The 115,343-nt window shown below is 59.6% G+C and carries 86 protein-coding genes (2 of these 86 only partly in view); 48 read left to right on the top strand and 38 right to left on the bottom strand.

Going from position 1 to position 115,343, the window contains the following annotated elements; all coding sequences use genetic code 11:
- The 4 genes from BDD14_RS12070 to BDD14_RS12055 all read left to right on the top strand — a co-directional run.
- Nucleotides 1-325 carry the end of an elongation factor G gene (locus BDD14_RS12070; RefSeq protein WP_130419026.1) on the top strand. The gene continues 1,838 nt to the left of window position 1, outside the view, so the window shows 325 of its 2,163 coding nt (coding positions 1,839-2,163); its start codon lies beyond the left edge, outside the window; the stop codon is at nucleotides 323-325.
- Between the two features lie 134 nt (nucleotides 326-459).
- Nucleotides 460-1,638, top strand: a complete 1,179-nt coding sequence (locus BDD14_RS12065) for an OmpA family protein (RefSeq protein WP_165420041.1) — start codon at nucleotides 460-462, stop codon at nucleotides 1,636-1,638.
- A 171-nt stretch (nucleotides 1,639-1,809) separates the two neighbouring features.
- Nucleotides 1,810-3,636: an ABC transporter ATP-binding protein gene (locus BDD14_RS12060; protein ID WP_130419025.1), complete on the top strand. Its 1,827-nt coding sequence runs from the start codon at nucleotides 1,810-1,812 to the stop codon at nucleotides 3,634-3,636.
- A gap of 86 nt (nucleotides 3,637-3,722) precedes the next feature.
- A complete protein-coding gene (locus tag BDD14_RS12055; RefSeq protein WP_130419024.1) occupies nucleotides 3,723-8,108 on the top strand; it encodes a glucoamylase family protein in 4,386 nt (1,461 codons plus the stop codon).
- Nucleotides 8,109-8,919: 811 nt separating this feature from the next.
- Here BDD14_RS12055 and BDD14_RS12050 read toward each other — a convergent pair.
- From BDD14_RS12050 to BDD14_RS12035, 4 genes are all read right to left on the bottom strand, one after another.
- A complete protein-coding gene (locus BDD14_RS12050) occupies nucleotides 8,920-9,363 on the bottom strand; it encodes a DUF3800 domain-containing protein (protein ID WP_165420040.1) in 444 nt (147 codons plus the stop codon).
- Complete coding sequence (locus BDD14_RS12045; protein ID WP_130419022.1) at nucleotides 9,350-9,694, bottom strand: DUF3800 domain-containing protein; 345 nt, start codon at nucleotides 9,692-9,694, stop codon at nucleotides 9,350-9,352. Before BDD14_RS12045 ends, BDD14_RS12050 begins: the two co-directional genes overlap by 14 nt.
- Before the next feature lie 149 nt (nucleotides 9,695-9,843).
- Nucleotides 9,844-11,163 carry a glucoamylase family protein gene (locus BDD14_RS12040; RefSeq protein WP_130419021.1) on the bottom strand — a complete coding sequence of 440 codons (1,320 nt, stop codon included), beginning with the start codon at nucleotides 11,161-11,163 and terminating at the stop codon, nucleotides 9,844-9,846.
- 47 nt (nucleotides 11,164-11,210) lie between these two features.
- On the bottom strand, nucleotides 11,211-12,857 hold the full coding sequence (locus tag BDD14_RS12035; protein WP_130419020.1) for a GH39 family glycosyl hydrolase: 1,647 nt from the start codon (nucleotides 12,855-12,857) through the stop codon (nucleotides 11,211-11,213).
- Between the two features lie 168 nt (nucleotides 12,858-13,025).
- Between BDD14_RS12035 and BDD14_RS12030 the strand changes: the two genes are divergently transcribed.
- The 4 genes from BDD14_RS12030 to BDD14_RS12015 all read left to right on the top strand — a co-directional run bounded on the left by BDD14_RS12030 (nucleotide 13,026) and on the right by BDD14_RS12015 (nucleotide 20,693).
- Nucleotides 13,026-14,000, top strand: coding sequence for a VOC family protein (locus tag BDD14_RS12030; protein ID WP_242617902.1), 975 nt, complete (start codon nucleotides 13,026-13,028; stop codon nucleotides 13,998-14,000).
- Nucleotides 14,001-14,301: 301 nt separating this feature from the next.
- The gene (locus BDD14_RS12025; protein WP_130419019.1) at nucleotides 14,302-17,661 is read left to right on the top strand and encodes a TonB-dependent receptor; all 3,360 of its coding nucleotides are present in this window, start codon (nucleotides 14,302-14,304) and stop codon (nucleotides 17,659-17,661) included.
- An 81-nt stretch (nucleotides 17,662-17,742) separates the two neighbouring features.
- Entirely contained in the window at nucleotides 17,743-18,930 is a 1,188-nt protein-coding gene (locus BDD14_RS12020; RefSeq protein ID WP_165420039.1) for a tetratricopeptide repeat protein, read from the top strand.
- A gap of 35 nt (nucleotides 18,931-18,965) precedes the next feature.
- Nucleotides 18,966-20,693, top strand: coding sequence for a CRTAC1 family protein (locus BDD14_RS12015; protein ID WP_242617901.1), 1,728 nt, complete (start codon nucleotides 18,966-18,968; stop codon nucleotides 20,691-20,693).
- Here BDD14_RS12015 and BDD14_RS12010 read toward each other — a convergent pair.
- Entirely contained in the window at nucleotides 20,683-21,759 is a 1,077-nt protein-coding gene (locus tag BDD14_RS12010) for a LacI family DNA-binding transcriptional regulator (protein WP_242617900.1), read from the bottom strand. The two genes, BDD14_RS12015 and BDD14_RS12010, sit on opposite strands and share 11 nt — an antisense overlap.
- A 284-nt stretch (nucleotides 21,760-22,043) precedes the next feature.
- On the opposite strand from BDD14_RS12010, the gene bglX reads away from it, so the two are divergent.
- Genes bglX through BDD14_RS11990 form a run of 4 tightly spaced genes read left to right on the top strand, consistent with a single transcriptional unit; the run spans nucleotide 22,044 to nucleotide 30,068 of the window.
- Nucleotides 22,044-24,359 carry a beta-glucosidase BglX gene (gene bglX, locus BDD14_RS12005; RefSeq protein WP_130419017.1) on the top strand — a complete coding sequence of 772 codons (2,316 nt, stop codon included), beginning with the start codon at nucleotides 22,044-22,046 and terminating at the stop codon, nucleotides 24,357-24,359.
- Nucleotides 24,360-24,391: 32 nt separating this feature from the next.
- A complete protein-coding gene (locus BDD14_RS12000; protein ID WP_130419016.1) occupies nucleotides 24,392-25,609 on the top strand; it encodes a glycoside hydrolase family 5 protein in 1,218 nt (405 codons plus the stop codon).
- Between the two features lie 48 nt (nucleotides 25,610-25,657).
- Nucleotides 25,658-27,058 carry a glycoside hydrolase family 30 protein gene (locus BDD14_RS11995; RefSeq protein WP_130419015.1) on the top strand — a complete coding sequence of 467 codons (1,401 nt, stop codon included), beginning with the start codon at nucleotides 25,658-25,660 and terminating at the stop codon, nucleotides 27,056-27,058.
- Nucleotides 27,059-27,074: 16 nt separating this feature from the next.
- Nucleotides 27,075-30,068, top strand: a complete 2,994-nt coding sequence (locus BDD14_RS11990; RefSeq protein WP_242617899.1) for a glycosyl hydrolase family 28-related protein — start codon at nucleotides 27,075-27,077, stop codon at nucleotides 30,066-30,068.
- 103 nt (nucleotides 30,069-30,171) lie between these two features.
- On the opposite strand, the gene BDD14_RS11985 is transcribed toward BDD14_RS11990, so the two are convergent.
- The 5 genes from BDD14_RS11985 to htpG all read right to left on the bottom strand — a co-directional run bounded on the left by BDD14_RS11985 (nucleotide 30,172) and on the right by htpG (nucleotide 39,122).
- Nucleotides 30,172-30,612 (bottom strand): SRPBCC domain-containing protein, encoded by a 441-nt coding sequence (locus BDD14_RS11985; protein WP_165420038.1) that lies wholly within the window; start codon nucleotides 30,610-30,612, stop codon nucleotides 30,172-30,174.
- A 69-nt stretch (nucleotides 30,613-30,681) separates the two neighbouring features.
- The gene (locus BDD14_RS11980) at nucleotides 30,682-32,205 is read right to left on the bottom strand and encodes a GH39 family glycosyl hydrolase (RefSeq protein ID WP_130419013.1); all 1,524 of its coding nucleotides are present in this window, start codon (nucleotides 32,203-32,205) and stop codon (nucleotides 30,682-30,684) included.
- A 94-nt stretch (nucleotides 32,206-32,299) separates the two neighbouring features.
- Nucleotides 32,300-35,779, bottom strand: a complete 3,480-nt coding sequence (locus tag BDD14_RS11975; protein ID WP_130419012.1) for an outer membrane beta-barrel protein — start codon at nucleotides 35,777-35,779, stop codon at nucleotides 32,300-32,302.
- 355 nt (nucleotides 35,780-36,134) lie between these two features.
- The gene (locus BDD14_RS11970) at nucleotides 36,135-37,112 is read right to left on the bottom strand and encodes a formylglycine-generating enzyme family protein (protein WP_130419011.1); all 978 of its coding nucleotides are present in this window, start codon (nucleotides 37,110-37,112) and stop codon (nucleotides 36,135-36,137) included.
- Nucleotides 37,113-37,256: 144 nt separating this feature from the next.
- Nucleotides 37,257-39,122, bottom strand: a complete 1,866-nt coding sequence (gene htpG, locus BDD14_RS11965; RefSeq protein WP_130419010.1) for a molecular chaperone HtpG — start codon at nucleotides 39,120-39,122, stop codon at nucleotides 37,257-37,259.
- Between the two features lie 174 nt (nucleotides 39,123-39,296).
- Here htpG and BDD14_RS11960 point away from each other — a divergent pair, with 174 nt between their 5' ends.
- From BDD14_RS11960 to BDD14_RS11945, 4 genes are read left to right on the top strand one after another with little or no spacing between them, the layout of a single operon-like run.
- Entirely contained in the window at nucleotides 39,297-41,159 is a 1,863-nt protein-coding gene (locus BDD14_RS11960; RefSeq protein ID WP_130419009.1) for an amidase, read from the top strand.
- A gap of 20 nt (nucleotides 41,160-41,179) precedes the next feature.
- Nucleotides 41,180-41,941, top strand: coding sequence for an ATP-binding cassette domain-containing protein (locus BDD14_RS11955; protein WP_130419008.1), 762 nt, complete (start codon nucleotides 41,180-41,182; stop codon nucleotides 41,939-41,941).
- Between the two features lie 52 nt (nucleotides 41,942-41,993).
- Nucleotides 41,994-42,773 carry a sulfite exporter TauE/SafE family protein gene (locus tag BDD14_RS11950; protein ID WP_130419007.1) on the top strand — a complete coding sequence of 260 codons (780 nt, stop codon included), beginning with the start codon at nucleotides 41,994-41,996 and terminating at the stop codon, nucleotides 42,771-42,773.
- Nucleotides 42,774-42,801: 28 nt separating this feature from the next.
- Nucleotides 42,802-43,227, top strand: a complete 426-nt coding sequence (locus tag BDD14_RS11945) for a gamma-butyrobetaine hydroxylase-like domain-containing protein (RefSeq protein WP_130419006.1) — start codon at nucleotides 42,802-42,804, stop codon at nucleotides 43,225-43,227.
- Nucleotides 43,228-43,242: 15 nt separating this feature from the next.
- On the opposite strand, the gene BDD14_RS11940 is transcribed toward BDD14_RS11945, so the two are convergent.
- Together BDD14_RS11940 and BDD14_RS11935 are read right to left on the bottom strand one after the other, a co-directional pair.
- Nucleotides 43,243-43,797 carry an LOG family protein gene (locus BDD14_RS11940; RefSeq protein ID WP_242617898.1) on the bottom strand — a complete coding sequence of 185 codons (555 nt, stop codon included), beginning with the start codon at nucleotides 43,795-43,797 and terminating at the stop codon, nucleotides 43,243-43,245.
- 135 nt (nucleotides 43,798-43,932) lie between these two features.
- A complete protein-coding gene (locus BDD14_RS11935; protein WP_130419005.1) occupies nucleotides 43,933-44,271 on the bottom strand; it encodes a hypothetical protein in 339 nt (112 codons plus the stop codon).
- Between the two features lie 226 nt (nucleotides 44,272-44,497).
- Here BDD14_RS11935 and BDD14_RS11930 point away from each other — a divergent pair, with 226 nt between their 5' ends.
- The 5 genes from BDD14_RS11930 (at nucleotide 44,498) to BDD14_RS11915 (ending at nucleotide 51,238) form a co-directional block, all read left to right on the top strand.
- A complete protein-coding gene (locus BDD14_RS11930; protein WP_130423016.1) occupies nucleotides 44,498-47,308 on the top strand; it encodes an ATP-dependent helicase in 2,811 nt (936 codons plus the stop codon).
- A 42-nt stretch (nucleotides 47,309-47,350) separates the two neighbouring features.
- Entirely contained in the window at nucleotides 47,351-47,506 is a 156-nt protein-coding gene (locus BDD14_RS31775; RefSeq protein ID WP_165420037.1) for a hypothetical protein, read from the top strand.
- Between the two features lie 157 nt (nucleotides 47,507-47,663).
- Nucleotides 47,664-49,235: an amino acid permease gene (locus BDD14_RS11925; RefSeq protein WP_242617897.1), complete on the top strand. Its 1,572-nt coding sequence runs from the start codon at nucleotides 47,664-47,666 to the stop codon at nucleotides 49,233-49,235.
- A 9-nt stretch (nucleotides 49,236-49,244) separates the two neighbouring features.
- Nucleotides 49,245-50,282 carry an adenosine deaminase gene (gene add, locus BDD14_RS11920; protein ID WP_130419003.1) on the top strand — a complete coding sequence of 346 codons (1,038 nt, stop codon included), beginning with the start codon at nucleotides 49,245-49,247 and terminating at the stop codon, nucleotides 50,280-50,282.
- Nucleotides 50,283-50,614: 332 nt separating this feature from the next.
- Nucleotides 50,615-51,238 carry a PEP-CTERM sorting domain-containing protein gene (locus BDD14_RS11915; protein WP_165420036.1) on the top strand — a complete coding sequence of 208 codons (624 nt, stop codon included), beginning with the start codon at nucleotides 50,615-50,617 and terminating at the stop codon, nucleotides 51,236-51,238.
- A gap of 79 nt (nucleotides 51,239-51,317) precedes the next feature.
- Here the strand turns inward: BDD14_RS11915 and gyrB are convergent, their stop codons facing one another.
- The gene (gyrB, locus tag BDD14_RS11910; RefSeq protein ID WP_130419001.1) at nucleotides 51,318-53,969 is read right to left on the bottom strand and encodes a DNA topoisomerase (ATP-hydrolyzing) subunit B; all 2,652 of its coding nucleotides are present in this window, start codon (nucleotides 53,967-53,969) and stop codon (nucleotides 51,318-51,320) included.
- Nucleotides 53,970-54,416: 447 nt separating this feature from the next.
- On the opposite strand from gyrB, the gene rpmI reads away from it, so the two are divergent.
- The 4 genes from rpmI to BDD14_RS11890 all read left to right on the top strand — a co-directional run bounded on the left by rpmI (nucleotide 54,417) and on the right by BDD14_RS11890 (nucleotide 57,568).
- Nucleotides 54,417-54,614: a 50S ribosomal protein L35 gene (rpmI, locus tag BDD14_RS11905; RefSeq protein ID WP_130419000.1), complete on the top strand. Its 198-nt coding sequence runs from the start codon at nucleotides 54,417-54,419 to the stop codon at nucleotides 54,612-54,614.
- Between the two features lie 322 nt (nucleotides 54,615-54,936).
- Nucleotides 54,937-55,320: a 50S ribosomal protein L20 gene (rplT, locus tag BDD14_RS11900; RefSeq protein ID WP_130418999.1), complete on the top strand. Its 384-nt coding sequence runs from the start codon at nucleotides 54,937-54,939 to the stop codon at nucleotides 55,318-55,320.
- 89 nt (nucleotides 55,321-55,409) lie between these two features.
- A complete protein-coding gene (locus tag BDD14_RS11895) occupies nucleotides 55,410-56,798 on the top strand; it encodes an FAD-binding oxidoreductase (RefSeq protein ID WP_130418998.1) in 1,389 nt (462 codons plus the stop codon).
- Nucleotides 56,795-57,568, top strand: coding sequence for an SDR family oxidoreductase (locus tag BDD14_RS11890; RefSeq protein WP_130418997.1), 774 nt, complete (start codon nucleotides 56,795-56,797; stop codon nucleotides 57,566-57,568). Before BDD14_RS11895 ends, BDD14_RS11890 begins: the two co-directional genes overlap by 4 nt.
- A gap of 11 nt (nucleotides 57,569-57,579) precedes the next feature.
- On the opposite strand, the gene BDD14_RS11885 is transcribed toward BDD14_RS11890, so the two are convergent.
- Genes BDD14_RS11885 through BDD14_RS11870 form a run of 4 tightly spaced genes read right to left on the bottom strand, consistent with a single transcriptional unit; the run spans nucleotide 57,580 to nucleotide 61,746 of the window.
- Entirely contained in the window at nucleotides 57,580-58,602 is a 1,023-nt protein-coding gene (locus tag BDD14_RS11885; RefSeq protein WP_130418996.1) for a transglutaminase family protein, read from the bottom strand.
- Between the two features lie 13 nt (nucleotides 58,603-58,615).
- Nucleotides 58,616-59,572: an alpha-E domain-containing protein gene (locus BDD14_RS11880; protein ID WP_130418995.1), complete on the bottom strand. Its 957-nt coding sequence runs from the start codon at nucleotides 59,570-59,572 to the stop codon at nucleotides 58,616-58,618.
- A 12-nt stretch (nucleotides 59,573-59,584) separates the two neighbouring features.
- Entirely contained in the window at nucleotides 59,585-61,051 is a 1,467-nt protein-coding gene (locus tag BDD14_RS11875; protein WP_130423014.1) for a circularly permuted type 2 ATP-grasp protein, read from the bottom strand.
- Between the two features lie 59 nt (nucleotides 61,052-61,110).
- Complete coding sequence (locus BDD14_RS11870; protein ID WP_130418994.1) at nucleotides 61,111-61,746, bottom strand: cysteine dioxygenase; 636 nt, start codon at nucleotides 61,744-61,746, stop codon at nucleotides 61,111-61,113.
- 199 nt (nucleotides 61,747-61,945) lie between these two features.
- Between BDD14_RS11870 and typA the strand changes: the two genes are divergently transcribed.
- The 4 genes from typA (at nucleotide 61,946) to BDD14_RS11850 (ending at nucleotide 67,753) form a co-directional block, all read left to right on the top strand.
- Nucleotides 61,946-63,763, top strand: coding sequence for a translational GTPase TypA (gene typA, locus BDD14_RS11865; RefSeq protein ID WP_130418993.1), 1,818 nt, complete (start codon nucleotides 61,946-61,948; stop codon nucleotides 63,761-63,763).
- 410 nt (nucleotides 63,764-64,173) lie between these two features.
- Nucleotides 64,174-65,535: a glucuronyl esterase domain-containing protein gene (locus tag BDD14_RS11860; protein WP_207231722.1), complete on the top strand. Its 1,362-nt coding sequence runs from the start codon at nucleotides 64,174-64,176 to the stop codon at nucleotides 65,533-65,535.
- Nucleotides 65,536-65,700: 165 nt separating this feature from the next.
- A complete protein-coding gene (locus BDD14_RS11855; protein WP_242617896.1) occupies nucleotides 65,701-66,840 on the top strand; it encodes a glycoside hydrolase family 130 protein in 1,140 nt (379 codons plus the stop codon).
- 82 nt (nucleotides 66,841-66,922) lie between these two features.
- Nucleotides 66,923-67,753, top strand: coding sequence for an oxidoreductase (locus tag BDD14_RS11850; RefSeq protein WP_130418992.1), 831 nt, complete (start codon nucleotides 66,923-66,925; stop codon nucleotides 67,751-67,753).
- A gap of 73 nt (nucleotides 67,754-67,826) precedes the next feature.
- On the opposite strand, the gene BDD14_RS11845 is transcribed toward BDD14_RS11850, so the two are convergent.
- A complete protein-coding gene (locus BDD14_RS11845) occupies nucleotides 67,827-68,441 on the bottom strand; it encodes a superoxide dismutase (RefSeq protein WP_130418991.1) in 615 nt (204 codons plus the stop codon).
- 213 nt (nucleotides 68,442-68,654) lie between these two features.
- Between BDD14_RS11845 and BDD14_RS11840 the strand changes: the two genes are divergently transcribed.
- The 9 genes from BDD14_RS11840 (at nucleotide 68,655) to BDD14_RS11800 (ending at nucleotide 82,727) form a co-directional block, all read left to right on the top strand.
- A complete protein-coding gene (locus BDD14_RS11840) occupies nucleotides 68,655-71,099 on the top strand; it encodes a glycoside hydrolase family 15 protein (protein ID WP_423201751.1) in 2,445 nt (814 codons plus the stop codon).
- A gap of 126 nt (nucleotides 71,100-71,225) precedes the next feature.
- Nucleotides 71,226-73,229, top strand: a complete 2,004-nt coding sequence (gene tkt, locus BDD14_RS11835) for a transketolase (protein ID WP_130418990.1) — start codon at nucleotides 71,226-71,228, stop codon at nucleotides 73,227-73,229.
- Nucleotides 73,230-73,435: 206 nt separating this feature from the next.
- The gene (locus BDD14_RS11830; RefSeq protein ID WP_130418989.1) at nucleotides 73,436-74,290 is read left to right on the top strand and encodes an oxidoreductase; all 855 of its coding nucleotides are present in this window, start codon (nucleotides 73,436-73,438) and stop codon (nucleotides 74,288-74,290) included.
- Between the two features lie 79 nt (nucleotides 74,291-74,369).
- Nucleotides 74,370-75,275 (top strand): phosphogluconate dehydrogenase (NAD(+)-dependent, decarboxylating), encoded by a 906-nt coding sequence (gene gnd, locus BDD14_RS11825; protein WP_130418988.1) that lies wholly within the window; start codon nucleotides 74,370-74,372, stop codon nucleotides 75,273-75,275.
- A gap of 27 nt (nucleotides 75,276-75,302) precedes the next feature.
- A complete protein-coding gene (gene zwf / locus BDD14_RS11820; protein WP_130418987.1) occupies nucleotides 75,303-76,859 on the top strand; it encodes a glucose-6-phosphate dehydrogenase in 1,557 nt (518 codons plus the stop codon).
- Between the two features lie 90 nt (nucleotides 76,860-76,949).
- Nucleotides 76,950-77,741, top strand: coding sequence for a 6-phosphogluconolactonase (pgl, locus tag BDD14_RS11815; RefSeq protein ID WP_130418986.1), 792 nt, complete (start codon nucleotides 76,950-76,952; stop codon nucleotides 77,739-77,741).
- Nucleotides 77,742-78,791, top strand: coding sequence for a glucokinase (glk, locus tag BDD14_RS11810; RefSeq protein ID WP_130418985.1), 1,050 nt, complete (start codon nucleotides 77,742-77,744; stop codon nucleotides 78,789-78,791).
- Nucleotides 78,792-78,873: 82 nt separating this feature from the next.
- The gene (locus BDD14_RS11805; RefSeq protein WP_130418984.1) at nucleotides 78,874-81,474 is read left to right on the top strand and encodes a M1 family metallopeptidase; all 2,601 of its coding nucleotides are present in this window, start codon (nucleotides 78,874-78,876) and stop codon (nucleotides 81,472-81,474) included.
- Nucleotides 81,447-82,727 carry an MFS transporter gene (locus tag BDD14_RS11800; protein WP_130418983.1) on the top strand — a complete coding sequence of 427 codons (1,281 nt, stop codon included), beginning with the start codon at nucleotides 81,447-81,449 and terminating at the stop codon, nucleotides 82,725-82,727. Before BDD14_RS11805 ends, BDD14_RS11800 begins: the two co-directional genes overlap by 28 nt.
- 89 nt (nucleotides 82,728-82,816) lie before the next feature.
- On the opposite strand, the gene BDD14_RS11795 is transcribed toward BDD14_RS11800, so the two are convergent.
- Nucleotides 82,817-83,998, bottom strand: coding sequence for a glycoside hydrolase family 27 protein (locus tag BDD14_RS11795; protein ID WP_130418982.1), 1,182 nt, complete (start codon nucleotides 83,996-83,998; stop codon nucleotides 82,817-82,819).
- A gap of 158 nt (nucleotides 83,999-84,156) precedes the next feature.
- Between BDD14_RS11795 and BDD14_RS11790 the strand changes: the two genes are divergently transcribed.
- Nucleotides 84,157-84,792 (top strand): pyridoxamine 5'-phosphate oxidase family protein, encoded by a 636-nt coding sequence (locus BDD14_RS11790; RefSeq protein WP_130418981.1) that lies wholly within the window; start codon nucleotides 84,157-84,159, stop codon nucleotides 84,790-84,792.
- Nucleotides 84,793-84,795: 3 nt separating this feature from the next.
- Here the strand turns inward: BDD14_RS11790 and BDD14_RS11785 are convergent, their stop codons facing one another.
- From BDD14_RS11785 to nadC, 8 genes are all read right to left on the bottom strand, one after another.
- Nucleotides 84,796-85,263 (bottom strand): GNAT family N-acetyltransferase, encoded by a 468-nt coding sequence (locus BDD14_RS11785; RefSeq protein WP_242617895.1) that lies wholly within the window; start codon nucleotides 85,261-85,263, stop codon nucleotides 84,796-84,798.
- 70 nt (nucleotides 85,264-85,333) lie between these two features.
- Nucleotides 85,334-85,618 (bottom strand): hypothetical protein, encoded by a 285-nt coding sequence (locus BDD14_RS11780; RefSeq protein WP_130418979.1) that lies wholly within the window; start codon nucleotides 85,616-85,618, stop codon nucleotides 85,334-85,336.
- A 115-nt stretch (nucleotides 85,619-85,733) separates the two neighbouring features.
- The gene (locus tag BDD14_RS11775) at nucleotides 85,734-86,282 is read right to left on the bottom strand and encodes a CHRD domain-containing protein (RefSeq protein WP_130418978.1); all 549 of its coding nucleotides are present in this window, start codon (nucleotides 86,280-86,282) and stop codon (nucleotides 85,734-85,736) included.
- A gap of 159 nt (nucleotides 86,283-86,441) precedes the next feature.
- Complete coding sequence (locus BDD14_RS11770; RefSeq protein WP_242617894.1) at nucleotides 86,442-89,105, bottom strand: ComEC/Rec2 family competence protein; 2,664 nt, start codon at nucleotides 89,103-89,105, stop codon at nucleotides 86,442-86,444.
- 81 nt (nucleotides 89,106-89,186) lie between these two features.
- Complete coding sequence (gene rlmD / locus BDD14_RS11765) at nucleotides 89,187-90,488, bottom strand: 23S rRNA (uracil(1939)-C(5))-methyltransferase RlmD (protein WP_130418976.1); 1,302 nt, start codon at nucleotides 90,486-90,488, stop codon at nucleotides 89,187-89,189.
- Between the two features lie 15 nt (nucleotides 90,489-90,503).
- The gene (locus BDD14_RS11760; protein WP_130418975.1) at nucleotides 90,504-91,220 is read right to left on the bottom strand and encodes a hypothetical protein; all 717 of its coding nucleotides are present in this window, start codon (nucleotides 91,218-91,220) and stop codon (nucleotides 90,504-90,506) included.
- A gap of 70 nt (nucleotides 91,221-91,290) precedes the next feature.
- On the bottom strand, nucleotides 91,291-92,091 hold the full coding sequence (locus BDD14_RS11755) for a biotin--[acetyl-CoA-carboxylase] ligase (protein WP_130418974.1): 801 nt from the start codon (nucleotides 92,089-92,091) through the stop codon (nucleotides 91,291-91,293).
- A gap of 5 nt (nucleotides 92,092-92,096) precedes the next feature.
- Nucleotides 92,097-92,981: a carboxylating nicotinate-nucleotide diphosphorylase gene (gene nadC, locus BDD14_RS11750; RefSeq protein WP_130418973.1), complete on the bottom strand. Its 885-nt coding sequence runs from the start codon at nucleotides 92,979-92,981 to the stop codon at nucleotides 92,097-92,099.
- 51 nt (nucleotides 92,982-93,032) lie between these two features.
- Here nadC and BDD14_RS11745 point away from each other — a divergent pair, with 51 nt between their 5' ends.
- On the top strand, nucleotides 93,033-93,443 hold the full coding sequence (locus tag BDD14_RS11745; protein ID WP_165420035.1) for a hypothetical protein: 411 nt from the start codon (nucleotides 93,033-93,035) through the stop codon (nucleotides 93,441-93,443).
- A 4-nt stretch (nucleotides 93,444-93,447) separates the two neighbouring features.
- Here BDD14_RS11745 and BDD14_RS11740 read toward each other — a convergent pair whose 3' ends face one another.
- Nucleotides 93,448-96,228, bottom strand: coding sequence for a valine--tRNA ligase (locus BDD14_RS11740; protein WP_130418971.1), 2,781 nt, complete (start codon nucleotides 96,226-96,228; stop codon nucleotides 93,448-93,450).
- An 87-nt stretch (nucleotides 96,229-96,315) separates the two neighbouring features.
- On the opposite strand from BDD14_RS11740, the gene BDD14_RS11735 reads away from it, so the two are divergent.
- The gene (locus BDD14_RS11735; protein ID WP_130418970.1) at nucleotides 96,316-96,855 is read left to right on the top strand and encodes a bactofilin family protein; all 540 of its coding nucleotides are present in this window, start codon (nucleotides 96,316-96,318) and stop codon (nucleotides 96,853-96,855) included.
- 124 nt (nucleotides 96,856-96,979) lie between these two features.
- Nucleotides 96,980-97,501, top strand: a complete 522-nt coding sequence (locus BDD14_RS11730; RefSeq protein ID WP_130418969.1) for a hypothetical protein — start codon at nucleotides 96,980-96,982, stop codon at nucleotides 97,499-97,501.
- Nucleotides 97,502-97,575: 74 nt separating this feature from the next.
- On the opposite strand, the gene BDD14_RS11725 is transcribed toward BDD14_RS11730, so the two are convergent.
- The 3 genes from BDD14_RS11725 to BDD14_RS11715 all read right to left on the bottom strand — a co-directional run bounded on the left by BDD14_RS11725 (nucleotide 97,576) and on the right by BDD14_RS11715 (nucleotide 101,578).
- Nucleotides 97,576-99,369, bottom strand: coding sequence for an outer membrane protein assembly factor BamD (locus tag BDD14_RS11725; RefSeq protein WP_130418968.1), 1,794 nt, complete (start codon nucleotides 99,367-99,369; stop codon nucleotides 97,576-97,578).
- Between the two features lie 55 nt (nucleotides 99,370-99,424).
- Nucleotides 99,425-100,111, bottom strand: coding sequence for a ribulose-phosphate 3-epimerase (gene rpe, locus BDD14_RS11720; protein ID WP_130418967.1), 687 nt, complete (start codon nucleotides 100,109-100,111; stop codon nucleotides 99,425-99,427).
- 84 nt (nucleotides 100,112-100,195) lie between these two features.
- Nucleotides 100,196-101,578 (bottom strand): excinuclease ABC subunit UvrC, encoded by a 1,383-nt coding sequence (locus tag BDD14_RS11715; RefSeq protein ID WP_130418966.1) that lies wholly within the window; start codon nucleotides 101,576-101,578, stop codon nucleotides 100,196-100,198.
- A 62-nt stretch (nucleotides 101,579-101,640) separates the two neighbouring features.
- Between BDD14_RS11715 and BDD14_RS11710 the strand changes: the two genes are divergently transcribed.
- Nucleotides 101,641-102,168 carry a hypothetical protein gene (locus BDD14_RS11710; protein ID WP_130418965.1) on the top strand — a complete coding sequence of 176 codons (528 nt, stop codon included), beginning with the start codon at nucleotides 101,641-101,643 and terminating at the stop codon, nucleotides 102,166-102,168.
- Here BDD14_RS11710 and BDD14_RS11705 read toward each other — a convergent pair.
- Nucleotides 102,165-103,550 (bottom strand): TldD/PmbA family protein, encoded by a 1,386-nt coding sequence (locus tag BDD14_RS11705; RefSeq protein WP_130418964.1) that lies wholly within the window; start codon nucleotides 103,548-103,550, stop codon nucleotides 102,165-102,167. The two genes, BDD14_RS11710 and BDD14_RS11705, sit on opposite strands and share 4 nt — an antisense overlap.
- A 139-nt stretch (nucleotides 103,551-103,689) precedes the next feature.
- On the opposite strand from BDD14_RS11705, the gene BDD14_RS11700 reads away from it, so the two are divergent.
- Complete coding sequence (locus BDD14_RS11700; protein WP_130418963.1) at nucleotides 103,690-104,109, top strand: ester cyclase; 420 nt, start codon at nucleotides 103,690-103,692, stop codon at nucleotides 104,107-104,109.
- Between the two features lie 85 nt (nucleotides 104,110-104,194).
- Here BDD14_RS11700 and BDD14_RS11695 read toward each other — a convergent pair whose 3' ends face one another.
- Both BDD14_RS11695 and BDD14_RS11690 read right to left on the bottom strand, forming a co-directional pair.
- Complete coding sequence (locus tag BDD14_RS11695; protein ID WP_130418962.1) at nucleotides 104,195-105,685, bottom strand: tetratricopeptide repeat protein; 1,491 nt, start codon at nucleotides 105,683-105,685, stop codon at nucleotides 104,195-104,197.
- A 193-nt stretch (nucleotides 105,686-105,878) separates the two neighbouring features.
- Complete coding sequence (locus tag BDD14_RS11690) at nucleotides 105,879-107,120, bottom strand: MFS transporter (RefSeq protein WP_130418961.1); 1,242 nt, start codon at nucleotides 107,118-107,120, stop codon at nucleotides 105,879-105,881.
- Nucleotides 107,121-107,451: 331 nt separating this feature from the next.
- Between BDD14_RS11690 and BDD14_RS11685 the strand changes: the two genes are divergently transcribed.
- Nucleotides 107,452-108,150 carry a DUF2490 domain-containing protein gene (locus tag BDD14_RS11685; protein WP_130418960.1) on the top strand — a complete coding sequence of 233 codons (699 nt, stop codon included), beginning with the start codon at nucleotides 107,452-107,454 and terminating at the stop codon, nucleotides 108,148-108,150.
- 47 nt (nucleotides 108,151-108,197) lie between these two features.
- Here BDD14_RS11685 and BDD14_RS11680 read toward each other — a convergent pair whose 3' ends face one another.
- The 3 genes from BDD14_RS11680 to tldD all read right to left on the bottom strand — a co-directional run bounded on the left by BDD14_RS11680 (nucleotide 108,198) and on the right by tldD (nucleotide 111,981).
- On the bottom strand, nucleotides 108,198-109,370 hold the full coding sequence (locus BDD14_RS11680) for a threonine aldolase family protein (protein ID WP_130418959.1): 1,173 nt from the start codon (nucleotides 109,368-109,370) through the stop codon (nucleotides 108,198-108,200).
- 247 nt (nucleotides 109,371-109,617) lie between these two features.
- Complete coding sequence (locus tag BDD14_RS11675; RefSeq protein ID WP_130418958.1) at nucleotides 109,618-110,340, bottom strand: rhomboid family intramembrane serine protease; 723 nt, start codon at nucleotides 110,338-110,340, stop codon at nucleotides 109,618-109,620.
- Nucleotides 110,341-110,517: 177 nt separating this feature from the next.
- Nucleotides 110,518-111,981 carry a metalloprotease TldD gene (gene tldD, locus BDD14_RS11670; protein WP_130418957.1) on the bottom strand — a complete coding sequence of 488 codons (1,464 nt, stop codon included), beginning with the start codon at nucleotides 111,979-111,981 and terminating at the stop codon, nucleotides 110,518-110,520.
- 101 nt (nucleotides 111,982-112,082) lie between these two features.
- Here tldD and BDD14_RS11665 point away from each other — a divergent pair, with 101 nt between their 5' ends.
- On the top strand, nucleotides 112,083-112,496 hold the full coding sequence (locus tag BDD14_RS11665) for a fosfomycin resistance glutathione transferase (protein WP_130418956.1): 414 nt from the start codon (nucleotides 112,083-112,085) through the stop codon (nucleotides 112,494-112,496).
- Nucleotides 112,497-112,604: 108 nt separating this feature from the next.
- Nucleotides 112,605-113,996 (top strand): sensor histidine kinase, encoded by a 1,392-nt coding sequence (locus tag BDD14_RS11660; RefSeq protein ID WP_207231860.1) that lies wholly within the window; start codon nucleotides 112,605-112,607, stop codon nucleotides 113,994-113,996.
- Between the two features lie 33 nt (nucleotides 113,997-114,029).
- On the opposite strand, the gene BDD14_RS11655 is transcribed toward BDD14_RS11660, so the two are convergent.
- Nucleotides 114,030-114,896 (bottom strand): glycoside hydrolase domain-containing protein, encoded by an 867-nt coding sequence (locus BDD14_RS11655; protein WP_165420034.1) that lies wholly within the window; start codon nucleotides 114,894-114,896, stop codon nucleotides 114,030-114,032.
- A 77-nt stretch (nucleotides 114,897-114,973) separates the two neighbouring features.
- Between BDD14_RS11655 and BDD14_RS11650 the strand changes: the two genes are divergently transcribed.
- Nucleotides 114,974-115,343, top strand: the 5' portion of a protein-coding gene (locus BDD14_RS11650; RefSeq protein ID WP_130418954.1) for a YfiT family bacillithiol transferase. 164 nt of this gene lie beyond the right edge of the window; the window shows 370 of its 534 coding nt (coding positions 1-370); it begins with the start codon at nucleotides 114,974-114,976; its stop codon lies beyond the right edge, outside the window.

The raw sequence follows: 115,343 nt of genomic DNA, 5'->3' as shown, positions 1-115,343 counted from the left end.
GGAGCAGGCGAAGCCAACGCTGCTTGAGCCGGTCATGCGCGTCGAGATCGAGGCGCCGGACGAGTTTGCCGGTGCATTGATGGCCGATCTGAACGGCCGTCGAGGGCGCGTGCAGGGCATGGAAAGCGCAGGCTCGGGGAGCCTCGTTCGCGCCGAGGTTCCGATGGCGGAGATGCTGAACTATGGAGCAGCCTTGACCTCGATTACTCAGGGACGCGGCAGCTTCAGGATGGATATGGATCACTACGATGCCGTACCCCAGCAGCTCACGGAGAAGATTGTGGCGACCGCGAGGAGACCGGCAGGGGAGGAAGCAGAGGACTGAAATCAACCAGTGGAGATAGGGTTCTCCTCGAGAGAGAAGAACGACATTCCCCTGTGTTGATCCTGACTTCCAAAAATTTTGACCATGGGCCCGGAAAGAAGCAACGGACAAAGCATGATCAGGAGGAGTTAGCTATGGCTTCACTCATTGAGAATGTGATGGGACTTCTTGGTCCCATGGCGGGCCCCCTTTCGACTCAGCTCGGAGAGTCGACCGACACCGTTCAGCGTGGCCTTCAGGGTGGAGCGGCAGCCATGCTCTCCGGCCTTGCCTCGCGTGCAGACGAACCTGGCTTCCTTAGCCAGATCTTCGGCCTCATCACGAATCCGGCGAACACGGGCAGTTCCATCTCGGCGTTGATGGCAAACCCGTCAGCCGCGCTCTCCGGAGGTTCTCCCCTCACGGAGATGTCCGGAAAGCTGATTTCAACCATCTTCGGTTCTCGCCTCACGGGGATAACCGATGCCCTCGGTCAGTTTTCAGGAGTGGGAGCAAGCAAAGCCGGCACGCTTTTGAGTATGGCCGCCCCACTGGTGCTTGGCGGACTGGGACGCTTCGTTCGTGACAACAATGTCTCCGCATCCGATCTTGCTGCAAGCTTGAAGAGCGAGGCCCCGAAGTTACAGGGATTGATGCCTGCAGGTCTGTCCGGCCTCTTTTCCGGTATCTCCCCCGCACCCGCTGCTGCAGTTGACCGCCGGACGGCGGCAACGACGAACCGTTGGCTCTGGCCTGTGGTGATTCTGGCGGCCGTGCTGCTCGCTGCTTTGTGGTTCTTCAATCGGTCCAGGGCTCCGGTGAGTGAAGGAATGCAGACGGCCTCCAATGCCGGATCCTCCGCGATGGCCACGCTGGGGGAGTTTTTCAAGGCCCGGCTGCCGGATGGGGTAGAGCTGAATATTCCTCAGTTCGGGATTGAGAATAGGCTGCTTTCCTTCATCCAGGATTCTTCAAAGCCCGTCGATGATACGACCTGGTTCAACTTCGACCGGCTACGATTCGACACCGGCAAGGCCACGCTGGAGGCGTCTTCCGAAGAGCAGTTGAAGAATGTCGCCGAAATCCTGAAGGCTTATCCCAACGTGCACGTGAAGATCGGCGGTTACACCGACAACACAGGCAATGAGGATGCTAATAAGGCCCTCTCCGAGGCACGGGCAAAGAGTGTGATGGACTCGCTGGCTGGCAAGGGCATCGATCCCTCCCGAATGGAGGCGGAAGGGTATGGCGATCAGCATCCTGTGGGCGATAACACAACCGAGGAAGGCAGGGCGAAAAATCGAAGGATTGCGCTGAGAGTAACGCAGAAATAACGAAATCCTCCATCCAAGCAGACATGCGGGCGGCTCCGGGTCGAGCCTGCTCGCACATCACTCGCGGGCGTGCGCCTATATCCAACGCCAGCCGGGATTTGCGCATCCATCAGATTTTGCGCATCCATCAGATAAAGTTGTGGGGAGACTATTCTCAGCAAAGACCCAAATATGAACGAGCCTTTACTTCCTGCAAAAGCTCAGAGCCCCTGGCTGGAGCGGCTGCGGGCCCTTCGTAATGTTCCCCCTGTCCTGCACATCTTATGGGAGTCCGGTCCCTGGGTGGTTACGTGGGGCCTGATCCTTCGTGTCTTCGTGGCGGTGCTGCCTTTCGGAATTGCGAAGGTCGCGGCCACCATTCTCAATGGCATTGCCAATGCTCTGCATGGGCAGAACCTGCCCGGGAATTTCTGGGTTCTGGTTGCGACCGAAGTAGGGCTCAACGTGGCTCTCGGTCTGCTGATGCGCGTCATCGACTACACCGATGCGCTGCTGGCGAATCGCTACACGCAACATGTGAGCGTGCGCGTGATGGATCAGGCCGCACGCCTGGACCTGACGACCTACGAAGATCCAGTCTTTTATGACAGATTAGAGCGTGCCAGGGTACAGGCAACGGACCGTCTGGTGCTGATCCAGCAGCTGGGCCGCCTGGTCCAGCAGGTTATCACCACGCTTACCTTTTCTGTGGCTCTGGCCTGGGCGTCTCCATGGCTCGTATTGTTGCTTGCTTTAGGCGTTCTTCCATCCTTTGTAGGGGAGACACACTTCGCTTTTCTTGGATATGCCAAGAACTTTCGCCAGACACCGGCAAAGCGACAGATGGATTATTTGCGGCAGGTTGCGGGCAGCCGCGAGGGAGCCAAGGAGGTTAAGCTCTTTGGGCTGCATCGCTTTTTCACAGATCGATTCAAAGCCCTGGCCAGCCAGATCTATCGTGAGGACGTTACTCTGGCGCGGTCGAAGCTGTTGATGGGGGGGCTGCTCGGAGTTGTAAGCACATTGGGTTATTACGGAGCTTATGTCTATGTCGTCTGGCGAGCCCTGGCTGGGCAGTATGATATCGGCCAGTTCGCCTTTCTAACCGCGGCGATTCAACAGGCAAGTTCCAACCTGCAGCAGGTCTTCTCGACAGCGTCCGGCATTGCCGATCAGGCCCTGTTCCTCACCGATCTGCTCGCCTTCTTCGAGATGAAGTCGATCGTCGATCCCAACCCGGGCGGTCGTCGGATTCCCGAGTCGATCGTCGAAGGCTTCGAATTTCGGAATGTGTCCTTTGCGTATCCGGGAACTACGCGCACAGTGTTGAAGAACTTCAACATGAAGCTACGGCGCGGGGAGCGCATCGCTCTGATCGGCGAAAACGGACAGGGCAAGACGACCGTGGTCAAGCTGATTACTCGGCTCTACGATCCCACCGAAGGTCAGATCCTGCTGGATGGCGTAGACTTGCGCGAGTACTCGCTTGAGGATCTGCACCGGCACATCGGCGTAATCTTTCAGGATTTTGTGCGCTTCGAGATGACGGCGCGCGAGAATATCGGCATCGGCCGGATTGAGCACATGAACAATCAACCGGAGGTTGAATCGGCCGCGCATAAGAGCCTTGCAGACACCGTCGTTGCGAAACTTGCGGGAGGCTACGACCAGATGTTGGGCCGCAGATTCGAAGGCGGCGTCGAGCTCTCCGGTGGAGAATGGCAGAAGATTGCTCTGGCTCGTGCGTATCTGCGCGATGCGCAGTTACTTATATTGGACGAGCCCACGGCAGCTCTCGATGCTCGGAGCGAGCTGGAGGTATTTGAACGATTTGCAGAGTTAACGGAAGGCAAGATGGCGTTGCTGATCTCGCACCGGTTTTCGACAGTGAGAATGGCCGACCGCATCGTCGTGTTATCCGGCGGCCGCTTGATCGAAGAAGGAAATCATCAGCAGCTGATGGCGGCCGGCGGTGTGTATGCGGGTATGTTCGAGATGCAGGCAGCGAGCTACAGATAATTCCTGAGTGATGCATCTCCGCCTGAAGCGATAGTTCTAATTTCTTTTTGCGAAATCTTACGAGAGAGAGTTGAGTTAGGGATTCGATGGCATTGTCTGAAGATCTCACATCAGCACAAACGACACCCTTGACGGCGCCCGTGCAGGAGACGGCTGTAACCGGCCTGCCGGAGGAGCCGACCATCGGTGAAGCAGAGCTGCGGCGTCATGCCGACGATCTGGCGCAGCGTCTTCACTCCCAATTGCCGGGAAAAGATCAGCAGGATCTGGTTCGCTACCTTGACAACCTTCGCAAATGGCTCGTGTCGCGCGTGCCGGTGTGGAAGGAGGGAACCTCGACGACGGAGCTGACTCCAAAGCTGGAACTTGTTGAGAGCGCGCGAATGTTTGAATCGATCATCCCGCGTGGAGACAGCGCAGCCGCGACCTTTCGCGAGGTTCCCGAAGCGGATCTCCCTCCCGTGGGATTGCTTCCGCAGATCATTCACATCGCCGGAAGTTATCTGGCTGCAGTGGACGGCATCTGGTCGCCACGCTCGCTTTCGATCTATATCGAGCAGATGCAGCGGCATCATCCGCTGCGGCTGAGAGAGATAGAGCTGCTTCCGGAGGCACTGAAGATCTCGCAGCTGGAATTCATCCTCCGCCGTGCCGATGAGGCCTTCGCCCAGGGCGACCTGCCGCCGATCGAGCAGTCGCCATTTTCTGCTCCGATTCATAGTCTGAGACGTATGAACCAGATCGAGTGGCGAGACACCCTTGAGCCGCTCGTGGCGTTTGATACAGTGCTCCGCCTTGATCCGGGAGGAGTGTTTGGCCGCATGGAGGAAGAGACGCGAGCTTCGTATCGGCTGCGAATCGCGGAGCTGGCGCGGCACGCCGATACCAATGAGGTACAGACGGCGCAGGTTGCCCTCGAACTTGCCCAGGCGGCGGAACGGATCGAGTATCAGGATCCGCGGATGGCGAAGAGGAAGTCGCACATCGGCTACTATCTGTTTGCCGATGGGGTACGGGAGCTGAAGCTTCGTATCGGCTTTCGTCCCTCTCCGGTCGAGCGCCTGCGGGAGCTGGTCAGCACCTACAACGAAGAGTTCTACACGCTTGGAACCTTCACGCTTGCCCTTCTGCTGATCACGGCGATCATTCTCCCGCTGGTCCCGCATCATGACTTCTGGCCGGTGATGGCCGCCCTGCTGCTTGCATTGCTGCCTGCGACCCAGGGTGCGGTCGATCTGGTGAACGGCATCGTTACGATGTTGATGAAGACGGAAGCTCTTCCGAAGCTCGACTTTTCGAAGGGCATTCCGCAGGATGCGTCGACGCTGGTTGTGGTGCCGTCGCTGCTGCTCAATGAAAAACAGGTTGAAGATCTGCTGGATGAGCTTGAAGCACGTTATCTCTCAAACCAGGATCCCAATCTTCATTTCGCGCTCCTGACCGATCTGCCGGACACCGCCGTTCGGCCTCCACAAGTGGACGAGGGTCCGCTGGTCGATCTGGCGGCACGGGCAATCGACAATCTGAATCGGAAGTATGCAAAACGCGACGCAGGGTCGTTCCTGTTGCTGCACCGGCACCGCGCCTTCAACGCCCGCCAGGGAGTCTGGATGGGTTGGGAGCGCAAGCGGGGCAAGTTGCTGGACCTGAACCGGCTGCTCGAAGAAGAGCATGACAGCTTTCCTCGGAAGGCGGGTCCTCTGGGTGTGCTCGAGCACGTCCGCTTTGTCATCACGCTGGACTCCGACACGCAGCTTCCTCACGGCACCGCGGCGCGGATGATCGGCACCATGGCGCACCCGCTGAATCGAGCGATCATTCACCCCCGGCTCCGTATCGTTACTGCGGGCTATGGAATCCTGCAGCCGCGCGTGGGTGTAAGCGTGTCCTCGGCGTCCCGCTCGCGCCTTGCTGCCCTGTACTCCGGCGAGACCGGCTTCGATGTCTATGCGCGAGCGGTCTCGGACGCCTACCAGGATCTCTTCGGCGAGGGAATCTTTACCGGAAAAGGGATCTACGATGTAAGCGCCTTCCACCAGGTTCTGAACCACCGCTTTCCCCGCAACGCGCTCCTCTCCCATGACCTGATCGAAGGCGCCTATGCGCGCGCGGGCCTGGTGTCGGACATCGAGGTGATCGACGACTATCCATCTCATTACTCTGCGCATATGAAGCGCAAGCATCGCTGGGTGCGGGGCGACTGGCAGATTCTTCGCTGGCTCTTCAACGTCGTTCCTGACGAGTACGGCCGCCTGGTCCTGAACCCGATCAGCACGATCTCGCGTTGGAAGATCCTGGACAACCTGCGCCGCAGCCTCATCGAGCCGATCGTATTTCTATTGTTCGTCTTCGGCTGGTTCTTCCTGCCAGGCGGCGCTCTCTACTGGACGGAGGCCGTCCTGCTGGTGATTCTGCTTCCTGGACTTGTGCAGCTGGGCTTCAACGTGGGCCGCGCTGTGTTCAAGCGAAGCTTCGCAGCTCTTCGCGACGGAATCGTGACGTTTGTCTCTTCCATGGCGATTACGCTGCTGAACCTGATCTTTCTTCCGCATCACATGCTCCTGTCGCTGGATGCGATCGTGCGTTCCCTCATCCGTCTCTTCCTGTCGGGAAAGAACCTGCTGGATTGGGAGACGGCGGCTGAGTCGGAGTCGAACTTGGGTCGCGGCTCGCTGGATATGTATCTCAAGCTGTCGCCTGTGATCTCGTTGACGATCGCAATGGGACTTGCGCTGGCGCGTCCGGAATCGCTGTTCCCGGCCTCGCCCGTGCTGGTGTTGTGGGCGCTGGCTCCGGCCGTGGCTACATGGGTGAACTCGCCTCCGCGCGCAGTCGAAGGTCCTCTCAAGTCGGCAGATCGCAAGTTTCTGGAGCGTCAGGCGCTGTTGATCTGGCGATACTTCCTGGAGTTCGGCGGGCCGGAGAATCACTGGCTGATTCCCGACAACGTCGAAGAGAAGGGAACGCACCAGGTGAGAAAGCTGTCACCGACGAACCTGGGCATGCTGATCAACGCACGGCAGGCCGCGTGCGAGTTCGGTTTTTTGACACCGGAGAAGTTCGCCGAAGCTACGCTGGGAACCCTTGCCACCTACGAGGGGCTCGAGAAGCAGCGGGGACATATTTACAACTGGTACGACATTGAAACCCTGCAACCGATCTCTCCGAAGATCGTATCGGCGGTCGATAGCGGGAACCTTGCGGCTTCGTTTTATTCGCTGCACTCCGGAACGCTTGAGCTGCTGAAGAAGCCGCTGCTTCCTGAAGCGTGGTTATCGTGGCCTGAGGGCAAAGCCAACTCTCAGTCGGACTGGGTTGAAGAAGAGAAGCAACGCTCCCGCAAGGAGTGGGTCAAATTCTCCGAGGCCTATGCGCCCTGGCAGTCTGGCCGCTTTGAGAGTCTCTTCAAGGGCGCAACGTTGGTTCAGCCGGAGCCGCTGACGCTTCAGAAGGCGGCGGATTATGCCACGGAGCTGGAGGCCAAGCTGGCAACGGTAGCGGGAAGCGCGGAGGTCCAGGCGCTGGCCGCGGAGTTGCGCGGATTGCTTCCCGCGGCGAAGGCGCGGATCGCGCGGTTATGCAAGGATCTCGAGTCCATCGCGGAACGGGCGAATCGCTACGCCGATGCGATGGAGTACGGATTCCTCCTGGTGAAGTCGAGAAAGCTGCTCTCGATCGGCTACGACGGCGTGACCGGCGAGCTCTACGGAGCTTGTTACGACCTTCTCGCCTCCGAGGCGAGGATGGCCTTCTTCCTTGCCGTGGCGAAGGGCGATATCGCGCAGGAGTCTTGGTTCCGGCTGGACCGCTCGCATGTGCTGGTGAAGGGGCGAGCCTGCCTGCTGTCGTGGACGGGAACCATGTTCGAGTTCATGATGCCTGCGCTTTGGATGCGGACCTATCCGAACACGCTGATCACGCGGTCTCTGGAGTCCGCGGTACGGATTCAGCGGGACCATGTGAGGAACATTCCCTGGGGAATCTCCGAGTCCGGATTCGCGAAGACGGATGAGTCCGGCCGGTATGGATACCAGGCTTGGGGCATTCCGCAGGTCGCTCTGAAGTATGGCGCGGAGGACGGACCGGTGATCTCTCCGTACTCCACGTTTCTTGCGCTTCCGCTTCTTCGCGACGACGCGGTGGAGAATATCCGCCGGATGGCCTCGATGGGCTGGGTCGGCGACTACGGGTTCTACGAGGCAGCCGATTACATCGGGAGCCGCGAGCCGAAGCTGGTGCGGTCGTGGATGGCGCATCACCAGGGGATGAGCCTGCTGGCCTTGACGAACCTGCTTCGTGACGGAGCGTTTCAGCGATGGTTCCACGCCAATCCGATCGTGCGGGCGACGGAGCTGCTGCTGCACGAGAAGCCACTCAGCAAGGAGTCCAAGGAGGCGCTGGATGAGGCGGTGGTTACGAAGCCCGCGCCGAAGCTTGCGCTTGAGGGGAATGGACAGCCTAAGGTAGCTTAGGGTACCCCCCCCCTATACCAAAATTGGTAAGCCATTTGTTTTGAATGGCTTATCAATTTTTGTTGCCATAAATTATTCAATAGAAAGGGTTTAAGTATCAAAATATTGAATTATAAGGACTTATTTCAATCTTCGAAGGGATCAGCCCAAAGCAGTTTGTTCAGCGCTTCTTTTTTGATCCTGCTTATATTTTAGCGAAGAGGCATAAACCAATCGGCAAATGGATTTCCTTTGTTTCTTATGATTTAGGTCGGTTAAGGGCTTGACAGATTTTTGCTGAGGTAGAGAGTCGGAGGGTGGTGCACTCCGTTCCGCCTCAACGTTCGAGTTCTTGATCCGGCGCTGCTGCTGCACGAGAAGCCACTCAGCAAGGAGTCCAATGAGGCGCTGGATGAGGCGGTGGTTACGAAGCCCTCGCCGAAGCCTGCGCTTGAAGGGAAAGGACAGCCTAAAGTAGCTTAGGGGTACCCTCCCCCTAAATTAAAATGGATAAGTTATTTATTTTGAATAGCTTATTCATTTTGTCGAACTTAGATAATTCGGGGGGTTATATCTCACCAAAATTCTTGGAACGGAGGCAAATGCCGTAGGCAATGTGCTTATCGTGTATGTATTGAACAATTATCGTCAACAGCAATAAATGGCATCTAATTAGAAACAAATGGGTTGTCCAATTAATTATTGACTAGGTTTTCCACAGAATTTAATTGCTATCGTCACGCTCCATGGTGCATCATATAGCTAATCCGCTGAGAGGCGGAGGCAGACGCCTGTGCGTCGCCCGGTCGCCAACTGAGGGCCGGTTTTCACTTTAAGGCAACATTTTCGTTCCGCATCCTCTGACTGTTCCTCGCCAATTCCTGTGATATTTGGTCTCATAGAGAGCTTTAACCACTTGCGTCCCGAACGGCGCTGTCATCTCTTCCCCTTTTTTCTTGCAAATGAGATCGCGCCCGGCTGGATTAGCTAGGAGGTCGGCCAATTGGAGGCCAGCGATATTAGCTTCTTTCTTTTGAATCTTTAATTGTCCGGACGATAGTCGCGACTGAAAACGCTTCCAAGGCATATTCGGGGTCCCGTTGTTGTAAACGTGGATGTAGGCTTTTTCTAGTTTTATGTTTGGCTTCTTTCCGCGCCACTCTGCCATCACGTCCCCCTTCCCATCCCGGTCAGCTAACAGCATGACGTAACGCTCCAGCATCGCAGTTAGACAGTAGTGATAGGACTGGAACCGCCAAACATTATACTTTTTCAAAGTGCTCCTTTTTATCGATGAGGACGGTGAGAGCAGTGTATTCCGCATCGTTCACCATCTTGATCAATCCTTGGGTGAATGCTTCTCTGATGCCATCGTTAGCTAATGCATCGAATGGGGGCGGTTTCTTGTCGATGATTTCGCGCCTATGCAATACGACCGCATCACTTCCGAAAGCCGCTATCTTTAGGGCGTTCATTTGCTCAGTGAGATTAAGATGGGCACCGTCTAGATCTAAAACCACCCCGGTTAGCGAAAGGAATTGTTCGTTAGGATCGTTGCGCGTGTTTATGTTGTCATGGCCAAACTCATCGATGAATAATCTGTACACGCATCTTACTCAGAATAGGGATGATCCATCTTACTACCGATAATTACGCTGGAGCATTAGGGGCCAAATTCATAGTGTGTCAGGTATGTTTATGCCCAGATTTTTGCCGGGACTGAGACTCGCCGGCCGGTGACGCTGCCGGAGAGGCTTCAGTAGTTTCGGAAGCCGGCGAGCTTCATGGCATTGGGGGCTTCGGGGTTTCGCATGAAGGTATTCCAGACGAAGCCGCTGCGGAAGTTCTCGATATTCAGCAGGCTGATTCCGAGGTCGATTCCGAGGACGTCGGCGTCGTACCAGGCGAGATCCGGATGGAAGGCGTCACAGGGGCCGTAGCGTCCCCAGGCGTACTCGCCGTATTTTTCCTTGAGGGAGCGGAGGACGCGCAGGCAGTCGATTGGAAGGAAGGGCAGGGAGCCGGCGGTGGCGGAGGGAACCACGGTGCCGTCGACGGGACCGAGGAGTGGCGGGCCTCCCCAGGCGGTATAGCCGTGCATCCAGTCGGAGGCGGTGACGCCCCAGTAGTCGTCGTTATAGCCCCGGTTGAGGCTGAGGCAGAAGGCCTTGTGCGCGCGGACGGCGGTGACGGAGTTGGCGAAGTAATCGGCATAGCTGTCGCGCTTGCGATAGAAGTCGAACCAGGCGTGGGAGTAGAGATGGATGAAGAGCGGGTCGTGACCGCTGATGAAGTTGTATCTCTCGAAACGGACGCGGGGGCGGGTGAAGCTGCTCCAGCAGGAGGGGTCGATGGGATGGGTGGGCGAACCGATGGCGAGGAGATACATCATCATCATCTCGGCGTAGTGGTCCCATCGGGGGGTGAGAAAGCCGGTGGCGGGGAGCCAGCCGAGAGCGAAGGTCTTGCCGGTGTTGAGCATCCAGGGCCAGTCGACGCGGTTGTAGATCTGGGTGGCGAGATCGGCGATCTTCGGATCTTTGAAGTGGGCGCGGCAGGTGAGGACACCGCACAGAAAGATGGTGGTATCGATGGGAGAGACCTCGATATTGAGCAGGGGGAGGCCGGTCTTCACATCGTTGAAGTGGTAGTAGAACCCGTGCTCGGTGGGCATGGGCCTGAGGTGAAACTGAAGGGTGGCGAGGACTCGCTTGCGGATGTTGTCTGATGGGAGATATCTCCGGCTGTCGGCGATGCAGAGTGCGGTGAGGCCGAAGCCGGTTGAAGCGATGCTGGAGGCGAAGCGAGGGTCGAGGTGGCCCTGGGTGATGTGATTGTTGGCGCGGTCCAGAACCTGCCCGGTGGAGGGATCGGCCTGCTCGTAAAAGTAGAGGCAGGCCTGTCGCTCCATCTCGTCGAGAAAGGCAGAGGCATCGGGGTCGAGCGTTGCGGGCCGGGGCGCGGCGAGAGCGGCTCTTTCGAGCAGCGACGGGGCGGCGAGGCCGGAGAGGACGGTTCCGGCGATCCACCGGGTCGCGCTTCGGCGCGTGATGCCACCCGAGGGGACAGGCTTCATGCTGGAGACACCATGATCAATTGTGAGACTGCCCCACACACTGAAGTTTAGCGCTTCGCTCTTTCGTTGCCGAGGATGACGACTGCAAGCCCCTGGGGAGGGACCTGAATCGTAAGAGCTCCGTTGTGGAGGCTGGCGTGGTCGGGCGGAGCCGCTTTTCCGGCTTCGCGAAGTTTGACGATCTGATCGCGCGAGGGGAAGGCGGGGCGCCCCATGGAGTCGTAGGTCGAGATGACATTGCCGTGGCCTTCATCGAGACGGAGGATGGTCGCGGCCGCGTTGGGCGAGACACCGCTTAATTGCAGTGTAAATGTCCGGGAGGGTCCGCGGCTGGCGGGAGGCCGGGTGTAGGACGCTCCGGTGCCGTCCGGCGGGGCATAGTTCCAGAGGGCGAGGACGAGGGTTCCGTCGGCGCGGCGGGTGGCGAGAGCGGAGTCGGAGGCCAGGGGGATGCGCTGATCTCCCAGCTGGTGGAGCATGGCGAAGGCGTTGAAGGCGGGCTTGGGAATGCCGTCTTCGGCGATGAGGCCGAAGCCGCCGTAGAAGGGAGTTCGAACGACACCTTGTTCTTCAAAGACATCGGAGAAGCTCCAGTAGCTCATGGCCTGGGTGAGGCCGTCGCACTGGCTGATGGTGCCGGCGAGCCAGGGACCCATGTAGACGGAGTCGGTGACGTTGGGCTCGTTGGCGTAGCTGGCGTTGTACTCGCTGAAGATGAGCGGAGTGGAAGGCAGGGGCGAGGCGGCGATCTCGTCGTGAACCTTGCGGACGGCGCGGCAGACCATGCGATCGCGTGGGATGACTTCGTCGGTCTGGAAGACATCCTTTGCGGTGTCGTTGGCGTAGACGTGGCTGGAGGCGAAGTCGACGGGGATGTTGTTTTCTTTGCAGTGGCGCAGGAAGTCGCCGGTCCATGCGGCCTGCGCGGTGGACGGACCGCCGACGCGGAGGCGAGGGCTTACTTTCTTGATGGCGAGAGCGGTGTGGTCATACAGCTCGAAGTAGGAGGCCTGCGCGGGTTTTCCTCTCCAGAAGTCGATGTTGGGCTCGTTCCAGACCTCGAAGTCCCAGTGGGAGACCTCCTCGATGCCGTAGCGTTCGACGAGATGCTGCGCGAAGGCAGTGATCATGGCGTCCCACTGGGCGTAGTCGCGTGGGGGCGTGACGTTGGGCCGGTACCAGAAGGGGTGGAGCGAGGTGGGATCGGAGGCGAGCTTGATGGGCATGAAGCTGAGCTCGACGAAGGGCCGGATGCCGTGATCGAGAAGGCCGTCGTAGATCTGATCGATGTAGGAGAAGTTGTAGATGCCGGTGTTGTCGGACGGTGCGGCGGCGGTGGCGTCCTTCATCTGCGCGAACAGGATGGGTTTGCGATCCGGATCGTAGAGGCCGACTTCGTCCTGAAAGATGGCGTGAAAACGAACGGATTGGAAGCCTGTGATCTGCTTTACGGAGCGGAGGTCCTGGCGGTAGCTGTCGCGCAGGGAAAGGATGGCGCGGCCAGAGCCGAACATCTGCTCCCAAAAATGGGGAAAGGGAGTTGTCTTCGCCTTTGCATCCACCTGAAGGGTTTCGGAGGCCGAGGGCGTGGTCTGTGCCGGCGAGGAGGCGAGCGCGGCGGTGAAGAGCAGGAGGGCTGCCGCAGAGCAGAAAGGAGAGCGACGGAGGGAGGACCGTTGCAGGCAGGACTTCATGAGTAAGGAATCTCCACGGTACGGGTTTTGCGAACGCTGTAGATGAGATGCGAGGAGTCCGCGAACTTGTCCGGCTTTTCGCCAAAGGACAAAGATACCGGACGCCTCAAAGACGTTCCAGTGATATTGTCGGGGTTCGTGCAATGGAATCAACGGAGGAGACCTGGAATGGGGCTGAATCGCGGAAGAGGGCTGACGGTCATAATGGCGTCGGCGCTGCTGTCGCTGACCTTTACGGCGTGGGGACAGCAGTCTGAGAAGAAAGAGAGCGTGGCTCGTCCTCGCATTACGGGGATCTCTCATGTGGCGTACTTCGTCTCGGATCTTCCGCGGGCAGAGGCCTTCTGGCATGACCTTCTGGGTTACGACGTGCCGTACGATCTGAAGCGCCCGGACGGCTCGACGCGGATTGCGTTCGTCAAGATCAATGATCGCCAGCACATCGAGCTGTTCAACGAGAAGCCTGCGAATCCACCGAACCACATGAGCCACATCTGCTTCAGCGTGGACGATCTCCAACAGATGCGCGCGTATCTGCTGTCGAAGGGGTTTGAGGTTCCATCGATCGGCACGACGAAGGTGGGAGACTCTGCGTTCGAGATCAAAGACCCGGAAGGGATGCTGGTGGAGTTTGTCCAGACGCTGCCGGGAGGAGCGGAGGCAAAGGCAGCGGGCAAATTCGAGCCTTCGACGCGTATCTCCACAAAGATCATGCACGTGGGCTTTCTGGTTGGGAATACAGAGAGGTCTCTCGATTTCTACGGGAAGATTCTTGGGTTTGAGGAGACATGGCGCGGCGGACCTGATCCGAAGGAGTTGAGCTGGATCAATATGCGCGTTCCCGACGGAACCGACTATGTCGAGTTCATGCTGTACCGAACCCTGCCCACGGAGATGGGAGGGAAGAACCATACGTCGCTCGAGGTTACGGAGATAGGGAGCTCGGTGGCGACGCTGGAAGCGAGACCTGCGTTCCAGCAGTACGGGAAGCCAGTGAAGGTGGCAACGGGGATTAATCGGAAGCGACAGGTTAATCTTTTTGATCCCGATGGCACGCGAGTGGAACTGATGGAGCCGAAGACAATTGACGGCCGACCGACACCTTCGTCGAGCGCGCCGCCTCCTGCTGCTGCGCACAATTAGCGCAAAGTGTAAGGAATTGAATTTCCTGCTGACAGCAGACCGAGATGGACTGACGCGGTAGAAGTGTTCGGACCACTTGGCGATGCGGACTGCGCGGTCCTGTCGATGGGGGCCTGTCTTCGGAAAAAAGGTTGCCTGATGAAAATGAAAGCTTGACGAAGATTCTTTCGTTGATGCTTAATGGCAGGCGCAGTTCTAAGCGAGTTTAGACAAACGTTTGTCTGTATTGGAGCTTTTTTACCGCCCCGACGATGAGGGCGGAAGAAATGCAGTTGATTGAAGTATTTACGGAGGCAACATCATGAGACGTTCCTTGATTTCCTGGAGATGGCTCCCAGTCATCCTTGCAGCAGTGCTTTGGACAGGCTGCAGCTTAAGCGCACTTGCACAGAGCATGAATGCGGGCGATATACGCGGTATTGTGACGGACCCGAGTGGCGCCGCGATTCCCGATGTGACGGTCACGGTTCTGAACAAGAACACGGGCGTATCGAAGGACTTTACGACGAACCAGGATGGTCTTTACGACACCTCGTCGATCGTTCCGGGAACGTATGAGATTACGTTCTCGAAGTCGGGCTTTCAAAAGTACGTTCGATCTGCCGTCACGGTGGTGGTGGGAAATGCGACGGTGAACGCACAGCTGACTGTGGGCGCTGTGACCGAGCAGATTGTGGTGAATACAGACTTGCCGTTGCTTTCGACCGAGAATGCGGAGCAGACGACGACGCTGGATGCGAAACAGCTGTCAACGTTGCCGCAGGTGGGAACGCCGAACTGGGAGAACTTCACGATTCTGCTGCCTGGATCCGCTGGCGCGCCGAAGGGCGCGCAGGGGGCTTCCAATCCGGGCCAGGCTGCGTCGATAAACGGCAACCTGCCCTTCAGCACGATTCTCTCCGATGGTGCGGCGATTACGCTGCCGCATAGCGCAAATGCCGATGTGATGATCCTGGAGACGATCCAGGAGGTAAAGGTGAATTCCTCCGCGTTCTCGGCGCAGTACGGGATCGGCGGCATCATGTTCAACCAGATCAGCAAGGGCGGAACCAACGGTTTTCATGGCGCAGCCTATGAATACTTTCAAAACGATGCGCTGAACGCAGCAAACTATGCGTTTGCGCAGAAGACGAGACGAGAAGCTGTTTCTCCCCTTCGCTATAACAATTTCGGGTTTGGCGTTGGCGGACCGATTCTGAAGAACAAGCTCTTCTTCTTCTTCGACTACGACAAGATCATCAACCACGGCGCGGCATCGACGGGAACCGCTACGGTTCCCACTGCGGCCATGTTGAATGGCGACTTTACTGGCCTGCCCACTATCTACGACCCCGCCAGCACGACAGTGGTCGACGGAAAGATACAAAGAAGGTCCTTCGCGGAGGTATACGGGAACGGCAACAGAATTCCTGCGAGCAGGATTGATTCGGTTGCGAAGGCACTTTCCGCCTACTACCCGGTAGCCAACTCTCCGGGTACGATCGCTTCCAACGGCGTCGTGCAGAATAATTACTTCTACAATGTTCCGAACTCCCAGCCCTTTCAGAAGTTTTTTGGACGCGCGGATTGGGATATCACCGGAAATAACCGATTGACTCTGTCAGAAACCGCCAGCGATAACCCGGCCTATTCGAATGGGCAGGGATTCTTTCCCGTCAACTATCAATCGCAGGGAGTAAGCCGGCACAACGCCCAGATTACTGACGTATGGCAGATCTCGCCAAGTGTAATTAATGAGCTTCGCATTGGGTACACGAATCAGATGAATTTCTTCGTACCTGCTTCTCTGGGAATGGGCATCCCAGCGCAAGTGGGCTGGCAATTTGCGAAAGCAGATGTCCTGCCTACTCTTAATGTCACCGGTGTTTATCAAATTACGCCCGCCACCAACGCGGTGTACAAGATGCATGTCTACGATCCTTCGGACGTGGTGACCTTGATTCGCGGTAAGCACATTCTTCACTTTGGTGGAGAGTTCCTATTCTTCCGTGACAACTCCACCAACTGGGGAAATATCGATGCCGGCACCATGGGCTTTGCGGGTGTCTACACCGCGTCAACGCAAGGGGACACTTCCACCGGGCTCGGATATGCAGATTTCCTGTTAGGACAAGCGAATGCATGGGGAGCGCAGGTGACGCCAGAAGCTGGTGCAAGGATGCGGGTTCCTCAGGTGTTTATCCAGGACGACTATAAGATCAGGCCGAATTTGACCCTGAACCTTGGACTGCGGTACCAGATTCAGTCGGGATGGGGCGAAGTCAAGGGCAACATGGCTACCTTCGATCCAACGGTCCAGAATCCTGCAACGGGAACCCTGGGAGCGATGTGGTTCGGATCTACCAAGGCAAATGGCCGTAGCCGCTTACAGGAGCCGAACTACTCGACTTTCCTGCCTCGGGTCGGCTTCTCATGGCTGCTTGATTCGCACACGGTCTTGCGTGGAGGCTTCGGTCTTTACGCCTACAACTGGAGTCTTGACACCTACGCTCCGGGAATGGCCCAGGCATTTGGTCAAAGGGGAAGTGTAAGTGACCAGTCGAATGGTGTAACTCCTGTTGCGGTCCTGTCGAGTAATGGATCCACACTTCCGTATCTTTCCAACAGCACCGATCCAGCCGCTTACAACGGGCAGAATGTCAACTACAACCAGTACCATGCTCCCGTGGGCGGCAGTTATCAGTGGAACCTGAGTATGCAGCGGGAGATCTCTAACGACATGGTCTTTCAACTCGCTTATGTGGCGACCCATGGCCACGACCTTCCATTCCCGGTGGACATCAATCAGGTTCCAGAGAATCGGCTTGCACCCAACGATCAACAGTTTCGTCCCTATCCTCAGTTTGGGAATCTCTTCGGGAGCACGAATAACGCCCGCTCAAACTACAACTCTCTCCAGGCCTCGGTTGAAAAACGGATGAGCCACGGGCTGTACTTCAACTTCAGTTACGTATGGTCACATTTTCTTAACAACCTGGATTCTTCCGGATGGGGAAGCAGGGCCGGAGCGCAAAACTATCAACGCTCTTTTGATCCCGGCGCCAATTATGCCAATTCGAACTTCGATATAAGAAACAAATTTGCAGGAAGCGCTGTCTATCAGCTTCCATTTGGAAGAGGCAAAGCGTTCCTCAATAACAACTGGTTGCTGGATGAAATCGTAGGAGGGTGGCAGGGCGCAGGAACGTTGGTTCTACAGAGTGGTCAGCCCTTTACCGTTTCAATGGCGCAGGACTTCTCGTACTCACAAGCGCAGAATGCCCAATGGTACCCAAACCTGGTGGGCAATCCAAGCCTGGCGAGCCGGGGTGCCTATCATGGTACGAACCAGTGGTTCAACGAGGCGGCATTTGCGTCGCCGACGCCTGGAACGTTCGGGAATGCAGGACGCAATCTCCTGAACGGTCCGGGACTTTCGAGGGTGAACTTCTCTCTGGGCAAGACGTTTGCGATTCGCGAGGGCATGGGTCTGCAGATTCGTGCCGACGCCAGTAATCTCTTCAACCACCCGAGCTTTGGATTGCCGACAACAGACGGTAACCAGGGTTCGGCGCAACTCATCGTGAATCCGAACGGATCGATTGCTACGGGAACTTCGACGATTCGTTCGGTTACAGTGAACGGGCGCGGGATGCAGCTCAGCGCTCGCTTCTCGTTCTAAGCATGCTTCCTCCAAGGGATGGCGGCCCGCCGCCATCCCTATTCTGTTTTTAGAAGATTCGAAGAAGAGTATGGTCGTGGGATGAGGGTTTGGGCGCTTCTTCTTATGGCAGGGCTGGGGGTTCCCGGTCCTCTTGTGGCACAGTCAGGTGCGACCTCTGCGGCGGGACAAGTCCAGCTTCATCAACAGAGAGCTCATCAGCTTTTGAGCGAGAAGAAGCCTGAGCTTGCGGCGAAGGAGTTCGCGGCGGTGCTGGCTGCCGATCCTAATAATCTGGATGCAGAGGGCAATCTTGGCGTGCTGCTCTACTTTCAAAAAGACTACGCGGGTGCTGAGCCGCATCTTCGTGCCGCAATCGAACAGCAGCCCAGCCTGACAAAGATTCGTGCGCTGCTGGGAATGTGCGAGCGTCGGCTGGGCAAGACGGATGCTGCGCGGACGGATCTTGAAGCGGTGGTGGGCGACCTGGAGGACGCGAGCATTCGTATGGAGGTGGGGCTTCAGCTGATCGAGATCGATAGCGCGTCCCAGGACCTGGCCCGCGCCGCGACCGTCGTGGAGACGCTGCGTCAGAAGGCGCCGACGGATCCACGCGTGCTCTACGCTGCGTATCGCATCTATACCGATCTCGCGGGCGAGGCACTGCTGGGGTTGTCGGTTGCCGCTCCTGAGGCTGGGCAGATGTACCAGGCGATGGCGCACGAGCTGGTGCGGCAGCGCGATATGAATGGCGCGATTACGGACTTTCGCAAAGCGTTGGCCGCAGATCCTCATCTTCCCGGAATTCACTATGAACTGGCGGAGGCGCTGCATGCTTCCCCCGATCTGAAGCTGCGGGGTGAGGCGGAGGAGCAGTACCGGCTGGCGGTCGCGGCGAATCCTGCGGATGAGAAGGCTGTAACGCGTCTGGGAGATACTGCTCTCGATAAGGGAGATTTGGACGGCGCTGCAGAGCGCTATCAGCAGGCATTGAAGCTCGCGCCCCACGATGCGGACGCGCTGATAGGGATGGCGCGTGTTTCTACAGAGAAGAATGATCCCGAGGCCGCGCTGCCACTGCTGGAGCGCGTGGTGGCGGCAGATGCTTCAAACGTGCAGGCGCATTATCGTCTGAGCGTGGTGTATCGCAAGCTGAAGCGACCGGAGGATGCGAAACGGGAGCTTGCGGAGTATCAGAAGTACAAGGACCTGAAGGAGAAGCTGAGAAAGATCTACAAGGATCTGCGTCTGGAAGAGGGCGTGGCCGAGCCGGACAAAGAGGGTCGCTAGTGCGAGAGAGGAGAGATTCTCGGCCATGGGTCTGCGTGACTGTACTCCTTCTGGTTACGGCATCGCCGCATCTGTGGGGCCAGCAGCGAAAGGTGGAGCGAACGGTTGCGCCTGCGAAGGTAAATTCACAGGCACCGGCCAGGACTCCTCAGCTTGTCGACATCACGGCGTCGACACAGATTCACTTTGAGCACTTGGCGAGTCCCGATCAGCGATATATCGTGGAGTCGATGGGCGGCGGAGTTGCGCTGCTGGACTACGATGGCGACGGCTGGCTGGATATCTACTTCACAAACGGGCCGAGTGTAGCGATGGCTCTTGAAGGGAAGAAGGCACGGAGCGTTCTGTACCGCAACAATCACGACGGAACTTTTCGCGATGTCACCGAGAAGGCCGGCGTTGGGTATCCATGCTGGGCGATGGGCGCTGCCGCTGGCGACTACAACAATGATGGCCGTGCCGATCTTGTGGTGAGCTGCTTTGGCGGCGTGGTTCTTTATCGCAACAATGGAGATGGCACCTTTACCGATGTCACCAAATCGTCGGGGCTGGACAGAGACACGGGGTGGGCTACGGGCGTGACCTTTGGCGATTACGACGGTGACGGCTATGTGGATCTGTTTGTGCCACACTACGTCGACTTCGATATGAAGGACCTGCCGACCTTCGGTTCGCGCAAGACATGCCAGTATCATGATCTTCCGGTGCAGTGCGGCCCGCGCGGGTTGAAGGGGTATCCCGATACGTTGTTTCACAACAACGGAGACGGCACTTTTACCGAAGTGGCGAAGCTGGTCGGTGTGGACGATCCGAAGCGCTTTTTCGGGTTGGGTGCGGTGTGGTCGGACTTCGACGGCGATGGCAAGCTGGACCTGTTTGTCGCCAACGATGGCGAGCCGAACTACCTGTATCGCAATGAAGGCAACGGGCGGTTTCGGGAGACTGGCTACGATGCCGGGGTTGCGGTGAGCGATGATGGAGTGGAACAGGCCAACATGGGGCTAGCGCTCGGAGACTACATGCACACGGGGCGGATGAGCGTTGCCATCACGCACTTCAGCGATGAGTATGCGGTGCTGTACCGGAACGATGGCAATCTGAGCTTCAGCGATGTCTCGCACGCGGCAGGGATCGCGCGGCCGACGGAACAGTTTGTGGGCTGGGGCGATGCCTTTGTCGATCTGGACAACTCCGGCTGGCTGGACCTTGTGCTGGTAAACGGCCATGTGTATCCGCAGGTGGATGATGCGAAGTTAGGGACGGCGTACAGGGAGCCGAAGCTGGTCTTTCAAAATCAGCGGGACGGAACGTTCAAGGATGTGAGCGCGCAGGTGGGCGCTGTGGTTACGACGCCACAGGTAAGCCGCGGGCTCGCGGTGGGGGATCTCCTCAATCGCGGGCGGCTGAACCTGGTGGTGGAGAATCTGACGGGAGCCCCCATGATTCTTGAGGCGAGACCGGACCCTGCGAATCACTGGGTGAGCTTCGAGCTTGAAGGATCGAGTACGAACCGGATGGCGCTGAATGCGCGCGTGCTGGTAACGACTGGCGCGATGCAGCAGATGGACGAGGTTCGCAGCGGGGGGAGCTATCTTTCGCAGAACGATGTGCGGTTGCACTTCGGCCTGGGGAACTCGACGAAGATGGATAGGGTCGAGGTTCGATGGCCGAGCGGAGGCTCGCAGGTCTTCGAGGGAGTAGCGGCGGATCGTTTCTACACGCTGAAGGAAGGCGGAGGTCTGAAAGAGAAGGCTAAGCCTTAGCGCCGGACCGGCGCGAGCTTGTCTTTTTTGCAGCCACGCGGCGTGCCGGTGCGGTCGATTCCCGGACGACAAGCTCTGGAGCGACGAGGATGAATTCGGGGATAGGCTCTCCGGCGAGCTTTTTGAGGAGCAGCTGGGCTGCGGCGCTTCCCATCTTCTGCAGCGGCTGCCGGATGGTGGTGAGGCTGGGAACCTGGTAGGCCGCGGACTGGATATCGTCGAAGCCAAGCACCGAAACGTCGTCGGGGACCCGCAGGCCGGCTTCATGGAGGGCCCGGATGGTTCCCATGGCAGCGACGTCGTTGAAGCAGAGCACCGCAGTGAAGGGATGGCCGCTCTTGATGAGCTTTCGTATGCCAGGGTAGCTGATCTCGGGGGATTGCGAGTCCTTGGAGAGATAGATCATCAGCTCCTCGTGAATCTCGATGCCGAGTTCGCGGGCGGCCTTGAGACTGGCGAACCAGCGTGTATCCGCATCGGAGCTGAAGGGCTGGCCGTGCATCAACGCGATTTTGTGATGACCGAGATCGCGCAGGTGCTGGAGAGAGAGCCTTGCGGCGTGCTGCTCGTCGAGCAGAACGTTGGAGACGCCGGGCAGGGTGGTGTGGCCCGCCACGGTGACGGTGGGCAGAGGGGGAGGCTCGTCGAGATGGGAGTCGATGGCCAGGATGCCGTCGACTCCGCGAGAACGAAGCAGGTTGGGGTAGGCGTCGATGAGGTCTTTGCGGTGTCGATGGTGGACGGTGAAGTAGAAGTAGTTCTCGCGCATGAGCAGGTCGCCGACACCGGATAACACCTGGGAGTGATAGCCTTCGCCGAGCTCCGGCAGCAGGATGCCGACGGTCTGCATGCGCTTGCCCTGCAGGGTACGGGCGATCATGCTGGGCTGATAGTTGAATTTTTCCGCGGCTGCTTTCACGCGGGCCCGAGTGCTCTCGGGGATGGAGCGTCCTGGAGTGTTATTGAGGACAAAGGAGACGGTCGATGGGCTGAGGCCAAGATGCTGCGCCAACATTTTCAGGTTGGCATGGCGGACGCCAGGTGTTGTCGAGGATGGTTTTGGCATGGACCGCAAATTTATGGAACGAAATGATTTCGTTAACAGTATCAGCGATGGGAAAGGGTTGAATACGCTTTGAGTCCAGGATAATGGCCTCTACGGTACGGGGAACTCCTTTCGTCAGCCTGTTGCGAAGCCGGCAGGGAAGCGCATGGGGATGGACAATGAGACAAACGTTTGTCTAAACTTGTGCGGCTGACCTGTGCGAAGAACTGCTGTATGGGGAGAGCTACGCAGCCGAACAACCTTTTATTCTCGCGATCTCGATTTGCGTTTTGGAGCCTTGTTGAATGTTTCGTATCTCGCGTGCCGGTCTTTGCCAACTATTGTCGGGAAGTTTGCTCTTCCTGTTTTTCTCTGCATCGTGTGTCCAGGTGGACGCAGCGCAGGTTGCGAGAGGACAGGACAACCGGGCGTCTGAGGCAGACCGCTTCGTAAACGATCTGTTGTCCAGGATGACGCTTGAGGAGAAGATCGGCCAGATGAGCCAGATCGCCTTGAACTCTCCCGAGGGACCCAAACGCGATGAGCGGATTCTGAAGGGCGAGGTGGGCTCGCTGCTGTTTGTTCGCGACCCCGTAGAGATCAACCGGCTGCAGCACCTGGCGATGGAGAAGAGCCGGTTGCACATTCCGCTGCTCTTTGGGTTCGACGTGATTCACGGCTACAGAACGATCTATCCGGTTCCACTGGCGCTGGCGGCGTCGTGGGATCCCGCAACGGCGGAGAGAGCCCAGCGCATGGCGGCTCGCGAGGCCAGCGCGGTGGGAATCCGCTGGACCTTTGCGCCGATGGTGGACATTGCACGCGACCCTCGCTGGGGACGCATCATGGAAGGAGCGGGAGAAGATCCCTATCTTGGATCGCGTATGGCTGAGGCGCAGGTGCGCGGGTTCCAGGGAGACAAGCTCAGCGATGCGGACAGCATTCTGGCGTGCGTGAAGCACTTTGCCGGATATGGAGCAGCTGTGGGCGGCCGCGACTATGACTCGTCCGACCTGTCGGAAGAGCAGTTGCGAAATGTATATCTGCCTCCCTATCAAGCTGCGATCAAGGCCGGAGCGGGCTCTCTGATGAGTGCCTACATGGACCTGAACGGGGTTCCGGCTACCGGAAACCGTTGGCTGCTCCATGACCTGCTGCGGAAGGAGTGGGGCTTTCGAGGCTTCGTGGTGAGCGACTGGGATTCGGTACTTAGTCTCACGACTCATGGCTTCACCTCCGGACCCGAAGATGCCGCTGTTCGTGCCGTACACGCGGGAGTCGATATGGAGATGACCTCGACGACGTTTCGCGATCACCTGGCCGATGCCGTAAAGAAGGGGCTGGTGCCGCAGAGCGAGATCGACGACGCGGTGCGGTGGATTCTGCTGGCGAAGTATAAGCTGGGTCTCTTCAAGAATCCCTATGTCTCCCTCGACCGCGCACAGAAGGAGCTGGTGTCAGAGGAGCAACGCACCGCCTCGCGTTCCATTGCGACCCGCACGGCTGTGCTGCTTCGCAACGAAGGCGGCTTGCTGCCGCTGAAGCGGGATGTGACGTCGATTGCGCTGATCGGGCCCCTGATCGACTCCAGGCCGGATGTGATGGGGTCGTGGAGTCTCGGCAGTCATCCGGAAGATACCGTCACGGTTGTCGAAGGATTCGAGCGTTCGCTGGCCTCCACCGGAACGAAGATTCTTTCGACCAAAGGAGTTGAGATCGAACGAGGGCAGCCGTCGATCTTCGACGATCAGTTCCCCAGCCCGAAGCCGACCCTTACGACGGACGCCGCAAAGGAAGCAGAGTTTCACCACGCCATCGACTTGGTTAAGCAGGCCGATGTTGCCGTGCTGGTGCTTGGCGAGGCACAGACGATGAACGGAGAGCGAGCGTCGCGCTCCACGCTCACGCTGCCGGGTAAACAGCAGCAACTGCTGGAGGCGGCGGTCGCGACGGGCAAGCCTGTCGTTCTTGTGCTGGTCAATGGCCGCCCTCTCGACATCACGTGGGCTTCGGAGCATGTGCCCGCCATTCTCGACGTATGGTATCCAGGAACGGAGGCCGGCAATGCCATTGCTGCGCTGGTCTTCGGGAACGCAGTCCCGGGAGGCAAACTTCCGGTGACCTGGCCGCGAAGCGTCGGCCAGGTCCCTCTCTACTATGCGCACAACCTGACCCAGATTCCCAAGGATCGCGATACCCGTTACTGGGATGGATCGAGCGCGCCGCTCTATCCCTTCGGCTATGGATTGAGCTACGCGACGTTTTCGTTGGCACCAATGAAGACGAGCGCGACGACCGTGCACTCGGGCGGCTCCGTCGAGGTTTCGGTCGAGGTTCAGAACACGGGCGGTCTTGCGGGGGATGAGGTTGTGCAGCTTTATACGCACCAGCGTTCGGGGTCGGCGTCGCGGCCGGTTCGGGAGCTGAAGGGATTCCGTCGTATTGCCTTGAAGCCCGGTGAACGCCAGACTGTTACGCTGACGCTCGACACGAAGGAGCTCGGCTTCTGGAGCCCGCAGACGCACCGATGGTCGATCGAGCCGGGAGTCTTCGATCTCTGGATCGGTACCGATTCAAACGCAACGCAGCATGCCACGCTTGACGTTACACCGCAGCCGTAGTTTGAACGTCTCTTCGAAACGAGGATCACACCATGTTGTGTCGTCGCCTCTTTGCCATCGCCATGCTGTGCGTGGCATCGCTTTCAGCCACTGCGCAGTTTGCTCATACACGCGGGAAGGAGATCATCGACGGCAGCGGTAAGCCGCTGCTTCTGCGAGGCACGAGCCTGGGCAACTGGATGGTTCCGGAGGGTTACATGTGGCTCTTCGAAGGAGGACCGCAATCGGGAACCGAGATCGAAGAGCTGGTGACGGAGTTGCTGGGGCCGGACAAGGCTGCGGAGTTCTGGCATGCGTACCGGGAAAATTACGTAACCCGCGCCGACATTCACCTGCTGCACGAAGCGGGATTCAACTCCATCCGCATCCCGATGCACTACAAGTTCTTCGAGACGGACAATGCTGATGGCTTTCGTCTGCTCGATCGCGTCATCGGATGGGCTCATGAGGAAGGCCTGTATGTCATTCTCGATATGCATGCAGCCCCGGGGGGACAGACCGGCACCAATATCGACGATAGTCATGGGTATCCGTGGCTTTACGACAGCCCGAAGGAACAGGCTCATCTGATCGCTATCTGGGAGAGTCTGGCTCGTCATTACGGGAGCAACAAGACCGTGCTGGGCTACGATCTGTTGAATGAGCCCATTCCGCACTATCCTTCGCTGCGGCCCCTGAATGCGAAGCTTGAACCGCTGTACAAGAAGCTGACCACGGCGATCCGCCAGATCGATAAGAACCACATCCTGTTCTTGGGCGGGGCCCAGTGGGATACGAACTTCGCGGTCTTTGGGCCGCCGTTCGATGGCAACACCGCTTATACGCTGCATAAGTACTGGATGCCGGTCGAACAATCGGCGGTCCAGAGCTATGTGGACTTTCGCGAGAAGAACAATGTTCCGTTGTGGCTGGGTGAGTCCGGCGAAAACAACGATGAATGGATCGCGCAGTTCCGGCAGCTGCTGGAGAAGAACGATATCGGGTGGGCGTTCTGGCCGTACAAGAAGTTGGAGAAGAGCTCCGCAGTCGTGACGATTGTGCCTCCAGAGGGATGGGACAAGATTGCCGCGTTTGCGAAGCTGCCGCGAGGCGCGGGGAACGTTGAGGCTCGCCTGAAGGTGCGCCCCGATCAGGAGACGATCGATCGCGCCTTTGCGGGCCTGCTTGAGAGCGTGAAGTTCGAACATTGCCGCATCAACGCAGGATATCTTTCTGCGCTTGGACTGAAACAGGTTCCGGCCACGAAGTAAGGCGCGGGAGTAGAGAAGATCAGCATTAGTTTCGATGGGAGAGTTGAGATGACGCAAAGGCGATCGTGGATGTTCCTGGCACTGGCCGTGGCTCTTGCACCTATACCTGTACGCGCACAGGATGCGTCGTTGTGGCTGACGAAACCGGACCGTTCGGCACTGCTTCAGTTGCAGACTCCTCCTCTGGCCTTTGCCGGGGGAGACGCGGCAGGACAGGTCATCGATGTGGATGAGAAGCAGCGGTATCAAACGATAGATGGCTTCGGCTTCGCTCTGACTGGCGGCAGCGCGCAGCTGATCGCTCACATGAGCGCGGAGGCTCGCGCTGCTCTGGTGAAGGATCTGTTTTCTACGGAAGGGGACGGCATCGGCGTCAGCTATCTGCGGGTGAGCGTGGGCGCTTCCGATATGAACGATCACGTTTACTCCTACGACGATCTTCCGGAGGGGCAGACGGATGTGACGATGGAGAAGTTCTCGATCGAGCCGGATCGCGCGGATGTGATTCCCGTCCTCAAGCAGATTCTTGCCATCAATTCGAAGATCAAGATTCTTGCCTCGCCGTGGTCTGCGCCGCTTTGGATGAAGACGAGTGGAGTAGCGAGGGGAGGCGTTCTCAAGCCCGAATACTTCGCCGCGTATGCGACCTACTTTGTGAAATACATTCAGGCGATGAAGGCTGAGGGAATCGACATTGATACGTTGACCGTGCAGAATGAGCCGCTGAATGAGAAGAACACTCCGAGCATGTTGATGCTCGAGTCGGAACAGGCCGACTTTATCGAGAATGACCTCGGCCCCGCGTTTCAGAAGGCAGGCATCAAGACGAAGATCGTGCTCTACGATCACAACCTCGATCATCCCGCGTATCCGCTCTCCATTTTGAAAGATCCAAAGGCAAACAAGTACGTGGATGGAACCGGTTTTCATCTTTATGGCGGGACGGTCGATGCGTTTACGCAGGTTCACGATGCGTTTCCGAAGAAGAATCTGTACTTCACGGAACAATCCGTCACGGATCATCGCAATGAAGGCGAGATGGATGTGGCGAAGCCCGTCGCGAAAATCGTGATTGGAACGACACGCAACTGGAGTCGAAACGTGTTGCTGTGGAATCTTGCGGCCGATCCGCAGTTTGGTCCTCATACCAACGATGGCGGCTGCACGGGATGCCAGGGAGCGCTGACGATAGATGGCGACAAGGTGAAGCGCAATCTCGCGTACTACACCATTGCGCAGGCCTCGAAGTTTGTTCCCGATGGTTCGGTGAGGATCGGATCGAGTAATGCTGATGCTATTCCCAATGTTGCCTTTCGGACGCCCGATGGAAAGACAGTTCTGATCGTCGCGAACAGTAGCGCATCGGATCAGGTCTTCTCGGTTCGGTTCCACGGAAAGGTAATCAAGAGCTCGCTGACCGCAGGATCGGTCGGGACCTATGTCTGGTAATTGCGGTAGAGAGGGAATGCAGATGAGATGGAAGCGCTTTCTGGGCCGGATGACGGGCTTTGCGATTGTGTGTGCCGGGATGCCGTTATGGGCTTCGACCTCGTATTATCCGCTGCGACCGGAGGACGCGAAGGCTGTGTATCTGGTTCGTAGCGAGGGCGGACTTCATGGCGATGGAATCGGCGACGATACGGAAGCGATCCAGAGGGCGATCGACAAGGTGCAGGAGACGGCGGGGCAGGGAATCGTCTTTGTTCCGGAAGGACGCTACAGGCTCTCGAAGACGGTCTTTGTCTGGCCAGGCATCCGGCTGATCGGTTATGGGGCGAATCGTCCCACCTTTGTGCTGGGGAAGAACACGCCGGGCTACCAGGATGGAATGGGTTACATGGTGATGTTCACCGGCAATCGTCCGCGTAACAACGCTGCGCCCATACGACAGGGAAGGCCGCAGACGCCGGTGCCGGGAGTGGTTCCGATCAATCCTTCGATCGCGGATGCGAATCCAGGGACGTTTTACTCAGCAGTAAGCAACATCGATCTTGACATTGAAGAGGGCAATCCTGCCGCAGTCGGGGTCCGCTTTCACGCCGCACAGCATTGCTACCTGGCTCACATGGACTTTCATGTGGGATCGGGGCTGGCCGCGCTTCATGATGTGGGCAACGAGGCGGAAGACCTTCACTTCTACGGCGGGCAATACGGCATTATGACGCGGAAGCCTTCTCCGGGGTGGCAGTTTACCTTGCTGGATTCCACCTTCGAGGGACAGAGCAAGGCTGCGATCAAGGAACATGAGGCAGGTCTTACGCTGATCCGGGCACAGATTCGTCATACTCCTACCGCGATCTCCATCGATCCGGGCTATGCGGAGGAGCTTTGGGTGAAGGACTCTCGCTTCGAGGATCTAAGCGGCCCTGCGGTTATCGTCAGCAATGATCTTGGTCTGCGGACAGAGATCAACCTTGAGGATGTTGTTTGCCACCGTGTTCCGGTCTTTGCTGCGTTTCGTGAGAGCGGGAACAAACTTCCGGGCCGTGGCGAGATGTATCGCGTGAATGCGCTGACGCATGGATTGATCTTTGCCACGCCTTCGGCGAAGGGAGAGGTGAAGACGCACTTCGATGTAAGCTCGCTTTCGTCGATGCCTGAGCTCGTGCCGACAGATATTCCTGCCGTTCCGGCACAGAGTACGTGGGTGAATCTCAAGAGCCTGGGAGCGAAGGGCGATGGGAGTACGGACGACACGGCAGCGATCCGCGAGGCGATTGCAGCGCATCGCACGATCTATATTCCGACGGGTCGCTATATTGTTACCGATACGATTACGCTTCGTCCGGATACGGTGCTGATTGGATTGAATCCATCGACGACGCAGTTCGATATTCCTGACTCGACCCCGGGGTTCCAGGGGCCGGGCTCTCCGAAGCCGCTGCTGGAGGCTCCAAAGGGCGGAACGAATATTGTTACCGGCATCGGTCTTTATACCAACGGGATCAACAGCCGTGCGGTGGGTGCGAAGTGGATGGCGGGCAAGGATTCGTTGATGGACGATGTTCGCTTTCTCGGGGGGCATGGAACGACGCTTCCCGGTGTCTCGTTCAACACGATCTATAACAACACGCATACGGCGGATACCGATCTCAATCGACGGTGGGACAGCCAGTATCCGAGCCTGTGGGTGACGGATGGCGGTGGTGGAACGTTCGCGAATATCTGGACGCCGAGCACGTTTGCGCAGGCGGGGATGATGATCTCGAACACCACCACCGAGGGGCGCGTCTACGAGCTTTCGAGCGAGCATCACGTTCGCAACGAGATCAAGATCGATCACGCGTCGAACTGGAAGATCTATGCGTTGCAGACGGAGGAGGAGCGCGGCGAAGGGCCGTTTGCGCTGCCGTTGTCGATCGAGAGCTCGAGCAACATTACGGTTGCGAACTATCACAGCTATCGCGTCGTGAGCAGCTATCAGCCTTTCCTGAATGCGATTCATGTGGCGGACTCGCATAACATCCGTCTGCGAAACATCCATGTGTATGGCGATAACAAAGTGTCCTTCGACAACTCCGTCGTCATCGATGGCAAAGCAACGCAGGTGGTGCGGAACCGCGAGTTCGCCTCGATGACGATCGATACTTCATCGGACGATCCCGAAACACAGCCGCAGAAGGCTTCTCCGGTTCTTGCGGACGGAGCGAAGCTCGAGCGGCTTGCTGGTGGCTTCTACAACGTCTCCGGCGCTGCGGTCGATCCTGCGGGCCAGCTGTACTTTGTCGATGCGCACTGGCAGCGGATCTATCGCCTGCTTCCGGAGGAGAAGAGAGCGGCCATCGTACGCGACAGTCCGCTCGATCCTGTTCAGCTGGTCTTCGACAAGGCGGGAGACCTGATGGTGGTCTCGTACGCGGGGAACGGGACCGTGTACAGCTTCAGGCCTGAAGCACTGGATGAGGAGATCACGCTGCTGAAGCCACAGAAGGCTTCGGCGAGAGACGGGATGACTCCTGTGCTGCCGGTGAACTACTGGCGGAATGAGAATGACTTCGTACAGGCTGTGCCTGTTCCGAGGCCGTATCAGTATGTCTCTCCGGACGGCACTACGTTTATTCCGGCGGGAGAGGATTTTGTTACCGGCGCACTCTACTACGGTACGAAGATGGCGGACGTTCTTCGCGCCTTCGGCCTTGGAAGGGCGGTGGAAGGCAAGCCGTTCTATGTGAGCGACGAGAGTGAGCAGAAGACGTATGTCGCGGATGTTGGTTCCGACGGGACGCTGAACCATCTGAAACTCTTCGCGGAGTGCGGCGGAGAGAGCGTTACGCAGGATGCTGCGGGGAACGTTTACATTGCTGCGGGGCAGGTCTATGTCTACAACCCGTCGGGCGAGTTGATCGATACGATCAAGGTTCCCGAGCGTCCGATCAACCTAATCTTCGGGGGAAAGGATGGGCGGACGCTTTACATCCTTGCGCGGACTTCGGTGTATGGCGTCGAGGTTCGGCGGTGAGGACCTCCTCCCTCCTCGTTTCGGTAAGAGTTGAATAAAACTCCTTGTGTTGGCAACAACATACATAGCACACCGCGGCTCGTCATCGGCGATGCGTCACGCATCAGTGTGGCTTAAACGTCTTGCCTGTTTCGACCAGTGTTTTGAGGCGGGAGAGGATGCGTGGCCAGCCATCGGCACAGGAGACGTAGGCAGTGTCGTCTTCCGCCCACTGGTCATGGGTGACGGAAACTCTGGTGGCCTCAGTCTCTGGCACAAGCTCTATCGTGACGCGCGAAACCTTGTTGGAAGAGCCAAGGGCGAATGTGTATTGCAACAACTTTAGCGGTTCGGACTGGAGCACTTCGCCGCGAACGTAGATGCTGCGCTTACCGTCGGTCCCTGTGCCGACCCAGTTCATCAGACCACCGGGCTTCAGATCGGCTTCGAGTTCGGCCCCCGCAAAGATAATGCGATTGGATTCGGAGGAGACGAAGCCCTCCCAGACTTTATCTGGAGGTGCGGCGAAGTAGAAAAGGAAGTGCAATGGAGTTTGCTGGGCCACGTGATCTCCTTCAGTGTTTCTGTTGGCATGCAAGGGATTATGCCACTCAGCGAGGAATCTGTGTCGAGCTTAGTGGGAGGTTACTGTGACGAGGGCCAGAGCGTTGGGCTCGAGCTTCAGGGTGAGCTGGTGGTTTTCGAGATGGGTTTGCTCCGGGGGAGGGAGTGTAGTAGCGCGGTTGAGCTGTTCCACCTGGGTTGGTGTGGGATAGTCGGGCTTGCCGATTTTGGCGTACTCCGGAAGGACGTTTCCGTGTTCGTTGTCGACCCGCTGAATGGCCACGGGGGCGTTGGCGGCGGGCCCTTGAATATTGAGGGTGAGGGTGCGGGTCTTGCCGTTGCGGAGGGACTCGGCGTCGGGAGCGACGAGATTCCAGACGGCGATCTTCAGGCTTCCATCCGCAGATTTAGTGGTGATGATGTCGGGTGAGGTGTTGGCGATACGTTGGTCGCCAAGTTGGTGGAGAAGGGCGAAGCCGTAGTAGCTGGGCTTGTTGATTCCGAACTCGGCGCGGAGGCCGAACTGCCCGATGAAGGGCCGGGGGCCGGGCCCGCCTTCTTCGAAGACGTCGGAGAAGGTCCAGAAGGACATCATGTCGACGAGGCCGTCGCACTGGCGGACGGTGTTGGCGAGGGCAGGGCCGACGTAGGTGGTGTCGCGCGACTGGTTATGGCCGGGGACGTTCCACTCGGTCCAGAAGAGTGGCATGGTGGGCTTGCCGGCGGCCTTCATCTGGCCGCGGACTTTGGCGATGGCGCGACAGACGCGCTGGTCCATGGGGAGATCGGCGGGAACGTTGTCGCTGGGCGAGAACATATTTTCGACGGTGTCGTCGGCGTATCCGTGGCTGGAGACGAAGTCGACGGGGACGTTGTTTTCGGTGGTGTGCTTGAGGAAGGCATCGACCCATTGTGCGGCTGCGGTGGCGGGACCGCCGACGCGCAGGCGCGGGCTTACGGCTTTGAGATCGCGCGCGGTGTGGTCGTAGAGCTCGAAGTAGCTGCGCTGGCGCGGGATACCGCCCCAGAAGTCGATGTTGGGCTCGTTCCAGACTTCGAAGTGCCACTGGGAGACCTCGTCGATGCCGTAGCGGCCGACGAGATTTTTTGCGAAGGCGGTGATGAGGCCGTCCCACTTTTCGTAGGACTTGGTGGGGGAGACGTTGGGCTTGTACCAGAAGGGATGGAGAAAGTCGGGGTTGAAGGCGAGCTTTTTGGGCATGAAGCTGATCTCGACTACGGGGCGCACGCCGTTGGCGAGGAGGTTGTCGTAGATCTGATCGATGTAGGCGAAGTTGTAGACGGGGTTGCCGTGCTCGTCTTCGTTGTAGACTCCCAGCTCATCGTGCAGGATGGCGTGGAAGCGAACGTAGCGGAAGTCGGTGACCTGCTTTACGGCTTTGAGATCGTTGAGATAGCTCTGCCGCAGGACGAGCGCGGCGCGGCCGGAGCCGAACATCTCTTCCCAGAAGTGGGGGAAGGGAGTGGTGGGGGCGTTGGCGTTGATCTCGATGGTTTGCTGCGCATGGGACGGCAGAGTAGAGAGAGCCAGGAGGAGAAGGAGGTTCACGATGGGTCGGGTGAGGCGGTTCATTGCGTGCTCCTGCTGGAGGACGAGACTTAATGACAAGAAAAGAGCGCCTTGGGGGCGCCCCTCTCTTCTTTGTGGTTGATGGATCCGACACAGCCTAGAAGCTGAAGCGCGCCTGGAATTCGATGACGCGGGCAGCGAGAGCCGTCTGCGACTGCCCGAACTGACTGCTGGTAATTAGGGTATTGCCATCGCCGGTGTTGAAGGGTGTCAGGTTGGTCTGGTTGAAGATGTTGAAGAACATGGCACGAATCGTGAGTCCGGCATTTTCGCCGAAGATGCTGGTTTGTGGAATGCCGAAGGTCTTCTGTGCATCCATGTCGGTGTCGAAGTAGTTGGGGCCGTGGAGGCTGTTGCGGCCTACGCCTGGAGGCGGGGGGGCTCCAGTGGTGGGATAGGTTGGGATGGAGAAGTAGGCGAGGCCGCCGTTGGGGAACTGACCGCCGGCGCGCTTGAAGGTGTCGTTGCTGGTATCGCCTGACCCTCGCGCGAACTGGGAGCCGGGACGGAGATTGCAGTATCCGCTGCCGACGTAGACGACGTTGCAGCCGGTGTTGGCGTAGATGGGAGTCCACGGGAAGCCGGTGTGGTACTGGAGGATGCCGCTGATCTGAATCCCTCCAAAGATGGTTTTGAGCAAGCGGTTATTGGGAAAGAGCTTCGGGGAGTAGGTTCCGAAGAGCTTGGCGTTGTGGGTGATGTCATAATCGGCGCGGCCGTAGGCGAAGCGGTTGTCGTAGGGGTACTGGTCGATGTAGTAGTCCTGGGAGGCAGTGTCCAGGATCCTGCCATAGCGGTACTGTCCATTGATGGTGAAGTTGTTGCCGAAGGTGTGCCGAACCTCCGTGAGGAATGCGTGAGAGCTAGCGGTGGCGTCATTCGAGAAAAAGCTGAAGTTGCTGATGGAGGGATTCAGGTTGGGATAGTAGATCCAGTTGAGGTTGTTCTGGCGAGTGTAGTGGCGGGAGAGGCTGCCCTGGTAGCCGACACTGAGGATCCAGCGGGAGGTAAGGGCGTGTTCCACACCGAGAGACAGCTTGTACGTGAGGGGGGTGGGAAGGTCCTGCTGAATGCCTGTGATCGTAAGTGCAGCCCCGCTCGTCGGAAGTCCATTAGGACCGAAGGTCGCGATGGCCGTTGGATTGGAGGGATAGCCGTTGATATTGGTGGGGCTAGAGGATGCAGCGTATAGAACGCCAGGGCAGTTGATGAGAGATGTGTCGGTGCATACAGCGTTGACGTTGGTGACCAAGGGTGGATTGGAGCGGCCGTTGAGGGTGACAGCCTGCTGCATACGGTTGTAGGCGATGCCGAAGCCGCCACGGACAACGGTCAGATGATTAGAGGCGGGGTTGATGGAGTAGGCAAAGCCGAACTGCGGTCCCCAGTTGTTGGGACTGGTCTTGTAAAGATCGCCGCCTACTTTCATGGTGGCTCCGGTGAGGGTCTGGGCGCCGGTGCCGAGGACCGGATTGCTGATATTTCCGTTCTTTTCCGTGGTCGGCGTGAAGTATTCGTAGCGCAGGCCGAGGTTGAGGGTAAGGTTGGCATTGACGCGCCAGTCGTCCTGAACATAGCCGGCGTAGATAAACGACCGGATGTACTTGGTTGCGGAGGTCGGTATTCCGGTACGGGGATCGAAGTTGCCATTCAGCAGACGCGGCTTGTCATTGGCAAACTCCCACAGGTTGCGGAAGGTGTATGCGGGGATGGCGGCGGAGGTCTGTGTGTCGTTGTCGAGCTCGCGATAGCCGTCGAAGCCCATGCGGATGTTATGCGAGCGCCAGGTCTTGGTGAGGGTGTCGCGGATGTTGTAGGTGGTTTGAGCGAAGTTGCCGGGGCCGGGGGAGCCGAAGAACTGGAATTCGGAGGTGCCGATGCCGCCCATGGTATCGAGAATGCCACGGGGCAGGCCGAAGGGTTCCTGGGGATTAGAGGTGATCTCGTTGAAGTACCAGCGCACGGCGTTGAAACGGAACTCATTGAGCAGGGTGGGAGCGAAGACGTGATTCCAGAGCGCCCCCTGAGAGTAGGCGAGCCGGTTCACGTTCCAGAGATTGGCAGTGCGGTTGGGGCCGTTGAAGAAAGTCGAAGAGGTGGGCACCCAGTAGACGGTGTAGGCGATGAGATCGCGAGGATTGAGCTGCCAGTCGAGGCGTCCGTTGAACTGCTGGTTGACGCTGTTGCTGGGATTGACGGTGTTGACATAGAAGAGATCGGGAACACCATCGAAGCCGCCGCCGATGCCGGGAGAGTTGTTGCCCAGGTAGCTGGGATCGGCGGTCCCGAGAGGAGTAGGCAAGGGAGAGCCGACGTCGAGTGCGGTTCCGCCGCCGCTGTAGGGAACGTCATGGCAGTAGGCGCCGCTCAACCCGGCGAAGGCGCATCCGGAGTTTGCCGCGACGGATTGGTAGCTGACGCTCTCGCCCGGGAAGCCGGCGATTGCAGCGGAGACTCCGCCTGCTTTTCTCTGCGCGATGAGTTGATCGTACTCAGGGGTTTCGTACCAGTGCGTCGCCTGATCGCGTCCGCTGTTGCGGAGTTCTTCATAGGAGAAGAAGAAGAAGACGTGGTCCTTCCAGACAGGGCCGCCGATGCTGCCGCCGATCTGGTTGAAGCGGTTGTTGTCGCGCAGCAGCCGATCGGTATCGCCTTCGGAGCCTGGACCGTTGTAGCGCTGATAGGCGTTGAGGCCGGGACGGTGGAATTTAAAGAAGGCGCTGCCGTGGAAGTCGTTGGTGCCGTTTTTGGAGACGATGAGAACCTGCGCGCCGCTGTTGCGACCGTTGGTCGCGTCATAGGGGCTGGTCTGGGTCTGGACCTCTTTGACGGACTCCTGATTGGGAGTGATGACGGCGCCGCCGCCCCACGCAAGGGAGTTGACCTGGCTGCCGTCGATCTGGAAGGAGTTGCCGGAGGTACGAACGCCGTTTCCCTGAGTCTGTGCGCGATTCTCTACGGCGAAGATACTTCCGGAGCTGCTGCTACCGCCGATACCGCCGTTGCCGGGAAGAGAGTAGCTCTGTCCTGTGCCAGTCTGCGAGCCGTCGCCGAGAGCTCCTGGCGCCAGGCGGAGGAGCTGGTAGGGGTCGCGGTTGGAGGAAGGGAGCGATTGCATCTGCTGGGCGGTGATGACTCCGGCGATGGTAGCGGTCGCGGTATTGATTGGGGGAGTTGTGTCGGTGACGGTGACGGATTGCTGGGAGCCTTCAGGGTCAAGGCTGATGTTCAGGCCCTGCATGGTTTCGCCGGAGATGTTGACGTTGTCGACGGTCTTTTTGGCGAAGCCCGTAGCTTCGATGGTGACGGTGTAGGGAGCGGGGGCAAGGCGATTGAAGGTGTAGGTTCCGCCACCGTCGGATTTGCCGGTCTGGGTCTGATTCGTCTCTTTGTCGACGATGGTGACGGTCGCGCCGGGAACGACGGCCCCGGTGGAATCGGTAACCGTGCCCTGAAGGCCCGCTCGATACTGCGCGTGGACAAATCTTGCCGGAAGCACCAGGAAGGTGAAACCGAAGAGAAAGAGGGCAAGTCTGGATGGAAATGGAAGAGGGGGGAAGGTGAACTGCGTTTTCATCACTGCTCCTGAAAGCGGAGCGGCCAATACTTACGTGACCGAAGCTCCGGGTTGGTTCTGGGATTTCTGGTCGGCAGAGTGTCGAAGGGACACTTGCCCACTCGCTTAAGGGTCCGATCCGCTGTGCGCGGTCGAAGCACTCCTTTTCGCCTAACCCGGGAGAATCAACTACAGGAGACACAAGGTCTAAAAAAGACTCAGTTCAATGAAGGGTCCAGCGACGAATCGGGGCCCTGTGTAGCAACTCGCATGGATGCTTCATGAAGAGAGATGCAGAAAACAAGTTTCTGGTGATACGAACCGCTAAAAAAAGTTGGGTTCGGCCGCGCTAAGGTGAAGGAGGCAGGCGATTAAGCTATCGGCAGCAGCGGAAGCCGATGTTCGCTGTGGAGCTGTCGGGGGTGTTGGAGCTGCGGGCGGCGACGCGGTAGCGATTGCAGTAGGATTTGTGGCAGAGAAACGATCCGCCCTTCATGACCCGGGAAGTTCCTGTGGAAGGCCCGGTTGGATTGTTTCGGCCCGCAGTGCGGTGGTAATGGGTGTCGAACCAGTCGGCGCACCACTCCCATGCGTTGCCGGTGATGGAATAGATACCGAAGCCGTTTGGAGGAAAGGCATCGACGGGGCAGGTTCCGGCATAGCCGTCGTCGCCGGTGTCCCGGTCCGGGAACTCGCCCTGCCAGATATTGCACCGATGCTTTCCGTCTGGCCGCAGTTTGTCGCCCCAGGGATAGAGCTTCTGCTGGAGGCCGCCGCGGGCGGCGTACTCCCACTCCGCTTCGGTCGGGAGCCGTTGGCCGCTCCACTGGCAGAAGGCGAGGGCATCGTTCCAGGAGACATGCACGACGGGATAGTTTTCGCGTCCTGACAGGTGCGAGCCCGGTCCTTCGGGGGTGTTCCAGGAGGCTCCGGGAACCTTGCACCACCAGGGAGCCGCGGCCACGGTATCTTCAACGAGGCTGGCGAAGTTCGCTTTGGGAATGTGAGACCAGAAGACAAAGGACCAGCCGAAGGTCTCGGCCTCGGTTCTGTATCCGGTGGAGCGGACGAACTGCTCAAACAACTGGTTGGTGACAGGGTACTTGTCGATGAGGAAGGGAGCGACGGTGACTTCGCGCACCGGGCCCTCTCCATCGTCAGGGAACGAATCGGCGTAGTCGGTTCCCATGAGGAAGGTTCCGCCGGGCAGGGAGAGCATGCGCTCGCGGAATCCCGGGAGCATCTCCTGCGAGGCAGGAACAATCGAGGGAGTGTCGGCGCTTTCTCCACGCTGCGACGAGGGTGCGCAGCACCCCTTGGGTGCGGTGTCGCCGGGTTGATGAGGGTGATTCATTCTTTCGTTCGACCTTATTCGAAAGTCTAGCGTGATTGGCATGGCTCTCGAAAGGTCTGACCGCGAACCTGCTGGCTCTATCGTGGGCTCGTGGGATGCGAGTGAGGCCACGACAGAGCGCAGGCGAACGGTTCGTAGAGGATGTCAGACGGACAGGTTGAGCATCCGATTAAGCCGCTGGACGAAGGTGGCAGGATCCTGCAGCGGCACACCTTCCAGAAGAAGCGCCTGATCGAAGAGGAGCCATGCAGCATCTTCGGCGACGGCGTCGTCGGGACGGGCGACCAGCTTGCGGACGATCTCGTGATCGGGGTTGATCTCAAGCGTGGGCTTGAGGGCGGGCAGATCTTTCTGTCCCATGGCGCGCAGCATCTGCTGCATCTTCATGGAGGGTTCTTCGTCGTCGGAGACGATGCAGGAGGGGCTGTCGGCGAGGCGAACGGAGGCGCGGACATCTTTGACGCGATCGCCGAGGATGCCCTTCACCTTCTCGAGCAGGGGCTTGATCTCCTCAGCCTTGCCGGACTCGGATTCGTCCTTCAGGTCGCCGTCGGTGGAGGTCTTGTTGACGGACTTGAGGTCGATGTCGCCATATTTCTCCACGTTGGCGAAGACGATCTCGTCGATCTCGTCGTCGAGGACAAGAACTTCGAGATCCTTCTTCCTGTAGATCTCGAGAAGAGGCGAGGTACGCAGAAGGGACTCCGCGCTGCCGGTGATGTAGTAGATGCTCTTCTGGCCTTCCTTCATTCGCGCCTTCACGTCCGCGAGGCTGGTCATGCCTTCCGCCTTTGTGGACTTGAAGCGGATGAGTTCGAGCAGGGTCTCGCGGTTCGCGAAATCGCCGTACAGACCTTCCTTGAGTAGGCGGTTGTACTCCGCGATGAACTTCTGATATTGCTCGGGCTGATTTTCAGCGATGTTCTTCAGCTCGGAGAGGATCTTCTTGACGCTGGCGGAGCGGATGCTGGTGAGGACACGATTCTGTTGCAGGATCTCGCGGCTGACGTTGAGAGGAAGATCCTCGCTGTCGATGATTCCGCGAACGAATCGCAGATACTGCGGCAGGAACTCCTTGGCGTCGTCCATGATGAAGACGCGTTTTACATAAAGCTTGACGCCGGTCTTGTACTCGGCCTGAAAGAGATCGAGGGGGGCCTTGGATGGGATGTAGAAGAGCGTGGTGTATTCGAGACTGCCTTCGGCCTTGGTGTGAAACCAGAAGAGAGGATCTTCGAAACCGCCGGTGAGGGACTTGTAGAGCTCCTTGTAATCGTCATCCTTGAGCTCGTTTTTGGAGCGGCGCCAAAGGGCGCTGGCCGCATTGATCTGCTCGGTTGTGCGGGTTTTGACGGACTTTTTGTCGGCCTCGTTCCACTCGCTCTTGTCGTAGGTGAGAAAGATGGGGAAGGCGATGTGGTTGGAGTATTTCTTTACGATCTCTTTAAGCTGCCAGCTGTTGGCGTACTGCTTTCCTTCTTCGTTCAGATGAATGATTACGGTAGTTCCGGCAACGGGTCGCTCCGCGGGCTCAATCTCGAAGCTGGTTTTGCCGTCGCTGGTCCATCGCCATGCCTTGTCTTCGCCTGCCTTGCGGGAGATCACCTCGACGTGGTCGGCGACCATAAAGACGCTGTAGAAGCCGACGCCGAACTGTCCGATGAGGTTGGAGTCCTTCTTGGCGTCTCCGGAGAGCTGCGAGAGGAAGTTTTTGGTTCCGGAGCGCGCGATGGTTCCAAGGTGCGACACCAGGTCTTCTTCGTTCATGCCGATTCCGGTATCGGCGATGCGAAGGATTTTATTCTCTTCGTCCAGCTCAAGGTCGATGCGGGGATCGAAGGGGAGCGCCTTGTATTGGTCCTCGACGAGGGTTAGATGGCGGAGCTTATCGAGCGCATCGGAGGAGTTGGAGATGAGCTCGCGGAGGAAGATCTCCGGGTGCGAGTAGAGAGAGTGAATGATGAGCTGCAGGAGTTGACTGACTTCGGTCTGAAATTCGCGTTTTGACATAGATGTTTTCTTCCCAAACGTTCTAAGTATAAAAGGACTGCGGATGGCTTCTTATAAAGGATCGGGGATGGCCTTCCCGGCCTGATTGTGGCCCGGGAGGAGTGTCTCACGATTATTTTACGGACGACGCCGAGCGATGCCGGGACGATTCGGAGGAGATGCAATAATGCCGAGATGAGCAGACATGCTGACGGGTTGGATCGGCGCAGGTTTTTAGCCGTGTGTTCGGTGGCGGGACTTGGGCAGGGTCTGTTGCCTGGGGTGCTCTGGGGCATGGCGGCGCAGGTCTCGACGACAGAGACTGCGGGTGCGGGTGTGGATCACGACCACCTGGCGGCGATTACGCCGGAGATGATCGATGCGGCGGCGGCGATTGCGGCGGTGAAGCTGACTGCCGAGCAGAAGACGATGGTGCTGGAGGGGCTGAAGCAACAGCGCGAGTCGGTCCTGGTGATCCGAAGCATGAAGATTCCGAACCAGGTGGCTCCGGCCTTTGTCTTCGACCCGGTTCCGGCGGGGATGAAGCTGGAGACGGAGCGAAGGCCGATGCGGATGAGCAAGGCTCCGGATGCGAAGAAGCTTGCGGCGAGTGCATCTGTGGTGGGTGGTGAGGGGCTGGCGTTTGCCTCGGTCCGTGAGCTGGCTGAATTGGTGAAGACGCGCAAGGTGGCCTCGGTCGAGCTGACGAAGATGTACCTGGCACGATTGAAGAGGTACGATCCGCGGCTGCATTTCTTGATTACGTTGACGGAAGAGCGTGCGTTGAAGCAGGCCGCGGATGCGGATAGGGAGATTGCGGCAGGCAGGTATCGGGGCCCGCTGCACGGGATTCCGTGGGGAGCGAAGGACCTGCTTGCGGTCAAGGGCTATCCCACTACCTGGGGTGCGGCGGGGTTTGAGCAGCAGAGCTTCGACTATGACGCGACGGTGGTGGAGCGTCTGGATGCGGCCGGCGCGGTTCTGGTGGCTAAGCTGACGATGGGGGCGCTGGCCCAGGGAGATCTGTGGTTCGGGGCAAGGACGCGGAATCCCTGGAATCCGAAGCAGGGCTCCAGCGGATCTTCGGCGGGAAGCGCGAGTGCGGTGTCGGCGGGATGTGTGGGATTTGCCATCGGGACGGAGACGCTGGGTTCCATCTCGTCGCCGAGCACGCGCTGCGGTGTTACCGGGCTACGGCCAACGTTCGGGCTGGTGCCGCGGACAGGCGCGATGGCGCTGAGCTGGACGATGGACAAGATTGGGCCGATCTGCCGCGTGGTGGAGGACTGTGCCTTGGTGATGAGCGTCATCTATGGGCCGGACGGGCATGATCGCAGCGTGAAGGACGCGGCCTTCAACTGGGATGCTGACCTCGATTGGAAGAAGCTGCGGGTGGGGTATCTCAAGGATGAGTTCGATATGCCGGTGCTGGAGGCGGGAGCATCGGAAGAAAAAAAACGGGACTTTGCGCGTGACACGTACGACGCGAAGTATGGGCAGGCAGCGCTGGATGCTCTGAGGAAGATGGGCGTGAAGCTGATCGAAGTGAAGATGCCGAAGGGATATCACTTCGGCGACATCACGCCGGTCCTGGCAGCGGAGGCGGCGGCGGCATTCGATGAGCTGACGCTGAGCGGACGCGATGCGCTGCTTACGGGGCAGGAGAGCTTTGACTGGCCGAACACGTTTCGCAAGGCGCGGTTCTATTCGGCGGTCGACTATATCCAGGCGCAGCGGGCGCGGATGCTGGCGATCGATGGCATGGCGAAGCTGTTCCGCGAGGTGGATGTCGTTGTAACGCCGAGCAATGGTGCGCAGCTTTCAGGGACCAACCTTACGGGGAACCCGGCGGTGATTGTGCCGAACGGTGTGCGCGGTACCGATGCTCCGGCTCCTGACCACGACGGGGACGGAGACCGCAAGAATACGGGCGGGCCGGGGACTCCGGTGTCGCTGACATTCCTGGGGGCGTTGTATTCGGATGCCCGGCTGGCTGCGTTTGCGCGGGCCTACCAGGAGAGCACGGGATTTCATCGGCTGCATCCGAAGCTGGATTGAAGGAGTGCATGGACAGGGGTATGAGAGGCGAGAACACGCTGGTTGAGGCGCGGGGGCTGGTGAAGGAGTACGGCGCGGGCGCGCGCGTGGTGGATGACGTGTCGTTCACGATCGGGCGGGGAGAGACGCTGGGCCTGGTGGGCGAGTCGGGATCGGGAAAGAGTACTGTAGCGCGGATGCTGCTGCGGCTGGTGGAGCCCACGGCAGGCGAGGTGACGTATGACGGCCGTGATCTGCTGGTGGCGCGGGCGAGCCAGATGCGGGCTCTGCGACGACGGATGCAGGTGGTGTTTCAGGATCCTTATGCAGCGTTGAATCCGCGAATGAGAGTGAAGGAGATTCTTGCGGAGCCGTTTGCAATTCACGGAGAACGCTGCGGGAGAGAGCGGCTGGAGGAGATGCTGGCCGAGGTGGGACTGGATGGGAGTGCGCTCCTGAGGTTCCCGCATGAGTTCAGCGGGGGACAGAGGCAGAGGATAAATATAGCCCGCGCGCTGGCGCTGCGGCCGGAGTTTGTAGTGCTGGACGAGCCGGTGAGCGCCCTGGATGTGAGCGTGGGGGCGCAGGTGGTGAATCTGCTGCGGGAGCTGCAACAGAGGTATGGGCTGACCTATCTCTTTATCTCTCACTCGATGCCGCTGGTGCGATACCTGTGCGATCGCGTGGCGGTGATGCAGCGAGGGCGCCTAGTGGAGCTGGGGGAGTGCGAGCAGGTGTGCGATGCGCCGAGGGAGGCGTATACGCGAGAGTTGCTTGGAGCGACTCCGGAGATGCGGCTGTAAGGAACGCAGCCGGGCCAGCAGATACAGGGCGAGCCGATACAATGGAAGATGGATGCTTTCCGAATTGAGTTCGCACTGGCCGTACGTGAGATTGGTCGCGGCATCCTCGGTCGCCGGGGTGATGAATGCCATGGCTGGAGGCGGATCGTTTTTGTCGTTCCCCGCAATGCTGGGGGTAGGGGTGCTTCCCATTCAGGCCAACGCGACGAACACGGTAGCTCTATGGCCGGGACAGCTGACGTCGGTGGCCGCGCTTCGCAACGATCTGAGGCGCGACCTGCTGCCGGCGGTCTGTGGAGCCTCGGTGGCAGGAGGCGTAGGCGGGGCCATCCTGCTGTTGCATACGGGCCAGGTTACGTTTCTCCGGATGGTTCCGTGGCTTCTTTTGACCGCTTCGTTGTTATTCGGGTTGAGCGGACCGGTATCCCGATGGCTGAGGCGTCGGTCGACGGTGCCTCATGCGGAGAGAAAGATTGCGGCCATGCCGTTGTTTCTTGCGCTGCTACCGGTTTGCTTCTATATCGGCTATTTCGGCGCAGGTGCGGGATTTCTGATCATGACGGCGCTTGCGCTGTTCGGCGTCGAGGAGATGAACACGTTGAACTCGCTGAAGGTGCTGGCGGCGTGCCTTTCGAATCTGTGCGCTGTCGTAACGTTTATCGCCAGCGGAGCTGTGGTGTGGAAGTATTGCGTGGTGTCGATGCTGCTGGCCGGTGCAGGAGGCTATGTGGGGGCACAGTATGCGCGGAGGATGAATCCGAGCGTGCTGCGAGCCATTGTCGTCGTGACGGGATGCGCGATGGCCGCGTATTTTTTCTGGAGAAACGGATGATAAGGCTGGCGCGGAACGAGGTTGCGGCATGAGTCACGAGGGAATCAGGTTCGTAAGTGCGGAACAGGCAGCGCAGGCGCCGGAGCAGCGGCTTCCGATCGAAGCCGTCACTCCGGCGAAGGTTCGTGTGTATAAGACAGAGGGAACCGGGGTCGAGATCGACTGGAAGGATGGACACAAAAGCCAGTGGAGCTTTCACTGGCTGCGACATGGGTGTCCATGCGCGACGTGCCATGAAGAACGCGAGCACAGCGGACGCAAGCTGGGAGAGGCGAAGCCGAAACCTCAGACACTGCTGCCCATGTACGAGGCCCCGGTGCGGCCTCTCGAGGTTATTCCAACGGGGAACTATGCGGTGAAGTTCAAGTGGAGCGATGGGCACGAGAGCGGGATCTACTCGTGGGAGTACCTGCGACGGGTGTGCCAGTGCGAGGCTTGCCTGGCGAAGTCCTGACTCTTCCGATAGGGGTTAGCTGCCGATCTGGTGAGCTGCGAGTAGAGGAAAGACTTCGTCGACCGACGAGACGATTCGAAGACTCGCGCGGGCATGAGGTTTCAGGACGCCTTCGGCGACGCAGTGATCGAGGAAGTCGAGCAGCTTGTCGTAGAAGCCGTTGATGTTGATGAGGACGACGGGCTTCTGGTGCAGGCGCAGAGCCTGCCAGGTAAGAACCTCGAACATCTCTTCAAACGTGCCGAAGCCGCCCGGCAGGACGAGGAATGCGTCGGCTAACTCTCCCATCATGGCCTTGCGGGTATGCATGTTGGTGGTGATGTGGAGTTCGGTGAGGCCGCGGTGAGCGACTTCGAGATCGACAAGAACCTCAGGGATGACACCTACGACTCGTCCTCCATGCAGAAGGGAGGCCTCTGCGACGGCCTGCATCAGGCCTACGTTGGCTCCGCCATAGATAATGCCGATGCTCTGCTGGGCGAGAGCACGGCCAAGCTCGATCGCCGCCTCGCGATAGATGGGGCTGGCGCCGTTGGAGGAGGCGCAGAAGATTGCTGCATTCCGGATCACGGTATTAAGGATATCAAGCTGCCATGCCGGAAGTGTGAACAGAGAAAGGTGCCAAAACGGAATTGCGGCCCTTGAGGCGATGCCCTGAATGGGACGCCGCCTCAAAGGCCGGATGGGGAATATCTCGGATGTGTGTTACTTGATGTGAATGGTCGCGCCGTTCAGTGCGTTGGTGATCTCGGCGATGAGGGTCCCGGCTTCGTGCGTGGGTGTAGCAGTCGCGGAGACGACACGGGTGCCTGGTGTGAGATCGACGGTGACAGGCTTGCCCGCTTCGAGCTTGATGACTTGTTCGCCGGCCTTTACTTCGATAGGGGCGGTGGAGTCATTCAGGAAGGTGAGCTTGATGGTCTTCGATTTGCCAAACATCGCCAGGACAGGCGAATGCACGCTGGTTACAGCGTAGACCGCAGGCGATGCAAGGAGGGAAGAGGCGGCGACGACAGTGGCTGCAACAAATTTACGGTAATTCATCTTTTAGCTCCCGGTAGTACTGCGTTACGACCGATGAGCTTGCTGCCATGGTTCAGAAAGCTCTTCGAATGTCGATACGCATTGGACTCACAGAAGTTCCCGGAGACTTATGTAAGTGACGAACCGGGTGGAAATAGGGACGGACAGCTCATGCGAGGTGTGAATGTCTCGAGAAGGTTAAAATTGAGATGGAGCGTGTATCAAATTGAGTCGTCTTTTAGAGAATATGAATCCTCAGCAGCAGGAGGGGATTCGCACGGTGGATGGTCCGGTGCTGCTGCTTGCGGGTGCGGGTAGCGGCAAGACGAGAGTCGTCACGCACCGAATCGCCTACCTGATTGAAGAGCGCGGCGTGCCCGCGGATGCAATTCTTGCCGTCACCTTCACAAACAAAGCTGCAAAGGAGATGGCTGAGCGCGTCGACAAGATTCTCGGTCATACGACGCTGGCAAAGCCGACGCTTGCAACGTTTCACAGCTTCTGCGTGCGTGTTCTGCGGCGAGACATCGAGGCCCTGCGTGTCAATGGTGTGGGATTGACGAAGAGCTTCGCCATCTATGACGAGCAGGATCAGCAGGCAGTCGTGAAGACGGCACTGAAGCGTCTCGGCATCGACGACAAGAGTCTGAAGCCGCGGGTTGCGCTGGGGCGGATCAGCTGGGCGAAGAATCACATGATCGATCCGCAGGAGTACTTCCTCGCTTCGGCCAATCCGATGGAAGAGAAGATCGCGCATATCTTCGAGATCTACCGCAAGGAGCTGGCGAAGGCGAATGCGCTGGATTTCGACGACCTGTTGCTGGAGACGGTGCGTCTGCTGAAGTCTTCGTCTGAAGTACGAGAGCGATACAACCGGCGATATCGCTACGTGATGATCGATGAGTATCAGGACACGAATCGGCCGCAGTATGAGCTGATGAAATTACTCGCCGGCTCGGAGAAGAACGTGTGCGTCGTGGGCGATGAAGACCAGTCGATCTATAGCTGGCGCGGCGCGGACATCAAGAACATTCTCGACTTCGAGAAGGATTTTCCGAACGGGAAGACGATCCGGCTGGAACAGAACTACCGTTCGACGCAGGTGATTCTTGAGGGCGCGAGTACGGTGGTGGCGCAGAACACGCAGCGTAAGGGCAAGAACCTGTGGACCTCGCGCGAGGGTGGATCGCTGATTGGGTATTACGAGGCTCCGGATGGCGAGAACGAAGCGTTATTTATAGCGGACCGCATTCAGCGCTACCTGCGTGAAGCAGGACAGCAGGAGGATGAGCCTCGGTGCGCGGTGCTGTATCGAACGAACTCGCAGTCGCGGTTGGTGGAAGAGGCCCTGCGGCGTTATCAGATTCAGTACCACATGGTGGGTGGGTTCAGCTTCTACGATCGCGCCGAGGTGAAGGACCTGCTGAGCTACCTGAAGCTGGTGCAGAACCCGCATGACTCGATTGGGCTGCAGCGCGTCGTGAACTCGCCGACCCGCGGCATCGGCAAGACGACGATGGAGACGCTGGAGCGGATGGCTCTGAGCGCGGGGCTGAGCACGTGGGATGCGATGGCACGTGCGATCGAGGATCGGCTGCTGCCGCAGCGAACGCTGAATGCGCTGGAGGGATTCAGAAGGCTGATAGAAGATGCGCGCGCGATGCTGGGGGCGGAGTTCGCCGAGAAGCTGACGCAGGATGTGGGCGCAGATGCAGGTGGCGATGTCTCGTTCGATGCCTCGTTCGATGTTTCGGAGTTCGCAGCTTCCCAGGACGAGGATGCGCCTGAAGTCTCGGAACCGGCGGAGGGCGAAGGCGAGAACTTCGACACGAGCTTCAACTTCGCCTTCGATTTTAGTCCGAGCGAAGAGATCTCGACGATTGCAGCGGAGAATGCACGGGATTCCGACCAGCTGCACGGGATCGATTCGGCGAGCTTCAATCCATTTGCACCAGTGGTGCTGAAGGAGAGCTCGCCTAAAAACAAGACCGCGGGTCCTTCGACTGCGCTTCGCTCCGCTCAGGAGGACAGTCCTTTTGCGAGTTCGGGGAGAGAGCGTCCGGCGTTTCGCACGCCGGGAGGCAGAGCCACGCTTCCGGAGCTGATCAAGTTTTTGAACGACCGGAGCGGCTATATTCGTGCGCTCGAAGACGAAGGAACTCCGGAGAGCTTCTCGCGGATCGAGAACCTGAAGGAACTTGCCAACGCCGCTCAGGATGCGGAGGAGCGCGGCGAGACGCTGGATGAGTTTCTGGATCACGCAGCGCTGGCGAGCGATGCCGACCAGTATTCGGCCGAGGCCAAGGTGACTCTGATGACGCTGCACGCCGCCAAGGGGCTGGAGTTTCCGCTGGTCTTTCTGGCGGGCATGGAAGAGGGCCTGTTTCCAAACGCCCGTACCATGATGGACCCGTCCGGCATGGAGGAGGAGCGGAGGCTCTGCTATGTCGGCATGACCCGCGCCATGGACACGCTGGTGATGACGAGGGCGCGGCATCGGCGGCGCTACGGCAGCGATATGCCGGAGGCGAGTGTGGCGTCGCGATTTCTCGAAGAGGTGCCGTCGCGGCTGGTGGAGGACCTGGGAAGCCCGCCGGCTCGTCCCCAGTTCAGCGGCGATTACAGCGGCCTGTATGCCACACCGTACCCGAAGGCCAACCGGTTTGGCCGCGGCGACCGCGAGGAGGGCGAACGGCATTGGAGCTATGAGGACGAAGACCAGAGCGGCGGTCACGGGGCAGCAAAGCCCGCGGCCGGACAGCGTGCAGGGGGAAGGTCTCCGGCGGGAGGCTCAGGGTCGCTGGACAATATCGCGAGCTTCTTTGCGGGTCGTGGTCAGAAGTCCGCTGCCAAGGCAGGGCGTCCCCGGCTGGAGATTGCCGAGCCGACGGGCAAAACAGGCTTACAGCAGGGAACACGGGTGCGGCACCCGAAATACGGAGAAGGAACCGTGTTTCGTCGCGAAGGAGATGGGGATGACGCCAAGATTACAGTACAATTTCAACAGCATGGCGTGAAGAAGCTGGTGGAGAAGTTTGCCCAGCTGGAGCGCCTCTAAGTTTCCCTGAAATTACCTTCAAAGAGAGATTGGCAAGAACTGATGGCAAATACCAAGAGCATTACAGACAAGACAGAGCGCAAGCAGGTAAAGCGTGCGGCCCGCAAGAAGGCTGCCCCGAAGGCAAAGCGGACGACTCCTCGCGGTTCGAACAAGGCGAAGGTCCGCAAGCTCGCACGCGGTTCGTCGAAGCGCTAGGTCATCGATGAGGCCTCCTGGGCTTCGGTTACGGTGTTGCACGCCGGACCGGCCCGGGAGGTAGCTCCTCGCCCGAACAGTTCCAGCTTTAGGCATATGGTTGTACCTCGGGTGAGTCCGGGACGACTCTGCCGGACAATTCTGTTTGAGGAGCAGGGTGCTGGCCAGGCAAATCTTCAAAACCAAATCGATCGACAAGCTGATCTCTGAATCGGAGCGGCCGGAGCACGCGCTAAAGAAGACGCTGGGGCCGGTTAGCCTCACAGCGCTTGGAATCGGCGCCGTAATCGGCTCCGGAATCTTCACAGTGATCGGGACGGCAATCGGTGGAAATCCCGCCGCGGAGGTCCGTGTCTCCGATTCGCCGGTGATCGACCTGATCCTTGGATTCCTGCATCACCACAGCGGCGCCGTGGCTGGAAGACCGGGCGCAGGGCCTGCTCTGGCCATCTCACTGGTGCTGGTGGCGATCGTCTGTGCTCTGACGGGGCTCTGTTATGCGGAGCTTGCAAGCATGATCCCCATCGCGGGATCGGCGTACACGTACACCTATGCGACGCTGGGCGAGTTGGTGGCGTGGGTGATCGGCTGGGATCTGATCCTGGAGTACGCCTTCAGCAACATGAGCGTGAGCGTGGGATTCGCCGCGCATGTCGTCGATCTGCTGGACTGGCTGGGGCTGAATATCTCGCCGCAGTGGCTTTCGCCGGCGTATCTGCCCCTGGGGCTCTCGGATCTCCAGGGCCACAGCATCTACAATCCGGGGTGGCATGCGGGGTTCAACATTCCCGCGTTCCTCATCGTTCTGCTGCTGACAGTGGTGTTGGCGCGGGGAATCCGGGAGTCGGCACGGACGAACAACATCATGGTTCTGATCAAGATCCTGGCGATCCTGGTGTTCGTCTTCTTTGGACTGAGCTTCATTCACCCCAGCAATTACGTTCCGTTTTCGCCAAACGGCTGGAGCGGAGTTCTCGCCGGCGGCTCCATCATCTTTTTTACCTATATCGGCTTCGACTCGGTCTCGACGGCGAGCGAAGAGTGCAGATGCCCCCAGAAGGACGTCCCTATCGGAATCCTGGCGACACTGGTGGTTTGCTCGATTCTCTATATCGGCGTCGCTGTCGTTCTCACTGGAATGGTGCCGTGGCAGACCGTGGCTGGGGATGCGGCTCCTGTAGTGAATGCGCTGAAGCGTGTCTCGATGCTGCCGGGCGGGCACAGCCTTCATTGGGTACGGCTGGCGGTGCTGCTGGGCGCGATCATCGGAATGATCTCGTCCATCCTGGTCTTTCAGCTGGGTCAGGCCCGCGTGTGGTTCGCGATGTCGCGCGATGGTCTGCTGCCGAAGGCGTTCAGCAAGGTGCATCCGAGATTCAGGACACCGGCCTTCGCGACGTGGGTGGCGGGTTTCCTGGTGGCGATTCCCGCGGGTTTGTTTGACGTAGGCACGTTTGCAGAGATGTCGAACATCGGCACCCTGTTTGCGTTTGTCCTGGTGTCGGTGGGTGTTCTGGTGCTGCGGGCCCGGCAACCGGAGCGCTATCGCGGGTTCCGGGTGCCGCTGGGGCCGGTTGTTCCGGTTCTCAGCATCGCCTTCTGCATTCTGCTGATGGCCGGTCTTCCCGTGAAGACCTGGCTGCGATTCTTCGTGTGGCTGGTCGTGGGACTGGTGGTGTATGTCTTCTACAGCCGAAAGCGAAGTGAGTTTTACTCGCCCGAAGCCTAAGATAGAGGGATGGCCCGAAGGCTGCCAAAACAAGAGCATGAGATAGACGTTATGGAGTGGCTGCGCGGTCTGCCAAAGGCAGAGTTGCATCTCCATCTTGAGGGCACGATCAAGCCCGAGACCCTGGTGGAGCTAAGTAAACGGCATGACCAAGAGCCTCTCACGCTGGAGGGTGCGGAGCGGCTCTACCAATACGAGAATTTTCTCGGCTTCCTGATGTCGTTCAAAGCCGTGACCGAGCGGCTGAAGGGGCCGGACGACTATGAGCTGATCACCTACAACATGATCCGCGAGCTGGCCCGTCAGGGGGTGGTGCATGCGGAGGTGTATGTCTCCTTCGGCATCATCTTCTTCTGGAAGAAGACCGAGGTGGAGCCTTATGTCGATGCCATCGAACGGGGACGCGAGCGCGGAGAAAAGGACTTTGGGACGTCCGTTCTGTGGATCGTCGATGCGGTACGCCACTTTGGAGTGGAAGAGGGAGCCCGGGTCTTTCGCAAGGCCGCGGAGCTGAAGAAGAAGTACCCAAGCATCATAGGGATCGGAATTGGGGGCGACGAGGCGCGCGGGCCTGCGGATCAGTTCCGGGATCTGTACAAAGAGGCCAAGGACGCGGGGCTGCGGCTGACCGCGCATGCGGGAGAATCGGTTGGGCCGGAGAGTGTATGGTCGGCGATCAACATTGGCGCCGAGCGCATCGGGCACGCGCTGGCTGCTCAGCACGATGCGGAGCTGATTGAGGTGTTGGCACGCAAGCAGATTCCTCTGGAGATTAACATCACCAGCAATATCAGGACGGGATGCTGTAAAGGGTTTGATGAGCATCCGGTGAAGGAGTACTTCGAATCGGGCCTGATGATTACGCTGAACTCCGATGATCCACCGATGTTTGGAAGCAATCTTCTGGGAGAGTATGTACTGGCCCAGGAGAGATATGGCTTCACCCTGGACCAGATGCGCGAGCTTGCGGCGAATGCGGTTGAGGCGAGCTTTCTCGACCCTGCGCGGAAGCTCGCATTGTTGCAGCGGGTGGAACGCTACGGATAAATCGGGGCTTGCCGAGGCAGTCGACGCGGGACCACATCCGATATGTACGCGATAGGCTGGTTACTTATGAACATCATGAAGCGGGATACCGAAAGATTCCAGACTGACGTAATTCCCTGGCGTTGGGAACCTGCGCGGCTCGCTTCCTCTCTGGTCTGACTCTCTCGTTCCTGTCCGTGAACTGTCTCCTGTCACGGCAAAGATTTGCATATCCAGGAGTTTCTGGAACGAGTATTTCACTGAAATCAACTGACTTAGTCTGGTTTCGGTTTGGACATCCGCATGCAATATGTTTGGTGCTCTTGCAATCCATGTATTGCTACGGAGAACCTATGTCTCGTTTCGCTGCAGTTTTTGTCCTGACCGCCTCTCTGCTCGCTGGGGCTTCTGCCTTATCCGCTTCCCCTATCTCCTATTCAAATACGGGAAATGTAGCCCCAACTTCCATTCTCACCGCGGCAAGTACCGGGGACATCACGGGCTATTTCTTCTCCTCGAGCGCTGCCGCCACTGACTATATCCGCCTCGTCGACGTCACCAGTGGGTATACCAGCAGCTACTTCTTCAATAATCACGGTACCGCGGTGGGAAGCGCGCAGAACTTCGGCTTCGTCACCGCGGGCGATATCCTGGTCTTCGAGATCTATAACCAAAACAATAACCAGACCTTCGGCACCGATCCTTCCCGCAACGACGACGGCATCAATCATGCCTACGTAAGCGCGTTCGGCGGCGGGCTGGTAGGAGCAACCGACGTTCCCGTCGGGCTCTTCATAGGGATGGAAGATCTCTCGTCTTCCATCTCCGACCTCGACTATAACGACAGCACCTTTATCGCCACGAATGTAGCCAGTGTGCCCTCGGCTCATGCGCCGGAACCTGGGAGTCTTCTTCTCCTGGGCACCGGTCTGCTCGGCGTTGTAGGCGCGGTTCGCCGTCGTATATCGACGCTCTGATGTTATTGCAAAAACGAAAGCGGCTGGGCCCTGAATCTTCAGGGCCCAGCCGCTTTCGCTGCTCTTGAAATGAGATCGATTAGATGTCCAGGTTCTTCACGTCCAGCGCATTCTCTTCGATGAACTTCCTGCGGCTCTCTACGTCCTCGCCCATCAGAGTGGTGAAGATCTCCTCACAGGCCGCGATATCCTCGAGCTTCACCTGGAGCAGCGTTCTGCGTTCCGGGTCCATGGTGGTCTCCCAAAGCTGGGGAGCCGTCATCTCTCCCAGACCCTTGTAGCGCTGCACCTGGTATTCTTTGCGTCCCTGCTCGATGACGTACTCGAAGACCTCCCGTGCGGTCTTCTTCTCCACGGGGTCCTGGGAAGCCTTGCCTGGGCGCTTGCCCGGCTTCGCTTCGAGCGCCGTTCCCGGAGCGGCGGCTGTCTCCGCCACCCCCTCTTCCGATGCGACCTCTTCAGCCTCTTCGGCAGCGTCGGCAGCGTCGGCCTTCGCACCCTTCTGCGCATACTCGATGACGAACGGCCCCGTGAGCTGCTCGCGAATCTGTGCATGCTTGCCCAGCATCTGCCGGCTCTCCGGCGAAGCGGCAAGCGTCCAGTCGATGGACCGCACGGCACCCTGCGCATCGGTGAAGTTTACGGAGTACATCTTGTGCTCTTCATCGAACTCGACCTCGCTCACGTGCTTGAACTGGTACGTCTTCGCGACGGTTTCGAGCTTCGCCTTCATCGTCTTGAGCTTATCGGGAGCCTCGAAGTCCGCGCGCTTGGCCGGCTCCTTGCCCTCATGGGCAAACAGATCAGCGAATTCGCGCGTAACTCCCTCATTGCGTAACCGCTTCTGGACCTTGTCGAAGAACCCAAGGTAGTCGTTCAGCTGGCCCATGAACTTCGTGAGTGCGGCGCCTTCCAGCTTCGCTCCACCCTCGCCATAGCGAATGACCATGCCGTCGGAGGCGCGCTTGACCATGACGGAGACATACTCGCGGTCGTCCTTGATGTACTGCTCGAACTTGCCCTTCTTGATGCGATACAGAGGCGGCTGCGCGATGTACACATGGCCGCGCTTGATCAACTCCGTCATGTGGCGGAAGAAGAAGGTCAACAGCAGCGTGCGGATGTGCGATCCGTCGACGTCGGCATCGGTCATCAGGATCAGCTTGCCGTAGCGCAGCTTGGTGGCGTCGAAGTCGTCTTTGCCAATGCCGCAGCCCAGGGCTGTGATCATGGCGCGGATTTCCTCGTGGCCCAGCATCTTGTCGTAGCGGGCCTTCTCGACGTTGAGGATCTTACCTTTCAGAGGCAGAATCGCCTGGAACTTGCGGTCGCGGCCCTGCTTGGCGGTTCCGCCTGCGCTCTCACCCTCGACGAGGTACAGTTCGCAGCGATCCGGTTCGCGCTCCGAGCAGTCCGCCAGCTTACCCGGCAAACCGCCGCCGTCCAGCGCACCCTTGCGGCGGGTCAGATCGCGGGCCTTGCGCGCAGCTTCACGGGCCCGGGCAGCGTCGATCGCCTTATTGATGATCTTCTTTGCGACCTGCGGATTCTGTTCCAGGAAGGCGCCCAGGCGCTCGTTGATGAACGCCTGTACCGTACCGGCGATATCCGAGTTCAGCTTGCCCTTGGTCTGGCCTTCGAACTGCGGCTGCGAAAGCTTCACGCTGATCACCGCAACCAGACCCTCGCGCACGTCATCGCCGCTCAGGTTCTCCTTCACATCCTTGAACAGGCCCATCTGCTGGCCGGACCAGTTGATGGTGCGGGTCAGCGCGGCGCGGAATCCCTGGAGGTGCGATCCGCCGTCGACGGTGTTGATGTTGTTGGCAAACGTGAAGATCGTCTCCGAGTAGGCGTCGTTGTACTGCAGCGCGATCTCCATTGCCACGTTATCGCGCTCGGCCTCCATGTAGATCGGCTTTTCGTGCAGCACCTGCTTGCCCTTGTTCAGGTGCTTGATGAACTCCGCGATTCCGCCGACGTACTTGAACTCCTGGTGCTTGCTCTCGCCGGTCTTTGGATCGGTCGTGCGCTCGTCGGTCAGGTGAATCTCAAGACCCTTGTTCAGGAAGGCGAGCTCGCGCAGCCTCTGGGCCAGCGTGTCGTAGTTGTACTCCGTGACGGTAAAGATGGACTTGTCGGGAAGGAAGTGGACCTTGGTCCCCCGGCGCTTGCTCGTTCCCATCTGGCGCAGCTTGCTGATGGGGTCGCCCTTGGAGTAGTCCTGGGTCCACGCATAGCCGTCGCGCCATACCTCGACGTCGAACTCCTCGCTTAGCGCGTTCACGCAGCTTACGCCTACGCCGTGCAAGCCGCCCGAAACCTTGTAGTTGGAGGCGTCGAACTTGCCGCCCGCGTGCAGCATGGTCAGAACCACCTGCACACCCGGCATGGTTTTGCCGTTCACCGTCTTGTTGTCGACGGGAATACCACGGCCGTCGTCGGTCACGGTGATCGAGTTGTCCACGTGGATCGTCACGTCGATCCGTGTCGCATGGCCGGCAAGGGCCTCATCCACCGAGTTGTCGACCACCTCGTAGACCAGATGGTGCAGCCCCTGCTCGCCGGTGGAGCCGATGTACATCGCCGGCCGCTTGCGGACCGCCGCGAGGCCTTCGAGAACCGTAATGTTCTCGGCCGAATAGCCTCCCGTAGCCTTGGGCTCTGCGCTGGTTGCCGTCTTGTCGTCTTCCAAAAGTTCCGTTTCGGTGGGGACTGCCGTAGTTGCCATGTAGCTCCTGAAAAGTGCGGGGAAAACCCTTTCGAAAAACCTCTCGCCCGATTCGCGAAAAGCCGCGTCAATCAAGCACTTCGGGCACGTTTCTGTCGGGTTTTTACGTAGCTTAAGTATAACATGCTCAGGAGGTAAAACAGAGGGGAAGATGGCAGGTGCTTGCGGCGATTCCTGGCTGGGTAAATCATTGATATTGCTATACTTGTAATCGATCGTCCGTGGCGCTTCCGTTCGTGGTTCCTCCTGTCCCCGGCAGCCTGCTGTTCCCCCGGTGGTTCGGGCCTTCGAACCCTCGAAATCCTCGTCTTTCCGGATGGTAAAAGGCCGGGCTACGACGGTGAGCGCCTCCGGAAACGGGCCTCCCGGAGCGCCACCATCCCGGAACAGCAAAATCTCGTATATACTTGGAAGGTTGTCGAAACGCAGCAACCAGTCAGGAACACAATGCCAAAGTTGAAGACACACTCAGGCGCGGCCAAGCGCTTCAAGAAGACCGGTACGGGCAAGTTCAAGCGCGGCCAGTCCAAGATGCGCCATATCCTCACCTCGAAGAAGACCAAGACCAAGCGCCACCTGCGCTCGATCACGCTGGTCTCTGAGGCGGATTCGCCCAAAGTCGCCCGCATGCTTCCTTACGCCTGATAAAGAAAGATCGGACCAGGATCTTTAGTTTTTCAGGCATCAGGAACCGGAAGTTTTCAGATCGAGCCGCTGCAAACAGCAACGGGCCAGTGAATGCGTAAAGGCCCCTGGACGAGCGCAAGCCACGTCCACCGAGATCTGAATGAGCAAAGCGAGTGAAGAGGCCACCTTACCTCCAGCCGCTTTCGTAGTTCGCAGTACAGCAACCGGAGCGAAGTGTGCTCGCGTGGTTTCTATCAAGGAAAACCACACTGCACAAGAACTTCCAGGGGCAAGTCACTGCGAAATACGATCAAACGATGTACGCAAAAGGAGAACTACGATGCCCCGTGTAAAACGGAGTACAAAACGCAACGACCGCCGCAAAAAGATCCTCAAGCGCGCGAGTGGCTACTTCCTCACGAAATCCAAGCTCTACCAGGCAGCCCAGGAGGCCGTCGAGCGCTCCCTGATGTTTGCCTACACTGGCCGCAAGCAGAAGAAGCGCCAGTTCCGTTCCCTGTGGATCGTTCGCATCGGCGCTGCCGCCAAGCTGAACGGCATGAGCTATTCGACCTTCATCGACGGCCTCAAGAAGGCGGGCAACGGTCTCGATCGCAAGATCCTTGCCGACATCGCCGCTAACGATGCCGCCGGCTTCACGGCGCTCGCAGAGCAGGCCAAGGCCGCTCTGGCTGCTGCCAAGTCGGAGAAGGCAGCCGCGTAATCAGTTCTTCTGCAACGAAAGAGGCACGGCCAACCGCCGTGCCTCTTTTTGTGCACGGAAATTAATCTCCAACCAAGTATTCTGTAGCCATGCCGCCCGCCGAAGCTCACGAAGCCCAGAAGCGCCTCCGCTACGACTCCGGCAACTCCGCCTCCGCCTCGGGAGGGTTCGAGTCCTGGGGGCGTTACCCGACCTATGCTGCGAACATCGTTCCTCTGCACTGGCAGAGTGATTTCCCGGCGGTCGCGCAGAATCTTCATAACGGAATCCTTCCTGTCGGGCTCGGCCGAAGCTATGGGGATGTCTGCCTTTTGAAGGATGGGAACCTCCTCGCTACCCCGGCCATGGACCGCATCCTTGCCTTCGATCGCGATACGGGTCTGCTTACCGCGGAGGCGGGAATCTCGCTCGCGCAGATTCTCGATTTCGCCGTTCCCCGAGGATTCTTCCTTCCCGTCACTCCCGGCACGAAATACGTGACCCTGGGCGGAGCCATTGCGAACGACATCCACGGCAAGAACCACCATGTCGCCGGAACCTTTGGCCGTCACGTTCCTGAATTCGAGCTGGTCCGTTCCGACGGAAGCGTTCTTCGCTGCTCTTCTTCCACGAATCAGGATCTTTACTCCATGACGATTGGCGGACTGGGTCTTACCGGTCTCATTCGCTGGGCCACCTTGCAGCTGAAGCCCATCGTCTCGCGCCTGATCGACTATGAAGGGATTCAGTTTCACGGCATCGACGAGTTCCTTGCGCTGACGGAGGCAAGCAAGGAGATCGAATATACCGTCAGCTGGGTCGATTGCACCTCGACCGGCAAGAACTTCTGCCGCGGCGTCTTCATGCAGGGGGATCACTCGACCAGGCGCGCCCCCCTCAAGCCCTCGCCCGAACCGAAGCTGGTCTTTCCGTTCGATGCTCCTGGCTTTGCCCTGAATCATCTCAGTGTGGCGGCGTTCAACACCCTCTTCTTTCATAAGCAGATGAAGAAGAGCGTCGTCACCCTGCAGGACTACGAGCCCTTTTTCTATCCTCTCGACAAGGTTCTGCATTGGAACCGTATGTATGGCAAGAGCGGCCTGTTGCAGTTTCAGTACGTGATTCCGTGGAACAACGCGCGCGCAGGTACGGTCGCGATCCTCACGGAGGTCGCGAAGTCCGGGCTCGCAAGCTTCCTCGCGGTCCTCAAGGCCTTCGGCGACGTGCCTTCTCCCGGAGTGATGAGCTTTCCGCGACCGGGAATCACCCTGGCGCTCGACTTTCCCATCAAGCCCGATAAGAGCTTCCCGCTCTTTGAGCGTCTCGCCGACATGACCCGCGAGTTTGGCGGACGCCTCTATCCCGCAAAAGATGCTGCGATGACCGCGGCACAGTTCCAGGCATTCTATCCCCAATGGGAGCAGTTGGCCCGCTTCCGCGATCCCATGATCACCTCCAGCTTCTGGGAGCGCGTTACCGGAGACCAGCCTAGTTTATGACTCAGAATCAAGCAGCAAACACCTCCCCCACTCAGCGTAAGATTCTCGTTCTTGGAGCAACATCCGGCATTGCGGAAGCCACGTGCCGCATCTGGGCTTCGCAGGGCGCGAGCCTCTTTCTCGTCGCCCGCAATGCCGAGAAGCTTGCCTCAGTTGCCGCCGATCTTCGCGTGCGCGGAGCCAGCTTCGTCGATACGGCGGTCGCCGACCTCGACGATACCGATCGTCATCCCGCCCTGCTGGCGCACGCGGTCAACTCGCTTACCGGCCTCGATGTCGCCTATCTCGCGCACGGCGTTCTAGGCGATCAGGCCAGCGCCGAGCAGGACTTCAACACAGCAGCGCATATCCTTCACACCAACCTGATGGCTCCCGTCTCGCTCCTCACCTGGCTCGCGAACTTTTTCGTACAGCGCCGCTCGGGAACCATCGCTGTGCTCTCGTCGGTCGCCGGAGATCGCGGCCGTAAGTCGAATTACGTTTACGGCTCCTCGAAGGCCGGGCTCTCGGCCTTTCTTGCCGGCCTCCGCAATCGCGTCGATCGCGAAGGCGTTACGGTCCTCACCATCAAGCCTGGGCCGACGAAGACGGCGATGACCTCGGCAATGAAGGGATCGGAGAAGTTCGCGGACGTCAACGCGGTGGCTCGATCGATCGTCAGCGCCGTGGATAAGCGCGTCGATAATCTCTATGTCCCCTTCCAGTGGCAGCCGATCATGTTTGTGATCCGACACATACCGGAGCGCATCTTCAAGAAGCTGAATCTCTGAAGCTGACGAGCCTAGATCTCGAGCTCTCGCAGGCTGATTGTTTTCCTCACCTGCTGCTGCTGCGCCATCTGTTGCTGGCGCGTGGGCGGTGGTAGCTGTTCCGGCAGCTGGGTTGCTTTTTCCACGAGAATCGACCAGTCTTCGGGCACGGGAAGCTCATGATCGAGTCCGGCGGAGGGCTGGCTCGGCGTCACTCGCACTGCAACCGTCAGCTCGCTCGCAGCGTGGCCCCGAAACATGCCGCGGGTTGGCGGAACGTCGGCGTAGTCGCGGCCGATTGCGGTGCGGATGTGCCGCTCGCCTGCGACCAGCCAGTTCGTCGGGTCAAACCCCACCCAACCCAGCTGAGGCAGAAGGACCTCAATCCACGCATGGGTGGCTGAATGGAGCGAGCGGTCGTGATCGGCCAGGCCGTGGTACAGGTAACCGCTCACATAGCGGCAGGGAATCCGCAGCTTCGAGCGGATCAGCGCAATCATGATGTGCGCGAAATCCTGGCATACGCCGGCCCTGGTCTCAAGTGCCAGATCGATGGACGAATCGACCTTGGTCGACTTCGGTTTGTAGTCGAAGTATTCGTAGATCTGCTGGTTCAAGTGGTGCAGCACCATCAACGGATCGTCCCGTCGGCGAACGTCCAGCTGCGTGGCCAGCGCCTCGAGGGCGCCGGTTGGTTGCGCGAACTCGCTGGGAAGCAGCATCTCCCAGTAATCGCCCTTCTCCACCATGGCATCGAGTTCGGTCCACGCGTCTGGAGCAAGAAACGATGGCATGTGTCCGGAAGGCTGCGCCTCTACGAGAGACTCCGCGACGATGACGAGCTGCGGATGCATACCGGGAATGTCGAAGTGATGCACATTGTTGGCAAGATGATCCCGATAGCTGAAGACGCGACAGCGCGGGCTGACCGAAAGATGAAAGGTGAGGCAGCGCTGGTTCTGGTCGCTGCGCGGATGCATCCGCGTCTCCATCATGCTCTCGCTCACCGGCTCGCTGTACAGGAACTTCGTGAGATGGCGGATCGAGTAGTGCATGGTGGAGCCTCCTTTAGCCAGCCAGAGCGATCTGGATCGAGTAATCGACGTACAGTTCGTAGATGGTGTTGTGGATTGCGCGGCACTGCGCCTGAATGTTTCGCAGCACCGAGACCACGTCCTGGCTCAGGATGTCGTCGATGCTGCTGAAGCTCAACATCGCGTGCAACCGTCCCGCGAGCCGATGCAGCGGTTCGGCGCGGTGCTTTCCACTCTCGCTCTGAATGGCTTCCAGCGCGCACTGCAGGCTATCGATCGCGAAGCGGAGCGAATGAGGAAATTGCGGGTCGAGCAGAAGAAATTCGAGAACTCGATCGGGAGTCAGGTCGGCGGTGTAGACCTTGCAATACGCCTCGAATGCGGTGGCAGAACGAAGCAGGCCCATCCATTCCAGATATTCGTTGCCCTCGGGTATGCGCTCCGGGTGGACCCAGAGGTCTTCGTGATACGCCTCCAGCAGTATCGCAGTGGCTGAAGCACGTTCGATGAACCGCCCGACCTGGATGAACTGCCATCCCTCTCCGTGGCTCATCGTCGAGTCTGTGATGCCCTGAAACTGATGGATGGAATCCATCACCAGTTGCAGAAATTCGGCCGACTCAATTTCGGCTTCAATATGTGGCCTGGTCACCTGAAGGTAGAGCGAGTTGAGCCTTTGCCATTGCTCAGTCGAGATCTGCTCGCGTACGTGCCGCGAGTTTTCGCGTGCGGCGATAATGCAGTTTACGATAGACGCTTTGTGATCGAGGTCGTGGGAGAGCGTGCGCGTCAGCGCATAGGGATCGCCATTCCATTCCACATCGCGGGGACTTCCGAGCGCGTGCAGTACCCTCTGCCAGCGATGTTCTGAACTGGTCGAGGACTCATCGAGCATCAGGTTCAGGTTCACATCCAGCAGGCGGGCCGTGTGCTCGGCACGTTCGAGATACCGGCTCATCCAGTACAGGCTATCGGCAACACGTGAAAGCATCGGCACCTTCCTTCAATGGCTCAGCACCCATGTATCTTTGCTTCCTCCGCCCTGGGACGAGTTCACCACCAGGGAGCCCCGCGTCAGCGCAACCCTGGTCAATCCCCCGGGCACAACCGTTACCTTGTCCCCGTATAGAACGTAGGGCCGCAGATCGACGTGTCTCGGCTCAAGCGAATCCTCGACAAGGCATGGTGCGCGCGAGAACGAGATCGTCGGTTGCGCAATGTAGTTTCTCGGATCGGCTTCAATCTTGCGGGCGAACTCCCCTCGCTCGGCTGCGGTCGATTGCGGCCCGATCAGCATGCCGTAACCGCCGCTTTCGCCCACGGCCTTGACCACCAGCTTGTCGAGGTTTGCAATCGTGTGCTGCCTCTCGCTGGGGCGAGTCATCAGGTAGGTTTCGACGTTCTTCAGTACCGGTTCTTCGGTCAGGTAGTAGCGAATGATGTCGGGAACATAGGCGTAGAGCGCCTTGTCGTCGGCAACGCCGGTTCCGAAGGCGTTCGCCAGGGTCACATTGCAGGCGCGATAGGCGTTGAAGAGACCGGCGACGCCAAGGATAGAGTCGGGGCGATACGCCAGCGGATCGATGAAGTCGTCATCGACACGGCGGTAGATCACATCGACGCGCCGCAGGCCGCTGGTCGTGCGCATGTAGACGATGTTGTCATGGACGACCAGGTCGCGACCCTCGACCAGCTCGATGCCCATCTGGCGGGCGAGGTAGGCGTGCTCAAAGTACGCGGAGTTGAAGACCCCCGGAGAGAGCAGAACGATGTTCGGCTCCGGCCTTCCTTCCGGCGCGAGCGAGCGCAGTGTACTCAGAAGCAGTTGCGTGTACTGCTCGATGGGGCGCACGTTGTAGCTGTGGAAGAGCTGCGGGAAGATGCGCTTCATGACACGGCGATTGGTCAGCATGTAGCTGACGCCGCTGGGAACCCGCAGGTTGTCCTCAAGCACAACAAACTCGCCGTTCTCCAGGCGTATCAGGTCGGTTCCGCAGATCGCGATGTAGATGTTTCGCGGTACCTGCAGGCCGATCATCTGACGGCGATACTGCTTGCAGCTGAAGACGATCTCGCGCGGAACCACTCCATCCCGCAGAATATGGCCTTCGTTATAAATGTCTTTGAGGAAGAGGTTGAGTGCGGTGATGCGCTGCATCAGGCCGTGCTCGACCTTGCTCCACTCGGCCGCGGTGATGATGCGGGGAAGAAGGTCGTAGGGGAAGATCTTCTCGGTGCCTTCCTGGCGGCCGTAGACCGTGAAGGTGATGCCTTGATTCAGAAAGCTGAGATCGGCAGCCTGTTTTCTCCGCTGCAATTCATCGGCGGACAGCGAAGAGAAGTGGTCGAGCAGCAATTCATAGTGGCTGTGGAGCTCGCCCGGTCGAGCGAACATCTCATCGTAGGCATGGTCCAGCAGATAGTTGTTCCTTGCGATCTGCGCGAACTGCATCGATGGATGTTGGGCCATGAGGAGTTTGAGTATAGCGGCAGCCTGCTCAGGGGCCAAATACAATCCTTGCCGGCGGATTATCTCTCGAGCCGATGCCCGTCTTTGCTGAAGTAGCTCAGCTGGCGCCGGTAGCAGCGCTGTTTCTCGAGATCGAAGGCGATGCAGGAGTCGAAGGGCTTCGAATAGACGTGCAGGCTGATGCAACCGGTTGTGCCAGCGTTTTCAATCTGGTGGATCGTCTGGAGCTTGTCGACTGTCACCATTCCTGTGCCTTCGGCGCAGTTGATGGTACGAACCTTGTCGATCTCCAGCTCGGTGGCTCCGCCCAGGCAATCGATGTTGACCACGTTCTGGTTTTCCGGAGCATTGCAGTGAGTGTGATGATACTCGTGCGTAAGCACTTCTCCCTGCGAGACCGTCATCCAGCCGAGCTGGCCGTTGTGGGTATGGATGGCGGTCTTCTGTCCGGGGGACCAGCAGATGGTCATTACCTCGAAGAGGTCGTCGCGATAGATGAGGTTACGGGTGTAAAAGCTGTCGCGCCACCAGGTGTAGTCGTGAAGGGCTTCGGGGCGCAGCGTAGTCGCGCCCATGTAGGCTGCGATCCTGTCCTTGGTAATCAGGTCCCGCTCCAACTCGCGTAGTCCGGCGATGAAGTCCGCTACGCTGGTCCGAAGCGGGTGGGTACAGGCTGCGATCTCTGGGCTCGACATGGGCTTGCTCCTTGGGCTGAGCTTCTTCTCTATTATCTCGCGGGAACGAGGCTGGTTTTGCGTGTTTTTACGCTGTGTTCTTCATCCGGACGCCCTTCTGCGCTGTTCGAACGCGGCATCTGCGGTAAACTAAGGAAACACGCGCATTTTCAGTCGTTCCCATCCTTGAAAGCGCCAAAAAGACAGGACATCTACCGCAGTGAGCCAGCAGCCGATCCGTAACATCGCCATCATCGCCCACGTCGACCACGGCAAGACCACGCTCGTCGACGCTATGCTCCGCCAGTCAGGCACCTTCCGCGCCAACGAGGCCGTCACCGACCGCGTTATGGACTCCAACGATCTTGAAAAAGAGCGCGGCATCACGATTCTGGCCAAGAACACCGCCATCCACTACGTGGAGACGAAGATCAACATCGTCGACACGCCGGGCCACGCCGACTTCGGCGGCGAGGTGGAGCGCGCTCTGAAGATGGTCGACGGTGTCGTGCTTCTGGTCGATGCCTCTGAAGGTCCGCTGCCGCAGACGCGCTACGTGCTTTCGAAGGCGCTCGAGGCCAAGCTGACTCCGATCCTTGTGATCAACAAGATCGACCGTCCCGACGCTCGTCCGCAGGAGGTGGTGAACGAAGTCTATGACCTGTTCATCGACCTGGATGCCGACGAGAATGTGCTCGACTTCCCGATCATTTACACCAACGGCAAGGCAGGCACGGCGACCATGGACCTCGCGCAGCCGGGAACCGACCTGAAGCCTCTGTTCGACCTGATCGTGAACACGATCTCTCCGGCGAAGGGCGATCCCGAGGGCTCGCTGCAGATCCTGGTGACGAACCTGGACTACTCCGATTACCTCGGCCGTCTGGCGATCGCGCGCGTCTTCAACGGCACGCTGAAGACCGGCCAGGAGGTTGCGGTCTCGAAGACCGATGGCTCGCTGCAGAACGTCAAGATCTCGAAGCTGTTCAGCTTCGATGGTCTGAAGCGGACAGACATTACCGAGACGGCGATCGGCGATATCGTTGCGATTGCCGGCGTTGCGGGCATCACCATCGGCGAGTCGATCACGAATATCGAGAATCCCGTTCCACTGCCGCTGATCAAGATCGACGAGCCGACGATTGCGATCCAGTTCTCGGTCAACAACTCTCCGTTCGCGGGACGCGAAGGCCAGTACGTCACCAGCCGCAATATCAAGGAGCGGCTTGACAAGGAGCTGCTGACCAATGTTTCGATTCGCGTCGAGGACACCGGATCGCCCGAGACCTTCAAGGTGCTGGGACGCGGCGAGCTGCAGCTCTCGGTGTTGATCGAGATCATGCGTCGCGAGGGGTTCGAGCTGATGGTCTCGCGGCCGGAGATCGTTACGCGCCGGATCGACGAGAAGCTGATGGAGCCGAACGAGCACCTGACGGTCGACGTTCCCGAGAACTTCGTGGGAACTGTGATCGAGCGGCTTGGACCGCGCAAGGGCGAGATGACCAAGATGACAAATCACGGCTCCGGCCGTGTGCGCATGGAGTTCATGATTCCGTCGCGCGGTCTGATCGGTCTGCGCTCGGAGATGCTGACCGAGACCCGCGGAACGATCATCATGAACTCGATCGCGGACGGTTACGTTCCCTACCAGGGCGAGATTCCGCAGCGTCCGTCGGGCGCGCTGATCTCGGACCGCAGCGGCACCACGACGACCTACGCTCTGAACGGGCTGCAAGATCGTGGAATCCTCTTCGTCGGCGATGGCACCGAGGTCTACGAGGGCATGATCGTCGGCGAACACTCGCGCGACAACGATCTGGACGTGAACGCGGTTCGCGAGAAGAAGCTGACGAACATGCGCGCGTCGGGCTCGGACGATGCTCTGCGGCTGGTTCCTTACAAGGAGCAGACGCTGGAGCAGTCGATCGAGTTCATCGCGGACGATGAGCTGGTTGAGGTGACTCCCAAGTCTTTGCGGCTTCGGAAGAAGGTGCTGCAGGCGAACCGGCGTCCTCGTAAGGGGCAGCAGGTCGAGTAGGTTACCCCCCCGTGGGGGTGCAGGTTGCAACCTTCTTGTTTTCAATATTTTACGCCATTAAAATGGCGTAAAATATTGGATTGAGAGGGTTTAACCATAAAAATATTGATTCAAAAGGACTTGAGGAAAAGGCCCGTGTGAAAATCCGGGCCTTTTCTGTGTTTAACTCCCTTGTAGAGAGTTGGGTGGGGTAAATCGGCAACTATATTCCCTTTGTTTTGTGCTGTTTCCGCGAAACTGGACTTGACAGCATTTGGGTGCGGTCTCTAGCGGTGGGAAAGAAGTGGGCGACCAGTTTTGACGCTTTGATGGTTGCCGACCTATTGTTATGGCGAGCTTTTTCCTGCATACGATTCTGATTTCAACGATGAGTCCGCGATCTTCGGGCGCGGAAGAACGGGAGTTTGTTCATGAGGGTAAAGCAGGCGATTCCTGCCGGCCTGGTTGGGGCTTCGTGCGCCGCCGTTGCGGCTTCGTTCGTCGCCGTTGCGGCTTCGTTCTCCGTTGCGGGCTGGACCGCGAGCGCGTGGGCTCAGACCCAGACCCCGCCGGTGGTGGTGGCAGGGGTTCCGGTGAACTACGACGAGGCGAAGGTGGGGACGTATACGCTTCCCGATCCGCTGGTGCTGAAGGACGGCACGCCGGTGAAGGACGCGAAGACGTGGGTCAAGAAGCGGAGGCCGGAGATCGTCTCGATCTTCGAGACTGAGCAGTATGGCGTGGCCCCGGGGCGTCCGAAGCACGAGAGCTTCGAGATGATTGAGAAGGGAACACCAGCGCTGAACGGAAGGGCTATTCGCAGACGGGTGGATGTTCATCTTTCGAGCAAGCCGGGTTCGCAGGTGATTCACCTGGTGGAGTATCTTCCGGCTGCGGCGAAGAAGCCGGTCCCGATGGTGTTGTGCATCAGCTTTACGGCGCCTTCGAGCTCGGTGGATGACCCGGGGCTGCCGATCGGCGAGGTGTGGGACGCGAAGACCCATACGAAGATTCCGGCGAATAAGGCGCGCGCGTTCGGCAAGTTGAGCGTGGAGCCGGTGCTGGATGCGGGGATTGGAGTGGCGACGTTTTACTACGGTGATGTGGAACCGGACTATGCGGAGGGCTTTCCGGACAGCATTCGCAAGGACTATCTGAAGGCGGGCGAGAGCAAGCGCGGGCCAGAGGACTGGGGCTCGATTTCAGCGTGGGCGTGGGGGATGAGCCGGGTGCAGGATTATCTCGAGACGGACAAGAGCGTGGACGCGAAGCGGGTGGCGATTCACGGTGTCTCGCGGCTGGGCAAGACGGTGATGTGGGCGGGAGCGCATGACGAGCGGTTTGCGGCGGTGATCGCGAGCTGCTCCGGAGAGGGAGGAGCGGCGCTGAGCCATCGCAACTATGGCGAGACGATCGAGCACCTGACGGCGCCGACGCGATATCCATACCAGTTTGCGGAGAACTACGGGAAGTGGGCGGGGTTCCCGGACAAGGCTCCCATGGACGCGAATATGCTGATTGCGCTGATCGCGCCGAGACCGTTGCTGCTGCAGACCGGCAACACGGACTCCTGGTCGGACCCGAAGGGGGAGTTCCTGGCGGCTGTTGCGGCAGGGCCGGTGTATAACCTGCTGGGCAGGGATCCGTTGGACACGGAGACGTGGCCGGAGGCGAAGCAGCCGATCCTGCATGACCTGAGCTACTACATGCACGACGGCGGACATGGGATGGTGCCTCCGGACTGGGGCGTGTACGTGGACTTTCTGAAGATGCATCTTCATCCGGAGAAGTAGGCCGTCCGGATACGGGCTCGGGCGTCGATCCCGGTGGCTGAAGCGGCGGGCTCCCTGTAGCTGCGGTTCCTTGTCCGTAGATCCCTGTCCGTAGATTCTTGTCTGTAGAATCGATGTTCGCCGGAGGCCGGTGCGGTTCCGGGCGGCGGAGGTCGAGGGAGAGTGATGGTACGTGCAGCATGGATCGCGTTGGTCTTTGTGTTTGCGGCGATGCCTCGGTGCTCTGTCGCGCAGGCTCAAGCGCAGGCACAGACGCAGGGCTGGCTGGTGGGTCCGTTTACGCGGCCGGTGGACGCTCCGGTGATCAGTCCGCGACCGCAATCGACGTTTACGGACCCGGTCTCGGGCAAGCCAGTCCACTGGGAGGCGCTGCATACGTTCAATCCGGCGGCGATTGTGAGAGACGGCAAGGTGTATGTTCTGTATCGCGCGGAGGATGATACGGGGGCGATGGTGATTGGCGAGCACACCTCGCGGCTGGGGCTGGCGGAGAGCGAGGATGGCATCCACTTCCAGCGATCGGGAGAGCCGGTTTTTTATCCGGACCGTGACAGCCAGCAGGAGAACGAGGTTCCGGGAGGCGTGGAAGACCCGAGGATCGTCGAGCGGGAGGATGGAACGTATGTGCTGACCTATACGCAGTGGGCTCGGACCCGAGGCGTGTATACGGTTGGGATTGCGACGTCGAAGGATCTGCGCACGTGGACCAAGCACGGAAAGGCTTTTGGATCGGAAGGGAAGTATGCGGGGCTGAAGTATAAGTCGGCGGCGATTCTGACGCATCGGGTGGGAGACAGACTGATTGCGGCGAAGGTCAAGGGCAAGTACTGGATGTACTGGGGTGAGATTCAGATACGGCTTGCGACATCGACGGACCTGATCCACTGGACGCCGGTGGAGGATGCGAGCGGCAAGCCGGTGGAGCTTCTGAAGGATCGTGCGGGTAAGTTCGACAGCGCGTTTCCGGAGAGCGGACCGCCTCCGCTACTTACGGCGGATGGGATTGTGGTGATTTACAACGCGAAGAATGCGGAGCGCGGGAGTGGCGATCCGAAGCTTGCGCCGGGGACGTATTCGGTGGGAGAGGCGTTGTTTGCGGGGGGCGATCCTTCGTATTTGAAGGCGCGCGTGGAGGAGCCTGTGTTCAAGCCGGAACGCCCGTATGAGAGGTCGGGGCAGTATGCGGCGGGAACGACGTTCGCGGAGGGGCTGGTGCTGTTCAGGCAGAGGCTTTTTCTCTACTACGGCTGCGCGGACTCGCATGTTGGGGTGGCTACGGCGCCGATGCCGGGTGGAATGCGGTAAAGAGCTGGCGTCCGGTATCGACGATCCTGGGTGCATCCCCTGTGGCGCGCGAATTCTCTAATGCTTTGAGGTGAAGAGAGAGATGTTGCAGGTTTGGCTGATTACGGGAAGCTCGCGCGGTCTTGGGCGTGCATTGACCGAGGGGGTTTTAGAGGCGGGATACCGCGTGGTGGCAACGGCTCGCGATCCGGAGCAGTTGCGGGAGCTGAAGACGAAGTATGGGGATTCTGTTCGGACGGCCGCGCTGGATGTGACGAGCGAGACGCAGGCGAAGGCGGCGGTGGAGGCCGCGATTGCGGGCTTTGGACAGCTGGATGTGCTGGTGAACAATGCCGGGTATGGGAATGTGGCTCCAGTGGAAGATACGCCGATGGAGGAGTTTCGGGCGCAGATCGAGACGAACCTCTTTGGCGTCATCCTGATGACGAAAGCGGTGCTGCCTTACTTTCGGGAGCGCGGGGCGGGGCACATCTTTCAGGTGAGCTCGATTGGTGGACGAATTGGGCCGGTGGGCCGGGCGCCGTATGCGGCGGCGAAGTTCGGGGTGGAGGGATTCTCGGAGTCGCTGGCGCGAGAGGTGGGGCCGCTGGGGGTGAAGGTGACGATCCTGGAGCCGGGAGGGTTTCGCACGGACTTTGCCGGGGCTTCGACGGAGCTTCGCCCGGGCAGGCCGGAGTATGACGCGACGGTGGGGGCTTCGGTGCGCTTTCAGCAGGGGTACAACGGCAAGCAGCCGGGAGATCCGGCGAAGGCGGCGGAGGTGATTCTGCAGGTGGCCGGGATGGAGGATCCTCCGCTGCGGCTGTTGTTGGGATCGGATGCTTTTCAGGGGGCGGAGAGGAGCGCGCTGGCGAAGCTGGAGGAAGATCGACGGTGGAAGCAGCTCAGCGAGTCTACGGACTTTGCCGATTGAGACGATACGGTTTGAGATGGAAAGAGGCTGCCGGTGAAGGCAGCCTCTTTTTATTGAAGAGCGAGTTTGGAGATTACTTCTTTTTGGCGGTCTCGAAGCGCTTGTTGATCTCTTCCCAGTTGACGGTGTTCCACCAAGCGGCGAGGTAGTCGGGGCGCTTGTTCTGGTACTTGAGATAGTAGGCGTGCTCCCAGACGTCGTTGCCGAGGATGGGGTAGAGGCCCTGCGAGAGGGGGTTGTCCTGGTTGGCGGTGGTGACGATCTCGAGCTTGCCGCCCTTGAAGACGAGCCAGCCCCAGCCGGAGCCGAACTGCTTGGCGGTGGTCTCGTTGAACTGCTTTTTGAAGGTTTCGAAGTCGCCGAAGTCGGCCTTGATCTGGTTGCCGATGGCGCCGGTGGGCTCGCCGCCGCCCTTGGGCTTCATGATCTGCCAGAACATGGTGTGGTTGACGTGGCCGCCGCCGTTGTTCTGCACGACTTTGCGCACATCCTCCGGGATGGCGCTGAGGTCTTTGAGGAGATCTTCGGGCGACTTGCTGCCGAGCTCCGGGTGCTTTTCGATGGCGCCGTTGAGGTTGGTCACGTAGGTCTGGTGGTGCTTGTCGTGATGCAGCTTCATGGTCGCTTCGTCGATGTGGGGCTCGAGCGCGGCGTAGTCGTAGGGCAGAGGGGGAAGTTCGTATGCCACTTTTGTGTCTCCTGTCTCTTTGTAGGTTCATGCCGGCCGCAATGGTATGGGCCGGGGTTCAGGTTGTTCAGATGCCTTGGGCGCCGGGTGCGATGCAAGCGGACCGACGCGTGCGAATTGTTTCTCGTAACCTCGGCCATGATAGCGCAATCGAAAGAATTGACATGCCGCTTCCTCCGAAGAGGAATACGGGATGAGGAGATTTGAGCTTTAATGACAGCTATGAGCGCACGATGCGAAAACTACCGCTGGTTGGACGACGATGGACCGGCTTTTGGCGCGCCGGGGCTGGAACCGCGGTGGACTTCGAGCAGAAAAGATGCGGTGGGAACGGCCTACTCGGCTTCGAGCCGCGTGTGGTACACGCTCTCGCACGGGACGCTGAATGAGATTTACTACCCGACCATCGATCGGCCGCAGACCCGCGATATGGAGCTGCTGTTCAGCGACGGCGAGACATTCTTCCATGAAGAGAAGCGGGATCTGAATTACGAGTTCGAATACGTGGACGGAGCGGCCCTTGCTGTGCGGATGAAGGGGCAGGAGCGGGACGGACGCTATCGTGTGACGAAGGTCGTGATCTCGAATCCACATTTTTCGACGGTGCTGATGCACGTGAAGATCGAGGGAGACGAAGAGGTCCTACGCCGGATGAAGTGTTATGCGCTGCTGTCTCCGCACCTGAATGGCGGCGGGGCAGGAAACTCGGCACGAAGCGTAGATGTGGCGGGGAAGCGAAGCCTGCTGGCGTGGAAGGGAAACACGTCGCTGGCGATGAGCGCGGACTGCGGATTCACGCGATCTTCATGCGGATACGTGGGTGCGAGCGATGGCTATCAGGACCTGTTCCGCAACATGCGCATGAGCTGGCAGTTTGGACAGGCCCTGAATGGCAATATCGCAGTGATGGGCGAGATCGACCTGGCCGTCAATCGTGAGTTTACGATCGCGATCGCGTTTGGGGACGGTCATCATGCGGCGCTGACGGGAATGCTGCAGAGCCTGGCGACGCCGTTTGTGGACCACCTGCAGCGTTTCCTGCTGCAGTGGGGAAGGACGTCTTCGCCGGAGCGGCTGGCGAAGGAGGCGACGGACCAGGGCTGGCTGGCGAGGATCAGTCACAATGTGCTGCTGGCGCATGAAGACAAGACGTATTCAGGCGCGTTTATCGCCTCGGCGTCGATTCCGTGGGGAGCCTCGAGGGGAGATAACGACCTTGGCGGCTATCACCTGGTGTGGACGCGGGACATGGTGCAGACGGCGACGGCGCTGCTGGCCTGCGGCAAGGAAGATACGGCTTTGCGCGCGCTGGTGTACCTGGCCACTACCCAGCGTCCGGATGGAAGCTTTGCGCAGAATTTCTGGATCGACGGTTCGCCATACTGGCATGGCATTCAGCTGGATGAACAGGCCTTCCCGATCATGCTGGCGTGGCGGTTGTGGAAGCGCGGGGTGCTGGGAACGTTTCGCATCTTTCCGTTTGTGGAGCGAGCGGCGGCCTTCCTGGTGAAGTATGCTCCGGTGACGCAGCAGGAACGATGGGAGGAGACGGCGGGATATTCGCCTTCGACGCTTGCTGCGGTGATTGCGGGTCTGTTGTGTGCGGCCGACATTGCACGGGCGCATGCATCAATAGAGCTGGCGGGATTTCTCGAAGGGTATGCGGACTGGATCGAGGCGCACCTGGATGAGTGGACAACGACGAACGTAGGCGTCCTGCATCCGGAGATCAAGCGTCATTATGTGCGGATTCAGCCACCGGCGCCGGGTGAGCCTTTTCACGACGACACGGTGCCGGCGTGTTGCTTCCGGATTGCGAATCGAGGGCCGGGCGAGCAGAACGTATTCCGTGCGAACGAGGTGGTGGATGGAGGATTCCTGGAGCTGGTCCGGTATGGCATCCGGCGGGCGGACGACCCGCTGATTGTGGATTCGGTGAAGGTGATCGATCACGTACTGAAGATCGATACGCAGTTCGGCCCCTGCTGGCGGCGGTATAACCATGACGGCTACGGACAGAAGAAAGATGGCGGACCGTACGATGGGTGGGGACAGGGACGCGCATGGCCGCTGCTGACGGGCGAGCGCGCACACTATGAACTTGCGCGGGGCACGAGCTGCAAGAAGCTGACGACGGCGATCGAGCAGTTCAGCTCCAAGGGCGGCATGCTTCCGGAGCAGATATGGGATGAGGCGGATCTGCCGTCGGAGGGGATGTACTTCGGGCGCTCGGCCGGTTCGGCGCAGCCGCTGGTGTGGGCGCACTCGGAGTACCTGAAGCTGCTGCGATCGCTGGCCGACGGCGAGGTCTTCGACCGGATCTCGCTGGTGGCGGAGCGATACGCGGTGCCGGCGGAGAAGCGGACGTTCAGCAATAACCGGCAGATTTATTCGGCGGGCAGACCGGTGAAGTTTGTGAAGGCCGGGCATACGTTGAGGATCGTGGATGCGGGACATTTCCGCGCGGTGTATACGACCGACGACTGGGCCACGGTGAATGAGGCGATCTCGACGATGGTGGGGTCTTCGGGATCGTATGTGGATATTCCGACGAAGGCGGGACAGATGGGGAGGATTCTTTTTACCCAGTCGTGGCCCGGGGAAAACCAGCAGGAACGGTGGCTGGGAAGGAATGTCGAGGTGGACGTGGTGCCTTAGTTTTCCGGGGATGTCGTGAGATCGCTCCCGCCTGTACACTGGATGGGGCATACGCCTTAAGACGAAAATCACGCGAATCGCGCGCCGCCCTGCGCGCGCCGGAATCTGAAGAGGAAGAAGAAAAGAATGAGCGAACAGCAGACCGATCAGCAGAATGCGCTAGACCAGCTCTCCATCAATGCCCTCCGTTTTCTTGCCGTGGATGCAGTGGAAAAGGCGAAGTCAGGCCATCCCGGCGCCCCACTGGGCTGCGCTCCGATTGCGTACCTGCTTTATCACAAGTTGATGCGGCACGATCCTTCGGACCCGAAGTGGATCAACCGCGACCGTTTTGTGTTGTCGAACGGACATGCCTCGGCTTTGCTTTATGGTGTGCTGCACCTGTCGGGCTACGATCTTCCGATCTCGCAACTGGAGCAGTTCCGCCAGTGGGGATCGCATACTCCGGGACACCCGGAGTACGGTGAGGCGCCGGGCGTTGAGGTGACGACCGGACCGCTGGGGCAGGGATTTGCAATGGCCGCGGGCATTGCGACTGCGGAGAAGCACTTGGGCGCGGTCTACAACCGCGATGAGCACGCGATTATCGATCACTTTACGTATGCGCTGTGCGGCGACGGCGACCTGATGGAAGGCATCTCGCACGAGGCAGCATCTCTGGCAGGGACGCTGGGCCTGGGCAAGCTGATCGTTCTTTATGACGACAACCTGATCTCGCTGGACGGACCCACGGAGCTGAGCTTTACCGAAGACGTGACGAAGCGCTTCGAGGGTTATCACTGGCACGTGCAGATGGTGGACGACGGCAACGATCTTGTCGCTCTGGAAGCTGCCATCAAGGCGGCGCAGGCAGAGACGACGAAGCCCTCGCTGATTCGCGTGCGCACGGTGATCGGCTACGGCAGCCCGAAGGCCGGCACCAGCAAGGTGCACGGCGAGGCGCTGGGCGCGGATGCGGTGAAGGCGACGAAGAAGAATCTCGGCTGGCCCGAGGACAAGACCTTCTACGTTCCCGAGGAGGCCGCGAAGAACTGGGGCCAGGCCAAGTCGAAAGGCAAGAAGGTTCACGAGGAGTGGCAGAAGGGCTTTGAGGAGTACAAGAAGGCTTATCCTGCTCCCGCGGCGGAGTTTGACCGCGTGATCAAGGCGGAGCTGGCAGAAGGGTGGGAGAAGAAGGTTCCGACCTTCCCGACCGACAAGCCTGTTGCGACGCGCAATGCGGGCCAGGTAGTGATGAATGCGATCGAGAACGTGGTGCCGGAGCTGTTTGGCGGCGCCGCGGACCTGACGGCTTCGACCAAGACGATCTTCAAAGATTCAGCGAATTTTCATGTGGACCCGAAGGGCCGCAACGTGTTCTTCGGCGTGCGCGAGTTCGGCATGTGCGCGATGGTCAATGGCATGGCGGCGCACGGTGGCCTGATCCCGTTCGGTTCGACGTTCTTCACCTTCTCCGACTATGCGCGCAATGCGCTCCGCATGGCGGCGCTGATGAGCCTGCACTCGCTGTTCATCTTCACGCATGATTCGGTGGGTCTGGGCGAGGATGGACCGACGCACCAGCCGATCGAGCAGCTGATGTCGCTGCGTTTGATTCCGCAGCTCACGGACTTCCGTCCCGCGGACGCGAACGAGACGGCGGCCTGCTGGCAGCTTGCCCTGGAGCGTAAGAGCGCGAGCTTCATGGCGCTGTCGCGGCAGGATCTTCCTGTGCTGGATGCGGAGAAGTACAAGGTGCACGAGGGTGTAAAGAAGGGCGCGTATGCGCTCGATAACTCGGGCAAGGACATCATTCTGATCGCGACCGGTTCGGAGGTCTCGCTGATCATGAAGGCGGCTGAGGAGCTGAAGGCTGCCGGGATCGGTGCATCGGTCGTGTCGATGCCGAGCTTCAAGCTGTTCGATGAGCAGGATGAGACCTACAAGGCGAGCCTGTTCCCCGAGAACACACCGAAGCTTGCGGTGGAAGCCGGATCGACGATGGGCTGGTACAAGTATGTCGGTCACAACGGTGGTGTGATTGGACTGGACCGCTTCGGTGCTTCGGCTCCGGGGCCAATTGCACTGGAGAAGCTGGGCATCAGCGTTGCCCATGTTGTGGAGAAGGCAAAGCAGCTGGTGAAGAAGTAAAGAGCGAGGCGGAGAGGATAACCTCTCCGCCCACTCGTTTTGCGGACGGATCCGCGTCCGATGGCAGTTGGCAAGCATCCAACGTGGAGCGTGAGAGAGCGGTCTTTTGTGGCCGGCGATGCGAGCTTTTCAGGGTTTCGGGATTCATTCCCCTTTGGGCCGGACGTCGGGTTTTTGACAGGCCGCTCGAACGCTAAGGAGATGGAATGGAACAGACAGGTAAGCCGCGCACATGGGTGATCACGGGGAGTTCGACTGGTTTTGGCCGCTTGCTGGCCGAAGAGGTGCTGAAGGCCGGCGAGAACGTGGTAGTGACGGCGCGGAAGGTGGAACAGGTCGCCGATCTTGAAGAAAAATATCCCGGGCATGCGGTGGCGCTGGCTTTGGATGTGACCAAGCAGGACCAGGTGGATGCGGCGGTAGCAAAGACGCTGGAGCGGTTCGGCCGGGTGGATGTGCTGGTCAACAATGCAGGCTACGGTGTGATCGGCGCTCTCGAAGAGGTCGCTGACGCAGAGCTGGAGCCGATGTATGCGACCAATGTCTTTGGACTGCTGCGAGTGACGCGTGCGTTCCTTCCGCAGTTTCGCAAGCAGCGCAGCGGGCATATTCTGAATGTGTCCTCGATCGGCGGACTCACCGCCAGCCCTGGATGGGGTATATACCAGAGCTCGAAGTTTGCCGTGGAAGGGCTTTCGGAGGCGCTGGCCCAGGAGGTCGCGGCCCTCGGGATTCATGTAACTATCATCGAACCGGGACCGTTTCGCACGGACTTTCTGGGGCGCTCCGGAGTGGAAGCTGCAAAGGAGATTGAGGACTACGCTACGACAGCGGCCATTGGACGCCGCTACAGGAGCGATCAGAATGGACGGCAGCCGGGCGATCCTCTGAAGGCGGTGCAGGCGATGATTCAGGTGGTGGATTCGAAGAATCCTCCCTTGCGTCTGCTGCTGGGAGCGGGAGCGCTGAAGCGCCTGCGGCAGAAGCTTGAAGCGTGGCAGAAGGAGATTGCGGCCTGGGAGCCGGTGACAGTGGGAGCAGATTTTCCGGAGGGGACGTAGGAGACTCCGGTTGGCCGCGAAGTGCGAGGGCGCGTGATGTTCCATACCGCCCTCGCCTCAGCAATGGAAAGGAAAGACGATGGAACTGGGACTTATCGGACTCGGCAAGATGGGCTTCAATATGGCCGAGCGACTGAAGCTGGCTGGGCATAAGGTTGTCGGCTTCGACTTTAATAAGGAGGCGACGGCAAAGCTTACGCAGACGGGATCTCTTGGCGTGAATTCGCTCGAGGACCTGGTGAAGAACCTGTCGGCTCCGCGCGCGATATGGATCATGGTTCCGTCGGGCGATCCGGTGGATCAGACGATTGCGAAGCTTGAGGCGCTGCTCGAGAAGGGCGACACGATCATCGACGGCGGCAACTCGAACTACAAGGACACGCAGCGTCGCCATGCCGAAGTGACGAACAAAGGTCTTGAGTACGTCGATTGCGGGACTTCGGGCGGCGTATGGGGCCTGAAGGAGGGCTACAGCCTGATGATTGGCGGCGACAAGGCTCCTGTGGAGCGGCTGAGGCCGATCTTTGAGGCGCTGGCGCCTTCGCCGACCGAGGGCTGGGGACATGTGGGGCCATCGGGCGCGGGACATTTCGTCAAGATGGTGCACAACGGAATCGAGTATGGCCTGATGCAGGCGTATGCCGAGGGCTTCTCGATCATGAAGGCAAAGGAGCCGCTCGGACTCGATCTGACCCAGATCTCGCATATCTGGCAGAAGGGCTCGGTGGTGCGCTCGTGGCTGCTGGACCTGACGGCGGCTGCGCTGGATAACAATCCGACGCTGGCCGGGCTGGAGGCCTGGGTGCCGGATTCGGGCGAGGGGCGCTGGACGGTGACCGAGGCGATCGACCTGAATATTTCGGCGCCGGTGATTACGGAATCGCTCATCCGCAGGCTGCGGTCGCGCGAGGAGAATAACTTTACCGATCGCATGATCTCGATCATGCGCGGGGCCTTCGGCGGGCACGACGTCAAGAAGGCTTAACCTCAAGAGAGTGTAAGGAAGATCGATATGGCTACGACACAAGTTCAAGTGAGTCCCGATAAAGAGGCTGCGGGTCGCAGCAATGAGCGCACCCCCGATCCGTGCATTGTTGTGATCTTCGGCGCCTCGGGCGACCTGACGAAGCGCAAGCTGCTGCCTGCGCTCTATCACCTGCAGCAAGCGAATTTGCTGCCGAAGGACTTTGCAGTCGTCGGCGTGGCACGCCGGCCGCTGGAAGCGAGCTTTGCTCCGGACATGAAGGAAGGGATTATCGCGGGCGGCGGAGTGGAGGACAACGATCCGAAGCTGGCTCCGTTCGTAGACCGGGTTCAGTATCACGCGATGAACTTCGACGATGCTGCCGGCTATGACGCCTTGAAGAAGAAGCTTGCGGAGCTCGATGGCAAGTTCAACACAAAGGGCAATCGGCTCTTCTATCTGGCGACGGCGCCGGAGTACTTCTCCGACATCATCACTTACCTGGGCCAGAATGGGATGGCGCAGCCGAAGGCGGATAAGGACGGGCATGCTCCCTGGGTCCGCACGATCATCGAGAAGCCCTTCGGGCATGATCTGGAGTCCGCACGGGCTTTGAACGACGAGGTGAACAAGGTCTTCAACGAAGACCAGATCTTCCGCATCGATCACTACCTGGGCAAGGAGACGGTGCAGAACATCCTCGTGTTCCGGTTCGCGAACGGGATCTTCGAGAACGTCTGGAACCGCAACTACATCGACCACGTGGAGATTACGGCGGCCGAGTCGATCGGCATCGAAGGCCGCGGCCCGTTCTATGAGCAGGCCGGTGCGCTGCGGGACGTAGTGCAGAACCACGTGATGGAGCTGCTGAGCTTCGTTGCGATGGAGCCTCCGGTCTCGTTCCAGGCGGATGCGGTTCGCGCCGAAAAGGTGAAGGTGTGGAAGGCGATCTCGCCGATCCACCCGGCCGACACGGTTCGCGGACAGTATGGCCCGGGCATCGTGGACGGCAAGACGGTTCCGGGGTATCGCCAGGAAGACCGTGTGCATCCACGCTCGCAGACCGAGACCTACGCCGCGATTCGGCTGGAGATTGAAAACTGGCGCTGGGCGGGAGTTCCGTTCTACATTCGCGCAGGGAAGCGGCTGCCCAAGCGTGTGACCGAGATCACGATTCAGTTCAAGCAGCCGCCGATGCTTCTGTTCAAAGGCGGAGAGTGCCATGACTCGAGCGCGATCAAGCCGAACCTGATTTCGATGCGCATTCAGCCGGATGAAGGCATCTCGCTGCGATTCGGCGCGAAGCTTCCGGGGCCGAGCATGGACATCAGCCCGGTGCATATGAACTTCAGCTATGCGGATGCCTTCGGCAAGTCATCGGCCAACGGGTATGAGCGTCTGCTGCTGGATGCGATGCTGGGCGACGGTACGCTGTTCGCTCACCGCGATGGCGTGGAGGCGACGTGGGCCCTGATGACCCCGATCCTGAAGGCGTGGGCGGAGACTCCTGTGAAGGACTTCCCGAACTATGCCGCAGGCACCTGGGGTCCATCGGCTGCGGATGCGCTGCTCGAGTCCGAGGGACGCAAGTGGCGTAAGCTTTAACTTCTTCGGTCCCGGCACCACGCTTATGCGCTATTGCCGGGACCGAAAAATATTTCATTCCACCAGACTGCATAGAAGTACATAGAGAATATGCCTCGTTCTACGACTGTTACCTACCGTGTCTACAACACTCCGGCCGAGGTTGCGAAGGCCGCTGCTGAGCTCTTCACCTCTTCCGTTACCGCGGCGGCGAATGCGCGAGGGATCGCGCGGGTTGCGATCTCAGGGGGGACGACGCCGAAGGCGATGTTTGCCCTGCTGGCCGACCCGTCGCAGCCTTTTGTGAAGCAGGTACCGTGGGACAAGCTGGACCTTTACTGGGTGGACGAACGCTGCGTTGGACCTGAAGATGCCGACTCCAACTACCGGATGACGCGCGAGGCGTTGCTTTCGAAGGTTCCGTTGCCTGCGGAGCGCATTCATCGCATGGAAGGCGAACTGGCGCCGGAAGAGGCGGCAGCGCGGTATGAAGCCGCGATACGCAATGGCTTCAAGCTTGAGGGAGCGGAGACACCGACGTTCGACCTGATCCTTCTGGGCATGGGCGATGATGGCCACACGGCCTCGCTGTTTCCCCACACGGAAGCTCTCAACGAGATGAACCATATTGTTGTGCCGAACCATGTGCCGCAGAAGGATACGTGGAGGATTACGCTGACCTGGCCGGTGATCAATCAGGGCAGGGAGGTGGCGTTCCTGATTGAAGGCGCGGGCAAGGCGAAGGTGCTGCACGAGGTGTTTCAGGGGACATACCAGCCGGAGACATATCCTTCGCAGATCATTCGTCCGGCAAGCGGGAAGCTGACGCTCTTGCTCGATGCGGCGGCAGCGGCTAAGCTGCCAGAGCCGACCAACGGCGTTGGAACTCTGGAGCTGAACTGAATGATTCTTGCCGGTGATGTTGGCGGTACCAAGGTCCACCTTGCTCTCTATGACTTTGAGGGCGGTCGGTTGCACCCTCTGCGGGATGAGAAGTTTCCCGCACGCCAGTTTGGCTCTCTCGATGAGATCGTCAACAAGTTTTTAGCCGCCGACGGTGACGCTTCCGCGACGAACGGGACCGACATTCTGGCAGCCTGTTTTGGCTGCCCAGGTCCGGTGCGCGATGGCCGGTTGAAGCTGACCAACCTGCCCTGGACCCTCGATGTTCGCGATCTCTCCCGGTCGCTTTCGATCAAGCATGTCTTTCTGATCAACGATCTTGAGGCAAACGGCTACGGGATTCCGGAGCTCGCACCCGACAAGATTTATACCCTGCACGAGGGCGATCCGGAGGCCACGGGGCATCGCGGACTTGTCGCGGCGGGCACGGGACTGGGCGAGGCGCTTCTGATCTGGGACGGCACGAAACACATTCCTATCCCGTCTGAGGGCGGACACTGCGACTTCGCAGCCCGCTCGAATCGCGAGATCGCAATGCTGGAATATCTGCGCAGCACGCTGAAGGGGCGCGTGAGCTTCGAACGTGTCGTCTCCGGGCTTGGAATTCAGAACGTATACCGGTTTCTACGCGACGTGGAGAAGCTGGACGAGCCGAAGTGGCTCTGCGACCGCATGACATCCGAGGACCCGAATGTAGTGATCGGCGAGTGTGCGGAGGATGGATCGAGCTCCATCTGCTTCGAGACGATGAAGACCTTTGCCTCGGCGTATGGCGCAGAGGCAGGGAATCTCGCGCTGAAGGTTCTGGCAACGGGCGGAATCTACCTGGGTGGAGGCGTCGCGCCGAAGAGGCTGAAGACGCTTCAGAATGGATTCTTCATGCAGGCGTTTCTGGACAAAGGGCGTATGTCGGCCCTGCTGCAGTCGATTCCGGTACGGATCATTCTGGACGATACCTGCGCGCTGCTGGGTGCCGCGGCTTATGCCGAGGCCCGGGCAGCCGAGGTGGGGGGAGTCTCCGAGCGTGCGGTGTCGATGAAGCAGGCTTGAGCGGCAGTCTTCCGTCACAAATCTTCAATGTTCAAGCGAGGCGCTGGATGAGCCGGAGCCGGCAGTTGGGTATTCTTAAAGAATGCTTCTGGGAACCATCCTTCACCGCGCCGTCCTTCTCGCCTCGCTCTCGCCTTTCGCCGCAGTTGCTTTGCATGCCCAGCGCCTTCCGGGCGGCGTGCATCCGGAGCACTACTCGCTGACGCTGACGCCTGACCTGAAGGCAGCGACATTTTCCGGAGAAGAGACGATCGATGTTGTGCTCGATGCTCCGAGCAAGGCAATCACGCTGAATGCGGCTGAGATCAGGTTTCTTTCCGTGACAGCGGGGTCGCAGACGGCGGAGGTCTCGCTGGACAGCGGGAAGGAGCAGGCGACCTTTACGTTTCCGCAGGCCGTTCCTGCGGGCAAGGTGACGCTCGGCATCCGCTATACGGGAATCCTGAATGACAAACTGCGCGGGTTCTATCTTTCGAAGACGAAGAGCCGCAACTATGCGGTAACACAGTTCGAGCCTACGGATGCGCGGCGTGCGTATCCGAGCTTCGATGAGCCGGCCTTGAAGGCTACGTACGACATTGCTCTCGTCGTCGATTCCGCGGATACGGCTATCTCGAATACCGAGATCGTGTCGGACAAGCCGGGCCCCATGGAAGGGAAGCACACGGTGAAGTTTCGGACAACGCCGAAGATGTCGACCTATCTGGTCGCGTTTCTCGTAGGTGATTTCAAGTGCACCAGCGGCAAGGCCGATGGGGTACCTATCCGTGCCTGTTCGACTCCGGACAAGGTGGCGATGACGAAGTTCGCGGTTGAGAGCGCGGAGTACATTCTTCCGTACTACGACAAGTACTTCGGCATCAAGTATCCGATGCCGAAGCTGGACATGGTTGCGCTGCCGGACTTCGAGGCGGGCGCGATGGAAAACTTCGGCTGCATTACCTATCGCGAGACCGACCTGCTGGTGGACGAGAAGACGAGCGCGATTCCGGCGAAGAAACGGGTTGCAATCGTGGTGGCGCACGAGATGGCGCACCAGTGGTTCGGCGATATGGTGACGATGCAGTGGTGGGACAATCTGTGGCTGAACGAGGGATTTGCGACCTGGATGGAGTCGAAACCGGTGGCGAAGTGGAAACCGGAGTGGAATTTTCCGCAAGACGATGCGCGTGGACTGGATGTAACCCTGAATCTCGACTCGCAGAAGACGACGCGCACGATTCGAGCGAAGGCTGAGACGCCCGGCGAGATCAACGAGATGTTCGACGGCATCGCGTATGGAAAGGCTGGAGCCGTTTTGGGCATGGTGGAGAACTATCTTGGCGAAGAGACTTTCCGCCAGGGCGTGCACAACTATCTGGCGGCGCATCTGTATGCGAACGCAACCGCCGAGGACTTCTGGAGCGCACAGACCGCAACCTCTCACCAGCCGGTCGACAAGATCATGCAGAGCTTCGTAACCCAGCCGGGAGTTCCTCTGCTTACGTTCTCGGAGCAGGGCGCGAATGGTGTTCCGGTCGCGCAGAGCCGGTTCTTTCTTTCAGGAGCGGCTGCGGATTCGTCGCAGCAGTGGACGCTTCCGGTATGTGTGAAGAGCAATGGAAAGCCTCTCTGCCGTGTGCTGACGCCGGAGGATGCGACCCTGCCGCTCGCGGCGGATGCGAAGCTGCCTTTCTTTTACGGCAATGCGAGGGCGAAGGGATACTATCGCACGGCTTATACGCCAACGCAGCTTGCGGCGATCGTTGCGAAGGCAGAATCGCTGACCCCAGAGGAGAGGATCGGCCTTGTGGGCGACCGATGGGCGCTGGTGCGTTCGGGGCAGGCGGATGCGGGCGAGTTCATGAATCTGGTGCTTGCCCTGAAGAACGATTCTCATGGCGAAGTGATGGGGACGGCGCTGGACAAGGTGAGGTCGATCGACTCGCGCATTGCAACGGACGAGGATCGCACGCGGCTGGCTGCAGTTGTACGGCGGGAGCTAGGACCGGTCTACGCTGCGCTGGGGCGTCCTTGCGCGGGTGAGTCTTACGATCGCGAGCAGCTGCGCGCCGAGCTGATGGAGGCCCTGGGGGATGCGAAGGACCCCGCAGTCCTGACGGAGGCGAAGGAGCTGGCGGAGCGCGCCTATGCGCCTGGGGCGCGGGGGGAGAAGGGGCTGGATCCGCTGCTGACGGCCACAGCCATCTCGGTAACGGCAGCCCAGGGCGATGCGGCGTTATACGAGAAGATTATGGCAGCGAGCAAAGACGGCGGCGATCCCGGGCTGCAATCGGAAGCCCTGCGGACGCTGGCTCTGTTTACCGATCCTGCGCTGGTGACGAGGACACTGGACTATGTGGTCTCGGGTGAGGTGAGGAACCAGGATAGCTGGATTCCGATTGCGATCCTGCTCTCGGGACGCGATACCCGGGAGACCACGTGGAGTTACATCCAGAAGAACTGGGAGAAGGTCCATGCGCAGTTCACGACCAACTCCGGATCTCGTGTCGTGGGTGCGGCGGGGACCTTCTGCTCGGTCGAAAAGCGGGATGAGGTGGCGAGCTTCTTCGCGTCGCACAAGGTCGACGCGGCTGAGCGCACGCTGGCCAAGGCTCTCGACAATATCAACGACTGCGTGCGGGTTCGCACCGCACAGGAGCCGAACCTGCAGCGATGGCTGGCGAGCCAGACGAAGCCGTGAGCGCCTCTACGGAGGTGAGTGCGAAGGCACCCTCGACGATCCGCCAGTGGGCTCCGGCCTTGTCTATGACACTGCTGGGCCTGCTGAGCTATGTGGATCGCAGCGTGCTCGCGATCCTGAGTCCGACGATTCTTGCGGCGCTGCATCTATCGGCGACGCAATATGGCTATGCCATCCTCGTCTTCAGCCTCTGCTATATGCTTGCCAACCCGATCTGGGGCTTCTGGATGGATCGCGCGGGGCTGTGGGTGACGACGCTTGGCGCGGTCGCGATATGGTCGATCGCGTCGGGCAGCCACGGCCTGATGATGGGCTTTGCGGGGATGTGTCTTGCTCGAGGCGTACTGGGATTCGGCGAGGGTGCAACCTTTCCCGCCGGCCTGAAGACGGTGACCGAGACGCTTCCAGAGGAGAAGCGCTCGTTCGGTCTGGGAATCGCGTACAGCGGAAGCTCCCTGGGCGCGGCACTGACACCTTTGCTGATCACTCCGGTCGCGGTGCGATGGGGATGGCGCGCCGCCTTTGGCGTAACTACCGTGCTGGGCCTGTTGTGGATCGCCTTGTGGGTGGTGTTGCGAATCTCGGGCTGGTATGCGGCACCGGCGACTGCGATCACTGAAGACCGTGCGCCGATCGAGATGGGGGAATCGCGCTGGAGCCGCAACCTCTTCGCTGCTGCTGCTGCCTATGGGCTGGGAGCTGCGCCGCTGGCCTTTGGACTGTATGCCGCACCGCTCTATCTCACGCGGGTGATGCATCTGAGCCAGACTTCGCTTGGCCATCTTCTCTGGCTGCCACCTGCGGGATGGGAGGCAGGCTACCTCATCTTTGGACGGCTTGCCGATATCAGGCGTCGCAACGATAGGAAACGCGGCCAGTCGCGGCGGCCGGGCTCGATCTTTCTGCTGCTCTCTGCCGCCGGATTTCTGATTGTGCTTGCGCCCATGGCCGCACGCAGTGCCGCCCCGGTCTTCGCGACGATGCTTCTCTTCTTTCTGCAGATGTTCGTTGCGGGCGGCTTTGTCGTGTTTCCTCTTGCCGATGGGATGGCGGTGCTGCCGAAGGAGCACTCGGCATTCCTGGCGGGGTTCTGCATCTCGGCGTGGGCACTTGCGAGCGGCCTGCTGATGCCTCTGCTGGGCCATCTCTTCGATCACCGGCAATATGGTCTGACGTTCTGGCTGGTCGCGTGCCTGCCTCCGGTGGGCACGCTTCTCTGGCGGGTTCTCGCCACACCCCGTCGAGCGAGTTGATTGGATCGCGCTCCGATTGAGACTTCATATCAAGCGAGAGAGGCCGTCTGCCAACCAGCAGACGGCTTCTTTTTCCTGCGTGATTCGCGTTAGAAGTTCAGCCTGACCAGGATGGTTCCATGGCTCGGGACCTCAGCCGTGAAGCTGCCTTTTGCTGTCGCGTCCTTGTGAGTCCACAGGTTACGAATCGTGGCGGGGAGAGTGGAGGGATAGCCGATCTCGTTCCACGCCACGGTTATGCTTTCCGTCGCCTTGCCGCGGTTGACCAGAGCCACCGCTCGTCCGCCATCGGCAAGCTGCTTGGACCAGATCTCCGTATCGCCATTCCGTTTCACGCGACGTCCCTGCTGGCCCAGCGCATCCTGATCGATCGCGATCACCTCTTTGTTCAGAAGAATCTCCTTTGTGTCTGCGGACATCTTTGCGATGTCGTTTCCGGCCAGCAGAGGCGCGGAGAAGATGGCCCACATGCTGAAGTGCGTGCGATATTCTTCGGTGGTCATGCCGCCGTTGCCTACTTCGAGCATGTCGGGATCGTTCCAGTGTCCCGGACCGGAGTAGCTTTCGATACCGTCCATCAGGTCGAGAATCTGGGTGACACCTCCGCCACCCCACTCACGCTTGCAGTCCCAGCAGTCCTGAATGTCGGGTGTTGCGCGCCACAGGTTTCCGACAGGGCCTGCCCACAGCCAGGGCTTGGTGGAGCCCCATTCGCAGATGCTGAAGACGATAGGTCGGCCCGAGGCTTTGAGTGCTTCGCGCATGAGGGTGTAGGAGGACTCGCTGTTCTGATTTGGAAGCGTATTGCACCAGTCTTCTTTCAGATAATCGACTCCCCAGGCGGCGTACTGTCGCGCATCCTGGTATTCGTGGCCGATGCTGCCCGGCCGCTTGGCGCAGGTCATCGTGCCGACGTCGGTGTAGATTCCGAACTTCAAGCCCTTGGAATGAATGTAGTCGGCCAATGCCTTGATGCCGGAGGGGAACTTCTCCGCGTCGACGATGATGTTGCCTTCGGCATCGCGGCCGGTCTGCCAGCAGTCATCGATGATGACGTACTGATATCCGGCGTCCTTCATACCGTTGGAGGCCATCTCGTCGGCTGTCTCGCGCACGACCTTCTCGTTCAGACCTTTGCAGGCAAATTTGTTCCAGCTGTTCCACCCCATGGGCGGGGTTCGCGCCAAACCATTGTCGAGCGCAACGCCCGTCGCCGAAACACCCATCATCCATACAGCTACCCACAAGGCAATTATCAGCTTACGATTCATTCACAGTCCCCCAGTTTCAGATGTGCATTGGCTTTGTTGTTGACGACGGAAGCATTCTACCCTTTGGAAGCAGCGATCGGTCGAGGCTGAGTGAAACTTCGAATCATGTCTTCTGAGAGCGAATCCAATCTTTATCACACGAAGAAAGGAGCGATGTCATGGGCCGCAGCTTCGCACAGATCGCCTTTACTCCGCTGGTGAAAGAGCAACAGGCAAAGCGTGGCAGCCGCACGCAGTATGAGCGCATCGAAAAGCTCTCTCCGCCCGGCGATGCACTGTCGGAGTACGAGAAGGAGTTTATTCTTGCGCGCGACTCCTTTTATCTTGCAACGGTAAGTGAGACTGGCTGGCCTTACATCCAGCATCGCGGAGGAGAGCGGGGCTTTCTTCATGTGCTCGATGATCGCACCGTCGGTTTCGTCGACTATCGGGGTAACCGTCAGTACATCAGCCTCGGCAACCTTGGCCACGACGATCGCGTGGCGCTCTTTCTGATGGACTACCCATCGCGAACACGCCTCAAGATTCTAGGTCACGCGACGGTGCACGAAGGTGAGGGCGCGAAGCAATTTGTCGAACAGCTCAGCACATCCGAGGGTCGAAAACTAGTTGAGCGAGCGATCATCATCCGCGTGGACGCCTTCGACTGGAACTGCCAGCAGCACATAACGCCGCGCTATACCGAGGAACAGATCGTAAAGGTCATGGCGCCTCTTCATCAGCGTCTTGCCGCTCTTGAAGAGGAGAACAAGGGTCTCCGCGAGCAGATTGCCGGGCGCGCGGAGGCTGGCTGAGCTCTACGGTTGTGGGAGCTGTTTTTCGTAGCAGAAGAATCTCAGCCCCGGCCGCATCCTGAGCGAGATCTCGCCCGCAAAACGATAACCAAGGGCTGGGAAGAGCCGCTGTGTCGCCTGGTTCTGCTTGTTGGTATCGGTGCGGATGAGGAAGATACCTTGCGCTACTGCAACGCGTTCCGCCTCAAGCATCAAGGCCTTCGCCACGCCAGCACCTCGAAAGAGAGGATCGACCGCGAGGCGATGAACTACCACCGCGGGTTGCGTGATGTCCCAGTCTGCCTGGGTGTAGTCGGGTTCCGGATCTGTGGTCAACGCGACAACGCCCGCAACCTCTTCCTCGATCTCGGCAATACAGAGCCGCCGGCGCTCGATGTCGTCGAGGAACACCGCTTCGTTCGGATACTTGTCATCCCATTGAAAATTTCCTTCGGCGTGCATCAGGGGAACGACACGGCGCACGATCCTCATCAAGGACGAAAGGTCGTGCTTTCTTGCCAGTCTGGTCCGCATAACCCCAAGCTTAGCAGGGCGTGCATGGCTACATGATGCGGAAGCGTTCACGCATCAGGCGTTGAAACCTTGGTCTCCATATCAGGTCATACGCAAGTTCCTTGCCAGGAAACATCACAAGCGCAGCTCTCCGGGAATCGGCGATCATCTGGGATGCCTCCTCGATGGAGAGGCTTCTGTCCTGGGCGATCACCTGCATCACCATGTTCATCATCATCTGCATCCGCCGGATGAGCTTCTGTTCCTCTGCCTGCTCCTCGGCTTTGGATGCAACGATGTCCTGCTCTGCTTTCTTCAGGTCCTGCTTCTCCATAGGCCTGCCTCCGCTGTTCCCACGGTACTCCTAAACGAAGCGGAGCTGCACGGAGAATGCAGAGGCGGGGAGTCAGCCAAGGCACATGGCGCGGCACGGAATGGACAGCGAAACATCAGATACGAATACGGCGGCGAAGCACTGAGGCCAATCCAGCCGCGCCAGTGCCAAGGAGCAGAAGGGTACCGGGCTCCGGCGTTGGAACAATCTGGCCCCTTATCTCCCCGCCGGGAAACGTGGCATTGTGGATATTGGTATAAGCGGTGCCATTATTCATTCCCGCAATAAGTCCAGCCTGTGTGCCACCCCCACTGAAGACAAAGGTCGAGAGGTCAATTGTGATGTCGTAGGTTCCCGATGTGGTGGTGGGGAAGTCGTCAAAAGGAACCCACACGGGGGCATTCGTTCCGATTGCCGCGCAGCAATGAATATGCGCCGCGCTTGGGTTTCCTCCGATCAGGCCGGAGTATTCAATATGAATTGCCAGCAGATCGTCCGTCAGCGAGAGGGACGCGATGCCAGTCGCCGGGGATGCATTCGGTGGAGTTTCATTAGCTCCGCTCATAAGCGCGGCGAAGGTTAGAGTGTCGGCGAGGGCGGATGATGAAAAGAACATCATCCCCGCCAACGCACATCCTGTCAGGTGTTGCTTCCATGTGGTCATGTTTGATCCTCTCGAAGTAAGGTTTCAGAGGGCCCATGGTGCGCTTCTACTGTAGCTACCTGACGGCTGGTTTGGCGCGGTTTCAATTGTAAAAAATCTCATCCGAGCGCCGCGCCAACAAAGCAAAGCGCTTAGGGATACGGTCACTGGAAGAAAGTATCAGGGCTCGTCGTCTCCCGCACCGAGAACCTGGCGGACCTCGCCATCTCGATTCATCAGAAAGGTCGTCAGGCCGAACTCGTCGGTTCTGTAGAGCCGGGTTCCTGCCGCAGCGATCCTGGCAATCACCTCAGGGCGCGGATGTCCGAAGGTGTTGCCTTTGCCGACGGAGACAACCGCATCCCTGGGCGCGAGCGCAGCAAAGAACTCCGGTGTCGTCGAGGTGCGGCTGCCGTGATGCCCTACCTTCAACAGCGTTACAGGAGTGAGGCCGCGCGCAAGCATCGCCTGTTCGCTCGACGCTTCCGCATCGCCTTCCAACAACACGGAAGCCTTGCCATACTCCAGGCGCATCACGAGGGAGTCGTTATTTGCGGGTTCACCAGAATTTGTGTAGCGCGGCGAGGGAGCCAGCACGCTCAACTGCGATCCGCTCCAGGCAAGGCTGGTCCCGGCGGATAGATGACGCACTCGAACGCCAAGCGTTGCGGCTTCGTGCAACAGAGCACGATATGCCTCTGAGTCGGGATCGACCGCGACCCACAACTCGCGCGGGCGAAAGTTGCGCATCACTGCAGACATTCCACCCATGTGATCGCTATGCGCGTGGCTCAGCACCAGCACATCGAGCCTCCGGATTCGCCGCGACCACAGGTAGGGCGAGACCACCTCTTCGCCTACATCGAACGTGCTCGTGGTTGCGGCTGACTCGTTCAAGCCGCCAACCGGGCCCCCGGCGTCCACCAGTATCGTGCCGCCCTGCGGGCTGACGACCAGCAGCGAATCTCCCTGGCCAACATCGATCGCAGTGACCTCCAGCGTACCCTTCGTGATGGTCGGCGCCTCTGGCCACAGCACCGCGGCAAGGGCCAGCGGAAGCGTGGCCGCGGCGACCCACGCCCATGCCCGGGATCTTCGTACCGCCCAACAACAGAAGGTCCACACGCCTAATGCCACCAACCCGATCCACCATGCTGGCGCAGGAACTCGAACCTCGGTTGTCTGGATCTGGCTGACTCTTCCTATGATCCACACGATGCCATGGAGGAGCAGGGCAGTTCCTGCGGCTGGAATAAGAGCCACCCACGGGCCGAGCAGTGCGGCGAAGAAGGTGAGTACGGCAAGTGGTGCCAGCAGGCTGACGACGGGGACGGTCAGCATGTTGGCCGGCAGCGCGAACAGGGTGGCCCTGTGGAAGTAGACCGCCATCGGTAATGCCATCACCATCTCGGCTACAAGGCCGATCAGTGCGAGTTCGGCGGCGAAGAGCAGAGCTCGAATTACAGCTCCGGGCATAAGGCGAGCCCAATGGCCGAAGAGTCCCGCCAGCGCCTCGCCCCACATGCGAACCATAACGCGGAATTGGGCGAGCTTCGGGGGGAGAACGGGCTCCATCCAAAGCTCATGCAGTCTCCGCGATGCACGCAGGTATGGGAGGAAGGTTCGTTCCCCAAGAGGAACCGCGATTCCCGCAATGGCGACGATTGCGAGAAACGTCATCTGAAAGCTAGCCTCGAAGAGACTCGATGGAGACCAGATCAGTTCTGCCAGAGCCGCCGCTCCCAGTGCATTCAATACGCTGCCCTCGCGAGTGAGCAGACGCGCCAGCAGAAATACCGTGGTCATGAAAAGCGCGCGCTGTACGGGGGCGCCGAAACCTGTCAATAACGCGTAAGCGGACATCAATGCGAGTGTTGCCAGAGTTGCCAGCCAGCGGCGAAAGCGAAGCCTTTGGAATACCCAGAAGACGATGCCCGCCAGCAGCGCAACGTGCATTCCCGAGACAACGAAGAGATGAAAGGAACCCGTGCGCTCGAACCCTAGTCGCAGCGTGTGGCTCAGTCGCGTCCGGTCGCCGAAGATCATCGCGTTCAGCATGCCGGCGTCCTCTTCCGTGAGCCTCATCCCAGCGAGCAGGCCCCGGTTCGCTGCGGAGTGAACCAGGCCCAGCATCCGGTCCGAAGCCCAGCTCTGTGCGGCGTAGACCTGGCATCGTAGATCGACGCCGCTTCCGGACATGATGTGCATCTTCGTCGATCGCACGCTTCCATGTGCCGAGATGCCCTGCGCAAGAAGATAGTCGGCATATTGCCAGGCTCCTGGATCGCGATACCGCTCCGGAATCTTCAGACGCAGCGGCATCTCCACTTCATCGCCGCAATGGAGTGCAGGCAGTGCTTGATCCTGCGAGATGACAATCGCGCGCACACCGCCCTTTACCGGAACCATTCGCGAGATATCCGGGGTCACCTCTTCCATTGCATCCACAGCCACATCGATCGAAAGTGCAGCGGCAGCCCGAGGCACGAGGTCGACCGGCGAGGCGGGATCGTTGTCTCGATCCGCTGGCTTGTCCTCGGTCGCAAGTGAGCGGATGCGCACTACGTGCCCGTGTACCATGCGGCTCAATCCGTCGGCGTATCGAAGAAGCTCGTGCTGGGCCTGGGGGACAGGGCGAATCTGCCAGCACCAGATTCCCGTCGCGATCCAGAGAGCCGCCACGGGAAATACGGCTATCCGAAACGCGGATCGCAGTGCGATTACGGCGAGGAGGAGAAGAAGCAGGAGCGCCGTTCCGAGGATCACGGGCGGTTGCCAGTGTCGTGCGATGGCGATGCCGAAGGCAAACCAGCAAGCGGCAGCCAGCAGCGGTGCTCGCCGCAATTGGAGCCGCTCCATCGTTGCTGTGGCCCGGTATTTCTCTGCGTGGCCCGTCAGAACTCTGCTCCCGCTAATACTTCTGCATCAAAGCCGGAGGACCGCCACCGTCTCCTGGTGGAAGGTCTGAGGAAACATATCGACAAGATGCAGTTGGTTCAGCTTGTAGCCGGAGTCTACCATTGCGCGCAGATCGCGCCCCAGCGTTGCGGGATCGCAGGAGACATAGACCACCTCCGGAGCCTTCAGTCGAGCCAGCAACGCGCAGACCTCCGATCCAACACCCGCACGCGGAGGGTCCATGACAATGAGCTCAGGGCGATCGCGTTCGAGGACGGCTTGGCGCAAAAACTCGACTGTAGTTGAAGCGATGGCTCGCCTTCCCGGGCCGCGGAGGTTCGTCTCCAGATCGCCTTTCGCAGCCTCCACGGCAACTACCTCGGCAAATTGACTGGCGAGGATGCGCGAGAAAAGTCCCACGCCGGCGTAGAGGTCCCATGCAAGTCTTCCGCTTCTGCCTGCACACACCAGTTCGGTGAGTTGAGCAACTATGGCCCGGTTCACCTGAAAGAAACTTCCGCGGCTCACCCAGTAGGTCTCATCGGCGACCGTGTAGTTCAATCCGGCTGCTCCCCAGGTTGCTCCCGGCTGCATGCGGAGCGACTTGCGTCCACGCCCGCTGGTCTCCATGATCTGCACACCGGCTCCGGCAAGCTGGGGCAACTGTTCGCACAGCGCTTCACAAAGCTCGCTAAATCCTTTGACGGGTTGAGAACTGACAAAAAGTGTCATCTGCAGCTTCTGCTCGTCGCCGGTAGTGAAGAACTCGATCTCTTGTGTCGCATTTGCCCACTGGGGAAAGCTGCCCGCGCGTTGAAGAAACGTCTCTGCTGCGTACCACAGAAGGGGTGCGGCGATAGGGCACATCTGCACCGGCAAAAACTCGCTCGATCCGCGCCGCAGGTAGCCCACTCGTAACTCCCAGTCGACCATCGCGACACGCAGACGGATACGATTCCTGTACTCCCACGGTTGGGCTGCATGCACCTGCATTGCGGGCAGAGAATTCAATCCTGCTCTCTCCAGGGTCTCCTGCAGGATGCTCTGCTTCAGACGGAGCTGCGCGTCATACGATGCATGTTGATATTGGCATCCGCCACATACGCCGAAGTGAACACACTGCGGAGCGATACGATCGGACGACGCGGCGATGACATGCCTGAGCGCTGCGTCTTTGAAGTTGTCCCGTGTATCGGCGACCTCTGCTTCCACCACTTCACCCGGAAGGGTGAATGGCACAAAGACGATCTCGCGTGTTGCCGCACCGGAAGCTTCGACATGTGCCAGACCGGCGCCACCGTAGACGACTTTTTCGATCGATAACTTCATCGGTTACAAATCATCTCATCCAAGAGACATGTAAAAGAGACTCAACCTGGGCAGGCTGCGCGCTTCCAGCAGTTTCTTTTGCAGGAACTGCTGCTGCACCTGCTTGATCTGGACTGCCTGCATCTTGCCCCGGTAAGGAGCAAGCTCGCGCGAAGCCTGCTCTCGCAGGGCCGTCAGCTCGGTTTCCGCGGCTGCGGTCAGCAAGGCCGCGAAGATCTTCTCTTCGAGCACCGTCAGGGTGCGGTCGAGGTCTTCCAGTGGAACTGTTGGATCAACGCGCAGGCCAGCGGCGAGCGCTCGAAGCCGCGCACCAGTCTCTGCAACGACCGCATCGGCCGGAGGTGCGATCTTCGCTGCTTCGAGCACTCTTGCATTGTCTTCAAGGTACTTCGCCACGCGCTCGCTCTCGAAGCCGCTTTCCGTCGGTTCTGTTGCGCCTACGTTCGACGCCCCCACGGCGGCTTCCATCGCCTGCTCGACAGCCTCCATCACGCTCTGGGCACACCATGCCAAGCCGTTGACCTTGCGCAGACGGCTCGAGGTACGCCGCGCCCGCTCATCGTATTTATCGAAGGCGTTGTCGATTCCGCGCAGAACAGCCTCGAGCGGGATGCCTGCCTCACGCCATGTCTCGATCAACGCCCAGTCGAGCGTAGACAGCATCAACAGCGATCCCCGCCGATGCTGGAACCTCTCCTCGATCTCGGTAAAATAATTGAAGTAATTCTGCATCGTTATTGTTCTGTAGAAGATTGGCTCCGCGACGCGTCTGGTTGCGTTGTTGCATCTGCCCTGCGCGGCATCAATGTTGTTCCCGTACGCCACCGGAGAGCACGGTGCGGCGCACGCCGTCCTCGCAATCGACCAGCAGGAATCCACGGACATCCAGCCCCGCAGTGACGCCAGCATATCCTCCGCTCTCGTCGACATGCACGCGCTTTCCGTGGACCCAGCTCGAAGCCGCAGAGAATCGTTCCAGCAGATCTTTTCCCCCGGGTCTGGCGAGCCGTCGCAGCTCTTTCTCAAGGGCCTGCAGCAGCCTGACGAGGAAGGTCTCCCGCCGTACTGTGCGTCCGCTTTCGCGGCGCAGCGACGTGGCTAGTTGCGAGATCTCCTCTGGGAAGGATTCGTGATTGAGGTTGATGCCAATGCCTATGACGGCGTAGCGCAGTGTAGATTCCAGGCTGCCAGAGGTTGCGGGTGTTATGGACGTCTCTACGAGAATTCCGCCACACTTCTTTCCACCGAGCAAAAGATCGTTCGGCCAGCGGATGTCTGCGTCGAGTCCGGCGACATGCCGAATCGCCTGCCTGGATGCCAGCCCGGTGGCGAGGGAGATCCAGAGCGACCTCTCGAGGGTGAGTGCAGGCGCGACCAGAATGCTGACATACAGGCCATCGCCTGCAATCGAGTGCCAGCGGTGGGCGCCGCGCCCGCGCCCTGTAGTCTGCTCATCCGCGACCCACACGCCCCCGCGTGCGCCCGCCTGTGCAGCCTCCAGCGCCAGCGTATTCGTCGAGCCGACAGAAGGAAGATGCACTAACCTGCCCGCAAACTCTGTCCCTGCAAGCCCCGCTGTAACTTCGTTCAGATCAAATGCCATCGTTGCTAATAGACATCCGCGGTGATGCGCATGCTCAGGTCGACCGCGGTTGCGGAGTGGGTAAGGGCACCGACGGAGACGAAGTCGACTCCCGTGAGCGCATACTTTCGCACGGTCTTCAGATTCATGTTGCCCGACGATTCGATCAGGGTTTCGGGCAGGGCAGCGCGAATCTTCTTTACGGCCTTCTTCGTCTGCGAGGGCGTCATGTTGTCGAGCAGGATGGAGGGTGCTCCACCCGCGATTGCCTGTTCGAGCTCCACGTCGCTGCGAACCTCAACCTGCACCACCTGTCCCGTCTTGTGGCTCTTCATCGCCTTTTCCAGTACGACCAGCAGACCGCCGCCGAGCGAGATGTGGTTGTTCTTGATGAGGATTCCATCCTGCAGATCGAGCCGGTGATTCACACCTCCGCCGCAGCTCACCGCGTACTTATCCAGAATTCTCAGGCCGGGGATCGTCTTGCGCGTATCCAGCACCTTGGTCTTTGTCCTGGCTACGGCATTCACAAAGTCGCGCGTCAGCGTCGCGATGCCGCACATACGCTGCATCAAGTTGAGGATGACGCGTTCGGTTGAGAGCAGGGCTGCGGCATTATGCCGGATGACGGCCAAAGGCTGGCCGGCCCGCACCTTGACGCCATCGAAGATCTCAGGATGGCTCACCACCTCGAAGCGACCTACCGGCCCATTGCTCATTTTGCCGAAGATATCGAGAATTACGGGGATGCTGCCCATTCCGGAGACCACGCACGCCTGCTTGGCGAGGATGGTTCCGGTGGCGCGCAGCTTCGGGTCGACCGTCAATGACGTTGTGACGTCGTTCGCCACCTTGTCTTCGGCCAGTGCCGCCTCGAGGATTGTTCGTATCCGCTTGCTCTTCCAGTCCATTCTGTAATCCTAAACCCCTGAAATGCATCTCAATGCCAGTACAGGATGCCGATGCGACTTTCAACCCAGCTTGCCTATCTCTTCATTCTCGCTCTGCCCGTTGCCTCCATTGCCTGGACGGTGACGCACGAGGAAGTCTTTCGCGAACCGCGTGAATGGTGCAAGGACAAGAGTCAGAACTGTCACGCCCTTGTTCCTCGAAAATTCTTTTACCTCTTCACCTGCGAGTACTGCTTCAGCCATTATGTCGCGGCGCTCTTTCTTCTCATCACGCAGTTTCAGATGCTCTATGAGGGCTGGCGTGGATACCTGGTCGCGTGGTTCGCACTCGTCTGGGTCGCCAATGTCTACATGGGCTTCTTCAATCGCCTGCGGCTGGACATCAAGCATGAGAATGTCGCCATCGCGGTGGATCAGACGAAGGTCAACGGCGATCCTCCTCCGCCGATCCACAAGCCATAGCCCATCAGGCGCCGGGTAGTGCGTCCAGAGCGGCCTTCACCTTGTCATACAGCATCTTTGTCTCTGCCGCCTGCTTCCTGAGGCCTTCCACGATGTGTGCCGGAGCCTTCGCCATAAACGCCTCGTTGCCCAGCTGGCGCTCCGCCGCGATCAGGCCCTTCTCGAGCTTGCCCAACTCCTTCGTCAGCCGCTCGCGCTCGGCGGCGACATCGATCTGCCGCTCGTAGACTACCGCGACGTCGAAGCCTGCAGTCGCTCGGGCGTTGGTGCCGGATAACGCTTCCGTGGCAAACTCAACCTCCGAGACCCGCGCCATCTTCGCCAGCATGTCCCGATTGGCATCGGCGAGCGCGAGTACGCGGTTCTCCGCATGCAGACGGATCGGAGCCGCCTCCCTTTCAGGAACGCCGAGCTCCTTCCGTAGAGCGCGCACGGTCGTGATGATCTCCTGCAACGTCGTCATGGCTGCGACGGAGGCGTCATCCGCAGCGAAGTCCCTTGCCTGCGGATACTGCGTCAGGGCAATCGACTTTGCCGGGGGCTTGCCCTCGTACAGCGCATGCCAAAGCTCTTCGGTAAGGAAGGGCATAAAGGGGCTTAGGAGCCGGAGCGCAGCTTCAAACACCGCGACCAGCGACGCCAGGGTGAGCGCCGTCGTAGCATTCTTTTCCGTGCCTTCTCCGAACTCAAGGCGAAGCTTTACCAGTTCCAGGTACCAGTCGCAGAACTCTTTCCAGAAGAACTGATAGATAGCTGCGGCAGCTTCATCGAAACGGTAATCCGTAAGAGAGCGTGCGACCTCATCGCTTACAGCGTTGAGCCTGCCAAAGATCCATCGCGTCTCAAGCGGAGTGTTTTCTGGAAGCTCAGGAACTGTGCCGCTGGCCAGCATGGACACTTTGTATCCAGCCTCCTTCGCGAGGTCCACCTGCATAAACAGAAAGCGCGCCGCATTCCAGATCTTGTTGGCAAAGGCTCGATAACCTTCGGTCCGCGATTCGCTGAAGGCGATGTCGGTGCCCGGCGAGGCCATGCTGGCGAGGGTGAAACGAACGGCGTCCGTGCCATACTTCGTCACGATCTCGATCGGATCGATGACGTTGCCTTTGGTCTTCGACATCTTCTGCCGGTCTGCATCGCGGACCAGCGCGTGAATGTATACCTCGCGGAAGGGGACAGCGTCCTTCAACGTACGCTTCGATCCGTCGGGCATGGGAACGTCCAGCATGAAGTGGCTGCCCAGCATGATCATCCTTGCCACCCAGAAGAAGAGGATGTCGAAGCCGGTCACCAGCAGCTCAGTCGGGTAAAACTCGGCGAGGTCCGGGGTCAATCCGGAGTCTCCCTCCGCGCCCGGCCAGCCGAAGACGGTGAAGGGAAGCAGACCGCTCGAGAACCACGTATCGAGCACGTCTGTCTCCTGCGTAAGGTCGTTCGATCCGCACTTGCCACAGGCCTGCGGAGTCTCCCGTGCGACTGTGATCTCCCCGCACTTCGCGCAGTGCCACGCCGGAATCCGGTGTCCCCACCAGAGTTGTCGCGAGATGCACCAGTCGTGGATGTTCTTCATCCACTCGTCATAGGTCTTGCGGTACTGATCCGGCGTGAACCGGATATAGCCCTTATCGACGGCCTCGATGGCCTTGTCCGCAAGCGGCTGAATCCTGATGAACCACTGCTGCGAGAGTCGCGGCTCGATGACGACGCCGGTCCGCTGGCTCAGGCCAATGGAGAGGGTATGGTCCTTCACGTCCACCAGCAGACCGCTCTCGCGCAAGTCTTCCACAATCTTCTCGCGCGCGGCATAGCGTTCCATGCCGTCGTAGTGCGAGCCCGGCAGGGTAACGTGCGCGGTTTCGTCGAGAATCGAGAGATTCGGAAGCCCATGCCGCTGTCCGATGGCGAAGTCGTTGGGATCGTGCGCCGGAGTCACCTTTACTGCGCCGGTGCCGAACTCAGGCTTCGCCCAGTCGTCGGCCAGTATTGGAATCTCGCGCTCGGGTCCGCCGTTGACGCCGCTCAGCGGCAGCTTCACCATCTTGCCGATTACGGCTGTGTAACGCTCGTCGGCAGGGTTCACGGCCACGGCAACGTCTCCCAGCATCGTCTCCGGCCGCGTGGTCGCTACGACGATGGAGCCGGTGCCATCGGCCAGCGGATAACGCACATGGTAGATCTTTCCAAGGCGCTCCTCGTGCTCCACTTCGAGGTCGCTGACGGCCGTCTGGATCGCCGGATCCCAGTTCACGATGTAGGCGCCGCGGTAGATCAGCCCCTGCTCCCACAGCCGCACGAAGCACTCCTTCACAGCGACGCTGAGTCGGTCGTCCATGGTGAAGTACTCGCGGCTCCAGTCCACGCTCACGCCCAGACGCTTCATCTGGTCCAGAATCGCGCCGCCGTAGACGCACTTCCACTTCCACACGCGCTCCACGAAGGCTTCGCGTCCCAGCGCGCGGCGGTTCGTGCCCTCGCTGGCGAGCTGGCGCTCCACCATCATCTGCGTCGCGATGCCTGCGTGATCGGTCCCCGGGACCCACACCGCAGTCTCGCCGAGCATCCTGTGCCAGCGCGTCAGGATATCCATCTCCGTCTGGTTCAGCATGTGCCCCATGTGCAGGCGGCCGGTTACATTGGGTGGCGGCAGCAGTATGGTGAACTTCTTGCGGCTCTCGTCCGTATCTTCGGATGTGGCAACGTCGAAGAGGCGCTCCTCAACCCAGTATCTGGCCCAGCGCTCTTCAATGACGGACGGATCGTATGCTTTCGGTAGTTCGTGGCTCATGTGTCTTTAAGCGTAGCATTCGCACAGGCGCGAACTTACCCAGCTCCTGCGGTACTCCCCGGGGTACACTAGCCAGCGAGGTTCTTCATGCGTAGACAGTTTGGCGGAACTCTTCTCTCGGCCGCTCTGATCGTCCTCCTCACGCAAGCAGCCTTTGCCAAAGAAAGATCGCACGGCGACGATCGTGCCAGCTTTGGTTCCGAGATCGTTGTTGCTGAAGGGGAGAGGGCCGGCGACGTTGCCTGCGCCTTCTGCTCGGTCCACATCCACGGAGATGTAACGGGCGATGTCGCTGTCGCATTTGGCTCGGTTACGGTCGATCCCGGCCACTCGATCGCTGGCGATACCGCCATCGTTGCCGGCAATCTCAATCTAGGCGAAGGTTCGAGGGTGGATGGCGATCTTGCCATTCTTGCAGGCGAAGCCCTGGTGGCAGAGGGGGCAGGGATCCACGGCTCGCGGTCCATCATCCCGCAGCCGTTGGGCACGCTGATCCTCCTTGCTCCCCTGTTGATTGTGATCGGAATCGTCTGGTTAGTCGTCTATTTCGTTCGCCGCAACCGCTATCAGTTTCCCGCCTACCCACAGGGACAGGGGATTCATCCCCCTCCTCCTGCCCGCCGGTGAAACGGGACGAGGGCCGAACGTAGTTTTTGACGGAACCGACCCTGGGCTGCCTGCGTATTGTTACCGGAAGCTGAAGTACGGGCGTGCCGCTCAGCTCGGCAAAACTACGCCAGGAGAAGAGCCTGTGATCACCATAGGAACCCGTCTTCGGGGATTCGCCGTCCTTTTTCTCTTCTGGTTCGCCGTGGCAACGGCTAGCGCGCAAAACCACGGCTCACGCACTTACTTCAACCAGGACATCTTCGTCGCCCAGGGGCAACGGATTGACAACGCAATCTGCTTCTTCTGTTCCGTCCAGATCGAAGGCGATGTTGCTGGGCGCGTTCTGGTTCTCTTTGGAAATCTCAACGTCACCGGCCGCATTGCGGGGTCTGCGACGGTCATCGGCGGAAACACAGTTATCGACTCACAGGCACGTATCGGTGGAAGTGCTCTGGTGCTTGGAGGCAATGCGGTCTACGAGACGGATGATTCGATCTCCGGCAATGCCTGGGTGGTCGGCGGTCATCTCTCGCCGATCTCGCACCGCCACCGCTCTCCTCGCCGGCTCTCCTTCGGTCCAGTTCTCTTCTCGGGAGCCGCGATTATCGCGTTTCTCCTGCTTTCGGTGCTGTTCCTGCCGCGGCGCAGGCCCGACCCTGCCTGACCCGCAATGGAGCATAGAAAAGGGAAGGCCCCGGGGATTGAGTCCGGGGCCTTTCCGCAGGACGTGTGTCTGGTTTAGAAGGGATTGAGTTTCTTGAGACCCTTCTTCTTCTTGTGCGTGCTCGAGGACTCCTCGTCGTTGTCGAAGGCTGGCTTAGGATTCTTCTTGCCATTGGCAGCAGCCTGCGCCGGTTGTGCTGGCTGAGCTGCTGGAACCACGTCATTCACCGCATCCGGAGCCGCTGCCGGCTTCTCGATCGGAGGCGGGGTAGCGTTGTTCGTCGGTCCCACAGGCTTCAGGCCGCCGTTGGGGTCGTTCTGGGCCGGAGCCTGGCCGTTCACACCAGGCGTCAGCACTTCAACTCCCATGGAGTTGCTGCCACCGCTCGGGGGGGCCGCTGCCGGCTGAGCGGTCGTCGGAACATTCGTCTCCGTTGCGCCGGCGGAGGCATCCCCGCCCGCGGCTGGGATATCCTGCAGCTGTAACGGCGCTGCAGGCTTCGCGGGCGCCCCAGCAACGGGGGCCGCCGCCGCCGATGCCGCCGCAGGGGCGGCGGCTTCAGCAGAGGCATTGGGAAGGTTCGCTGCCCGAGCCGCGGTTTCGCCTGCCGCCGGGTTCAGCGCATTTGCATAATCCTGCTGGATCCCCCGCACGACCGCCGGAGCAACGGTTGGCTTCGCGTCCACCAGAGGCGGCTCACCCGAGTGAGCAGCCAGCACGGTGTCCGGACGTCGCAGAATCATCAATCTCGCGCGATCCTGAATGCGGTACTGTCCACGGCTGTTTTCCAAAGCTGCACTGGCTGCAGCCTGTTCTGGGGTGGGTGTGGGGATCGGGAGATTCATCGCCGCCAGGCGGTCACGCGCATCTTCCACGTGCGGCGACGCGGAGTGTTCCAGCGCGACCTTACGGTAAGCCTCTACGGCCTGACCTTCATATACCTGCAGCAATCTGGCCTTCGCTCCCTCTGGAAGCGAGGGCTGCGACCGGACGATCCGTGCTTCAGCCGAGTAAGCGTCGCCGAGAGCGACGAGAACATCATCCATGCGGCTGAACTGCGGATACGAGTCGGCAACCGTCTGGTATCGGGCGATCGTTGCCGGCCAGTTTTCGTGGGTCGCGTAGAATCCGGCGATCTCGGCCTCGCGTGTCGCCATAACCTCCTGCACCTCGCGCAACCGCTGCTTGGCCTGCGGCACCAGCGTCGAGTCGGGGAACTGCTGGAGCATCAGGCGGTACTCCTCCTGCGCGTGCAGGGCCTTGGAGTAGTCGCGGTCCGGCTTGTCCATCTGCCGGAAGTAAATATCGCCCACGCGCATCTGGGCCTCGGCGGCTTCAGGCGCATTCGGGAAGAAGGTGATGAAGTCCTTGTACTCCTGCTCGGCCTGCGTCAGCGCGGCGGTTCCGCCCTCGCGATACCAGCTGTCCGCAATCGCCAGCTTCGCCTTCATCTGGAACTGCGAATCAGGATAGGTGTTCAGCAGCGTCTGAAGATCGAGGCGCGCCACATCGAAGTGACCCTTCTTGGTCGCGATCAGCGCCTTGTCGTAAAGCTGCCGGTCTGGAAGCTTCGCGTCGGCCTCAGCCTGCGCGTCGGTCTTCTTCGAATCCCGCATCCGCTTCTTCGTGTCCTTCGACTGGACGACCTTGTCTTCCTTCCCCTTCTTTTGGGAGGAGTCGGGCGAGGCCTGCAGGGTCGCGTCCGTTGGCGGCTGCTGGGCAGCGGCTGCGTCGGGCGTAGTCTGGGTTGATCCGTTAGATTCGTTAGCCTGTGCGTACGTTCCTGCCGGGGCCACCATCAGGGCGACTGCGACTCCAGCCAGTACCGCAGCCCTGAGACTCGGGAAGAAAGAAGAACGATGATTCATCAGCGGTAAACCTCACATCCGCCTCGCACCGGGGGTGCTCAGGCTCGATTTTATTCTAGCCTTTCCCGGCGGGCTTGTCTGGTGCCGCCGCCCGGGCAAGTTTCAATAATTTCTTTGCGTTTTGCTCTGTCTTTCCCTTGCTGAAGACCGCCGAACCCGCGACCAGCATCTCCGCTCCTGCCTGGACGACCGAGGCTACGGTCTCGGGAGCGATTCCGCCGTCGACCTCGATACGGAAGTTCAGTCCCATCTGCTTCCGCAGTTCGGCCAGATAGGCGATCTTTTCCACCGCAAAGGGGAGGAATTTCTGGCCCCCGAAGCCCGGATTCACGCTCATCACCAGGACGTAGTGCACCATCGGCAGAACCTCGATCAGCGTGTCCACCGGTGTCGCCGGATTGATGACCACGCCGGGGAGCATGCCGTGGTCCGAGATCAGTTGCAGGGTCCGGTGCAGATGGCGGCAGACCTCCTGGTGAACGCTCAACAGATCGGCACCCGCCTCGGCGAAGGCAGGGATGAACTCATCCGGATTCTCGACCATTAAATGGCAGTCCAGCGGAAGGTTCGTCACCGGGCGCAGAGCCTGCACCACCGGTGGACCGAAGGTGATGTTCGGAACGAAGTGGCCATCCATCACATCCACGTGCACGATGCTTCCGCCGCCGCGCTCGGCAGCCTTCACCTCGTCGGCCAGATGCGCGAAGTCGGATGCCAGTATCGAGAATGCCAGTTCAACCAAGGGTGTGCTCCTGTGTTGAGAGTTTACCAGTGCGGCGCAGGGAGGATCGGTCTTCTTGATTGAGACGCGCTGCGTGTCGGACCGTTATGGCTCGCCCTCCGCTTTCCTGTCCACGACCGGAACGATGCGCTCCACATCCGGCCGTCCCTGATGCAGCACCCGCGTCTTTGCTTCTTTCGTAGCCTTCTTCGCTGCCTCGCGCTGGACATCGGGCAATGGCCCGGGCTCACCGAGAACCTGTCTCGCCGCACCGCGCAGAACCCTTCGAATCGGCCAGCTTCCATCCGGATGGGGGAGAAAAGCCTCACCGGCGCGCTGTTTTTCGGGCCGGTAGTACCATCGGCGGAACAACGAAAGGTGATCGCTCAACAGGGCGAGGTCGCTGTCTCCGGAGGCGCGCTTCTCGAGCTGCTCAATCGCCTCACGCGCCCGATCTTCGGGAGAGCCTGTACTCTCAGCAGCCTCGCCTTCCATGGGTACGGGCGCCAGCATCAATGGCTGGGCGAACAGAGAGCTGCCTACGCTCGTCTGCTCCTTGACCGCGCGAACCCCCAGCGTCGACATACGCTCTGGTCCGACGATGCAGCCTGCAGCCAGAAGGAACAGCGCGGCTTCATCTCCTCGGTCCTCCACGGGCGCAGCTTTTTGCACGACAATAGCGCGTAGCTTCGGAACCGGCTGTACGATCTCGTCGGCCAGCGCGGCTGCGGCCTTCACCTTCTGGTGTTGCTCGTGAAGCTGGGCCGCACGCTCGAACTCCATCTCTTCCGATGCGCGTTCTCGCTCGACGGCGATGCCGGACAACATACTCTCGCCGCGTGTGTCGAAGAATGCCTTCACCGCTGCAGCTTCGGCTGCATACTGTTCTGGTGTGCAGGCCTGCTTGCACGGCTCGATACACTTCTTCATCTCGCCATAGACGCAGCCCGGATGCTCCGGGTAAGGCGCAAGGTCTTCATGGCAGCGCCGCAGCTTGAAGAGGTCGAGGACGGCGTCGCAATATCTCTCCGCCGCAGCCCGCGAAGGGAACGGCCCGTACATCTGCGTGAGGCCTCGTTTCGAAAGCCGGTTGGTTGCATAGACGCGGGGAAACTCATTCTCCACGGTGAAGCGCAGGAACGTTGGCGTGTGCAGCCGCAGGCGTCGACGCGCGTCGGCGTAACCGAAGACCGCGGCGGTCGCGTGGTAGAGCGTCAGGGTCGACTCAAACTCCGAGCCCGTGATCGTGTATTCGATCCGCGCAACTCTTTCGCGCAGGTTCAGCCGCTTCGATTGCGACTCCGGCGGATCGAGCAGGCGCTTCATGCGGCGGCGCAGATCTGCCGCCCGCGTCAGGTAAGGCTCGGAACCGGACTGCTCGCCGTAGAGCGCGAAGACTCCCGGCAGGGCTGGAATGGAACGGAGAATCGCATCGGCCTGCTCGGGAGAGAAGGCGACTGTTTTTTCGAAGTGGAAGTTTGCCGCCACGGCTACATTTTATCTGTCTCCAAAAGAGAAGAAAGGGTAAGCTGCTTCACATCGGAAAATCAATGAACCTCTGTCATTTACTGCTTGCCTTTACGCTGTTGACTCAAAACCAGGTCTTCAGCACATCAACTGAGTCTCCACTGTCGCAAGAGCAATCCTATTTTTCGACGGAGGGAGAGGTAACTCACAAAGTTGCTCTGCCTTTGTCCATTCGTCAATTGTTGGAGCGAGACTCTTTCGTACAAGAGACGCTGGACTCTGAATCACTACCTCGAACTTCTCTTCCCGACGACTGGACGTTATGTTCGATCGTGCATCTCGCGAATGAGCGAGAGCGTGACTACGTTGTGATCGGACAAAGTTTCCTGACAGGTGCTCATGCGACGCACTACTGGGTCTACCGCGAAACGCCTCAAGGGATGAGGTTGGTTTTGACTGCTTTCGCCGACTCACTCAGTATCGGGAAACAAAAGACCAACGGGTTACGAAATATTGCGGCTGTGTACTACACGGCAGTAACTGATGGAACGATTCGCTACACCTTCGATGGAACTACATATCAAACCAAACGTCCGCCACAATATCGCTAAGAGCCTGCGATGGTCATGCCTTCAATCTGAATCGTCGGCGCTGCTGCCGCGCTACGGAAGACCAGATCGTTTCCAATCGCGACGATGTTGCGGTACATGTCCTTGAGGTTCCCCGCGATGGTAATCTCTTCCACCGGATAGGCGAGCTCGCCGTTCTCGATCCACATCCCCGCAGCGCCCTGCGAGTAGTCGCCCGTTACCATGTTGACGCCGAAGCCCATCGTCTCGGTCACGTAGAGACCGTTTCTGATTCCGCCGATGATCTCGTCGGGAGTTTGCGTTCCGGGCTCGAGATAGAAGTTGCCGGAGCCGATTCCCGGATTTCCTGCCAGCCCGCGCGAGGCGTTTCCTGTGGACTTCATATTGAGCTTGCGCGCCGTGTAGGTGTTGTTGACGTAGTTCTCGAGCACACCGTTCTGCACCAGCACCGTGCGCCGCGAGGGGAGACCCTCGCCATCGAAGGGCGAGGTTCCGAAGCCCCCGATCTTGATATCGCCGCCGAGCATCATCGTTCCATCGTCGATGACGGTGATGTTCTCGCCTGCTACCTGCTTGCCGAGCATGTCGGCGAAGAAGGTAGCGTGCCGGTAGATGGCGTCGCCGTTGGCGGCGTCGAAGATGTTGCCGATGATCGAGCGCGCGATCTCGGGCGAGAAGACCACCGGGGCCTTCTGGGTGGGCACGCGCCGCGCTCCCAGCCGGCGCAGCGTGCGCTCGGCGGCGATGCGGCCGATCTCTTCCGGCGACTCGAGCAGCGACGTGGTGCGCGAGCTGGAGTACCAGTAGTTGCGCTGCATTCCGCCCTTCTCGTCGATGGCGATGGGCGAGACGGAGAAGCCGCAGTAGGAGCGGCGATACTCTCCGGTGAAGCCGCGGGAGTTGGTGAGGATCTTGTGCGAGGTTCCGGTGTCGAAGTCGGCTCCGCCGGAGTTCTGGATGCGGGTATCGAAGGCCATCGCAGCGGCTTCGCTGCGCTTCGCGATCTCGATTCGCTCGGCTGGAGGCAGATGGTTGACGTCATCGAAGTAAAGCTTCAGGTCGCCTTCGAGCTGACCGAACTCTCCCGGCTCGGGCAAACCGGCAAAAGGGTCTTCACTGGTTACCTTCGCCAAAGTGATTGCGCCCTCGACGAGATGCGCAATCGCATCCTCGGAGAAATCGGAGGACGAGGTGCTGGCGGTCTTCTGGCCAAGAAAGACGCGCAGGCCCACGGCGCGGGAGCCAGACTCCTTGAGCGTCTCGACCTGCCCGAGACGGACGCGGGCGGAGAACTCGTCTCCCTCATAGACGACTGCCTCTGCATCTGTGGCTCCGGCGCGGAGGGCGCGGGTGAGAACGTCGGTGGCTAGCTGGCGGAGGTTCGTCCTGGTTTCGGTCGGCATGGCTCTTCAAGGATACTTCCAAGAGCGCATCTATATCTAAGTGATTCATGAATTGCGGCTTATGCGATCTTAAGCTTGACATGGCCGGTCTATGGGCATAAGGTTTGCGCTTCTGAACTCTGAAAGCCGGGGATGAGGAATGGCGGAGCCAGGGAACGTAGCGGTCGTCGGCAGGTTTATCGATGAGGTGCTTAACCAGGGAAGGCTCGAGGTGGCCGACGAGATCGTCGCCGAGGACTTTGTCGAGCTTGATCCTCTGCCCGGCCAGCGGCAGGGACGCGAAGGCTTGAAAGAAATGATCGGGATGATGCGCGCTGCATTTCCCGATCTTTACTGGGTAGTCGAAGAGACCGTGGTCTCAGGCGAAAAGGTCGTCAGCAGATTCACGTGGACGGGCACCCATCGCGGGACCTTTCTTGGAATTCCTGCGACAGGAAAGAGTGTCAGCGTGAAGGGCGTTGTAATCGACCGTATTGTGGATGGGAAGATGACCGATAGCCGAATCCTGATGGATACCTTTGGGATGATGCAGCAGCTTGGCGTCGTTTCGACAGCTTAGGTTGGTAAGGAAGAAGTGCGCTTGCCCGAAGTCCTTCATGGGACGAGGCTGCATAAAGTGGTTCACAGAGCACGATGACGTAGCTTTAGTTCTGACTTGAAAGTTCGGCGGCGCGTGCTCCGCCTTGCCTGGCACCGTAGCGCCCGGGGGCATTTGCGAGGGCCGTCTGGAATTCTTTCAGCGCCAGGCTTGGCTGGTTCTGTTCCAGAAGCAGGGAGCCAAGCTGCTCGCGGGCAGGGAGAATGGGGCCTGGGGTGACGGGAAGTTTTTCGACTGCGTCCTCTTCGTCGGCGGCTCTTCGCATGAGTGTTGCCGCTTCCTCTGGTCTCTTTTCCGCATGGGCTGACCACGCCATGACTTCGTGCTTCAGAATCGCGACCTGGGTCGCCCAGTAGTCTCGGCCCGAGGTGCGGAGCTGCTGTTGGATCTGCTGCAATTTATCGATCTCCAGACGTACCTCGGTTGAGTGGCCGGTCCGGGCGAGTCCCAGGCCTCGAGCCCAGAGCGCGATTGCGATTACTTGAGGCGGGGCTCCAGCTGGAGGAACGATAGCGGCAGCGTTGGACCACTGATTGCGCTCAACGAGGAGACGAATCGGCATTGCGGTGGAGGCGTAGGCTATTTTGAAATCGCCTTCATTCAGCCTCGGCTCGTTCTTCAGTTGCTGGACGACCTGAGCGGCGTCTTTATCGCGTCCGCTTTGCAGGTAGGCGTAGACAAGGTAATCCATGGTGTGCAGCTCTTCGCCGGTGTCGCCCTGCTGATGGGCCGCTTCTCTTGCGGCAAGGTTGGACGCGATGGAGTCATCCCAGAGGCCGAGCCGAGTGAAGATATGCGAGGGCATGTGCAGGGCGTGCGGCGCGGAGGGAGCGATCTGGGCGTAGGCCTTCGCCGCTTCGAGGCCCTGCGGGGCGAGCTCCGCGTTGTCGTATGCGTGGATGAGGTAGTGAGGGATGCCCGGATGCTGCGGGTAGGCGCGATCGAGCGGCTCGAGCAAGGCGGCGGCTTTTTTCTGGTTGGCATGGGTCTTGTCGGTGGGAGATGCGGTGGCTAGAAGGGCGAGCGCGTAGAAGACCTGCGCTTCGACGTCGGTTGGGTTGGTGGAAGCGACGTCGCGCATCGCGTGCTCGTAGTTCAGCGCGCGGGTGTGGAACGGAATGGTGGCTGCGTCTCGATAGACCAGGGCCAGGCTATCGATGAACTGGCGCTCGCGTTCGGAGGCTGTTTTGATCTGCTGGGCCAGTTGGATTTGCTGTTGAGCTGCGGTAAGGGTTGCGGGTGGGATGGGTGGCTCCCAGAGCTGGTGAAAGTACGTCATGGCCGATCCCCAATGCGCGATGGCGCACTGCGGATCGAGTGTGGCGACATCCTGAAATGCATTCCTGGCGTCGGCGTAGGCGAAGGAGTGAAGCAGGGCCACGCCTCGGTCGAACTGCTGCTGAACGGCGGGTTTGCAGGAGATGGGGAACGAGACTGTTCCCAGTTTTTCAGGTGCGGGGTGGTTGTGGGTTTCCTGCGCGGCAGAGAAGGCTGGGAGGAGTAAAAGAGTGAGGAATATTCGCCGTAGATGGGACATCTCTCACCTCGATGGATGCTGGGTCCCGTAGTAGGCGAATTTTACATTTGAGAGTGCGGATCGGGCCTGGGCGATGGTTCGTATCTATGCAATGAGGCCGTAGGAATGTCCAACCGGCGACAGGAGCGCGGTGAGACAGATGCTCGAGAGGATGGAGCGTAGGCGCATCGCTCTTGAGCTTATCGGAGGACGCTTATGGCTCCTGGGAGGCGGGGCGGAACGTGGAGTCCTGATTCAGGATGAGGAAGTACAGCGAGATCGCCACCAGCGCCAATCCGGCTCCTGTGAGAGCCTTTGAGACTCCGAAGATGGGGATCAGTTTACCGAGTACAAGGCCACCTAATGGAATTCCCGCCCGGAAGGCCAGGCTGTAGACGCTCATGACCCGTCCTCGCATCGCATCCGTCGTGATCCGCTGAGCGAGGGAAAGCATGAACGAGGCGGAAGCCATGATAGCTGCGCCACCCAGAAACATCAGCGCGCAAGAGAGAGGAAGCCATCTGGAGAGCGCGAAGCCCGATGTGGCGAGACCTAAGGAGACGAGGATGAGTAACGAGAGACGGCCCTGTCCCTTCATCTTCTCCGAGGCGGCTACGGCAAGTGCGCCAAGGACCGATCCCGCGCCCGAACATACCAGTAAGAGTGTGTAAGTCTCGGGGCCTTTGTTGAAGATGTTGCGAACGAAGACAGGTAAAAAGCTGTTGATGGAGGAGCCGAAGAGGGTCGTGCAAAATGCGAGGATGACGAGCGCGCTCATGCCATCACGGTGTCGTATGAATCGGAGCCCTTCTTTCATGCTGGTGAGGACCGACTCGGTGGATTTAACCGGTACGAACTTCACCTGGATCATGAAGAGCGAGGCGATGACGGCGAGGTAGGAGATGCCGTTGAGAGTGAAGCACCAAGTGGCACCGAGCGTGGCGTAGGCCAGCCCTCCGAGGGTGGGTCCGACGATGCGGGCGAGGTTGAACTGAATGGAGTTCATCGCGATGGCGTTGGAGAGGCCCTCGGGGTCGACCAGGGTTGGCAGAAGTGCCGAGTAGGCGGGACCGCCGAAGGATTGTCCGACTCCCACAAAGAAGGAGAGCGCAAGGATGTGCCAGACCTTGATGATGTGGGTTGCGAAGAGCAGGGCGAGCAGAAAGGCGCACACCATCTGGATGTATTGCGAGGCGAGAAGCATCTTCCGGCGATCCAGGCGGTCGGCAAAGACGCCGCCGAAGAGGGAGAACAGGATGATGGGCAGCTGGCCGAGGAAGAGGTCGAGGCCGAGGTAGAAGGCGTCCTTGGTGAGGTCGTAGACGAGCCAGCTCTGTGCGAACTGCTGGACGAAGGTGCCGATGGTGGAGACGCAGGCCCCCATCCACATCAAGCGGAAGTCGCGGTAGCGGAAGGCTCTGAAGATGCGTGCTAGAAACTCGGGGCTACGAGGCATTTGCGACGTAAGGCTTCTTCCGGATCGACAGGGTTAGGAGCTAGATACTCATCGTACAGGGATGGGATGATTGGGCGATGGGGAGATCGCAATTGTTTGCCGACTGGGTGGGAGATTTGTGACCGGATTCGTCGCTTCTCCTCTCGGTCTGCGCTGTGGCCCTTCGGCAGTGCGGTGCGCGGCTGAAGCCTTGCTCTTCCTGGAGTGGATTGCGCATTGGGGGCACCCGCCATCCGGATGGGCAGATTGTTTGGGAAAATATCGGACTTGATTTCGCGATATGCTCGATATCCCCTGGGTTTGAATCCAGTCCGGCGTGAGAGCGGTTTCAATGCGTGGAACAATATGGCGGCAACTCGTGGTTGCGGTGGGCTTGATTTGTTTCTGTTTGCCGGCACGCGCTCAGACCAGCCAGTTCCTGCCGGAGATAGATTTTTATTCCAAGCTGCGCAATGGGGTGCGGTTCCATTTCCAGGCGAAGCAGACGCGAGAGGCCAATGAGCCGGTCCAGGCGGAGTTTGGACCCACCGTGGATTTTTACGTTCATTCCTGGGTCCGACTGGCCAACGTTACGAGGTTCGATCTGGATGATGCGAAGCCGCGGCTACTGGTATTGTCGGTGGGGTACCGCTACCTGCCTCAAGCGAACAGCGGCGCGGCGACGAATCGGATCGAGCCGGTGGCGACTGCGCGCTTTCCGATGAAAGGCAAGCTTCTTCTGACGGACCGGAACCGATTCGACCTTGACTGGAAGAGCGGCGATAGCTTCGCCTGGCGCTATCGGAATCGAGTGCAGGTCGAGAGAGCGGTTGCAATTCGTTCCTTTCATCTGAGGCCTTATGCGGGCGTGGAGGCCTTTTACCAGAGCCAGTATGGGAAGTGGAGCGATACTGCGATCTATGCGGGATGCCTTTTCCCGATCCGAAAGCATGTGCAGTTGGACCCGTACTATGAGCACCAGAACAATACCGGCAAGAGTCCCAATCAGCAGTTGAATCAGTTTGGTCTGGTGCTCAATCTTTTCTTCTAGGTTGTCGTTGGTCTGGTTTTGTGGCGGTTTGGACGGTAAATTTAGACCTAGCCAAGAAAGGCGGCGAGGATCTGGCCGGTGGGCTGGCGCAGGATGGATTCGTTGAAGTAGATCTTTACGGTTCCGTCGTGAGTGGGCAGGATGCGGATGTCTGCTTTGGCAAGCCTTTCGGTAAGCCCCTGCGCTCGTTTGGGGGAGACGTGAAGGAGGGAGATGTTGCTTCCGTTTGGGATTCGCTCGACGGTGAAACCGTCCGCGGCGGCAAGTCCGTTCAGAAGTTTTTCTGAAGCGAGTCTAGCCTGAGTGAAGCGCGCCTCGAATCCGTCGCAGGCGGCGAGCGCGGGAAGCGCGGCGATCCAGCCGTGATAGATGAGGCCGCCGAAGGTGTGACGGAGTTCCTTCGCACGTGCGATGAGATCTTTATTTCCGGCGAGGATGGCTCCGAAGGGAGCGCCGAAGAACTTGTAGATGGAGACGAAGACGGTGTCGAAGAGAGCGCAGTAGGTTCTGACCTGAAAGCCGGGAGTTCCGGAGAGCAGGAAGAGCCGCGATCCATCGAGGTGAGTGCCGATGTTCTTTGAGCGTGCGAGGCTGGTGATCTTCTCGGCCTCGGCGTAGGGGACGCAGGCGCCGTTCTGGCGGCGAACGGGACTTTCGATGGAGATGGCTCCAATGCTGGTGGGGTAATAGGCGCTGTGCTGGGCGGTCTCGAGGGCAGCGGTGATCTCCTCGATGCTGGGACAGGGCTTGCCGGGGGCGAGGGGAATCATGTTGATGCCGGAGAGGAGGGATGGGCCTTCGCCTTCGTCCTGATAGAGGTGGGCTTCGTGCTGGATGAGGAGGTTGCGGCGTTCGCCGCAGAGCAGGCGCACGGCGATGTTGTTGGCGAGTGTGCCGGTGGGAAAGAAGGCGGCGTCTTCCTTTCCGAGGAGGCTGGCCATGCGCTGCTCGAATTCGGTGACGGCTCCGCCTTTGAGGTAGACGTCTGGGTAGGGGCCTTTCGCCATGAGTCGCTGGAGTTCGACGATGTGCTGCTCGTAGGTCCTTGGCGGGCTGTCTCCGTCGAGCCCGACGGTTCGTTCGGTGATGGGGGCTTCGGGGGCGTGACTGGCTGTCGCCTGCGCGAAGAGCGGTTGCCATGCAGACGCGTTAAAGAGACCGGTAGCGGTTGCGCCGGCTGGCAGGGCAGCCCGAAGAAAGTCCCGACGATCCAGATTCATGCAATTGCTCCTTGTGCCGGAGAGAGACCGGCAGCCTGCGTAGGTGCTTATAGACACGACCGCCACGGCAGCGGATATGGCGGGGCAAAGGAACGATGAATTTTCGATGGAGCGATGAAGCGAGATTGCTTCATTATGCCTGATCCTCAGGCGAGCGAGAACAGCGGATCGCGCTTTTGTGCGATTGTCCCACTCATGCGATGAGGCCGCATGAATGGGGCAGCCGGCCCTTAGAAGGAGATGTTTCTTAGTTGAGTTTCAGCGTAGTGAGATCGCTTGGTTGTTCTTCGATATCTTCTCCCTCGAGGGCAACCAACGGAATTGATGGTCGTGATGTTTCGGGTACGCGGAGATGATAGATAGCGCCTGTAGCGGCGCCCACTGCGAAGCCACCGACGTGAGCCCAGAACGCCACACTCGAAGATTGCGCGACCTGAGTTATGAGCGCAAGAACGAATTGTTCTCCGATCCACGCACCAACAGCGCTTCGGGTTGTTGCGTCGATCGTCTTAATACGCCACCAACCGAAGTAGAGATGGAGATTGAATCGATCCCGGGGAAAGACGAAGAAGTAGAAGCCCGCGATTCCAGAGATGGCGCCTGAGGCACCTAGGAGCGGAAGATTCGAGTGGAGATTCAGGAGCAGGTGGAGGAGTTGCCCTCCTACACCACAAAGAAGGTACAAGGCAGCAAAGCGAAGCGTACCTAAGGTGCATTCAACCTTGCGACCAAAGATCCATAGGAACCACATGTTTCCGACGTAGTGAAGCAAGCCGACGTGGAGAAAGAGTGCGGTAAATAAAGTCAGCGGAGTTGGATGAGACGGAGTGAAGGCGTAGTGCGAGAAGAAGGAGATCTTGTCGCTGGTGTAGAGCGGTATTAGCAGCAAGGCGTCAATAATGACGATGGTGCTGATAGCCCATGGAGTGGTGGTCTGGAACTTATCTTTGGGAACAGGCAGGCAGAACAATGGTCGTCCTCAGTGAATCAATGAGGACGAGTTTAGTGAAGGATAGGTAGGAATGCCATGCTTTTGTGTGATCAGGATCGGATTGCGCTGCCGCGCGACGCCCCACCCTAGCGACGATGAAACTGTCGCTAAGATGGGCACCCGATGTGGCGGCGCGAAGCCCGTTCGCCCGTCCGGCTAGGACCCCGTGCCGCCGACGGTCATCTTGTCGAGTTTGACGGTGGGCATGCCTACGCCTACGGGGACGGACTGGCCGGATTTGCCGCAGGTTCCTATGCCCTCATCCAGAGCAAGATCATTTCCAACCATAGAAACGTACTTGAGGGCTTCGGGGCCGTTGCCGATCAGGGTGGCGCCCTTGACGGGGCGGGTGACCTTGCCGTCTTCGATCAGGTAGGCCTCGGAGGCCGAGAAGACGAACTTGCCGTTCGTGATGTCGACCTGGCCTCCGCCGAAGTTGACGGCGTACAGGCCGCGCTTGACGGACTTGATGATGTCCTCGGGCATGTCGTCGCCGTTGAGCATGTAGGTGTTGGTCATGCGCGGCATGGGGATGTGGTGGTAGCTCTCGCGGCGGCCGGAGCCGGTGTTGGGGGTTCCCATGAGCCGCGAAGAGAGCTTGTCGGAGAGGTAGCCCTTGAGGATGCCGTTTTCGATGAGGACGGTCTCCTGGGTGGGGTTGCCCTCGTCGTCGACGTTGATGGAGCCGCGGCGGTTGGGCATGCGGCCGTTGTCCACAACGGTGACTTTGCTGGAGGCGACCTGCTGGCCGATAAGGCCGGCGAAGGCGGAGGTCTTCTTGCGGTTGAAGTCGGCTTCGAGGCCGTGGCCCACTGCTTCGTGGAGCAGGACGCCGGGCCAGCCGGGTCCGAGGACGACCTCCATCTCGCCGGCGGGGGCCGCGACAGCGCCGAGCTGGAGGATGGCGGTGCGGGCGGCCTCGTGGGCGAAGTGCTCGGGGCTCTTGTCTGTTTCTCCGGGGCCGCGGGCGCTCTCGAAGAAGTCCATGGCGATGCGTCCGCCGCCGCCGGAGGAGCCGCGGGCGGTGTTGGTGGCGTCTTTCGCAATGACGAAGACGTTGAGGCGCGAGAGCGGCTGGGTGTCGGAGGCAAAGGTGCCATCGGATGCGGCGACGAGGATGCGGCGCAGCTCGTCGGAGAAGCTGGCGCGGACCTGGGTGATGCGCGGGTCGTAGGCGCGGGCAGCGGCATCGGCACGCTGGATAAGGGCCAGCTTGGAGGAGATCTCGGCGTCGGCGGTGGCGCCGGTGATGGGATAGAGAGAATCTCCCTCGGTGTGGCGGAAGCCCTGCATGAGCTCCCTGGCGGGGCCGGAGGCGATGAGGGCTGCGGTGCGGGCCGCACGGAGAAGGGCGTCGGAGGAGAGATCGTCGGTGTAGGCGTAGCCGGTGCGCTCGCCGGAGAGGACGCGAACCCCGCAGCCGAGGCTTACTCCCTGCGAGGCGGTTTTGACCAGCGATTCGTCGATGCCAAGGGAGGTCGAGGTGACCGACTCGAAGTAGAGGTCGGCATACTCGCCGCCGGCCGAGAGGGCTTCCGCGAGACAGCGCTCAATAAGACGCTCGGAGATGCCGAGCTTGTCGGTGAAGTATCGCTTGTGATCGGTGGCGGGAGTAGTCATCTTGTTTTGATGATAGGGAAGCCGCCAGGTTGCAGCAACGGGTGAGTTCGTCCTGGCGAGGGTTTCTTTAGAGATTTGGGGGGCGCGGGGATAATGGCGGGATGATCCGTGGTATCAGTCACATCACGCTTTCGGTTCGGGATCTTGCGGTTTCTTTCGCCTTTTATGCCGATATCGTCGGTCTTCGACCGGTCGCGAGGTGGTACAAGGGCGCATACCTCCAAGCGGGGACGGACTGGATCTGCCTCAGCGTCGATCCGGAGACGCGAACGGGGCCGCTTGGGGAGTACACGCACCTTGCCTTTGCGGTCGATCCTGCGGATTTCTCAGCGGCCGTGGAGAGGTTGCGTTCGGCGGGCGACCGGTGCTGGCAGGAGAACCGGAGTCCTGGCGAGTCGTTCTACTTTCTGGATCCCGATGGACACAAGCTGGAGATTCATGTGTCAGGGTTGGATGAGCGCTTACGAGCACTTGAGGAAGATCCGCCGCGGGAACTGGTGTTGTTCCCGCGGTAACTGGGCTGCGCCCTTGCCTGCAGTCGTAGTCGCTCGCTGCGGCTCAATCTGATACCTTGAGTTGAAGAAAATCGGCCCTGATTGAGAGATTGCGCGCGCGTGACAGCAATGGACCTGATGGAACGTCTGGCGAAGCACAAGACTCTTGGCTCGGCTCCTCGTGAGGAGCTGGCCTGGCTAGTGGCAAATGCGTCTCTTCAAAAGCGAAGTTCGGGCGAGGTGGTGTCGCGAAAAGGGCAGCCGGTCGAGGGGCTCTTCGTTATTCTGTCGGGACGCATGGCGCTGTTCGTCGATCGCGGAGCGGGCCCTAACAAGCTGGTGGAGTGGGGAGAGGGCGACGTCACCGGGATGCTCCCCTATTCGCGGCTGGTAAGTCCGCCTGGGGACGCAATCGCGCTGGAGCCTTTAGAAGTTCTGGCGCTGCATCGGGATCGCCTTCGGGAGATGGTGCAGCAGTGTTTTGAGATCACGTCGATTCTGGTCCATCTGATGGTCGACCGGGCACGGTTGTTTACCTCGACCGAGCTGCAGGACGAGAAGATGATCTCGCTGGGGAAGCTCTCCGCGGGGCTGGCTCATGAGCTGAACAATCCCGCCTCGGCGATGGAACGCAACGTATGTGTTCTGTTGAACCGGCTGGACGGCAATGAGGGCGCTGCGCGCGAGGTGGGAGGGGCCGGGTTGACGGGCGCTCAACTGGAGGCTGTGGATGCGATCCGTGCGTCCTGCCTAGAGAAAAAGATATCGGGGACGCGGGCTTCGATCGAGCAGATGGATCGCGAAGATGCGATCGCGGAGTGGCTCGCTGCTCACGAACTGGATACGAACAATGCCTCGATGCTTGCCGATACCGAAGTGACATTCGAGGCGTTGAATCGGGTTGCCGAGGTGGTGAGGGGATCGGCGCTGAACGCGGTGCTTCACTGGGCGGCGACGGGATGTGCAGTGAGGAGGCTGGCGTCGGAGATTGGGGATTCGGCCACGCGCATTTCGATGCTTGTGATGGCGATCAAGGGGTTCACTCACATGGACCAGGCGATGGTCGCTGAGCCTGTGGCGCTGGAGCCAAGCCTGAGCAACACCACGTCGGTGCTGCGTTCGAAGGCACGAGATAAGTCGATTGCTGTCGTGGTGGAACTTCCGGCAGACTTGCCACGGGTCTACGGCTTCGCCGGCGAACTCAGCCAGATATGGGGAAACCTTCTCGATAATGCGCTGGATGCCGCACCGCATGGTGGCCGGGTGGAGGTGAGCGCGAGCTGCGAGGGGCAGCGTGTGGTGGTGCGCGTCATCGACAATGGGCCAGGCATTCCGGCAGAGATACGATCACGCATCTTCGATCCATTCTTTACGACGAAGCCGATGGGACATGGCACGGGTTTGGGGCTGGATATCGTTCGTCGCCTGGTACGGCATAACGATGGCGCCATCGATGTTGCGTCGCAGCCGGGCAGGACGGAGTTTCAGGTCATGCTGCCGATTGCCGGCGCGGGGCATTGAGGCTCGACCCAGAGGCGGGGTGGTAATTCGAGATCAGCGGCCATGCGAGGGGTCGTCAGAGGTGGCGACGTTCATGTCGAGCGGGATGCCGGAAACTCCGGGGGCGTAGCAGTTGTTGTCTGCCGCGTAGGTCTTCGCGCAGGCGCGTGTGATGTCGGGCCTGCGCGGTGACTGCGCGTACTGCCATACCGCTGCTTCGGGAACTCCAGTGACGCTGATGGGGGGCGGCGTGACGATGCAGCCGTTGGATGGAGGGCAGGCGTCCTGGTAGAGGAAGAGCGCGACGGGGTGAAGATGCCTGGTTGCGATCTGCTGGCGCAGGTCTTCTGCAGTGGTGATGGTTTTGCCGGGAGAGTCGCTGACGGGCTGAGCGCTGAGGTAGGCGCCGGGTTTGTAGATGGAGGCGGCAACGGCCTCGGTCCACGCGAGCAGATATTCGGCTTGCTCGGGGAGTAATCGGCCTCCCTCTTCCTGGTCGAGGAAGAGAATGGTATTGGCGGGGAAATGCTCGCGCTGTGCGGCAGCAACTGCGGCGGCGGCGTCTTGTTTGCCGAGAGTGGCCGGGGTGGTTCCGTGGCGCTTTGTGCGGAGAATCTCCTGGTCGACTCTTCCATTGAAGAGAACGAGGAAGCCAAAATGATTGCGCAAGAGAATCTCGCGCTTGCCCTGCCAGGTGTTGGTTGTCTCGCCGGGTGGATTGTTCAGCCAGTAGCCGGTGAAGGCGAAGGTTTTTCCCAAATCGGGAAGGGCGGAGTCGCCGGGATAGAGATTGCGATCGAAGCCGAGATGGCGAGAGCCGTTGTTCTGGATGGGATTCGTCGCCGAGCGTGTCTGCGCCTGAGAGAAGAAGGCCGCCGTTGCGAGGCCGAAGGCGAGGGCTGTGGAAAGAATGCGCGACATGGCTTCCTCTTTTTTCAGATTACATAACCTGGCTATGCTAGCTTTTCTGAAAGAGATAAAGAGAGGAGGACACCCGTATGAGTGCAACTCTGGTGGACCCGCGCTACCCTGTTGGCCGATTTGAGCGCCCCGAGACGATTTCCCCTGAAGAGAGGTTGAACGCAATCGCTACGCTGGCCGAGCTGCCGGAGCAATTGCGCAACGCCGCCGAGGGCCTGAGTTCGGCGCAATTGAACACGCCCTATCGCGAGGGAGGATGGACGGTGCGGCAGCTGATCCATCACATCGCAGACAGTCACATGAACGCCTTTATCCGTATGCGGCTGGCGTTGACGGAGGATTGGCCCACGATCAAGCCCTACGACGAGAAGGCATGGGCTACCCTGCACGACTCGACTGCTCCGGTGGAGTGGTCGCTGGAGCTGATCGAAAGTCTCCACGCGCGCT

The organism is Edaphobacter modestus (assembly GCF_004217555.1).
In the GTDB taxonomy this organism is placed as follows: Bacteria; Acidobacteriota; Terriglobia; order Terriglobales; family Acidobacteriaceae; genus Edaphobacter; species Edaphobacter modestus.
This window is presented reverse-complemented; position numbering and strand designations above follow the sequence as displayed.

Coding starts and splice junctions, on each gene's coding strand:
- BDD14_RS11805 (WP_130418984.1), top strand. CDS start 78,874: ATGCTTCTGGGAACCATCCTTCACCGCGCCGTCCTTCTCGCCTCGCTC.
- BDD14_RS11895 (WP_130418998.1), top strand. CDS start 55,410: ATGCCGCCCGCCGAAGCTCACGAAGCCCAGAAGCGCCTCCGCTACGAC.
- BDD14_RS12060 (WP_130419025.1), top strand. CDS start 1,810: ATGAACGAGCCTTTACTTCCTGCAAAAGCTCAGAGCCCCTGGCTGGAG.
- rplT (WP_130418999.1), top strand. CDS start 54,937: ATGCCCCGTGTAAAACGGAGTACAAAACGCAACGACCGCCGCAAAAAG.
- BDD14_RS11990 (WP_242617899.1), top strand. CDS start 27,075: ATGCAGATGAGATGGAAGCGCTTTCTGGGCCGGATGACGGGCTTTGCG.
- BDD14_RS11915 (WP_165420036.1), top strand. CDS start 50,615: ATGTCTCGTTTCGCTGCAGTTTTTGTCCTGACCGCCTCTCTGCTCGCT.
- BDD14_RS11870 (WP_130418994.1), bottom strand. CDS start 61,746: ATGTCGAGCCCAGAGATCGCAGCCTGTACCCACCCGCTTCGGACCAGC.
- BDD14_RS11930 (WP_130423016.1), top strand. CDS start 44,498: ATGAATCCTCAGCAGCAGGAGGGGATTCGCACGGTGGATGGTCCGGTG.
- zwf (WP_130418987.1), top strand. CDS start 75,303: ATGGCTACGACACAAGTTCAAGTGAGTCCCGATAAAGAGGCTGCGGGT.
- BDD14_RS11775 (WP_130418978.1), bottom strand. CDS start 86,282: ATGACCACATGGAAGCAACACCTGACAGGATGTGCGTTGGCGGGGATG.
- BDD14_RS12020 (WP_165420039.1), top strand. CDS start 17,743: ATGAGGGTTTGGGCGCTTCTTCTTATGGCAGGGCTGGGGGTTCCCGGT.
- rlmD (WP_130418976.1), bottom strand. CDS start 90,488: ATGAAGTTATCGATCGAAAAAGTCGTCTACGGTGGCGCCGGTCTGGCA.
- BDD14_RS11745 (WP_165420035.1), top strand. CDS start 93,033: ATGCGACTTTCAACCCAGCTTGCCTATCTCTTCATTCTCGCTCTGCCC.
- BDD14_RS12030 (WP_242617902.1), top strand. CDS start 13,026: ATGGGGCTGAATCGCGGAAGAGGGCTGACGGTCATAATGGCGTCGGCG.
- BDD14_RS11860 (WP_207231722.1), top strand. CDS start 64,174: ATGAGGGTAAAGCAGGCGATTCCTGCCGGCCTGGTTGGGGCTTCGTGC.
- tkt (WP_130418990.1), top strand. CDS start 71,226: ATGAGCGAACAGCAGACCGATCAGCAGAATGCGCTAGACCAGCTCTCC.
- BDD14_RS11935 (WP_130419005.1), bottom strand. CDS start 44,271: ATGAATTACCGTAAATTTGTTGCAGCCACTGTCGTCGCCGCCTCTTCC.
- BDD14_RS11995 (WP_130419015.1), top strand. CDS start 25,658: ATGACGCAAAGGCGATCGTGGATGTTCCTGGCACTGGCCGTGGCTCTT.
- BDD14_RS11680 (WP_130418959.1), bottom strand. CDS start 109,370: ATGAATCTGGATCGTCGGGACTTTCTTCGGGCTGCCCTGCCAGCCGGC.
- BDD14_RS11705 (WP_130418964.1), bottom strand. CDS start 103,550: ATGCCGACCGAAACCAGGACGAACCTCCGCCAGCTAGCCACCGACGTT.
- BDD14_RS11945 (WP_130419006.1), top strand. CDS start 42,802: ATGAGTCACGAGGGAATCAGGTTCGTAAGTGCGGAACAGGCAGCGCAG.
- tldD (WP_130418957.1), bottom strand. CDS start 111,981: ATGACTACTCCCGCCACCGATCACAAGCGATACTTCACCGACAAGCTC.
- BDD14_RS11850 (WP_130418992.1), top strand. CDS start 66,923: ATGTTGCAGGTTTGGCTGATTACGGGAAGCTCGCGCGGTCTTGGGCGT.
- gnd (WP_130418988.1), top strand. CDS start 74,370: ATGGAACTGGGACTTATCGGACTCGGCAAGATGGGCTTCAATATGGCC.
- htpG (WP_130419010.1), bottom strand. CDS start 39,122: ATGTCAAAACGCGAATTTCAGACCGAAGTCAGTCAACTCCTGCAGCTC.
- BDD14_RS11725 (WP_130418968.1), bottom strand. CDS start 99,369: ATGAATCATCGTTCTTCTTTCTTCCCGAGTCTCAGGGCTGCGGTACTG.
- BDD14_RS11840 (WP_423201751.1), top strand. CDS start 68,655: ATGACAGCTATGAGCGCACGATGCGAAAACTACCGCTGGTTGGACGAC.
- bglX (WP_130419017.1), top strand. CDS start 22,044: ATGTTTCGTATCTCGCGTGCCGGTCTTTGCCAACTATTGTCGGGAAGT.
- BDD14_RS11955 (WP_130419008.1), top strand. CDS start 41,180: ATGAGAGGCGAGAACACGCTGGTTGAGGCGCGGGGGCTGGTGAAGGAG.
- BDD14_RS11655 (WP_165420034.1), bottom strand. CDS start 114,896: ATGTCGCGCATTCTTTCCACAGCCCTCGCCTTCGGCCTCGCAACGGCG.
- BDD14_RS11660 (WP_207231860.1), top strand. CDS start 112,605: ATGGACCTGATGGAACGTCTGGCGAAGCACAAGACTCTTGGCTCGGCT.
- BDD14_RS12000 (WP_130419016.1), top strand. CDS start 24,392: ATGTTGTGTCGTCGCCTCTTTGCCATCGCCATGCTGTGCGTGGCATCG.
- BDD14_RS11665 (WP_130418956.1), top strand. CDS start 112,083: ATGATCCGTGGTATCAGTCACATCACGCTTTCGGTTCGGGATCTTGCG.
- BDD14_RS11760 (WP_130418975.1), bottom strand. CDS start 91,220: ATGCAGAATTACTTCAATTATTTTACCGAGATCGAGGAGAGGTTCCAG.
- BDD14_RS12010 (WP_242617900.1), bottom strand. CDS start 21,759: ATGCCAAAACCATCCTCGACAACACCTGGCGTCCGCCATGCCAACCTG.
- BDD14_RS11855 (WP_242617896.1), top strand. CDS start 65,701: ATGGTACGTGCAGCATGGATCGCGTTGGTCTTTGTGTTTGCGGCGATG.
- BDD14_RS11880 (WP_130418995.1), bottom strand. CDS start 59,572: ATGCTTTCACGTGTTGCCGATAGCCTGTACTGGATGAGCCGGTATCTC.
- glk (WP_130418985.1), top strand. CDS start 77,742: ATGATTCTTGCCGGTGATGTTGGCGGTACCAAGGTCCACCTTGCTCTC.
- BDD14_RS11710 (WP_130418965.1), top strand. CDS start 101,641: ATGAACCTCTGTCATTTACTGCTTGCCTTTACGCTGTTGACTCAAAAC.
- add (WP_130419003.1), top strand. CDS start 49,245: ATGGCCCGAAGGCTGCCAAAACAAGAGCATGAGATAGACGTTATGGAG.
- BDD14_RS11785 (WP_242617895.1), bottom strand. CDS start 85,263: ATGAGGATCGTGCGCCGTGTCGTTCCCCTGATGCACGCCGAAGGAAAT.
- BDD14_RS11690 (WP_130418961.1), bottom strand. CDS start 107,120: ATGCCTCGTAGCCCCGAGTTTCTAGCACGCATCTTCAGAGCCTTCCGC.
- BDD14_RS11795 (WP_130418982.1), bottom strand. CDS start 83,998: ATGAATCGTAAGCTGATAATTGCCTTGTGGGTAGCTGTATGGATGATG.
- BDD14_RS11980 (WP_130419013.1), bottom strand. CDS start 32,205: ATGAACCGCCTCACCCGACCCATCGTGAACCTCCTTCTCCTCCTGGCT.
- BDD14_RS11970 (WP_130419011.1), bottom strand. CDS start 37,112: ATGAATCACCCTCATCAACCCGGCGACACCGCACCCAAGGGGTGCTGC.
- BDD14_RS11890 (WP_130418997.1), top strand. CDS start 56,795: ATGACTCAGAATCAAGCAGCAAACACCTCCCCCACTCAGCGTAAGATT.
- BDD14_RS11875 (WP_130423014.1), bottom strand. CDS start 61,051: ATGGCCCAACATCCATCGATGCAGTTCGCGCAGATCGCAAGGAACAAC.
- gyrB (WP_130419001.1), bottom strand. CDS start 53,969: ATGGCAACTACGGCAGTCCCCACCGAAACGGAACTTTTGGAAGACGAC.
- BDD14_RS12025 (WP_130419019.1), top strand. CDS start 14,302: ATGAGACGTTCCTTGATTTCCTGGAGATGGCTCCCAGTCATCCTTGCA.
- BDD14_RS12055 (WP_130419024.1), top strand. CDS start 3,723: ATGGCATTGTCTGAAGATCTCACATCAGCACAAACGACACCCTTGACG.
- BDD14_RS11790 (WP_130418981.1), top strand. CDS start 84,157: ATGGGCCGCAGCTTCGCACAGATCGCCTTTACTCCGCTGGTGAAAGAG.
- nadC (WP_130418973.1), bottom strand. CDS start 92,981: ATGGACTGGAAGAGCAAGCGGATACGAACAATCCTCGAGGCGGCACTG.
- BDD14_RS11960 (WP_130419009.1), top strand. CDS start 39,297: ATGAGCAGACATGCTGACGGGTTGGATCGGCGCAGGTTTTTAGCCGTG.
- BDD14_RS11695 (WP_130418962.1), bottom strand. CDS start 105,685: ATGTCCCATCTACGGCGAATATTCCTCACTCTTTTACTCCTCCCAGCC.
- BDD14_RS11800 (WP_130418983.1), top strand. CDS start 81,447: ATGGCTGGCGAGCCAGACGAAGCCGTGAGCGCCTCTACGGAGGTGAGT.
- BDD14_RS12035 (WP_130419020.1), bottom strand. CDS start 12,857: ATGAAGTCCTGCCTGCAACGGTCCTCCCTCCGTCGCTCTCCTTTCTGC.
- BDD14_RS11975 (WP_130419012.1), bottom strand. CDS start 35,779: ATGAAAACGCAGTTCACCTTCCCCCCTCTTCCATTTCCATCCAGACTT.
- BDD14_RS11685 (WP_130418960.1), top strand. CDS start 107,452: ATGCGTGGAACAATATGGCGGCAACTCGTGGTTGCGGTGGGCTTGATT.
- BDD14_RS11700 (WP_130418963.1), top strand. CDS start 103,690: ATGGCGGAGCCAGGGAACGTAGCGGTCGTCGGCAGGTTTATCGATGAG.
- BDD14_RS11740 (WP_130418971.1), bottom strand. CDS start 96,228: ATGAGCCACGAACTACCGAAAGCATACGATCCGTCCGTCATTGAAGAG.
- BDD14_RS31775 (WP_165420037.1), top strand. CDS start 47,351: ATGGCAAATACCAAGAGCATTACAGACAAGACAGAGCGCAAGCAGGTA.
- BDD14_RS12040 (WP_130419021.1), bottom strand. CDS start 11,163: ATGAAGCCTGTCCCCTCGGGTGGCATCACGCGCCGAAGCGCGACCCGG.
- rpmI (WP_130419000.1), top strand. CDS start 54,417: ATGCCAAAGTTGAAGACACACTCAGGCGCGGCCAAGCGCTTCAAGAAG.
- BDD14_RS11950 (WP_130419007.1), top strand. CDS start 41,994: ATGCTTTCCGAATTGAGTTCGCACTGGCCGTACGTGAGATTGGTCGCG.
- pgl (WP_130418986.1), top strand. CDS start 76,950: ATGCCTCGTTCTACGACTGTTACCTACCGTGTCTACAACACTCCGGCC.
- BDD14_RS11780 (WP_130418979.1), bottom strand. CDS start 85,618: ATGGAGAAGCAGGACCTGAAGAAAGCAGAGCAGGACATCGTTGCATCC.
- BDD14_RS12065 (WP_165420041.1), top strand. CDS start 460: ATGGCTTCACTCATTGAGAATGTGATGGGACTTCTTGGTCCCATGGCG.
- BDD14_RS11885 (WP_130418996.1), bottom strand. CDS start 58,602: ATGCACTACTCGATCCGCCATCTCACGAAGTTCCTGTACAGCGAGCCG.
- BDD14_RS11735 (WP_130418970.1), top strand. CDS start 96,316: ATGCGTAGACAGTTTGGCGGAACTCTTCTCTCGGCCGCTCTGATCGTC.
- BDD14_RS11755 (WP_130418974.1), bottom strand. CDS start 92,091: ATGGCATTTGATCTGAACGAAGTTACAGCGGGGCTTGCAGGGACAGAG.
- BDD14_RS11830 (WP_130418989.1), top strand. CDS start 73,436: ATGGAACAGACAGGTAAGCCGCGCACATGGGTGATCACGGGGAGTTCG.